Source organism: Cellulomonas sp. Marseille-Q8402 (assembly GCF_965119525.1).
In genome coordinates, this window is the sequence record NZ_CBCPLX010000001.1 from 505,282 (window position 1) to 619,559 (window position 114,278).

The following is a 114,278-nucleotide window of genomic DNA, read 5'->3' on the forward strand; positions in this document are numbered from 1 at the left end:
CACGAGCACGTCCGCGTCGGGCACGTGCCGGCGCAGGGCGGCCAGGGCGCGCGGGAGGCTCTCGCGCTCGTCGTAGGTGGGGACGACGACGAGCACGTGCCCGGCAGCGCCCGGGTGGTGGCCGGCCTCCGTCATGCCGCGCCCTCCGGCCGGTCGGCGCGGCGCACCCGGCGGGCGCCCGCGGCACCCGCCACGGTCATGACCAGCGCCAGCGCACCGACGACGCCGCTCGGCCAGGCCCCGAGCTGCGCGGCCGGCGTGAGCGACTGCCGCAGCGGCAGACGTGCCACGAGCTGCTCGGCGGTGAACAGGTCCGTGTCCTGCGCGACCGTGCCGTTCGGGGAGATCACCGCGCTGACGCCGACGGTGCTCACCTGGACGGTGGCGCGGCCGAGCTCGACCGCCCGGAACCGCGACATCGCCAGCTGCTGGGTCGACTCCGGGGAGAACCCGAACGAGGCGTTGTTGGTCTGCACGACGAGCACCTCGGCACCCTCGCGGACCGCCTCGCGCACGATCCCGTCGTAGGCGACCTCGAAGCAGATGACGTCGCCGATCTGCACCGTCCGGCCGAGCCGCGCGGACTCCAGCGGGACCACTCCGGGCTCCGTGCCCGCGATCATGTCGTGCTGCACCAGGTCGACGGCCGACGAGAACGGCCGGACCAGCTCGCGCAGCGGGATGTACTCGGCGAACGGCGCCGGGCGCTGCTTGGAGTAGCGCGCCACGGGGCCGACCCCCGGCTCCCAGAGCAGCGACGTGTTGTAGCGCCCGCCGCTCTCCGGGTACTCGATCGTGCCGATCAGCAGCGGTGCGCCGACGGCCTGCGCGGCGGCGTCGATGTCCGCGGCGGCGGACGCGTCGACCTGCGGGTCGATGTCGGTGCCGTTCTCGGGCCAGAGGACCACGTCGAGGTCGCCGGGCTGCACCTGGTCGAGCAGCGCGTACGTCCCGGCCAGGTGGTTGTCGAGCACCTCGCGGCGCTGGTCGAACGCGTGCAGCCCCGGCTCGGACACGTTGCCCTGGACCGCGCCGACCGTGAGCGTGCCGTCCTCCGCGCGCGTGCCCATCGGGACCAGCAGGCCGACGACGACCAGCCCGACGGTGAGCCCCACCCGGCCGAGCAGCGGCAGCAGCGCGAACCGCCGCGCGGCGAGCCAGGCCAGCGCGAGCGCGACGCCCGCCGCGACGACCACCCCGGAGACCAGCGGCGCGCCGCCGAGCCGCGCGATCGCGAGCACCGGGGAGTCGGCCTGCGAGAACGCCAGCCGCCCCCACGGGAAGCCGCCGAACGGCCACCGCGACCGCAGCTCCTCGACGGCGACCCACAGCACGACGAACACCACCAGCTGCAACGACGCCCGGCGCCACACGGCCTCGCCACGGCGGGCCCACGACCACGCGGCGCCGAACAGCGCGACGAATCCCGCCTCGGCGACCGACAGCGCGAGCCACGGCACGACTCCGACGGCGTCGTCCGCCCACGTCAGGAGCGGCACGAAGAACGCGAGACCCCACAGCAGGCCGAGGAGCGCGTTCCAGCGCGCGCTGTCGCGCCGCATCGCGAGGAACAGCAGCGCCATCCCGGGGGCGGCGGCGTACCACCAGCCGAGGTCGGGGAAGGCGGACCAGGTCAGGAGCCCGCCGAGCACCGCCAGGAGCGCGCTCCACCAGCGGGAGGGGTCACGGGGCGGCACCGCGCCAGGGTACGGCACCGACCTGTCCGGTCCGTGCCGGCACGGCGTCCCCGGCCCTGCCCGACCGGGTCGGAGCCGACCGACCGGCCCGCGTGTCCTTCGTACCGCACGACACCGCCGAGGCGGTGCCCGTTCTCTACTGAACACGCGGGCCAGGTCGGAGCCCGAGGTGGTCCTCGGCGGTCCGCCCCGAGGGGCTCCGCCGCCCGGCGTCGCCGCCGCACCACCTCGCAGAACCTATCGAAACGTCCGGGGGTGTCAAGGGCGCCGGGACGCCTGCCGCGAGCGTCGGCGCAGGTCGCGCAGCGCGGCGGCGCCTGCCCGAAAAGTCCGGATGGCGACATGGGCTCGGCGTGTCGTCCGGCGTGTCGATCAGGGCTCCGAGGCGGCGGCGCAGCCACCGCCCGGGTGAACGCCCGCACCGGACGGACCAGGCGATTCACCCGTCCGCGCGACGACTCGGCACCTCGGCGCCGGAAAGCGCTTCCGGTCAGCCGAGGGCGTCGTGGAGCACGACCCCGGACCGGACCGGTCCGCAGGCACTCCGGCGCCGGGTCGTCCTCGCGCAGGGCCGGCAGCCCTCCGGGTCCCGGCTCGGCCACCCGCCACACCGCCAGGTGCGCGGGGGCACCGACCGCGAGCGACCCCGCCGTGCCGTCCCCCGCCGCCGCCCACCCACCCCGGGTGTGCGCGTCGACCGCCGCCGCGACCGGCAGCCGCTGGTCCCGGGTCCGGTGCCGCCCGGCCGCACGGCCCGCGCCCCAGGGGTCGAACGGCGTGCCGGGGCTGTCCGAGCCGAACGCGAGCGGCACCCCCGCCGCGCGCAGATCCGCCAGCGGGTGCAGCGACGCCGCCCGCCCGCGCCCCAGCCGGGCCGCGTACATGCCCGCGTCCCCGCCCCACGCCGCGTCGAACGCCGGCTGCACGGAGGCGGTGATCCCGAGCAGCACCAGCGAGGCCAGCGCGGGCGCGTCGAGCATCGAGGCGTGCTCGATCCGGTGCCGGGAGCTCCGGACGGCGTCGACGCCCTCGACCTCCGCGGCCACGCGGAAGCCCAGGAGCGCCTCGTCCAGCGCGCGGTCGCCGATGACGTGGAAGGCGGCCTGCAGCCCGGCGCGGGTCACCGCGGCGACGTGGTTGCTCACCTGCTCGGCGGTCAGCGCCAGGTGCCCCGCGAGCCCGGTGGACCCGGTCGGCAGGTCCACGTAGGGCGCCCGCAGCGCGGCGGTGCGGCTCCCGAGCGACCCGTCGACGGCGAGGTCGCCGCCGACGCCCGCCAGGCCCGGCAGCGCCGCCGCGACCTCCCGGGCGTCGTCCGCGGTCTCGCACAGCTCCGCCCGGTACCCCACCACGAGCGGCAGCGCGGAGGCCGGGTCCGCGGTGCGCGCGAGCAGCCCGGCGAGCCCGGCGCGGGTGTCGTTCTGCGGGGCGCTCTGCTCGTGCAGCGCCACGACGCCCGCGCGTGCGGCCGCCGTGAGCGCGGACCGGTCCAGCTCGCCACGGCGCGCGTCGCCGACGTCGCGCACCGCGGCACGGGCCGCCGCGTGCGCCTCCCCCGTCACCCGGCCGTCGGCGCGCCAGCCCGGCAGCCCGACCAGCCCGACGACCTCCGCGAACGACGTCGACACGACCGCGGAGTGCAGGTCGACCCGGCCGAGGTACACCGGCGCCCCGCCCGCGGCGGCGTCGAGGTCGGCGCGCGTCGGCGCCGGGTCGCCGCGCCACGCGTGCTCGTCCCAGCCCCAGCCGGCGAGCGGCCCGCCCTCCACCGCCAGCCGGCGCCCCGCCGGCCCGTCCACGGCCGCGCGCACCGCGGTGAGCGCGTCCTCGAGGCTCGGGCAGGACGACAGGTCGAGGCCGTCCAGCCGGAGCGCGGTGTCCAGGACGTGCGCGTGGGCGTCGACGAAGCCCGGGGTGACGAGCGCACCGTCCAGCCGCACGACGTCGTCCGCCCCGTCCGCGAGGCCGTCGGCCTCGTCCTCGCCGCCGAGCCAGGCGATCACCCCGTCGACGACCAGCAGGGCGGTGGGTCCGGGCTCCGGCACGCCGGAGGTGGCGGTCGCGAGGACGGCAGGCGTCACCAGCGCGCCGCCCCGGTACAGGGTGGTGCTCACGTCACGCACCCTAACCAGGGGCGATGCAGTCGGCCCGTCGTCGGATCGGGCCGGGTGACGTCAGGTGCCCGCGTAGGCCACCACGCCGCGGCGGACCGCGCCGACCGCCTTGCGCGCCGTCTCCCGCACCTTCGCCTCGGGAGCGGCCTTGGCGACCTGGTCGAGCACGTCGACGACCTGCTTGCACCAGCGCACGAAGTCGCCGGCCGCGATGTCCGCGTCCCGCAGCACGGCGTCCAGGCTGCGACCCGCGGCCCACTTGTGCACGGGGCTCACCAGGCCGAGGTCGAGCGGCTGCGTCGACTCCAGCCGGTGCGCGACCTCGAGGTCGTCCAGCTCCGACCAGATCCGGGTGGTCGCCTCGAGCGCGACGCCGAGCCGGCCCGCCGGCCCGCCCGGCACCGCCGGGTTCCGGTCCCGGTCGTCCCGCCGCGCCGAGTACACGACCGCCGACACCGCGGCGGCCAGGCCGGGCACGTCCAGGTCGTCCCACGCGCCGCGCCGCAGGCACTCGGCCAGCAGCAGGTCGTTCTCGGCGTAGATCCGGCGCAACCAGCGGCCGTCGTCGGTGACGCGGGTCCCGCCGTCGTCGTCCGGACCGAGGTACCCGAGCCGGACCAGCACGTCGCAGATCCGGTCGAACACGAGGGCGATCGACCCGGTCCGCCCCTCGATGCGCCGCACCAGCGACCGGTGCTCGCCCTCCAGCCGCTGCCAGCGCTCGGCCCAGCGGGCGTGCTCCTCGCGGTCCGGGCACTGGTGGCACGGGTGCGCGCGCAGCTCGCGGCGCAGCCGGGCGATGGCCTCGTCCTCGTCGGCCGCGACGACGGCGCGCCCGCGCCGGCCGGGGGGCGCGGCCCCGTCGATGCGTCCCGACGACAGCTCGGTGCGCAGCGCGGCCGCCAGGTCCCGCCGCGACGACGCGGCGCGCGCCGAGAAGCCGTTCGGCACCCGCAGGTGGCCGAGGGTCCGCACGCCGTCGCCGACCTCCTGCACCGACAGCCGCCGGACCTCGCGCTCGGTCGTCAGCACCAGCGGGCGCGCGCCCTCGAACCCGCCGGCCGTCCCGGCGTCCACCACGACGGCGTGCGTCGCACGCCGCCCGCTCGGCACCGCGATCACGTCGCCGACCTGCAGGCCCTGCAGGCTGCGGGCCGCCGCCTCGCGCCGGGCCGCGGTGCTCGCGCGGTGCACGCCGCGCTCCCGGTCGCCCAGCTCCTTGCGCAGCGACCAGTACTCGCGGAAGTCCCCGAGGTGGCACGTCATCGCCTCGGCGTAGCCCTCCAGCGCCTCGGCGTGGCCCTGGGCCTGCCGGGCCAGCCCGACGACGCCCCGGTCCGCCTGGAACTGGGCGAACGACGTCTCCAGCACCTCGCGGGCGCGCACCCGGCCGACCTGGGCCACCAGGTTGACCGCCATGTTGTAGGTCGGCCGGAACGCCGACCGCAGCGGGTAGAGCCGCTTCGACGCCAGGCCCGCCAGCGCCATCGGGTCCAGGTCGCCGCGGCCCAGCACCACGGCGTGCCCCTCGGTGTCGATGCCGCGGCGGCCCGCGCGGCCGGTCAGCTGCGTGTACTCCCCCGGCGTCATGTCGACGTGGTGCGAGCCGTCCCACTTGACCAGCTTCTCCAGCACCACGGACCGCGCGGGCATGTTGATGCCGAGCGCGAGCGTCTCGGTGGCGAAGACCACCTTGACCAGACCGCGGGCGAACGCCTCCTCGACCGTCTCCTTGAAGGCCGGCAGCATGCCCGCGTGGTGCGCGGCGACCCCGCGCACCAGCGCGTCGACGAACCCCCAGTAGCCGACGACGTCGAGGTCCTCGGACGGGATCGACGCGCAGCGCGTCTCCGCGATCTGCCGGATCTCGGCGGCCTCGGCCGGGGTCGTCAGACGCAGCCCGCCCGCGAGGCACTGCGACACCGCGGCGTCGCACCCGGCCCGGCTGAAGATGAACACGATCGCCGGCAGCAGCCCGGCCTCGTCCAGGACGTCGATCATCACCGGCCGCGGCACGGGTCGCGGGCCACCGCCCGGCCCGCGGACCCCGCGGTCGCCGGACCCGCGCCGCCCGCGGTGCGGGCCGTCGCCCGACCGGTCGGCGCGGCGCAGCAGGTGCGCGAGCTCGGGGTTGATCGGCGGGTTCGCGCCCGGCGCCGTCGGGTCGACGTGGCCGGCGTACAGGTCCAGCAGGTCGTCCCGGACCAGCACGTGCTGGCCCAGCGGCACGGGGCGGTGCTCGCTCACCACGACCGCCGTGTCCCCGCGGACCGTGCGCAGCCAGTCGCCGAACTCCTCGGCGTTCGACACGGTGGCGGACAGCGACACCAGCTGCACGTCGTCCGGCAGGTGGATGATCACCTCCTCCCACACCGGGCCGCGGAAGCGGTCGGCCAGGTAGTGCACCTCGTCCATCACGACGTACCCGAGGCCGTCGAGCGTGCTCGAGCCCGCGTACAGCATGTTGCGCAGCACCTCGGTGGTCATCACGACCACGGGCGCCTCGCCGTTCTGGGTGGTGTCGCCCGTCAGCAGGCCGACCTGGCCCGCCCCGTACCGCCGCACCAGATCGGTGTACTTCTGGTTCGAGAGCGCCTTGATCGGCGTCGTGTAGAACGCCTTGCGGCCCGTGGCGAGCGCGAGGTGCACCGCGAACTCGCCCACCACCGTCTTCCCGGCGCCGGTCGGGGCGGCGACGAGCACACCGCTGCCGTGCTCCACCGCCTCGCAGGCCTCGACCTGGAAGTCGTCGAGCGGGAAGTCCATCAGCTTCCGGAACTGCGCGAGCTCGGTGCGCTCGGCCTGGGCCCGCCGCCGGGCGGCGGCGTACCGCTCGGCCGGGGAGAGCTCGGTGTCGTCGCCGGGACGGGGAGTGCTGCGTCGTGCCACGCGTCCACCCTAGGTCGGCAGCGGCGCCAGCACCCGGACAGCGCGCGGGTGCACCTCCGCGACGAGCGGCAGCGGGCCGATCCGCTCACCGTCGGCGTGCGCCTCCGGCGGGGTCCCGCCCAGGTGCGGCGCCGGCTCGACCAGCACCTTCCGGCTGCGGATGACCTGGACCTGCGGGTGGCGCAGGTGCCGGCCGCGGTACATGCCGGGGAAGATCCGGACCACGCCCGCCCGGGTGAACGGACCCGCCACCACCACGTCCAGCAGCCCGTCGTCCAGCCGCGCGTCGGGCGCGACGTGGATCCCGCCGCCGATCCACGGCCCGTTCGCGACCACCACCACCGTCCCCGCCGACTCCCAGACCCCGTCGTCCGTGGTCAGCCGGTACCCGTAGGGCCGGAACGCCCGGAGCTCCGGCACCAGCGCCCGGACGTACCGGGCGGAGCCGCGCGGCCAGGACAGGGCGTTGGCCCGGGCGTTCACCGCCGCGTCGATGCCGCAGGACAGCGCGCCGAGGTACCACTCGCGGGCCGAGTGCGCCGGCGACCCGACCTGCACCGCGTCGATCGCCCGCGGGCCGACCAGCAGCGCGCGCTCCAGCGCGTCCACCGAGGCGGCGACGTCCCCGCGGGGCAGACCGAGCGCCCGGGCCACGTCGTTGCCCGTGCCGCCCGCGACGATGCCGAGCGGCAGGTCCGTGTCCGCGACGACGTTCGCGCCGAGGTGGACCAGCCCGTCGCCGCCGACCACGACGAGCGCGTCCAGCCCCGTGACGGCGGCGCGGCGCGCGTGCGCCGTCGCCTGCAGCAGGTCGTGGGCCGTGAGGTCCTCGACCCCGTGCCCGCGCCGGCGCAGCGCGTCCAGCACCGCCGCGCCCACGCCCGATCCGCGTCCCTTGCCGGCCACGGGGTTCACGACGACCCCGAGGCGGCTCACCGGGCGAGCGTCCCGTCGGCGGTGCCCGGGCTGGTGCCGCTGCTCGTGCCGCCGCCGGTGCCGGGCTGCTCCGTGCCGGGCTGCTCCGTGCCGGGCTGCTCCGTGCCGCCCGCCGCCGCGAGCCGCTTGTCGACCCGCCGGTCGTGCAGCACGCAGACCCCCAGCGCCGCGAAGTAGAGCGCGCAGATCGGCAGGGCCATCACGATCATCGTGATCGCGTCCGGCGTCGGCGTCATCACCGCCGCGAACACGAACGCCAGGAGCACCGCCCAGCGCCAGCCCTTCGCCCACGTGCTCGCGCGGACCAGGCCCACCAGGTTGATGCAGACCATGATCACCGGGAGCACGAACGCCAGGCCGAACGCGAGCACGAACCGCATGACGAAGCTCAGGTACGACTGCGCGTCGATGAAGTTCGACGCCCCCTCGGGCGTGAAGTCGGTCAGGACCTTCACCGCCGTCGGCAGCGTCCACGCGGCCAGCGCCGAGCCCGCCAGGAACAGCGGCACCGCCGCGCCCAGGAACCCGACCGCCGAGCGCTTCTCCCGACGGGTCAGACCTGGCGTGATGAACGCCCAGAGCTGGTAGAGCCACCACGGGCTCGTGACGAACACGGCGAGGAACAGCGAGACCTTGATCTGCATGTCGAAGGCGCTCGCCAGGCCGGCGAAGTTCACCGACACGCGGCCGTCGCGCCCTGCCGCCGAGTCCAGCAGCGGCTGCTGCAGCAGCTCGAACACGGGCTCGTAGAGGAACCAGCCGGCCACGGCGCCGACCACCAGCCCCACGGCCGCGAGGAACAACCGCTTGCGGAGCTCGAGCAGGTGCTCCCGCAGCGGCATCCGACCGTCCGGGTCGGTCCGCCTGGTGCGTGCCACGGATCAGGCGGTGGGGGTGGAGCTGCCGCTCGCCGGGGGCTGGTGGCTCGTGCCGGGCGTCTCCAGCGGCGGTGCGGGAGAGGCCGACGGCGTGGGGTCCACCACCGGGCCGGTCGCGAGCGGGGGCGCCGGCTGCGCCGTCGGCGGCGGGGTCGGCGTCGTGCGGGGCTCGTCGTCGGCGAGGTCCTTGACCTCGCGCTTGAAGATGCGCAGGGACTCGCCGACGCTGCGGGCGAGGTCGGGGAGGCGACGCGCCCCGAACAGCAGCAGGATCACGACAAGCAGGACGACGATGTGCCAAGGCTTGAGGGCGTTCATGACGATCCTGTCGAACGGAGAAGGATGAACTTCTCGATCCTATCCGGACGGGGGCGTCACCTGGCCGCACCCGGCCGCACCTCGTGGCGCGTCTGCGCGTCCGGCCGGGTCCGGACCGCTCAGCGGCTGTAGGCGCGCCAGCCCTCGCGGGTCCGGCGGTCGCGCTCGTGCCGGGCCGCGCGGCGCACGCGGGCCTCGGCGCGCAGGGCCGCCCACCGGGAGCGGGCGTCGTCGGGCTCCGGGAGCAGCACCGCCTCCCGCGCGGCACGTGCCGCGCGCTCCGCCTCCTGCGCCTGCTCGGCCAGCGTCGAGGCGTGCTCCGCGAGCCGCCCCAGCACCTCGGACGCCTCGTGCAGCTCCGCGACCAGCGCCCGGAACTTCCGCCAGAGCGCGCGCCCGAGCAGGAACGCGCCGACGAGGGTGCCGACCACCAGCACCGACCACACGACCACCCAGACCATCGCGCCAACCTATCCCGTCGCGCCGGGGCGGTGGTCGTCGGGGCCGGCCGGGCCCGCAGCAGGGTCGGCAGCGCGACCGGGCTCCTCGGCACGCGCCGGCGACGCGAGCGCCCCGTACGCGGCGAGGGCGGCGCGCGCCCGCTCGGCGACGTCGTGCGCCACGTCCGGGGGCCGCACGTCGATGACCTCGTCGGCCGCCTGCAGCAGCAGGCTGCGCAGGAAGGCGCGCTGCGCGACGCGGACGTCGACCTCGAAGGAGCCGTCGGGCAGGTTGCGGACACCCTCGACGGGGACGGTCTCCGCGACCCAGCGGCCGGTGCTGCGCAGGTGCAGCGTCACGACGGCGCCCGTGGGGTCCGGCCGGAACTCGGCCGTCGCGCCCCGGCCCGCGCCGGGGTGCTGCTCCGCCGGCACGTCGAGCACCTCGGCCGTCAGCACCCGGTCGAGCCGGAACAGCCGCTCGTCCCCCGCCCGCAGGCACCAGGCCTGGAGGTAGGAGCGCTCGTCGCTCGTGGTCAGCCGCAGCGGGTCGACGTCCCGCTCGCTCGTCACGTCGGACGCGTTCACGTAGCGGATCCGCAGCCGTCGCCCGTCGGCCAGCGCGGTGCGGACCGCGGCCACCACGTCCGGTCGGCCGTCGACCGCGAGCCGGACGTCGACCGCGTTGGCCGCCTCCCCCGTCGCCGCGGTGAGCTTGCCCAGCGTCGAGCGCAGCACCTCCGCGTGCTCCGGGTCCAGGGTCGGTCCCAGGTCGCCGACCATCGCCGTCAGCGCGGCCAGCAGCGTCACGGCCTCGCGGGTGCCCAGGCGCAGGGGGCGGGTCATGCCGCGCGCCTCGGTCAGGCGGATCTCGCCGCGGTCGTAGGAGTCGGCGTCGAAGTCGATGAGGTCGTGCGGGTAGTAGCCCGGGGTGCCGCTCATCCAGAGCGTGTCGACGTCCGCCATCACCTGGGACGGCGTCACGCCGAAGTGCTCGGCCAGCTGCTCGACGGACACGCCGTCGTTCCGGTCGAGGTAGCCGATCATCCCCAGCAGGCGCAGCAGCCGCTCGCTCGCGCGCTCAGCCATCGTGCTCCCCCTGCCCGTCGAGGTCCGCCGCCACGCGCAGCAGCCCGAGCACCGCGTCCCGCAGCTCCGGCGGGTCCGCCACCAGCACCGCCTCGCCGTAGCCGGCGACCTCCTCGGCCAGCTCCCACGTCGCCCGGTACGGCACGCGCACCAGGTCCCGGTCCGCGACCGCGGCACGCAGCACGGGGCTCGCGCCGTCGGGCAGCGCGGCCGCCTCGCCCCGGGCGCGCAGGGCCTCGGCGCGCTCGGCGCGCAGGGCCAGCACCGCCGTCCGCTCCTGCCCGGCGTCCCAGGACCGCAGCGCCGCCGCGGTCTGCTCGGGCGTCGGCGCGTCGAACGCGCCGTCCGGCCCGACCGCCTTCACGCGGCCCTCGATCCGGCTCAGCCGGAACGACCGCGTACCGCCGCGGTCCGTGTCGTAGCCCACCAGGAACCAGCCGCCGCGCCGGGCGACGAGCCGCCACGGCTCCACCTGCCGCTCGCGCACCTCACCGGTGCTCGCCGCGCGGTAGGTGAACCGCACCCGGCGTCGCGCCTGCACGGCGTCCAGCAGCGGCGGGAACGCGTCGCCGCCCGCCCGGACCCGGGGCGCGAGGCCCGCCGCGAGGTCGCTCGACCCGGCACCGGCACCGACGGCGCGCAGCTTGGTCAGGGCGCGCGAGGTGTCGGCCCGCACCGAGCGGTCCTGCCAGAACTCGGCCGCCAGCGACAGCGCGCCGAGCTCCGCCGACGTGAGCTCCAGCGGCGGCAGTGCGTAGGCGTCCTGGTCGATCCGGTAGCCGATGTCGTCGCCGTGGCCGGCCGCGGTCACCGTCGCCACGGGGATGCCCAGGTCGCGCAGGGTGTCCTTGTCGCGCTCGAACATGCGCTCGAACGACTCGTCCGACGGGGCGTCGCCGTAGCCCGCGACGGTGCGGCGGATCTGCTCCTTCGTCATGCGGCCGGGCGTGTGCACCAGGGCGATGACGAGGTTGAGCAGCCGCTCGGCGGGGTGGATCTGTTCGGGCATCGGGCTAACCGTAGTGGCCGGTAGCGTGGTCCGGTGATCACGTGGCGCTCGGGTGTGGTGGAAGTCGTCGGTCGCGAGTGGCCGGGGGCGCTGGAGCTGACGGTGACCGTCGCCGACGGCGTGCAGGGTCCCGACCCGGTCACCGTCAAGGCCCTCGCCTACCCGGAGCTGGTCGGGCGCCCCCGGGTCGGCGACCCCGTGCTGCTCAACGTCTCCGCCCTGGCCCGCGGGCTCGGCACGGGGGGCTACGCCCTCGTCGTGGCTCCCGGCTCCGCCGACCGGCTCCCCGCCGACCCGGCGCCCGGCCCCGGCCACCTCGTCAAGGCCCGGTACACGCCCCTGCAGGCGATGGTGCTGGGCGTCGACGACCAGGAGTCCCCGCACCACGACGTCCTCCGCGACGCCGACGACCTCGACGGCCTGCCCGTGGTCGTCGCCGACCTGCACTCCGCGCTGCCCGCGGTCGTCGCGGGGATCCGGTGGGCCGACGCCCGGCTGTCCACGCCCGGGTCGGGGAGCCGGCCGCTGCGGGTCGCCTACGTGATGACCGACGGCGGCGCCCTGCCCGCGTGGTTCTCCCGGGCGGTGGCGGGGCTGCGGGAGGCCGGCTGGCTCGCGTCCTGCCTCACGGCCGGGCAGGCCTTCGGCGGCGACCTGGAGGCGGTGACGGTGCACACCGCCCTGCTCGCCGCGAAGCACGTCGTCGGCGCGGACGTCGTCGTCGTCGCCCAGGGCCCGGGCAACCTCGGCACCGGCACGCGGTGGGGGTTCTCCGGCGTGGCCGCGGGCGAGGCCCTCAACGCGGCGGCCGTGCTCGGCGGGCGCGCGGTCGCGTCGCTGCGCGTGTCCGGCGCCGACGCGCGCGAGCGGCACCTCGGCATCTCGCACCACTCGCTCACCGCGTACGGGCGCGTCGCGCTCGCACCGGTCGACGTCGTCGTGCCCGTCTTCGACCCCGCACCCCAGCCGGACGGCTCGGGGTCGACGGCCGTGCCGGACCCCGAGGAGCACCTCGGCGCGCACCTCGCGGCCGTCGGGCGCCGGGTGGGCCAGCAGGTGCAGGCGCTCGGCGCGCCCGCGGGCCGGCACCGCCTCGTCGACGTGCCCGTCGGCGCGGACCTGCTGACCGCCCTCGGCGGCTCGCCGGTGCGGCTGTCGACCATGGGCCGCGGGCTGGCGCAGGACCCGGCGGCGTTCCTCGCCGCCGCGGCCGCCGGCGTGCACGCGGCGCGGCTCGCACGCGGGGTGTGAGGACCGGCGGCGAGGGACCTCGCCGCGACGTGCTGACCAGGCGCCGCGGCACCGCCGTGCTCACGCCGCGCGACGACCACGCCCGTGGCTAGAGTGTCCGCACCGACAGGAGGGGACCGACGCGTGTCGACCGCATGGGTGGATCAGGTGCAGGCCGAGGCGCAGGCCCGGCTCGAGGCCGCGGCGCGGCTGCGGGACGAGCTGGCCGCCGTGCGCGGGCGGGCGACCAGCCGCGACCGGGTGGCGACCGTGACGGTCGGACCCAGTGGTGCGCTGGTCGACGTCGAGTTCGCCGACCAGGCCGAGCGGGTGTCCCCCGACGTGCTCCGCGCCGCCGTGCTGGAGGCCTTCGGCAGCGCGCAGGCCGACGTGCAGGCGGCCGTCGCGCGGCTCACCGCCGCGATCCCCGGGGCGGGCGACTGGGCCGACCTCGTCGCGGGCCGCGTGCCCGCGACGACGTCCGAGCGGCTCGACGCCGAGCTCGAGGCCCGCCGGCGGGGCGACCTGTGACCGGCTTCCGCGTCGACGTCGACACGCTGGTCGCGGCACGGCAGGGGCACCACGACCTCGCCCGCCAGGTCGCGGACGTCGAGACCGCCCGGCAGGCCGCCGACCTGCCCGCGGGCGCCCTGGGCAAGCTCGGGGAGTCCGACGAGATCCACGCCGCCTTCACGGCGCGGTACCAGGGCCTGGGGGCCGCGCTGGCCGCGCTCAGGGAGATCTACGAGAACATCGGCGACGGCCTGCAGGCCACCGCCGACGGCTACGCGACCAGCGACGACGAGGTCGCCCGCCTGCTGGCGTCCTACCAGGGCCTCCTGCCGTGAGCGTCACGGGGGCCGTGTCCGTCTGGGACAAGATCAACGGCTGGATGGCGCCGCTCGACGGCATGGTCGACGCGCTGCTGCGCCCGCTCGTGCAGCCGCTGGCCGACATGTTCGACTCCATCACCGGCGACTCCGCCGAGGTGCGGTCCACGGCGCAGCGGTGGCGCGACCTGGGCACCACCATCGACCGGCTCGCCCAGCACCACCGGGACGTGATCGCCCCGATCGCCGGCGGCTGGGAGGGCGACGCGCACGACGCCTTCCAGGCCTCGATGCGGGAGCTGCTCGTCGCCGTCGACCAGCTGGCCGACGGCACGCGCGAGACCGCCGAGTTCCTCGAGGACGCCGCGATGGAGGTCGAGCTCGCCGAGGAGATGGTCGCCACCATCATCCGCGAGCTCATCGAGTGGGCCCTGCTGACGCTCGCCGTCAGCGCGGCGCTGTCCCTGGTGACGCTCGGTGCCTCGGCCGTCGCCGGCGGGGCCGCCGCCGCCGCGCAGGCCGCCGTCGCCGGGTCGAGGATCGCGTCGGTGCTCGCCCGGATCGCGAGCCTGCTGCAGCGCCTGGCGACCATGCTCCGCAGCGTGCAGGCGATGAGCATGTTCAGCCGCGAGGGCTTCCTCATCAAGACGCTGCTGGTGAAGGGCGTGATCCTCAAGCCGGTGGTCAGCACGGTGACCGGGCTGTCGGCCTCCCCCGTGGGCGAGGCGGCGTCCACCGGGGTGCAGGGCCTGCGGGACATCGCCGCGGACGAGGTCGACGACCAGCTCCGCGGCGACACCGCGGTGCAGACGCCGGCCCGCCAGTGGCTCGGGGACCGGCTCGGGCCCGCGGTGGACGCCGTCCGCCCGGGCGTGGACGCCGCGCGGCCCGCGCTCGACCTGCTGGACCGGGTCGACGACGCGCTGCCCGCGCCGCCGTTCGACTGACGGCCGCGTCGGCGCAGGGAGCCGGCGCCGCCGTCGCAGCCGGGTCAGCGCCGCCGGGTGAGGCGGCGCAGGCCCGCGACCGCGCCCGTGGCGAGCAGCACGACCCAGACGATCCCGAGCAGCACCAGCCCGATCACGGCGCCCACCACGAACCCGATGGGCCCGCCGACCGCCGCGCCGAGCAGCCCCAGACCGCCGACCACCACGACGACCGCGACGACGCCCACCAGGGCCTCGACCGCGCTGTCGCGCAGGTCGCGGGCGGCGGCGCGGCCGAACGACGCGGGCTCGGGAGGCGCGGGAGGACGGTCGTCCGGCAGCGGGGTGCTCATGGTCACCGGACGGTACAGCACGACGTCCGGGCCGCGGGCCGGCGGTCAGGTCGTCGCGGCGTACCGCTGCAGGAACAGCGCCACCGCGGTCGCGAGGTGCTCGATCTCCGCCGGGTCCACGGACTCGTTCGGGGCGTGGATCAGCGCGCGCGGCTCCTCGACCCCCAGCAGGAGGATCTCGGCCTCCGGGTAGGTGTCGGCGAAGACGTTGCACAGCGGGATGGACCCCCCCTGGCCGAGCAGCACCATCTCCCGGCCGAACGAGTCGCGCATGGCGCCGCGCATCGCCGCGTACGCGGGCCCGTCGGTCGCGGCCCGGAACGGCGTGCCCACGGCCTCGGTCTCGACGCGGACCCCGACCCCCCACGGCGCGGCGTCCGTCAGGTGCGCGGTGAGCGCGGCCAGGGCCTGCTGGGGGTCCGTGCCGGGCGGGATGCGCAGGTTCAGCCGCGCGCTCGCCCGCGGCACGATCGCGGCCGCCGACCCCACCACCGGAGGGCAGTCGATGCCGAGGACGGTCAGGGCCGGCCGCGCCCAGAGCATGTCGGACACGGTGCCGGAGCCGAGCAGGGACTCCCCCGCGGCCAGCTGGGCGTCCGCCCGGAACGCGTCCGGGTCGTACGGCGCGCCGGACCACGTCTGCGCGGCGTCCAGGCCTCGCACCGTCGTGTCGCCCTGCGCGTCACGGAGGGAGGCGAGCACCAGGACCAGCGCGGCGAGCGCGTCCGGCGTCGGCCCGCCGAACATGCCGGAGTGCAGCTCGGTGCGCAACGCGTCCACGTGCACCACCACGTTGACCATCCCCCGCAGGCTGACGGTCACGGCGGGCACGCCGACCGCGGCGTTGCCGGTGTCGCAGACGAGCACCGCGTCCGCCCGGAGCAGGTCGGCGTGCGCGGGCACGAAGTCCTCCAGCCCGCCGGTCCCCTGCTCCTCGGAGCCCTCGACGACGAGCCGGAGGTTGACCGGGACGTCGTCCCCGAGCGCCCGCAGCGCGGCGAGGTGCGTGACGATGTTGCCCTTGCAGTCCGCGGCGCCGCGGCCGAACCACCGGCCGTCCACCTCCGTCAGCTCGAACGGCGGCGTCCGCCAGGCGACCGCGTCCAGCGGCGGCTGGACGTCGTAGTGCGCGTAGAGCAGCACGGTCGGCGCGCTCGGGTCCGGCCCCGGACGTGCGCCGACGACCGCCTGGCTGCCGTCGGCGGTGGTGTGCAGGCCGATGTCGGCGAAGCCCACGTCGCGGAAGGCGGCGGCCACCCACTCCGCGGCCCGCGCGCACCCCTCGGCGGGGAACTGCCGCGGGTCGGCGACGGACGGGATCGCGACCAGCTCCCCCAGGTCCTGCCGGACGCGCGGCATCTGCGCGGCGACCCGCTCGCTCAGTCCCACGCCGTCAGCCCCCCACCACGTCGTCGGTCCTCAGCTCGTCCAGGTAGGCGCGGGCGTCCGCCACCTGGTCCGGGCAGTACACGTCCATCACCGCCAGCTGACCGCGCAGCAGGCGGTCGTCGGTGATGACCGGACGCATGCCGGGCCCGGTCGCCCCGTTCGAGAGCATCGAGAAGAACGTCGCCTGCCGCAACGCGGCACCCGGGTCCTGGCACACCGAGCCGCCGTCGTCACCCAGCACCCGCGCGACCTGCTCCCGGGAGGGCAGCGGGTCCACGCCCGCGTCGGCGAGGACCGCGATGAGCTCGTCGGCCTTCTCGACGGCGGCCTGCGTCTCCCGGGCACCCCGGTACGAGGCCAGCCCGATCACGGCGAGGACGACGAGCAGGCCGGCCGCGACCCAGTAGATGATCCGGTTCCTGGTGGCGCCCACTGCGGTGTCGCTCATGACGCCGCCACCTCCTCGGCGTCCCCGGCGCGCTCGGGCTGCCGCCACGACGGCTTCCGGAACCGGTAGAACAGGAACGGCACGAGGAGCCCGAGCCCCAGCGCCCCGCCACCGACGATCAGCAGGTAGGTCAGCGTGCTGCCGCCGCCGAACTGCGAGGGCGGGACGAAGCCCACCAGCAGGGCCGCGAGCGACGCCGCGAACCCGACGCCGCACAGGCCCACGAGCATCGGGGCCCGGTACCCCCGCGGGTGATCGGGGTCCTGGCGCCGCAGCCGGACCGCCGCCACGAACATCAGCAGGTACATGATCAGGTACACCTGCGTGGTGATCACCGAGAAGATCCAGTACGCGCTGGAGACGTCCGGGATGAGCGCGTAGCCCAGGGCGATGACCGTGGTGACGACGCCTTGCGTGACGAGGATGTTCTGCTGCACGCCGTGCTTGTTGAGCCGCTGCAGGAACGGCGGCAGGTAGCCCTCCTGCCGCGAGATCAGCAGCAGGCCCTTGGACGGCCCGGCCAGCCAGGTGAGCATGCCGCCGAGCGAGGCCGCCACCAGCATGATCCCGAAGACCGGCGTGAGCGCCTGCACGCCGAACTCGGCGAACACCGCGTCGAACGCCTGCATCACGCCGGCCGTGAGGGACAGCTGCTCCGCGGGGACGATCCAGCTGATCACGAGCGCCGGGAGGATGAAGATCAGCAGCACCATGGCCATCGCGAGGAACATCGCCCTCGGGAACTCCCTCGCGGGGTTCTTCAGCGACCCGACGTGCACGGCGTTCATCTCCATGCCGGAGTAGGACAGGAAGTTGTTCACGATCAGCACCAGGCTGGACAGCCCGGCCCAGGCCGGCAGGAGGTGGCTGGAGTCCATGGGTGCGGCCGGCGGGTTGCCCTGCCCGAGGAACACGACGCCGAGCGTCACCAGCACGACCCCGGGGATCAGCGTGCCGATGATGAGCCCGCCGCTGGCCAGCCCGGCCACGCCGGACGTCCCGCGCGACGACACCCAGACGCCGGACCAGTAGACGACCACGATCACGCAGGCCGTCCAGACGCCGCTCGTGGCCAGCGCCGGGTTGATGACGTAGGCGAGCGTGCTGGCGACGAACCCGAGCAGGCTGGGGTAGTAGAAGATCGTCATGGCGAACTGGCACCAGACCGCCAGGAACCCCATCGGCTTCGAGATGCCGCGGGACACCCAGTTGTAGATGCCGCCCTTGTAGCCGGACGCGAGCTCGGCCGAGACCAGCGACGTCGGCAGCAGGAACACGATCGCCGGGACGAGGTACAGGAACACGCACGCCAGGCCGTACACGGCCATCGTCGGCGCGGCCCGCAGGCTGGCGACCGAGCTGGTCGTCATCATCGCCAGGGCGATCCACGAGATCCAGTGCGTGGCGGGGGCGGCCGCCCGCGCCCTCGCCGCGGCCACCGGCTTCCCGGCCGGAAGATCCATCGCGCTCATCGCCGCCTCCTCGGACCGGACCTGCTGACCCCACCGTGGCGACGAGGCGACCCGCGACGCCTCACCTCGGGCGGGTGAATCAGGAGACGACCCGCAGGTCGCGTGCCGTCGTGTTGAGCCGTCGGCCGCCGTCGGCGGTGACGGTCACGATGTCCTCGATGCGGACGCCGAACCGCCCCGGCAGGTAGACGCCCGGCTCGACGGAGAAGCACATCCCGGGCACCAGCGGCAGCTCCTCCCCCTCGACCACGTACGGCGGCTCGTGGGTGGTGACCCCGATGCCGTGGCCCGTGCGGTGGATGAACTGCGGGCCGTAGCCCGCGTCCGTGATGACCGCGCGCGCGGCACGGTCGACCTCCTGGCAGGCGACGCCGGGCCGCACCGCGTCCACCCCCGCCTGCTGCGCCAGCCGGACCACCTCGTGCACGGCGCCGATCTCGGCGCTCGGCTCCCCGACGCACACGGTGCGGCTGGTGTCGGAGCCGTAGCCGGCCAGCAGCCCGCCGAAGTCCAGGACCACGCAGTCGCCGGCCTCGATGACGCGGTCACCCGCCTCGTGGTGCGGGTTCGCGCCGTTCGGCCCGGACCCGACCACGGTGAAGTCGACCTGCTCGTGCCCGTGCTGCCGGAGCAGGTCGGCCAGGTCGCCCGCGACGTCGGTCTCGCGCCGGCCGGCGAACGGCACCTGGACGATCTGCTCGTACGTCGCGTCCGCCGCCGCGCCCGCGGCCGCGAGCCGGGCGAGCTCCGCGTCGTCCTTGACCGCCCGCAGCATGGGCAGCACCCGGGTGAACGCGTCGTAGGACGATCCGGGCAGTGCGTGCTGCAGGGCGAGCAGGTGCAACGCCCACGCGCCGTCGGAGACGCCGTACCGGCCGTCGGCCCGCAGCAGCGCGCTCGCCGCGACGTACGGGTCGGTGCCGTCCAGCCAGTCGACGAGCGTGGCGGCCGCGGCACCCGCGGCGCCCTCCGCGTCCGGGCGCTCCAGGGTGGGCACGAGCAGCGTCGGCTCCCGGTCGGGGGTCAGGAGCAGCAAGGTCAGCCGCTCCGTGATCGCGGTCGGCCGGTACCCGGTCAGCCACACCAGGTCGGGTCCCGGGGTGACGAGGACCCCGTCGAGGCCCGCCGCCCGGCCGTCGGCCGCCACCCGCGCCATCCGCGCGGCGTAGTCACCGGTGGTGAAGGGGGCGGTCGGGGGCGTCATCACGGATCTCCTGCGGTCGTCGCCGGACGGCTCGGCGCCGGCGTCGCCGAGGTGGGCAGCGTGATCAGGTGGGCCGCGGCGGCGGCGGCGGAGTCCTGCAGCGTGCCGGTCGCGACGCGGTGCCGGCGGATCGCCACGACGGCGAGCACGATGCCGAGGGCGCTGATCACGGCCATCACCCAGGACGCCGCTGCGAGGCCGGCGGCGAGCGCGTCCGCGTCCGAGGCGCCGTCCGCCCGCTGGTTGGCGTCGACCGAGCCGTAGACCGTCGCAGCCAGCGCCGTGGCGACCGCTGCGCCGACGTAGCGGGCCATGTTGGAGACCCCGGACGCCTCCCCCACCTGCTCCTCCGGCACGGAGGCGGTCGCCGCCGAGGAGGACGGCCCGTTCGACAGGCCCATCCCGACCGCGATCGCCACGAGCGGCAGCAGGAACGCCCCGTACGCCCAGGACGCCTGGGTCAGGCCGATCACGACGAACCCCGCCGTCGTGACGACGAACCCGGCGCCGATCACCTGCCGGCCGCCGAGCCGCTTGGCGAGCTGCGGCACGAGGGGTGCGACCACCACGAGGCCGACCGTGGCCGGCAGGGTGGCGAGCCCGGCCTGCAGCGGGCTGAAGCCGAGCGCGACCGGGTTCTGGAAGTACAGGCTGAGCAGGTACATCAGGCCGTTGATCGTCCCGGCCCCGATGAGGATGGCCAGGGTCGAGCCGACCAGGATCCGGTTCCGCAGCAGCGCCAGGTGGAGCAGCGGGACCGGGGTGCGGCCCTCGACGACCACGAAGAGCCAGCCCGCCACGACGCTGAGCGCGAGGCAGCCGAGCGTGGCCGCGGACAGCCAGCCCCAGTCCCCGCTCTTGCTGACGCCGAGGATGAGCGGCACCAGGGTCAGCGCCACCAGGACGGTCCCCAGGTAGTCGATGGACCGCGGCCGGTCCGGGTCGCGCGACTCCGCGACCGTCAGGTACGTGATGCCCATGCAGACCACGCCGACGCCGGCGTCGATCCAGAACAGCCCCTGCCAGCCGGTGACGTCCACCAGCACGCCGCCGAGCAGCGGCCCCGCGGCCGCGCCCACCGCCGCGGCCGCCCCCCACAGTGAGACCCAGCGCAGCTGCTCCTCCCCGTCGGCGGCCACCGACAGCAGGCTCAGCCCGCACGCGAGGATGGTCGCCCCGGCCGCGCCCTGGACGAGGCGTCCCACGATGACGCCGGTCCCGCTGTCCGAGAGGGCGATGAGCACGCACGACGCGACGAACAGGAGCAGGCCCAGCTGGAAGACCCGCTTGCGGCCGAACACGTCGCCGAGCGAGCCGGACGTGATGATGACGGCCGCGCCGACCAGGGAGTAGCCGGTCACCGCCCACTGCAGCGTGTCCACGGACGTGCCGGTGTCGGCGCTGATCGCCGGGAGCAGGATGCTCACCGCGGAGGTGTTGGCGTTGACCACCAGCGTCGACAGGCAGGTCGCGGCCAGGACGCCTCGTCCCCTCGGCTTGCCCGCTGCGTCCGGCATGCGCGGCCTCCCGGTGTCGGTGACCCCGACGCTAGGACGCCGCGCCACCGCGTCGATCACCCGGCGGGGATGATCGCCCCGCGGCGTCCCGGCGGTCACGCGGTGCGGACCCCCACCAGCCACTCCGTCGTCTCCCAGACCCGCCCGGCATCGTCGGCGCTGCGCAGCGGGCGGTACAGCCGCTGCTCCGCGGGTGCACCCGCGAGGTGCCCGATCCCGCCCGGGCCGTACAGGCGCCCGTTGCGGGCGTCGGGCGACGTGGCGGCGTACAGCGCGGGCAGGCCCGCGGTCCGCGGCGTGCCGGTGATGCCGCGCGCCGACAGCCAGCGGATCAGCCGGACCTCGCGCGTGTCCTGCGCCCGGCCGATCTCGGGGCGCGCCGCGAGCAGGCTCGTCGGGGCGACGCCCGGGTGCGACAACGTGCTGGTGACGCCCCAGCCGCCCGCCGCGCTGCGCCGCGCGAGCTCGAGGCCGAACAGCCCGTACGCGATCTTCGACGACCGGTACGCCCGCATGCCGTCGTACGAGCGCTCCCAGCCCAGGTCGTCCCAGTGCACGCCGCCGCGGGCCGCGGCCACGCTGATCTGCGACGTGACGCGGGCCCGGCCGGCGCGCAGCAGCGGCAGCAGGTGCAGGACCAGCGCGGCGTGACCCAGGTGGTTGGTGCCGAGCTGCAGCTCGAACCCGTCGGCCGTCGTCTGCCGCTCGGGCGGCGTCATGATGCCGGCGTTGCCGATCAGCAGGTGCACGGGCCGGTCCTCGTCGAGCAGGGTGCGGGCCAGCGCGGCGACCGAGTCGAGCGACGACAGCTCCAGGCTGCGCAGGGACACGCGGGCACCGGGGACGGCGGCGCGGATCGTGGCCAGCGCCGCCTCGCCCTTGCGCGGGTTGCGGACCGGCAGCACGACCTCGGCGCCGGCCGCCGCCAGCCGGGTCGCGATGCCCAGGCCGATGCCGTCGCTGCCGCCGGTGACGACGGCGCGGCGCCCGGACTGGTCGGGGACGGTGATGTCGACGTCTGCTCGTGGCACGGTTGCTCCTCGGGATCGGTGGTGGTGGCTCCACCGTCGCCGCACCGGCCGGGCGCATCCAGGGCGCGCTCATCAGCGGATCGTCAGGCCGTGGCTCCGCGGCCGCGCGGGCGGTAGGAACGACGGCGGGACCGGCGCAGGCCGGCGGCCGGACCGGGGAAGGCGGCGCATGGAGATCGACAGGGCGGGGCTGGCCGAGTTCCTCCGACGACGGCGGGAGTCGCTGCAGCCGGAGGACGTCGGCCTGCCGCGCGGCCCGCGCCGGCGCACGGACGGCCTGCGCCGCGAGGAGGTCGCGGTGCTGTGCCACATGTCGACCGACTACTACGCGCGGCTCGAGCGCGAGCGGGGGCCGCAGCCGTCCGAGCAGATGATCGCGTCGATCGCCCAGGGCCTGCACCTGTCCCTCGGCGAGCGCGACCACCTGTTCCGGCTCGCCGGCCACCACCCGCCCGCCCGCGGCGCCAGCGGCGAGCACGTCGGCCCGGGGCTGCTGCGGATCCTCGACCGGCTGCAGGACACCCCGGCCGAGGTCGTCACCGAGACCGGCGAGACCCTGCGCCAGACCCCGGCCGGGGTCGCGCTGACCGGCGACGGCACCCGGTTCTCCGGCCCGTCGCGCAGCCTCGGCTACCGGTGGTTCGCCGACCCCGGCGCCCGTGCGCTGTACGAGCCCGAGGACCACGCGTTCCTGTCCCGGCTCTATGCGTCCGGGCTGCGCGAGGTCCTCACCCGGCGCGGGCCGGGATCCCGTGCGGCCCGGTACGCCGAGCTGCTGCTGGAGCGCAGCGCCGAGTTCCGGGAGCTGTGGGAGCGGCACGAGGTGGGCCTCCGCCCTCGCGAGACGAAGCGGTTCGTGCACCCCGAGGTCGGGCCGCTGGAGCTGAGCTGCCAGACCCTGGTCGACCCGGCGCAGTCGCACCTGCTGCTCGTCTACACCGCGGTCCCGGGAAGCGAGAGCGCGGAGCGGCTGCGGCTGCTCGCGGTCGTCGGGCGGCAGCAGCTGGGCGCACGGCGGCCGTGACCACCGAGCTGACCTGAGGCCCGAAGTCCCACCTCGTCCAGCCTGACCTAGGTTACGGTGGACGAATGACGGTGGAGATCTACGCACTGAGCGTCCTGCGGCACGGACCGGCGCACGGCTACGAGCTCAAGGCTCGGATACGCCGCCCGTCGATCGCCCCGGTCAACAACAACTCGCTGTACCCGGCCCTGAAGCGGCTGGAGCGCGACGGCGCCGTGACCCGGTCCGTCGAGCAGCAGGAGGGGCGACCGGCGCGGAACGTCTACACGATCACCGACGCCGGCCGCGGCCTGCTGCTGGACCTGGTGGCGTCGCTGCCCCGGGAGCTCGCGGCGGACGACGAGGAGTTCCTGCTCCGCGTGAGCTTCTTCGACGAGCTCGCGGTGCCCGCACGGCGCGAGGTCCTCGGCACCCGGCGCGCGGTCGTCGAGGCGGCGCTCGCGCAGGTCCAGGGCCTGCTCGCGGCACCCGCCCCCGGGCCGGAGCGTCCGTGGCGGCGTCGTGCGCAGGAGCAGCTGGTCGACCGGCTCCAGCAGGAGCTCCGCTGGCTCGACGAGCTGCGCGTCCACGCAGAACGCCCGTGACCGCCGACCCCGACGGCACGCGCACCGGCACCGGCACCGGCACCGGCACCGGCACCGCGGCGATCGGCACGGTCGCCCGCTACGGGCTGCTCGTCGGTCCCGCGCTGAGCATGCTCGACTCGAGCATCGTCAACGTCGCGGTACCGGACGTCGCGGCCGGGCTCGCGGCCGGGCTCGACACGGTCCAGTGGGTCGTCTCCGGCTACCTGCTGTCCCTCGCGGTGGCGCTCGCCCTCACGGCGTACGCGTCCCGGCGGTTCGGCGTGCTGCGCGTCTACCTGGTCAGCATGGCGCTGTTCGTCGTCGCGTCGGCGGTGTGCGCGCTCGCCCCCACGATCGAGCTGCTCGTCGCCGGCCGCGTGGTGCAGGGCTTCGTCGGCGCTCCCCTGGTCCCCCTCGCGCTCAGCGTCCTGCTCGGCAAGGACGGCCTGGGCAGCGGGAAGATCCCCGTGTCGGCCGCCGTGGTGCTGTTCCTGGCCCCCGCCCTGGGGCCGTCGCTCGGGGGCCTGCTGATCGGCGCGGGCGGGTGGCGGTGGGTGTTCCTGGTCAACGTCCCGGTGGGGGCCGTCGGGCTGGCTCTCGCGCTGCGGCTGCGGGGGTTCGGCGAGCCGGGGCGGGCCGGCACGCCGTTCGACCCGGTCGGGTTCGTCCTGCTGGCGGGCGGCCTGGTGGCCACGCTCCTCGGGGCGACCCGCGGCTCCTCCGACGGGTGGAGCCGGGTCGCTCCCCTGACGCTGCTCGTCTCCGGCGCCCTCCTGCTGGTCGCGTACGTGGGCTGGGCGCGCCGGCGCACATCCCCCGCGGTCCGGCTCGACGTCGTCCGCGGAGGTCGGTCGGTCGTCGCCCTCGTGCTCCAGGTGCTCGCGTCGGTCATCGCGTTCGGCACGGTGTTCCTGATGCCGGTGTTCACCCAGCAGGTGCAGGGCCACAGCGCACTGGCCACCGGGTTCGCCCTGCTGCCCCAGGGCGTCGTGATGGGGCTGGGTACCGCGCTGGGTCAGCGCATGTCGGCGCGGATGCCGCTGCGGACCCTCGTCGTGCTCGGCTTCGCCGTGCTGGCCGCCTCGAGCGTCGTGATGCTGCTGCTCACGCCCGGCACGCCGCTGTGGACGACCGCGATCATGCTCTGCGGTCGCGCCCTCGCCGCGGGGTTCGTCACGACGCCTCTGCTCTCGGCGTTCCTGGCGCCGCTCGAGGAGCGCGATCTCGCCGACGGCAACACGCTCTACACCATCACGCAGCGGCTCGGCGGAGCGGTCGGCGTCAGCGTCCTCGGCTCGATCGTCGCCGCAGGAGCCGACGGTGCGGCGGCCCTGTCGGCGTTCCACCAGGTGGGGGTGGTCCTCGTCTCCCTGGCCCTCGTCGGTGCCGCGCTCGCCCGGTCCCTGTCGCGGGAGTGAACGCCTCCCTCGCGCGGCCGGGGACCGTCGACGAGGTCGCCGTGCCCGTCGGCGCGAGGTCGAGAGCTGGTCACGCCCGCGGTGCTCGGGCAGGCCGGCCCGGGCGGTTCATCCCGGCGGGATGACGACCAGCGCTGGACGACCGCCTTAGCGTCACGGGTGGGCCCCTCGATCCGGCATCGTCCGGCCGGTCGAGCACTGCTCCCGATGACGACGGGGGATCGCGATGACTCAGCAGCCGGCACCAGCTCCCACCACCGGTCGCCCTGAACGCAGGTTCGAGGTCGACGCCATCCAGCCGGCGGCCGCCTTCCAGGACTCCCGCTGCTCGACGAGAGCCTGACCCCGCTCGACGCGCCGCCGTCCCCGATGACCGGGTGGCTGGTCGGCGGCAGCACCGAGCTCGCCCGCTCGACGGGTGCGTCGATCCCCGACCTGCCCGACGTCACGGACCTGAACGGGGCACAGGCGCTCGCCTCGTGCGCGAGGACGTCGGCCACCTCTGCTCCGACCTCCGTCAGACCAGCGAGATCCGACCCGAAGGAGAGACCATGTCCGACCAGACTGACTTCGCCGCTGCAGCCGTCACCGACGGCGCCTACACGCTGCTCGTCGCCGACTTCGCCGACACCGACGTCGCGTGGACGGCGTACGAGACGCTCAAGGAGGCGGAGGACGGCGCCACGCTCGCCGTCGAGGGCGTGCTCGTCGTGGAGCGCAGCGCCGAGGGTGAGCTGCAGATCCTCAAGGCGATCGACCACAGCACCCGCCGCGGCCTGGGCTGGGGGGTCGTCGGCGGTGTCGTGCTCGGCCTGATCTTCCCGCCCTCCGTCCTCGGCAGCGCAGCCGCCCTCGGCGCCGTCGGGGCTGCGACCGGCAAGGGCATCGAGCTGCACCGCCGCAAGGAGCTGGCGGAGGAGCTCACCGACTCCATCGCACCCGGGCACTCCGGGATCGTCGCTCTCGTGTCCGACCCGAGCGCCGTCGCGCTCCGCAAGGCGCTCGAGAAGGCCGACGCGATCGCTCAGAAGGCGATCGACACCGCGGACGCAGCCGAGATCAAGGCAGCGGCCGACGAGGCGGCCGCCGAGGCGAGGTAGGGCTCCGCTCAGGATCGAGAGGCCTGTCCGGAGGAGGACGGTCACGGCGCGGACGATCCGGCGCCGGCTCACCCGCGAGCCCCTCCGTACACGGCGAGAGGCCGTTCCCGGATCCCCGGGAACGGCCTCTGACCTGCGACACCACGTGTCGGGCTGACAGGATTTGAACCTGCGACCCCTTGACCCCCAGCTAACGTGGTCGTCGATCGAGAGCGTCCGCGGGCGTCCATTGCCGTGTGACCATCGGCCAGCGCTGAACCACCGGACAAGTATGGACCCGCTTGGACGAGCGGCGCGGGGGTCAGGGTCTGGGGTCAGTCGCAGTTCGCGCTTCGCGGAAGCCAACCAGCACCAGCGTCCGCCACAACAAGCGCGAATGGCCCTGGGCGAGCCGGTCGTGCCTGCGGTCCTGCTAGTCGTCGCACATCGCTTCCGACCCCGGTAGCATTGTGTCAATGCAGGGCCTCTCGCCTCGAGACGTGGCCGTCCTCCTCGGCGTGTCAGACCGTCGCGTCCGCCAACTAGTCGCCACGGGTCAGCTCGATGCCGAGCGAATAGGCAGCCAGTGGGTCATCGATCCCGCCTCCGTGCCGGTGAGGAGCTCACGGCCCGGTCGCCCATTCGCACCCCGCACCGCGTGGGCCCTGTTGCTTCACAGTGATCCCGGCGCAGCCCCGTGGCTCCGAGCGGACGAGGCCTCGCGCCTGCGCGCCCAGCTCAGGCGGTTACCTGAACGCACTGACGCGCTCGAGCGGGTCCGGTCGTGGCTGTCGGCGCGCGCACACGTCATCCGTCTGGCTGCTCCGGACCCCGCAGATGTGTTGTCCGACCCGCGCGTCGTGCCAGGCGGAGTCAGCGACCAACGAAGCCGCCTGTCTGCCGGGTCGCAGGTGGAGTTCTACGTCCACTCCCCCGATCAGCAGTCCGTCATCACCGACCACCTGCTCGTGCCCATCAGCCGCAGCAGCTCCAACGTGGTGATGCACATCAGCCCGCTCCCGGTTCCCGAGCCCTTGCCTCTGCTTGCGGTCGCGATCGACCTGGCCGACAACGGCGGACCCCGCGAGTACAGGCGCGCCGAGGAACTATTCGCTGACTGGCTCGAACAGACGCGCCAGCGCCCCGCCTGATGCGCCCGAGGCGCAGGCGACCGATCCCGCCTGTCACTTATTCGTGCAGCGGACCCCAGTCATCACCGACCACTTGCTCGTGCCCGTCAGCCGCAGCAGCTCGAACGTGGTGATGCACGTCAGCCCGCTCCTCGTTCCTGAGCCCATGCCTCTCCTCGCGGTCGCTATCGACCTGGCCGACAACGGCGGACCCCGCGAGTTCGAGCGCGGCGCAGGATTATTCGCTGACTGGCTCGCACAGACGCGCCGGCGCCTCGCATGATGCATCCGCGGGCAGCCGACCGAACTAAACCGTCACCTGTCCGTACAGCGGAACCGGGTGGTGGCCATCTGGGCCCGCATCGAACGCGAACACCAACCTCGCTCCACGGGCTGGCCCCTCGAGGCGCAGTCCCACTCACGGGGACTGCGTGCAGTGATCGCGGATCGTCGATCCCGTTCCGAAGGAGGAAGCGGGCCTCCACGACCCAGTGCGCCAACGTGCCGGACCTCAGAGCGACGAACGTGCCCGAGCAAGAGAGTCCGCTCTCCGCTGTGGACCTCGCCTCAGCTTCCTGCTCGGGGAGATTCGACCACGATCCCGGCACATAGTCCGCCGGCACAGGACTTGTGCGACCTCCAGTGCGACGCTATCGCAAGGCTCTTGGAAGACGAGGTCGAGAGTGTTCCTGTCAGATCATTCATTTTTCGATTGGCCGTCCGAGAGCCGCTGCTTAACGCGCTCAGAGTCGAGGTCCGGTATTCCGATCCGACCCCTGTAATGACTGTGCTGAACAAGCAGACCCTCGGAAAAGGGGCTGACGAGTGAAGCCACCGGGCTCATAGTATCTAGAACCTCTGCGGTGACGGCCTGCACGTTTTCCAGATCGAGAACAAGGTCCGGGATGTCACGAAATGCCGGCAAGTAGTAGAAGCGGCCTTGAGTAGCTGTCAGAACGTGCTTCTCGAGCTCATTCCAGGCGCCCTTTGACGGCGAACCGAACCACTTCTGGAATCTGGGGTTCGATCCCAGGTCTCCCGCTTTCGCCAGAAGCGCGAACTCGAACTTGCTTTGAGCGAAGTCACACGCCGGCGTCAAGATCACCCACCACGTGGCATCCGGCGCTCGTAGAAGGTCCCCTGGTGCGCGACGGCTCGACGCAGGCGGGTAGATGTATCGATGGCTCGGGTCTGCGGTCAACGACCGCTCGCTATCTTCTTCGAGCACTCGGGAGAGACGGCTAAGCAGAACCTGTGCGATCCCCGGAGAGTCTGCGGCCTCGGTGTACTCGGCCCAATTTGGGGCTAGTTCAGTCCACATGTGTTTGCGCAACACACTGGCTACATGCTGTTCAATGCCACTGATTGTGATGACCGCGCGACTAGCAACAGCTGCCTGGATTGCAGCCGGCAGCTTGTCGGTGTCGTCTTTCGTTACTACGGTGACCAAGGGCGCCATCTGCTCATGGATGACTGTTTCAGGGAGAGCCGTCCAAAAAACCACTGGGGCGAAGCGAGCATCTTTGATACTGAGATATACAGTGTGCCCCGCTGCCTCATCCTCAGGTGACTGATCAGGTGTGTCCCGCCGCACATCGAGAACCACGACGTCACTTTCACCACGACTGAACCTGGCGAATCCCTGATCGAAGTCCGTCTCCACCGAGACCTCGACCTCAATTTCCTCGCTTTCCGAAAAGGCGTCTTCGATCTCGCGCCGTGCATCTGCCGCGAGGGCGTCCTTGTCCTCGATAATAAGGACTCTGACCTTCTCTCTCACTGCACCCGCCTCCTGAAGGTGGCCTCGAAAGTCGCCCCGTCAAGCGGACCTTCATCAACGAGAACGAGTTGGCCCTCGTAGATGTCTTCCACGAGGTTACCTACGATACTCAGACCGAGTCCTACACCCTCCGGTTTACTGGAAAAGTAGGGGTCGAAGATATGCGCACGCACGCTCTCCGCAACCCCTGGTCCAGAGTCGCTCACAACGAGACTCAGTGAAGAGTCGTCGTTGAGCCGGGCGATACAGATCACCTTTCGCTCGGATCCCTTCGACTGGGTTGATGTCCAGTAGATGGCGTTCTGTATGAGGTTAATCAGGACTGTCAGTAGTTCAGCTTCGTCAATCTTCACCACGACTGGATCGCCCTCGCGGATCAATTCGACGCTGCAGTCCTCGGCTTCCTGCTGCAAGATCGCGATTGCTTTGTCAATGACGTAATCGGTGCTGATCTCCTTGGGTCGACCGCGCTTACGGCCACCAAAGGGTTCGATCTGCCTAAAGAGAGACGAGAGAAGATCGGCTTGGGCCGTCGTATCCGACATGGCTCTCGCAGCTATCGTGATCTTCTCGCCATCAGTTAGGTTCTTCTTATCGAGGTCGCGTGCACCGAACCGCGCAAGGTTCTTGATTCGTGTCACGACGGTTCGGCCGTCGTGAAGGACACGATCGATGAGTGCCCCGAGGGTGGCGAGTCGGGAGTACCGCGACAAGACATTCTGAACCTCTGCGACGCCTTCCTGGATATCGCGGTTCTTCTCGTCAATGAGTCCGATCAGGCGCTTGTCGCCGGGATAGCTCTGGGCCAGAGCGGCGCGGACCTCACCGAGGTCGAAGCGCTCGAACAGGCCGCCCTTGCTCTCCGCCGGTTCGGTCGTGGGGTGGCGCGCTGTATACCGCCGCGTCTCGAGCTCGTTGAGCGCGGCTCTGACGAGAGTCTGGAGATCTGAATAGGCAGCGCTGGCGAGGATGCCCTCCCGATTCGTCTGGTCCTTGAGGCCTTCGTTCGTGTCGGCACCAACGAACACATGTCCAACGACTTGGTTGTTTGATACGCGACGGGTTGGTGTCTGGACTCGGCGCAGGTCGAGTCCCAGCCAGTCGTCGCCACTCTCACCGAATGGCAGAACTCGGAAGCCATCTCGGTAGATGCTGACACCGGCAACCTCGCTGAGCGTGTCACGGAAGCCCTTCAGGTCCTTCGCGCTGGGCGCCGCGCTCTCTGCGTCGGTCTCCTGGAGAGTCCGACGGATGGCTGTCTTATCTCGGTCCCAGACGTTGAGTTCGAAGTCGAAGGGTCCTGCCTGGGGGGAGCGCTTCGCATCAGTCCACAACTGCTTGGTTCCGAGATCCTCCTCGAGCGGAGGGTCCTGCTGCGTATAGCGAAGCGTCGCTGCCCCGTGGGTGTCCACGGTTCCGGTGAGGCTGTAATGAGGGGTCTGGAGCTCAGACGATGGCTCGACGGGACCAGCGAGGTCTTGGAGGCCTTCGTCGACGTCGACCAGTTCCAAAATCACCTGGAAATCAGGCTCAGCATCTCCCGTTCTTGCGATGCTCGAACCTACGCCGGGACGGGGCCGAATCAGCCGTGTGAGCGCTGTTCGTAGTTCGAGAAGGTCGTCACGGTCCCAAGCGCGAGAAAGATGGTCAATCTGGACGAGAGTGCCCCGGCCGTGATGCCAGGTCTCCTTCTCTGCTGCGGAGAAGGTATCGACGGATGAGCCGGCGTCCGAGAATATTTCGGGTGCCCCAACCTCCCAGGCGACCTCGATCTGATCGAGGTATGCGTCCTCGCGATCAAAGTCCGTCCAGTCGATCAGAAGTTTGACCTCGTCGGCATCGGTCATGCGCGTAACGAGCATCATCTCCTGACCGAGCCGGGCCGCGGCGAGTCGACCGATGCCCTTCTCACCGAGCACTCGTCGACCTCCCTCGCTGCGAGGGCGTCGTCTCTTGGTGTCGGTCGCGATGTCGAGCCATGAGCGCTGGAGTGTGGCGACGTCCATGCCGTGGCCGTCATCCCACACCTCGATGTGGCCTTTCGCTTCCTCCAGCGGACCGTGGAAGCGAATCAGAACGACGCTGGCGTCGGCGTCGTACGAGTTCTTGACCAGTTCAATAAGAGCGACCTTGTCGCTGCTGATGAGGTCGCTGCCAAGAGTCCGGAGCAGGCGCGCCTTCGGGCGGAGCGCGCCGCTGCCGGAGGGCTCCTCGTTCACCGCCTGCTGGACATCGGCGCTCATGAGACTCGCTCTCCCCTGGACTCGGCTGGGTGTGCAGTGGCGGGATCGAGGACCCGGGCCCGTGCCTCGGAAACAGCGATCGCACGAATCGCGCACATCCGCAGTGCTGCTTCGTCACCGCTTGAGACCAACTGGGCGAGGGCGACCTTGATGTCAGTGCGGAGGCCGGTATGCCCTTCCGGCAGATCCATCAGGAGGGTCACGACCTTGCTGACGTGGTCGTTAACGAGGAGCTCGTTTCCGCCGCGTAGTAGCGAGAACATGCGGCGCTGCGCGTCGCCGAGCATGGCCGCAACGCGCGGTGTCCAGTCAACTGCCCGGCTCTCTCGCAGGATGCCTCTAAGTTGCCTCAAGACGTCCTTGCGAGTTTTGCTGAGCGTGTGCACGTCGATGTGCTGGAGCGACTCGAAGGAGAGTTCCGGAGCGCCTCTGAGTGGTTCCATAAGTAAAGCCGCGGTCGCGACGGGAAGTCTGTGCATCTCAAGTAGTGCAGCGACCGCGGCAGCAGCAGCCGTCATGTCCGGCCCAGGGAAGAGCCACCATGCCGTCTTTCTCTGCTCGTCGGCCCACAGCGACAGGCGTCGGCGAAGAAGGGGGAGTCTAGGCTGCTCCTTACGTTGCTCCGCGAGGGGCACGATCGCCTCAGCAACTGTCCGTCCCAGTGCTGGTGGGACTGCATTGCCGATCTGCCGGAAGGCGTCGCTGCGAGTCCCTGCGAAGCGGAAGCTGTCGGGGAAGGTCTGGATGCGTGCCGCCTCACGGACGGTAAGTGTGCGGTGCTCCGCCGGGTGGATGTACCAGTAGCCGTCTTTGGCGATGTGGGCGGTGATCGTCCTGCTGAGGTCGTCCCAGTCGAGACGCTTGTACTTGTCGTTGAAGGTGTCGGAGCGGTATCGGCGCAGGTGCTCAGGGAGGTCCGAGTACAAGGTCGAGGAGGTCATGAGCTCAAACGCCTCACGGTCATCGTCCCGAACCGGACGCGTCATGTGGTCGTAGATAACGTCCGCGGCGTCGTCACGGAGCGTCTTGGCCAGTGCACTGGACGGTTGACCCGTGTAGGGAAGTTCGCGCCCGCCGGTGGTGTCGTCGAGTGAGGGAAGGTCTTCGATGGCATCACGGACGGTGGGGCGGTACTCCGTTGGTGCGGGCCAAACCGGCAGAGCCCCGTCGTTGCGTGCTTGGAGGATGAATCGCTTACGGTGCTGTGGGACTCCGTGACGCCACGCGTCAAGAAGTCGGTAGTCAACGAAGTATCCGGCGCCTTCGAGGACGTTCGAGATCGCTCTAATAACCGCGAGATCGTCGCCAATCGCCATATCGGGCACGTTCTCCATGAGAACGGCGCGAGGTCTCAGTGCCAGGACGACATCGATGAAAGACCGCCACAGTTCTTTGCGCGCATCGACCTCATCGCGCATGCCCTCGTTGATGAGGCTGCGGATCTTCGCCCGTCCGGCGCGGCTGAAGGGCTGGCATGGCGGGCCTCCGGCTACGAGGTCGATCCCGAGCGGTCGGAGTCGATCGATGAGTGCGGTCACCTGGGCAGGGTCAGCCATGTCGACGTCGAGCGCTTGGCCCCGGAAGTTGGCACGATGCGTCTCTAGGGCCGCCGTGTCGTGATCGACTGCGGCGACAACGGTCCAGCCTGCTGCTTCAACGCCAGCGCCGAGACCGCCAGCTCCCGAGAACAGATCGACGGCGAGGGGACGGCCGGACGACCTCTCTAGCCGACACCACTCGCCAAAGCCGTCGTCGTCCGGAGCGTCTGCGTGCCTGGGTAGGACGAGCGGTGCTGAACGCTCCAGCTTCACTGCGTATGCTGCCAAGCTCCAGCGCTCCTTCCATAATGTCTTCGTGGCACGCGGCTGGCCGAGCCGACACCATGCCCACTCGCACGGTACCGGTAGTCCAGGACCCGCATGGCGCACCGCGCCGTAGCGGATCGCTGACGCGCTTTTGTCTTGCCGATCTGGCCCTGCCCGCCCGGGTCACTAGGCGGTCTCCGGTCCCTACCCATCGTCTACCGCGTCGACGATACGAGAGGCCACCGACAGCGGCTTCTCGTGCTCCCGCACCCCGTTCCCGAGCGGATGCCTCCGCTCGCAGTCGTAGTCGTGATTGACCTAGCCGGAAACGGTGGACCCGCGGGCTGTCTACACATGCTCAAGCCGCACTAGGGCGACCTGTACGCACTGCCTCGTTCGTCGTGGCGCGGAGTGCCGCACATCTACTGGCCATGACGATCCAAGAGACCAGCCATCCGAGGGCTCGTTCGACGAGCGAGACCGAGCCACGAAACGTCGTGGGAGCGACGTCATGACGAGGCGGAGGTCCAGCAACGGGACGGGAAGCGAGAGGCAACGTGCGGACGGACGTTGGGAGATCCGGTTCTACACCGAGGACCCCCGCACCGGCGCACGCAAGCGACTGTCGGTCTACGGAGACACGCTCCGCGCGGCCCGCGGCGCTCGAGAAGAAGTCGAACGCCGCGCGCGTGCCGGCCTCTCGCTGACTCCCAGCAAGGTCACGCTCGGCGAGTGGCTGGAGACCTGGATCACCATCTCTCTCCCCGCGTCGAACAACTCCCCCAACTACCGAACCCAGATGCAGATCCTCGCCCGTAAGCACCTCATGACTGCGCCCATGGCGCAGCTCGCGCTGGTGCGGCTTCGACCCATCGCCATCGAGGACTTCGTCAACTCCCTTCGCGATCCCGCGCCCGGCCAGAAGGTGCTCTCCGGCTCTACGATCCGCTCCATCTGCCTGACCCTGCGACGCGCCCTCGACGTTGCCGTCCGCGAAGGGATCATCGAGACCAATCCGACCAAGGACATCGCACTTCCCCGCGCCGACAAGCGCACCGCGCGCGCCCTGTCCACCGAGGACGCCCAACTTCTGCTCGCCGAACTACGGACCTCCCGCTACTACCCCGCCTTCGCCCTCATCGCCACGACGGGGATGCGTCGTGGCGAGGCACTGGGTCTGAAGTGGTCGGACATCGACATGAGGACCGGCACCCTCACGGTGCGACGCACCCTCTCTCAGGCAACCGGCGGCCCGGCGACCGGGACCCCGAAGACGTCCTCGTCGCACCGACGCATAGCCCTTCCGGACGGCACCAGACGGATCCTGCTGGAGTGGGCCGTCGAGCAGCAGGAGGACCGTGCTCGCGCGGGCAGCCGCTGGCACGACGACAACTGGGTGTTTACCAACCCGACAGGAGAGGTCTCGCACCCCCGCAACGTCCTGCGAACGCTGCAGGACGCCGTGAACCGTCTCGGGCTGCCGAAGGGCACTGGCGTCCACACCCTGCGTCACATTGCTGCTACCCACATGCTCGAGGCCGGCATCCACGCCCGCGCCGTTGCCGACATCCTGGGCCATGCCAGCGCAACCACGACGCTCGAGATCTACGGACACACCACCGCCAAGGTCGTCCGAGAGGCCGGCGACCATCTCGCAGACGCGCTCCTCCCGGCAAACGACGGCACGAGCACAGAGTGACACGGCCCACACATCGGACCTGCTGCGCAGAAGCGCCGGGGTTCGCCGCCATCGCCCGATGGGGATCAATGGGGGTACGGGCCCTTCTAGCCGCGGAAAGAGGCCGTCTCCGATGATCCGGAAACGGCCTCTGACCTGCGACTTTACGTCGGGCTGACAGGATTTGAACCTGCGACCCCTTGACCCCCAGTCAAGTGCGCTACCAAGCTGCGCCACAGCCCGATGGTCCCCGGAGGGACCTCGGCGGCCCCCGCAGGAGCCTCGGAAACTCTACCGCATGCGCGGGGCCTCGCCGTCCCCCGTCGGCAGGTGGGCGCGCCACGCGGACGCCACGGCGGCCAGGCACACCGCGGCGACCGCCGTCCCGCCCAGGAACATCGCCGGGTACGGCCAGCGCACCGACAGCCACGCGAGGACGGCGGGGACGAAGAACCCGAGGTACGCCGCCGAGTAGTAGACCGCCGTGAGCCCGGCCAGGTCCTCCGGCGTCGCGATGCGCTGCACCTCGGACAGCCCGGCGACCAGCGCCAGCCCGTAGCCGGCACCGAGCACCGCCGCCGCGAGCACGACCACCGGCAGCGCCAGCGTCGCGGCCGCCCAGGCGGCGAGAGCCGTCCCGACGACGAGGATGGCGAGCGCGACCACCGAGGCGCGGGCGCTGTGCCGGGTGTCGACGAGCCGCGCCACCGACTGCACCGCGAACCCGACGGCCAGCGTGATCACGGTGAGCAGCGCCGAGAACGCGATCGGCACGCCGCCGGTGCGTTCGCGCATCAGGCCCGGCAGGACCGCGTAGGCGCTGCCGACGGCGCCGAACACCCACGGCGCGAGCGGCAGCACGACACGCAGGAACCGGCGGTGCCCCGCCGCGGGCACGCGCAGGTCGGCCCGGAGCGTCGTGCGCCGGCCGGCCGGGCCGGCGGGGTGGGTCTCCGGGACGGCCAGCACGACGAGCCCGGCGGCGACGGTCACGGCCGCGTGCACCAGGTAGGGCGTGCCGGTGCGCCAGGGGCCCCACTGCGCGAGCACCCCGGCGATCCCCGCCCCGAGCAGGAAGCCCAGCGTCAGCGACAGGGACGCCCGGCGCGCGCCCGCCTGCGGCGCGCCGGCGGCGGCGCACAGCTCGACCACCCACGTCGTGCCGACCGCCATCACGAGCCCGAGCGCCAGGCCGGACAGCACCCGGCCCGCCGCCAGCGCCGGCACCGAGGCGGGTCCGAGCGCCAGGACGAGCGACCCGACGATGCCCAGGGGTGCCGCCGGCAGCAGGAGCGGACGCCGCCCGAACCGGTCCGAGAGCGGGCCCCCGATCAGCAGCGCGGGGACGATGCCGAGCACGTACGCGGCGAGCAGGGCGTTCACCGTGAGCGCCGAGAGGTGGCTCACCTCCCGGTACATCACGAGCAGCGGGGTGAACTCGTTGCCGCCCCAGGCGACGGCGAACATCAGGGCGCCGACCCGCAGCCAGGCGCGCGGCCCCGGGGCCGGAGGGGCGGCGGCGGGTGCCGCGAGGGCGTGGGTCGTCGTCACCGCGGCACCCCGCCGGGGTTCGCCCCGTGAAGGTGCGCCCCGTGCAGGTGGGTCGCCAGCGCGGCACGGAAGGCCGCTGCGTCGCCGGCCTCGATCGCCGCGACCAGCGCCTCGTGGTCCTCGACGAATCGCGGGGCGCGCTCGCCGGAGGCGCCGACGGACAGCGCCACCATCCGCAGCTGCCGCTCCCCCAGCGTCACCGTGAAGCCGGTCAGGAGCGCGTTGCCCCCGGCGGCCACGACGGCGAGGTGGAACGCCGCGTCGTGCTCGGTGTACGCGGCGAGGTCCGCCGCGGCGACCGCGTCCCGCTGCCGGGCGATCAGCGCGCGCAGGTCGCCGACGAGCCGGTCGCGCGCCCGGTCCGAGCCGACGACCGACTCCACCGCGTGCGACTCGAGCAGCAGCCGCGCCTCCACCACGGCCTCGACCTCCCCCGGTGCCGCCGGCACCACGAGGGCGCCGCGCCGGGGGAACAGCCGCAGCCAGCCCTCGGTCGACAGGCGCAGGAACGCCTCGCGCACCGGCGTCCGGCTGATCCCGAGCCTGGCGGCGACGTCGCCCTCGGAGACCATCTCGCCGGCGGGGAGGCGGCCGGCGAGCAACGCGTCCTTGACGTACCGGTAGGCGGTGTCGGCGGCGGGTGGGGACGCGACGGGGTCGAGTGCGGGCGACTGCATGGTCACTACATGTATCTCAACCGCATCTCAGTTGTCCAGCCGCCCGTCGGCGGCAGCGCTACGGGATGCGGTGGCGCCGCGGTGCTCCGTCAGCGGTCGGCGGCGGCCCGGGCCGGGTCGGCGGCGACGTCGCCGTCCGCGCCCGCACGCCCGCGCAGCACGTCGAGCTCGGCGGCCACCACGGCGAGCAGGAGCAGGTCGACGACCAGACCGGTGACCGCGCTCCACTGGTCGACCCGGAACAGGAAGATCTGGGTCAGCAGCAGGTTGACCAGCAGCGCGCGCCGGAACCACTCGTAGCCGCGCGCCCGGTCCCGCCCGACCAGCCGCAGGCCGATCGCGGAGCAGACCAGCGACACGACGCCGCTGCCCACCATGCCGATCACGGCCCACCAGGGCAGCTCCGCCCCGGACGCCACCAGCGCGACCCCGCGGCCGACCGTGTAGAGCGTCGCCGCCGCCAGCACCAGCACGGTGATCCGGGGCAGCCAGCGCATCCGGACCATCCGCCGGGAGGCCGCGACGACGGCCCGTGACACCGCGCTGATCGGGTCGGGCAGCTCCCGCGCGTCGTCCTCGACGACGTCCAGCAGCGCGCGCACCTCGGCCGCACCGCGGACGTCCCCGGCGGCGTCGGCGAGCTCGCGGGCCTGGCGGCGGGCGCGGTGCGAGAACCCGCCCGCCAGCCCTGCGACCGCCAGGTCGGCGGCGGCGGCGAGCGTCTCGTGCGGGTCCCGCGCCCGGCGGCCGTGGATGACCTCCCCCACCAGCACCAGCACGACGACGACCACGTAGATCAGCGAGGCGGTCGGCTCGTAGAAGTAGTCGTTGTCCGACGTGACGAACTTGCCGATCTCGTCGATGAAGAGCCCGAAGCCGACGCCGCCGACCAGCGCGGCGAGCGGCCGCACCACCGGCCCGGCCCAGGACAGCACGGCGACGACGGCGACCGCCATCAGCAGCCCGCCCCAGAGGACGTGCGCGATGTGCAGGCCGTCGCCGCCGAGCTGCGGGAAGCCGGTGAGCGCGAGCAGGCCGCGCGTCACCAGCACCGTGAGCACGGTGACCGCGAGGAACCCCGCGACGTGCCGCGGGCCGGCGGGGTCGCGCGGCAGACCGAGGACGAGCACCGGCGACCGGAGCAGCCGTCCGTCCCGCGCCCGACCGTCCCGCGCGACCTCGCGGGTCACCGCTTGCGCTTCTCCCGGACCCGCACCGAGATCGAGATCGGCGAGCCCTCGAAGCCGAAGGTCTCCCGCAGGCGGCGCTCGATGAACCGGCGGTAGCCGGCCTCGAGGAACCCGGACGCGAAGATGACGAACCGCGGCGGGCGGGTGGACGCCTGGGTCGCGAACAGGATGCGCGGCTGCTTGCCGCCCCGGAGCGGGTGCGGGTGCGCGGCGACCAGCTCGCCGAGGAACGCGTTGAGCTTGCCGGTGGGCACGCGGGTGTCCCAGGACTCGAGCGACCGGGTCAGCGCCGGCACCAGCCGGTCGGTGTGCCAGCCGGTGCGCGCCGAGATGTTCACGCGCGGGGCCCACTGGATCTGGACGAGCTCCTTCTCGATCTCGCGCTCCAGGTACGGGCGACGGTCCTCGTCCATGAGGTCCCACTTGTTGTACGCGATGACCAGGGCACGGCCGGCGTCGATGACCTGCTGGATCACCCGGGTGTCCTGCTCGGTGAGCGGCTGGGAGGCGTCCAGCAGCACGACGGCCACCTCGGCCTTCTCGATCGCGGCCTGCGTGCGCAGCGACGCGTAGAAGTCCGCGCCGGAGGTCTGGTGCACGCGGCGGCGGATGCCGGCGGTGTCGACGAACCACCACGGGATGCCCTTGAGCTCCACCAGCTCGTCGACCGGGTCCCGGGTGGTCCCGGCGACGTCGTCGACGACCACGCGGTTGGTCCCGAGCACCTTGTTCAGCAGCGAGGACTTGCCGACGTTCGGCCGGCCGATCAGCGCCACGCGGCGGGGACCGCCCGGACGCGCCTCGCCGTGCGCGGACTTCAGGGGAAGCGCGGCCATCGCGGCGTCCAGCAGGTCGCCGGTGCCGCGGCCGTGCAGGGCCGAGACGGGGTGCGGCTCGCCCAGACCGAGGCTCCACAGCTCGGCGGCGTCGGCCTCGACGCGCGGCCCGTCGACCTTGTTCGCGCACAGGACGACCGGCTTGCCCGACTTGCGGAGCAGGCGGACGACGCGCTCGTCGGTCGCGGTCGGACCGACGGTGGCGTCGACGACGAACAGCACGGCGTCCGCCAGGGAGATCGCGACCTCGGCCTGCTCGGCGACGCGCGCCTCGATGCCGGCGACGTCGACCTCCCAGCCACCCGTGTCCACCAGCGTGAACCGGCGGCCGGACCACTCGGCGGGGTAGGAGACGCGGTCACGGGTGACGCCGGGCTTGTCCTCGACGACGGCCTCGCGGCGGCCGAGGATGCGGTTCACCAGCGTGGACTTGCCGACGTTCGGCCGGCCGACGACGGCGAGCACCGGCAGCACCACGTGCTGGCCGTCCTCGTCCACGTCGTCCAGGTCGCCCGAGAGCAGCCGGACGTCCTCGTCCTCGAGCTCGTACTCCTCGAGGCCGACGCGCAGCGCACGCTCGCGCGCCTCGTCGTCGGGGGCGTCCGCGGTGACGTCGGGGCCGTCGGCGACGTCGGACGGCTCGGCGGTCCGGTCCGCCGCGGGGTCGCCGGCGACCGCCTCGTCGAGGTCGACGACCTCGTCCTCGAGGGGTCCGCTGGTGGTCGGCTGGGCCGGCTCGCTGTCATGCATGGGCACCATTGTCCCTGACGCCGGACCCCGCGGGCGACCGAGCCCCCGCGAACCGACCCGCAACCCCCTCGACGCCCGCCCCCGCGTCCCGCCCCCGCCCGCGTCCCGCCCCGACCGCGTCCCGCCCCCGCCCTCACCCACCTCGCCGAAATAGTGCGCTCTCGCCGAGGTAGTACGGCACGTCGCACTACCTCGCGCACATCGCACTACCTCGGCGTCGAGGGGACGCAGGCGGGACGCGCGCGGAGCGGCGCGCCGGGCGGGGTCAGTCCTGCGGGAGCGTGACGCCGGTGCGGGACGACGCCCGGGCGACCAGCGCCGCCAGCGCCACCCGGATCTCCTCCGTCGCCGACACGATCGCCTCGCGCCGGGACTGCCCGGCGACCGGCTCCAGGTGCAGCGGCTCCCCCAGCTCGACGTGCAGGCGCCGCCGGAGACCGGGGACGTGCCCGACCGACTCCCCCGTGCGCCGGGTGCCGAGGATCGCCACGGGGACGACGGGCGCGTGGCCGTTGACCGCCAGCCAGGCGATGCCGGCGCGGGCGGACGACGCGTCACCGCGTCCGCGGTTCCCCTCGGGGAACACCCCGACGGTCCCCCCGCGCTGGAGCACCCCGAGCGCGGTGGTCAGCGCGGCCCGGCCGCCGGAGCGGTCGACGGGGATCTGGCGCGAGGCGCGCAGCACCGCACCGACAGGACCGGTGAACATCTCCTCCTTGACCAGGATGTGCACCCGGCGCGGCGTGACCCCCTCGAGCAGCGGGCCGTCGACGACGCTGGTGTGGTTGGCGGCGAACAGCACCGGCCCCTCGGCCGGCACCCGCTCGGCGCCGACCACGCGCGCGTCCCAGACGCCGTGCGCGAGGAACCGGCCGATCCCCCGCGCCCAGGCCGGGACCTCGGGCAGCGGCCCGGCCGCGCTCACGCGTGCAGGTCCGCGGTGCGCGCGACCACGTCGAGCACCGCCTGCACCGTCTGCTCCAGGTCCAGCTCCGAGCTGTCGACCGTCACGACGCCGTCGGCCGCCACGAGGAACTGCGAGACCGTCGAGTCGTCCGCGTCCCGGCGGACCACCTGGTCCCGGGTCGCCTCGACGGCGGCCGCGTCGGCGGAGCCGTGCACCTCGCGGGCGCGCCGGGCCAGCCGGGCCTCCTCGCTCGCCGTGAGCAGCAGCCGCACGTCGGCGTCGGGCGCGATCACCGTGGTGATGTCCCGGCCCTCGGCGACGATGCCGCGCCCGCCGGAGAACGACGAGGACGCCGCCTGCGCGGCGATCTCGTCGCGCTGCCGCCGGCCGAGCTCGGCCCGCACCTCGAGGTTCGTCGCCACGGCGCTCACGGCGGCCGAGATCGCGGTCTCGCGGATCGCCTCGCCGATGTCCTGCCCGTCGACGTGCACGCCCGGGTCGGCCGGGTCGACCCCCATGACCAGCGGCATCTCGCGGATCAGCGCGGCGACCGCGTCGACGTCGGTCAGCGGGACGCCGCGGTGCAGCGCCCACCAGGTCGCCGCCCGGTACATGGCCCCGGTGTCCAGGTAGGCCAGGCCCAGGCGCTCGGCGACCCGCCGGGACACGCTGGACTTGCCCGAGCCGGACGGCCCGTCGATCGCCACCACCACCGGGCGCCGGGCACCCGTCGTCGTCGTGGAACGGGCGGCGTCGTCGCGCGCGCTCACCTCACCAGCCTCCATCCGCGGGCCGTCAGCTCCGCCTCCAGGTGCGCCGAGCGCGCGGGGTCGACCGACACCGCGGCCATGCCGACGGGCCGGCCCGCCGCGTGCTCGAGCTGCAGGTCCTCCAGGTTCACGCCCGCCGCGCCGACGTCCGTCAGCAGGCGGGCCAGCTCACCGGGCTGGTCCGGGACCAGCGCGGTGACCACCGCGTACCGGCGCGGTGCGCCGCCGTGCTTGCCGGGCACCAGGGCGACCCCGGCGTTGCCGTCGGCGATCAGCCGCGCCACCCGTGCCAGGGCGCCGAGCTCGACGTCCTCCGGCCCGGTCGCCCGTGCGGCGCTGTCCAGCGCGGCCAGCACCTCGTCGAGGTCCGCCCGCAGCCCGACGAGCACGTCGCGGACGGCTCCGGCGTTCGCGGCGAGGATCGACGTCCACAGCGCCGGGTCGGACGACGCGATGCGCGTGACGTCCCGCAGCCCCTGCCCCGCCAGGCCGAGCGCGTCCGGCTCGACTCCGCGCAGGGCGGCCGCGACCAGGCTGGCCGCGACCTGCGGCACGTGCGACACCGCCGCGACCGCGGCGTCGTGCGCCTGCGCGTCCATCGTCACCGGCACCCCGCCCAGGTCGGTCGCCAGCGCCCGTACCGCGAGCAGCGCGTCCGGCCGCGACTCGCCGGACCCGACGACCACCCACGGACGCCCGACGAACAGGTCGGGCACCGCAGCCGCCGGGCCGGACCGCTCCCGGCCCGCCATCGGGTGCGACCCGACGTAGCGGGTCAGGTCGGCGCCGGCAGCACGCAGCTCGCTCAGGACGTAGCCCTTGACGCTCGCCACGTCCGTCACGACCGCGCCCGGGTGCGCCGCGAGCTCGGCGCGCACGACGTCCGCCGTCACGTCCGGCGGTGCCGCGACCACGACGAGCGCGGGCTCCGGGTCGCCGTCCGCGGCGGGCCGGCCCGCGCCGACGTCCCGGGCCAGCGCGAGCGCGGTCCGGGACGGGTCGTGCAGGGTCACCGGGACGCCGCGGGTCGTCAGCGCCAGGCCGACCGACGCACCGAGCAGGCCGGTGCCGACGACGCGGACGGGGCCGCGGGTCGCGACCCCGCCGTCCGTCGTCAGCGGCAGGTTCACATGCCCACCGAGGTCATGAGGGAGCCGACCTCGGCCTTGCCGAGCACGCGCGTGCGGCCGACCTTCAGGTCGCCGAGCTTGATCGGGCCGATCTGCGTCCGCAGGAGGCGGGTCACGGGGTGCCCGACCTCCTCCATGACGCGGCGCACGACGCGGTTGCGGCCCTCGTGCAGCACGATCTCGACCAAGCTCGCCTGCGGGGTGGAGTCGATCAGCCGGAAGCCGTCGATCTCCACCACGCCGTCCTCGAGCTCCACGCCGCGCTTGAGCCGCGCCGCGAGCCCGCCGGACACCCGGCCCTCGACCGTCGCGAGGTAGGTCTTGGGCACGCCGTGCGACGGGTGCGACAGCCGGTTGGCCATCTCGCCGTCGTTGGTCAGCAGGATCAGGCCCTCGGAGTCCGCGTCGAGGCGGCCGATGTGGAACAGCCGCTCCTCGCGCCCCTGCACGAACTCGGCGAGCGACGGGCGGCCCTCCGGGTCGTGCATGGTGGACACGACGCCGAGCGGCTTGTTCAGCGCGATCGTGATCACCGACTGGTCCAGCTGCAGCCGCAGCCCGTCCACGTGGATGACCGACGTCTGCGGGTCCACCCGCACGCCGAGCTCGAGCACGACCTGGTCGTCGACGGACACGCGGCCCGCGGTGATCAGCTCCTCGCACGCACGGCGGGAGCCGAGCCCCGCCTGGGCGAGCACCTTCTGCAGCCGGACGCCCTCGGGGTCGTGCACGTCGACCGTCGGCTCCGAGCGGCGCCGGGGCGCGGGACGCGAGGGGCCGGAGGGCCACGTCGAACCCGGGCGGCCGATGCCGCCCGCGGGACCGCGGCGCTCGCCGCCGGGACGGCCACCGCCCTGCCCGCCACCGCTGCCCTGCCCACGACCCTGGCCACCGCCCGAGCCGCCGCCCTGCCAGCCGCCGCCGCGCTGCCCGGGGCCACCCGAGCCGCCGGAGCCGCCCGACGCGCCCGGACGGCCGGAGCCGCCCGGTCGCCCAGCGCCGCCGGGTCGCCCGGCACCGCCGCCCGGTCGCCCGGCACCGCCGGGCCGACCCGCACCGCCACCGGCACCGCCGCGGCCCGGTCCGCCGGACCGGCCCGCCGCACCGCCACCGGCTCCGCGCGCACCGCTGCCGCCGCCCGCTCCGCCGCGGCCCCGGCCGCCCTGTCCTGCTGCACTCATCACACGTCTCCTGTCGTACCGTCTGCGCCGTCCAGCCCGTCGAACGCGTCGATGTCGGGCAGGTACGGCGCCAGCGGGGGCAGCTCATCGAGGCTCGTGAGGCCCATCCGCTCGAGGAAGTATCCCGTGGTCCGGTACAGGACCGCACCTGTGCTCGGGTCGACGCCCGCCTCGGCGACCAACCCGCGGGCCGTCAGGGTGCGGACGACGCCGTCCACGTTGACGCCGCGCACCCCCGAGACCTGCCCCCGGGTGACCGGTTGGCGGTAGGCGATCACGGCCAGCGTCTCCAGCGCGGCCTGGGTGAGCCGCGCCGTCTGGCCGTCGAGCACGAACCGCCCGACGACCTGGTGGTACACCGGAGCGGAGTAGATCCGCCACCCCTCGCCGGCCTGCCGCAGCTCGAACCCGCGGGGACGCCCGCCGTGCTCGCCGCGGTACTCCTCGGCGAGCGTGCGGAGCAGGTCGACGACGTCCGGCACCGGGAGGTCCAGCACCGTGGCGAGGCGCACAGCCGGGATCGGCTCGTCGGCGACCATCAGCACCGCCTCGAGCGCGGCCAGGGCCCCGCCGGGGAGCTCGGCGACGTCCGGGGCGGCCTCGTCGGGCACCGGCAGGTCGATCGACGGCAGGTCGAGCGCCGCGCCCCCGGCCGGGTCCTCGCTCGTCGTGGTCACGCGCCCACCTCCTGGTCCGCCTCGTCGAAGTCCGTCGTCACGGCGATGTCGCCGTCGCCCTCGCTGGTCCACCGCACGGTCAGCTCACCGAGCGGCGTCACCTGGTCGAACCCGACCAGCCCCTCCCGGAACAGCTCGAGCAGGGCGAGGAACCGGGCGACCACGACCAGCGTCGAGCCGGCGTCCGCGGTCAGCGCCCGGAAGGTGGCCGCCCCGCCGTGCCGCAGCCGGTCGGCGAGCACGGCGGCCTGCTCGCGGACGCTCACGGCCGGGGCGTGCAGGTGGCTGATGTCGACGCCGGGCGGCGGCGGGGGCGGTGCGAGCGCCTTCGCCGCCAGCGCCGCGAGCTCGTCGGGGCCGAGGTTCCACACCAGCTCCGGCAGCATCGCGGCGAGGTGCGGCTCGAGCGCCACGGTGCGCGGGTACCGCTTGCCCTGCTCGGTCAGGCGGGTGCCGATGTCCGCGGCCACCACCTTGTAGGCGCGGTACTGCAGCAGCCGCGCGAACAGCAGGTCCCGCGCCTCGAGCAGCTCCAGGTCCTCGGCGTCCTCGACGTCGCCGGCGGGCAGCAGCCGGGCGGCCTTGAGGTCGAGCAGCGTGGCGGCCACGAGCAGGAACTCGCTGGCCTGCCCCAGGTCCCAGGTGCGCCCGCCGTCGGCCGCCGACCGCTCGGCGGCGCGGATGTGCGCGATGAACTCGTCCGTGACCGCCGCCAGGGCGACCTCGGTGATGTCGAGCTTGTGCTTGGAGATCAGCCCCAGCAGCAGGTCGAACGGCCCGGAGAAGTTCTCCAGGTGCACCTCGAAGGCGCTGGACCCGACCGGCGCGTCGGCCGTGCTCGCCGCGGGGGCGACGTCAGGCGGCGTCGCCACGGGCGACGAGCTCCCGGGCCAGCTGCCGGTAGGCGAGGGCCCCGGCGTGCGTCGGCGCGTAGGTGGTGATCGGCTCCGCCGCGACGGACGCGTCGGGGAACTTCACGGTGCGGCCGATCATCGTGTGCAGCAGCGTGTCGCCGAACGCCTCGTACACGCGGGCGACGACCTCGCGGGCGTGCAGCGTGCGCGAGTCGAACATCGTGCCGAAGATGCCGTCCACCTCGAGCCGCGGGTTGAGCCGGTCGCGGACCTTCTCGATCGTCTCCACGAGCAGGGCGACGCCGCGCAGCGCGAAGAACTCGCACTCGAGCGGGATCAGCACGCCGTGCGCGGCGGTCAGCGCGTTCACGGTGAGCAGGCCGAGCGACGGCTGGCAGTCGACCAGGACGACGTCGTAGTCGTCGAGCACGGGCCGCAGCACGCGGGACAGGATCGACTCGCGGGCGACCTCGCTGACCAGCTGCACCTCGGCGGCCGACAGGTCGATGTTCGCCGGCAGGAGGTCCAGGTTCTCGATCTCGGTCGGCAGGATCATCTCGGTGATCGACGCGTGCCGGTCGACCAGCAGGTCGTACACGGTGCGGTCCAGCTCGTGCGGGTTCGCGCCGAGGCCCACCGAGGCCGCGCCCTGCGGGTCGAAGTCGACGATCAGGACCCGGCGGCCGTACTCGGCGAGCGCGGCGGCCAGGTTGATCGTGGAGGTCGTCTTGCCGACGCCGCCCTTCTGGTTGCACATCGCGATGACGCGGGCCGGACCGTGGGCGGCGAGCGGCGCGGGGACGGGGAAGTCCGGCAGGGGCCTGCCCACCGGGTCGAGAACGGTCTCGGTCGTCTCCTCGCGTGCCACCCGGACAACTTACCGGAGGGACGGGCCGGTCAGCGGTCTCCCGCGCCGGTGCGCGCGGCGCCCGCCGCGGCCCGCGCCGCGCTGTCCCGCCTGGCGCGCGGGTGGCTGGTCGCGTAGACCTCCCGGAGCGTGTCCGGCGTCACCTTCGTGTAGATCTGCGTGGTCGTCACCGAGGCGTGCCCGAGCAGCTCCTGGACGACGCGCACGTCGGCACCGCCGGCCAGCAGGTGCGTGGCGAACGAGTGCCGGAGCGTGTGCGGGGACACGTGGTCCGCCCCCGGCAGCCCGGCGCGCTCGGCGGCCGTACGCAGCACCGCCCACGCGCTCTGCCGGGACATCCGGGCGCCGCGGGTGTTGAGGAACACGGCGGACCCGCCCCGGCCGGCCGCCGCCAGCGCCGGGCGCGCGCGCACCAGGTACGCCTCGACCGCCTCCACCGCGTAGGCGCCGACCGGCACGACACGCTCCTTGCTGCCCTTGCCGAACAGCCGGACCGCGGCACGCCCGGGGGTCAGGTCGAGGTCGTCGACGTCCAGTCCGACCGCCTCGGAGATGCGCGCACCGGTGGAGTAGACGAGCTCCAGCAGCGCCCGGTCGCGCAAGGGCACCGGTCCGTCGCCCAGCGACGCCGCGTCCAGCAGCCGCTCCACGTCGTGCGTCGAGATCGCCTTGGGCAGCACCTGCGACTGCTGGGGCGGGCGCACGGCGCGGGCGGGGTCGGCGGCACTCAGACCCTCCAGGACGCAGAACCGGTGCCAGCCGCGCACGGCGACGACGGCGCGCTTCGCGGACGACGCCGACAGCACCGCCCGCCCGTCCGAGCCGGTGCGCACGGCGACCAGGAAGCCCTCGACGTCGGCCTCGGTCACGTCGGCGACCCCGGTTCGACCTGCCGAGGTCAGGTGCTCGACGTAGCGCGTGAGGTCGCGGCGGTAGGCGGCGAGCGTGTTCGGCGACAGGCCGCGCTCGACGGTCAGGTGCGCGAGGTAGCCCTCCAGGGCCGACCGCAGCGCAGGGGCGACCGGGGCGTCGTCCATGCGCCGTCCTCCCGGGCTGCTCGTGTCAGAGCGGGAGGAAGACGTCCACCGCCACCGCGACCGACAGCAGCGACAGGTACGTGATCGACCCGTGGAACACCGACATCGCGCGCAGCTTGCCGCGCGAGGGGTCCTGGGCGCGACGGTACAGGCCGATGCAGGACCACAGGAACCACACGCCGAGGGCGGTCGCCACCACGGCGTAGACCCAGGTCATCCCGGCGACGGGCACCAGCAGGAGCGAGCACGCGATCATCGCCACCGTGTAGGCGATCATCTCCTTGGCGACCTTCGACTCGGCCGCGACCACGGGCAGCATCGGCACGCCGGCGGCGGCGTAGTCCTTGCGGAACTTCATCGACAGCGGCCAGTAGTGCGGCGGGGTCCAGAAGAAGATCACGCCGAACAGCAGCACCGCGGCCCAGGAGATCCCGCCGGTCACCGAGGACCAGCCGATCAGCACCGGCATGCAGCCGGCCGCCCCGCCCCACACGATGTTCTGCGGGGTGCGGCGCTTGAGGATCATCGTGTAGCCGACGACGTAGATGAGGATCGCGACGCCGGTCAGCAGCGACGACGCCACGTTGACCACGAGCGCGAGCCAGAGCAGCGACGCGACCCCGAGCACGAGCCCGAAGACCAGCGCGGCGCGCGGGGTGATCTCCCCCGTCACCAGCGGCCGGCGCTTGGTGCGGTTCATCACCTGGTCGATGTCGCGGTCGAGGTAGCAGTTCAGGACGTTCGCCGAGCCGGCCGCCGCCGCGCCGCCCACGAGCGTGGCGAGGACGAGCCCGATGGACGGCAGGCCGCCCTGCGCCAGGATCATCGTCGGCACGGTGGTGACGAGGAGCAGCTCGATGACGCGCGGCTTGGTCAGCGCGACGTACGCGCCGAGCCGGCGGCGCCAGCCCGTGCGCCCCTGGGCCGCCACGCCCTGCGGCGGGCGGGAGGACGCACCTGCGGGAGCGGCTGGACTCATCGTGCGCACGCTCCGGTCCTCCGCCCCTGTCCTCGGTCCGCGCAGGCCGGGGCCTCGCGAATGATCCGTGCCATCGTACGGCCCCTCCGGCAGCAGATGCGGCCACGGAGCGCCCGGGACCTCGGTCCCAGGGGTGTGACGTCCGTCGCCCCGGCGCGTCGCGCCTGTGGACCGACCGGCGACGCCCCCTCTCCGGGTCTAGGCTCGAACAGCACGCTCGACCATGCCAGACGCGGTCGGGCGTGAGCGGCGCCCGGCCATCTGCGACCGGGTCGACCGTCCGTCGACGTCCCGGTGGTCGTGCCGGGACGAGAAGTGAGGTGGCACGACGATGAGTGAGGGCACCACGGCGCTCGACCAGGTGGCCGACGCAGGAGTCGCGGTATGGCTGGACGACCTGTCCCGGGAGCGCCTGCGCACCGGGAACCTCAAGGACCTCGTGGCCCAGCGCCGCGTGGTGGGCGTCACGACGAACCCGACGATCTTCGCGAGCGCGCTGGCCAAGGGTGACGCGTACGACGAGCAGCTGAAGCAGCTCGCGGCGCAGGGCACGGACGTGGACGGCGCGGTCTTCTCGATCACGACCGACGACGTGCGGGACGCCGCGGACGTGCTGCGCCCCGTGTACGACGCCACCGACGGCGTGGACGGCCGCGTGTCGATCGAGGTCGACCCCCGTCTCGCCCGCGACGCGCAGGCCACCGTCGACTCCGCCCGCGCGCTGTGGTCGACCGTCGACCGGCCGAACCTGTTCATCAAGATCCCGGCGACGCTCGACGGCCTGACCGCGATCAGCGACGTCCTCGCCGACGGCATCAGCGTCAACGTCACGCTGATCTTCTCGCTCGAGCGCTACCGCGCCGTCCTCGACGCGTTCGTCACCGGGCTGGAACGCGCACGCGACAACGGCCACGACCTCGCGCCCATCGCCTCCGTCGCGTCGTTCTTCGTCTCGCGCGTCGACGCCGCGATCGACCCGAAGCTGGACGAGATCGGCTCCCCCGAGGCCGCCGAGCTGCGCGGCAAGGCGGCCATCGCCAACGCGCGGCTCGCGTACGGCGTCTACGAGGAGGTCATCGCCTCCGACCGCTGGCAGGCCCTCGCCGCCGCCGGCGCCAAGCCGCAGCGCCCGCTCTGGGCCTCGACCGGCGTCAAGGACAAGGCCTACCCCGACACGCGGTACGTCGACGAGCTCGTCGTCGCCGGCGTCGTCAACACCATGCCCGAGGGCACGCTGCAGGCCGTCGCCGACCACGGCGACTTCCGGGGCGACACGGTCACCGGCACGCAGGAGGAGGCGCAGCGGGTCATCGACGCGCTCGCCACGCTCGGCATCGAGATCGACGAGGTCACCGAGGCGCTCGAGCGCGAGGGCGTCGACAAGTTCGAGAAGTCCTGGGCCGAGCTGCTCGACACCGTCCGCGGCGGCCTGGACCAGGTGACCGAGTGAGGCCCGCGAAGGTCACGCCGGAGCACAACCCGCTCCGCGACCCGCGCGACCGCCGGCTCCCCCGCATCGCGGGGCCCTCGGGCCTGGTGATCTTCGGGGTCACGGGCGACCTGGCGCGCAAGAAGCTCATGCCCGCGGTGTACGACCTCACCAACCGCGGTCTGCTCCCCCCGGGCTTCGCGCTCACCGGGTTCGCCCGGCGCGACTGGGAGGACCAGGACTTCGCGCAGATCGTGCACGACTCCGTGAAGGAGCACGCGCGCACGCCCTTCCGCGAGTCGACGTGGCGCCAGCTGTCCGAGGGCATCCGGTTCGTCCAGGGCACCTTCGACGACGACGACGCCTTCGACCGGCTGCGGCAGACCGTGGAGGAGCTGGACGTCACCCGTGGCACCGGGGGCAACCACGCGTTCTACCTGTCGGTGCCGCCGAGCGCGTTCCCCGTGGTGTGCAAGCAGCTCGCCCGCTCGGGCCTCTCGGAGTCCGTCGAGGACGCCTGGCGGCGCGTGGTGATCGAGAAGCCGTTCGGCCACGACCTGCAGTCGGCGCGCGAGCTGAACGACGTCGTCTCCTCGGTGTTCCACCCGGACGACGTGTTCCGCATCGACCACTACCTCGGCAAGGAGACGGTGCAGAACCTGCTCGCGCTGCGCTTCGCCAACCAGCTGTTCGAGCCGATCTGGAACGCCAACTACGTCGACCACGTGCAGATCACGATGGCCGAGGACATCGGCGTCGGCGGCCGCGCCGGGTACTACGACGGCATCGGCGCGGCGCGCGACGTCATCCAGAACCACCTGCTGCAGCTCCTCGCCCTCACGGCGATGGAGGAGCCGGTCACGTTCGACGCGCACGACCTGACGGCCGAGAAGATCAAGGTCCTCTCCGCCGTGCGCGTGCCGAAGGACATCGGCAAGCACACCGCCCGCGGCCAGTACGCCGCCGGCTGGCAGGGCGGCGAGAAGGTCGTCGGCTACCTGGACGAGGGCGGGTTCGACCCCAACTCGACCACCGAGACCTTCGCCGCCATCCGCGTCGACGTGGACACCCGCCGCTGGGCCGGCGTCCCGTTCTACCTGCGCACCGGCAAGCGCCTCGGCCGACGCGTCACCGAGATCGCCGTCGTGTTCAAGAAGGCGCCGCACCTGCCCTTCGAGTCGACCGCGACCGAGGAGCTCGGCAAGAACGCGCTCGTCATCCGCGTGCAGCCCGACGAGGGCGTGACCCTGCGGTTCGGCGCCAAGGTGCCGGGCACCGCGATGGAGGTCCGCGACGTCACGATGGACTTCGGCTACGGCCACGCGTTCACCGAGTCCTCCCCGGAGGCGTACGAGCGCCTGATCCTCGACGTCCTGCTGGGCGACCCGCCGCTGTTCCCGCGGCACGAGGAGGTCGAGCTCTCCTGGAAGATCCTCGACCCCATCACGTCCTACTGGGCGTCCAAGGGGAAGCCCGAGCCCTACCGCGCGGGTACCTGGGGGCCGGAGTCGGCCGACCGCATGATGGAGCGCGACGGACGGACCTGGAGGCGACCGTGATCATCGACCTGCCCAAGACGACCACCCGCGACATCAACAAGCGGCTGGTGCAGGAGCGGGACGAGGGCGGCGCCGTCGCCCTCGGCCGCGTGCTGACGCTCATCATCGACGTCGGCGCCAACGACCCCGAGGCCGCCATCGAGGCCGCCAACGACGCGAGCCGCGAGCACCCGTGCCGCGTCATCGTGCTCACCGAGGTCGGCCCCGGCCAGGGCTCCGAGCTCGACGCGCAGATCCGCCTCGGCGGGGACGCCGGCGCCAGCGAGGTCGTCCTGCTGCACCCCTCCGAGGCACAGGCGCGGCACCTCGACACGCTCGTGCTGCCGCTGCTGCTGCCCGACGCGCCGATCGTCGCCTGGTGGCCGTACGCCGCGCCGGAGGACCCGTCGCAGCACCCGATCGGCCAGCTCGCGCGCCGCCGGATCACCGACAGCACCGAGACGGCCGGCCCGACCGACACGCTGCACAAGCTCGCCGACCACTACGCGGAGGGCGACACCGACCTCGCGTGGACCCGCACCACGCTGTGGCGGGGGCTCATCGCGGCGACCCTGGACCAGCCGCCGTTCGAGCCGGTGCAGCGCGCCGTCGTGTCCGGCGAGAGCACCCACCCGTCGGTCGACCTCATGGCCGCGTGGCTCGGGCTCGCGCTGAACTGCCCCGTCGACATCGAGCGCCAGGCCGACGCCCCCGCCATCACGCAGGTGCGGCTGGAGCGGAAGTCCGGGCCGATCGTGCTGGACCGTCCCGACGGCAAGACGGCCGCCCTGCGCCAGCCCGAGCAGCCGGAGCACCGGATCGCCCTGCCGATCCGCCAGCTGCGCGAGTGCCTGGCCGAGGAGCTCCGCCGGCTCGACGCCGACGAGGTCTACGGCGAGGTGCTGCGCAAGGGCCTCACCAAGGTCGGCGCATGACCGGGGCGCCGCGCACCGTCCTCGTGCACCCCGACGCGACCGTGCTGGCCGAGGCCACGGCCGCCCGGTTGATCACCCGCCTCGTCGACCTGCAGTCGGCGGCGGCACCGGTGCACGTCGTCCTCACCGGCGGCACCGTGGGGATCAAGACCCTCGCCGCGGTCGCCGCCTCGCCCGCCCGCGACGCCGTCGACTGGACCGGCGTGCACCTGTGGTGGGGCGACGAGCGGTTCCTCGCCGACGGCGACGCCGAGCGGAACGAGACCCAGGCCCGCGAGGCGCTGATCGGTCCCCTCGGCGACGCCCTGCCGGCGGCGAACGTGCACCCGATGCGCGCCCTCGACGCCACCGCCGGGATCGCGACCCCGGAGGACTCGGCCGCGGCCTACGCCGCCGAGCTCGCCGCGTTCGCACCCGAGGGCGCCGACGTCCCGACGTTCGACGTCCTCATGCTGGGCATGGGACCCGACGGCCACGTCGCGTCCCTGTTCCCCGGGCACGAGGCCGTCGGCACCACCGGCGTCCCGACCGTCGGGGTGCACGGCTCCCCGAAGCCGCCGCCGGAGCGCGTGTCGCTGACGTTCGAGGCCATCCGCGCCGCGAACGAGGTGTGGGTCGTCGCCGCCGGCGCCGAGAAGGCCGACGCGGTCGCGTCCGCCCTGTCGGACGCCCCGGTCGACGTCACCCCCGCCGCCGGCGCCCGCGGCACCGCCGCGACGCTGTGGCTGGTCGACGCAGCCGCCGTCGCGCAGATCGGCGCGACGCCCGGCGCCGCCTGACCCGCGGCACCTTCGCACCAACCGGAGGGCCCCGCAGCCGAGCGCTGCGGGGCCCTCCGCGCACGCACGAGCCGGCGGTACGGCTCCCCTGCCTCCCCGCCCGACGTCTGCACGCCCCCCGACCCGCGTGCCGGACGCCGCGGGCGGCGCCAGGACCTCGGCTCAAGTCCGTCCGCCCCGGGTACCGGCATCGGTAGCATCCGCGCATGCGAACGAGACGGTGGGCAGTGCTGTCCGCGACGGTGCTGGTCACGGCGGTCCTGAGTGCCTGCGGTGCCGATGACGTCCCCGCGGGCGGGACCGAGGCACCCGCGACGGGTGCGGGGATCCAGCGACCCGCGCCGACGACCCCGGCGGACGACGACGCCACCATCTGCACCGACTTCGGCGATGTGCTGACGATCGTCGAGAACGCCGATCGGGGCTTCGCCGACGGCCGGATGGCCGAGCAAGAGCGTGACGGCTGGCACCGGTTGGCAGACCGCGTGCTCGGCCGTCTGCCCTCCGGCGGGGACAGCGCCGTGCAGACCGCGATCGGCGCGCTGCAGGCGGCCGCGCCGGCCGGAGCGCCCGGGGCGTTCGCCGAGTCGACCGGTGTGCGCTCCCCCGAGTGGTCCCGGGCCGAGGCCGACCTCGCCACCGCGTGCGAGGAGGTCGGCGCTCCCCTGGCGATCGACGTGTTCACCGGCGGATGACGCGCAGGCGGGTGCGGCACCCGCGCCGGCCCGCCTCACGTGGAGATGTCGGCCCGACACGCACCGGCGAGTCGGGCAGAGCTGTCCACGTGGCACGGCCGAGGGCGCACGCGGCGTGCGCGAGACGGGCCGGGGTGCGCGAGAGGCCCCGCTGCCGTGGCTGCGGGGCCTCTGTCGCGGTCGTGCGTCAGCGCACGCCGCGGCCGCCTCGGCGGGCACGGAGCGCTGCCAGCGCCTCGTCCAGGATCGCCTCGCCGTCCTCGACGGACCGGCGCTCCTTCACGTAGGCCAGGTGCGTCTTGTAGGGCTCGTTCCGCACGGGCGACGGCGGGTTCGCCTCGTCCTGACCGGCCGGGAAGCCGCAGCGGGGGCAGTCCCAGAGCTCGGGGGCCTCGGCGGCGGCCTCCTCCGCGAAGCTCGGCCGGGTCTCGTGCCCGTTCGCGCACCAGTAGGAGATCCAGATGCGGGGGGCCGCGTCGCCGCGCTCGGCCTCGCCCATGGGGCCGGCGCCGACACGCGAGCCCCGGATCGCACTTCCGCTCGCCATGAGGTCTTCTCCCTCAGCTCACGCGCTCGATGAGACCGAGCAGGATGATGATGACCGCCCACACCAGGGCGACGCCCACGGTGATGCGGTTGAGGTTGCGCTCGGCGACGCCGGAGCTGCCGGCGCTGCTGGTGATGCCGCCGCCGAACATGTCGGACAGGCCGCCGCCCTTGCCCTTGTGGAGCAGGACCAGCGGGATGAGCAGCAGGCTCGTGACCACCAGGAGGACCTGGAGGGCGATGGTGAGGGCTGTCACGACGTCTCTGACTCTCTCGCTTCGTGGGCCCGGCCCGGTGGGGGTCGGGGTCGTACTCGGGTGGAACGCGGGTTCAGGGTAGGCGACGCCGGGCCGAGGAATCCAGCACGATGCCTCCGGCGCGTCCCGAGGTCCCCCGTCCGGCGCCGGTGCGGGCGGTCACGAGGACCGCCCGCACCGGCGCCGGCCGGGTGCGGCGTGGGTCAGGCCGCGGCGTTCGCCCGGAAGAGCGCGATCTTCGCGAACTCCTCGGGGTCGAGCGACGCACCGCCGACGAGCGCGCCGTCGACGTCGGGCTTGCCGATGATCTGCGCGGCGTTGCCGGACTTCACCGAGCCGCCGTACAGCACGCGGACGGCGTCGGCGACCTCGGCCGAGTACAGCTCGGCCAGCTTGCCGCGGACGGCCTCGCAGACCTCCTGCGCGTCCTCGGGCGTGGCGACCTCGCCCGTGCCGATGGCCCAGACGGGCTCGTAGGCGACGACGACGGACTTCGCCTGCTCGGCGGTGATGCCGGCGAGCGAGCCCTCGAGCTGCGTCAGGGTGTACGCGACGTGCTCGCCGGCCTTGCGGACCTCGAGGCCCTCGCCGACGCACACGATCGGGACGATGCCCGCGCCGAACGCGGCGACGGCCTTGGCGGCGACGACCGCGTCGGACTCGCCGTGGTACTCACGACGCTCCGAGTGGCCGACGGCGACGTAGGTGACGCCCAGCTTCGCGAGCTGCGCGGCGGACACCTCGCCGGTGTAGGCGCCGGACTTGTGCTGCGACACGTCCTGCGCGCCGTAGCCGATCTCCAGCTTGTCGGCGTCCACCAGCGTCTGCACGGAGCGCAGGTTGGTGAACGACGGCAGGACGGCGACCTCGACGTCCGAGAAGTCGTGCTTGGCGTCCTTGAGGGACCAGGCGAGCTTCTGGAGCAGGTGCACGGCCTCGTGGTGGTCGAGGTTGAGCTTCCAGTTGCCCGCGATGAGAGGGGTGCGTGCCATGTTCGTCAGGCCTCCAGGACCGCGATGCCGGGGAGGGTCTTGCCCTCGAGGAGCTCCAGCGACGCGCCGCCGCCGGTCGAGATGTGGCCGAAGCCGGCCTCGTCGAAGCCGAGCCGGCGCACGGCCGCGGCCGAGTCGCCGCCGCCGACGATGGAGAAGCCGTCGGTGTCGACGAGCGCCTGCGCGACGGCCTTGGTGCCGGCCGCGAACGCGTCGAACTCGAAGACGCCCATCGGGCCGTTCCAGGCGATGGTCTTCGCGCCGAGGATGGCGTCGCGGAACAGCTCGCCCGACTTCGGGCCGATGTCCAGCCCCATCTTGCCGGCGGGGATGGCGTTCGCGGCGACGGTCTCGTGCGGGGCGTCGGCCGCGAAGCCGTCGGCCGCGACGATGTCGACGGGCAGCACGATCTCGACGCCGGACTCCTGCGCCTGCGCGAGGTAGCCCTTGACCGTCTCGACCTGGTCCTCCTCGAGCAGCGAGGAGCCGACCTCGTGGCCCTGGGCCTTGAGGAAGGTGAAGACCATGCCGCCGCCGATGAGCAGCTTGTCGGCCTTCGTCAGCAGGTTGGCGATGACGCCGAGCTTGTCGGAGACCTTCGAGCCGCCGAGCACGACCACGTAGGGGCGCTCCGGGTCCTCGACGGCCTTGCGCAGCGCCTCGACCTCGGCGAGCACCAGGGTGCCGGCCGCGTGCGGCAGCCGCAGCGCGACGTCGTAGACCGACGCCTGCTTCCGGTGCACCACGCCGAAGCCGTCGGACACGAACGCGTCCGCGAGCTGCGCGAGCTCGTCGGCCAGCTCGCCGCGCACGGCGTCGTCCTTCGAGGTCTCGCGGGCGTCGAACCGGATGTTCTCGAGCAGGGCGATCTGGCCGTCCTGCAGCGCCGCGACGGTGGCCTTGGCGGAGTCGCCGACCACGTCCTCGGCGAGGGTGACGTCCTGGCCGAGCAGCTCGCCGAGGCGGGCGGCGACCGGGGCGAGGGAGTACGTCGCGTCGGGCTCGCCCTTCGGGCGGCCGAGGTGCGCGGTGACGACGACGCGGGCGCCGGCGTCCAGCAGGCGCCGCAGCGTCGGCAGGGCGGCGCGGATGCGGCCGTCGTCGGTGATGGTCGTGCCGTCGAGCGGCACGTTGAAGTCGGAACGGACGAGCACGCGCTTGCCGCGCAGGTCGCCGAGGTCCTCGATGGTCTTCATGATCTCCTACCTTGCTCCGTCGGCGCCGTCGGCGTGCCGGCGGCGTCCTGGTCCCTACATGGCAGCGTCCGCGCCACGCCGGAGTCGGTGGGACCGACCCCGGCGGTGCGCGGACGCATGACCGTCGCTACGGACGGGCGAGTGTCAGAGACGCTCGCCGACGTAGCTGGTGAGCGCGACGAGGGAGTTCGAGTAGCCCCACTCGTTGTCGTACCAGGAGACGACCTTCACGAGGTCGCCCGACACCTTGGTCAGCTTCGAGTCGAAGATGCTCTGGTGCGGGTCGGTGACGATGTCGCTGGAGACGATCTCGTCCTCGACGTAGGACAGGATGCCCTTGAGCGGGCCCTCCGAGGCGGCCTTGATCGCGGCGTTGACCTCGTCGACCGTGACCTCGCGCGAGGCGGTGAAGGTCAGGTCGGTGGCAGAGCCGGTGATGGTCGGGACGCGCAGCGCGTAGCCGTCCAGCTTGCCCTTGAGCTCCGGCAGCACGAGCGCCACGGCCTTGGCCGCACCGGTCGACGTCGGGACGATGTTCTGCGCGGCGGCGCGGGCACGACGGAGGTCCTTGTGCGGGCCGTCCTGCAGGTTCTGGTCACCCGTGTAGGCGTGGATCGTGGTCATGAGGCCACGCTCGATGCCGATCGAGTCGTTGAGCGCCTTGGCCAGCGGGGCGAGGCAGTTCGTGGTGCACGACGCGTTCGAGATGATGTGCTGCGTGGCCGGGTCGTACGACTCGTGGTTCACGCCGACGACGAAGGTGCCGTCCTCGTTCTTCGCCGGGGCGGAGATGATGACCTTCTTGGCACCGGCGGCGATGTGCGCCTTGGCCTTCTCGGCGTCCGTGAAGAAGCCGGTCGACTCGATGACGATGTCCGCACCGAGCTCGGCCCAGGGGAGGTTGGCCGGGTCGCGCTCCGCGAGGGCGCGGATGTTCTTGCCGTCGACGATGATGTTGTCGTCGTCGAACGCGACGCTCAGCGGGAAGCGGCCCAGCACGGTGTCGTACTTGAGCAGGTGCGCGAGCGTCTTGTTGTCCGTCAGGTCGTTGACGCCGACGATCTCGATGTCGGCGCCCGACGCCACGATGGCCCGGTAGAAGTTGCGCCCGATGCGGCCGAAGCCGTTGATGCCGACCTTGATGGTCACTTGCCCTCCTCGGCACGCGCCGGCAGGGGCCGGCACACACTGTTGCGGTGATGGACTGCGCACGCCGCTGTGCGCTTCCGGAAACGCCGTGGTCACACGATCTTGACCCGCAGGTGATCTCCGGATGGCACAGAGCCTATACCCGCGCGACCGGTGCCGCAGGGACCTAGGTCTGCCTGCGGACACCCTCCCGGGTGGCGCGAGCAGGTGATCCGCGTGCGGCTCAGAGGTCGAGCAGGTCCGGGCTGAGACCCGACTCGGTGTCGGGGATGCCCAGGTCGGCGGCACGCTTGTCGGCGGTCGCCAGCAGGCGGCGGATCCGCCCCGCCACGGCGTCCTTGGTCAGCACCGGGTCGGCGAGCTTGCCGAGCTCCTCCAGCGACGCCTCCTTGTGCGCCAGCCGCAGCTCCCCCGCCTCGCGCAGGTGCTCCGGCAGGTCGGCGCCGAGGATCTCGAACGCGCGCTCGACACGGGCACCGGCGGCGACGGCGGCGCGCGCGGACCGGCGCAGGTTCGCGTCGTCGAAGTTGGCCAGGCGGTTGGCGGTGCCGCGGACCTCGCGGCGGACCCGGCGCTCCTCCCAGACCAGCAGCGTGTCGTGCGCGCCGAGCCGGGCGAGCATGGCCGCGATGGCGTCGCCGTCGCGGATCACGACGCGGTCGATGCCGCGCACCTCGCGGGCCTTGGCGGAGATCTGGAGCCGGCGCGCCGCGCCGACCAGGGCCAGCGCGGCCTCGGGCCCGGGGCAGGTCACCTCGAGCGCGGACGACCGGCCGGGCTCGGTCAGCGAGCCGTGCGCGAGGAACGCGCCGCGCCAGGCGGCCTCCGCCTCCTGCGGGCCCGCGCCGACGATCTGCGGCGGCAGCCCGCGCACCGGCCGGCCGCGGTTGTCGAGGAGACCGGTCTGCCGGGCCAGCGACTCGCCGTCCTTCACGACCCGCACGACGTACCGGTTGCCGCGGCGCAGCCCGCCGCCGGAGACGACGATGACCTCGGACTGGTGGCCGTAGACCTCCGCGATCGCCGTCCGCAGCCGCCGGGCGGCCGCGCCGGTGTCGAGCTCGGCCTCGATGACGATCCGCCCCGAGATGATGTGCAGCCCGCCGGCGAACCGCAGCGTCGCCGACACCTCCGCCTTGCGGCACGACGTCTTGTCGACCTGGAGCCGCGCAAGCTCGTCCTTCACCTGTGCCGTCAGAGCCATGCGGTCATCCTGCCATCCCGCGGGCGGGCCCGACGTCGCCCAGGTAGCCCTCGACGACGTCGCTGATCGCGGCCGCCAGCCGGAGCGGGTCGTGGCGCGGCGTGCCGTCCCCGCGGCGCACCTGGCGCAGCAGCAGCCGGCCGCCGAACGCCGCCGTGCGGTCCACCAGCTCGTCGACGTCGTCCACCGACCCGGGGTCGGCGATGACGGCGTCCAGGCGCAGCTCCGGCGCGTGCTGCCGCAGCGCGTCGAGGTGCTCGCAGGGGCCCATGCCGGCGGTCTCGGCGTCGGGGCTGAGGTTGAGGACGACGATCCGCCGCGCGGACGTCCGGTGCAGCGCCGCGGCGAGCTCGGGGACCAGGAGGTGCGGGATCACGGAGGTGTACCAGGACCCCGGCCCGAGCACGACCCAGTCGGCCTCCTCCACGGCGGCGACGGCCTCGGGCCGGGCCGGGGGCCGCTCGGGCACGAGGCGCACGCCGGCGATGCGGTCCCGCGCCACGGCCACGTGGCTCTGGCCCCGCACGACGTGCGCGGAGCCGTCGTCGCGCACGACGTCCGCCTCGATGGCCAGCGGCACGGCCGCCATCGGGAGCACCCGGCCGCGGGCGCCGAGCAGCCGCCCGACCCAGTCCAGCCCGTCGACGGTGTCCCCGAGCAGCTCCCACAGCGCGACGATGAGCAGGTTGCCGACCGCGTGCTGGTCGAGGTCGCCGCGGGAGGTGAACCGGTGCTGGAGCACGTCGCGCCAGGTCCGGCCCCAGTCCGAGTCGTCGCACAGCGCCGAGAGGGCCATCCGCAGGTCGCCCGGCGGCAGGACGTCGAGCTCGTCGCGCAGCCGGCCGGAGGACCCGCCGTCGTCCGCCACGGTGACGACCGCGGTGAGCCGGTCGGTCACCCGACGGAGCGCCTCGAGGGTGCCCGAGAGACCGTGGCCGCCGCCGAGGGCGACGAACGCCGGCTGGGCACCCCGGGTGGGCGTCGTCACTCCTTGCCGAGGTCGCGCGCGGCGACGGTGACGCGCTGCCCCCGGCCGCGCAGCCGCTCGGCGATCGCCTCGCTGATGGCGACCGAGCGGTGCTTGCCGCCGGTGCAGCCGACCGCGATGGTGACGTAGCGCTTCTCCTCGGCCAGGTAGCCGGCGAGGACCGGCTCGAGCGCGTCGACGTACCGGTCGACGAAGTCGAGCGCCCCGGGCAGGCCGAGGACGTAGTCGCGCACGGGTGCGTCGCGGCCGGACATGTGCCGGAGCTCGGTGATCCAGTACGGGTTCGCGAGGAACCGCACGTCGACGACGTGGTCCGCGTCCAGCGGGATGCCGTACTTGAACCCGAACGACAGGACGTTGACCCGCAGGGCGTCCTCCTGCTCGGAGGACGACACGGCTGCGCGCACGATCCGGCCGAGCTCGTGCACGTTCGTCTCCGAGGAGTCGATCAGCACGTCGGCCCGCTCCCGGATGTCCGACAGCAGGTTCCGCTCCGCGGAGATGCCGTCGAGGATCCGGCCCTCGCCCTGCAGCGGGTGGGGCCGGCGGACCTGCTCGTACCGGCGGACCAGCACCTCGTCCGAGGCGTCGAGGAACAGGATCCGGTAGTCGACGCCCGACTGCCGCAGCTGGGCCAGGACGGCCAGCAGGTCGGCGAAGAACTCGCGTCCCCGGACGTCGACCACCGCGGCGAGCCGCAGGTCGGCGCTGGGCGGACCGCCGTGGGTGAGCATGCCCACCAGGTGGGTCAGCATCTGCGCGGGCAGGTTGTCGACGACGTACCAGCCCATGTCCTCGAGGACCGCACCGGCACGCGTGCGCCCGGCGCCGGACATGCCCGTGATGATCAGGACGTGCGGCTGCTGCAGGTGGGGCGCCTCGGTGGCCGCCTCGATCGCCGGGATGCCGGTGGGGACCGTGATCGGCGAGATCTCGTCGCTCATGAGCCCAGCATGCCAGCCGCGTCGGCCGGGGCCTCGGCGGGCTCGACCAGCGGCGCGTCCCCGGCCAGCGCCGCGACCACCGCGGCCGCCGTGCGCGCGCCCATGCCGGGCACCGTGGCGATCTCCTCGGCCGACGCGGCCTTCAGCCGCCGGAGCGACCCGAAGTGCTTGAGCAGCGCCGCCGTCCGGGCCGGACCCAGGCCCGGCACGGAGTCGAGGGCCGACACCGTCATGCCCTTGCTCCGCTTCTTGCGGTGCGCGGTGATCGCGAACCGGTGCGCCTCGTCCCGGACGCGCTGCAGCAGGTACAGGCCCTCGGACGAGCGCTGCAGGATCACGGGGTAGTCCTCCCCCGGCAGCCATACCTCCTCGAGCCGCTTGGCCAGGCCGCACAGCGCGACGTCGTCGATGCCGAGCTCGGCCAGCGCGGCTGCCGCGGCCGCCACCTGGGGCGGGCCGCCGTCGACCACGACCAGGTTGGGCGGGTAGGCGAAGCGCTGCGGCCGTCCGGTGGTCTCGTCGATCGGCCCGGACCGCACGGGCCCCGCGTCGGCGTCGGCCAGCGCCTCGGCGACCTGGTCCTCCCCCAGTCCCAGCTCGAGGTCCCCGGCCTGCTCGCGCTCCGCGAGGTACCGGCGGAACCGGCGGGTGATGACCTCGTGCATGGCGGCGGTGTCGTCGCGCGCGCCGGTGCCCTCGGGGCCGCGGATCCCGAACGTGCGGTACTCGCTCTTGCGCGCCAGGCCGTCCTCGAACACGACCATCGAGGCCACCTGGTACGTGCCCTGGTTGTGCGACACGTCGTAGCACTCGATGCGCAGCGGGGCCGACTCGAGCCCGAGCGCCTCCTGGATCTCCTGCAGCGCCTGGCTCCGCGTGGTGAGGTCGCCGGCGCGCCGGGTGCGGTGCAGCGCGAGCGCGTGCTCGGCGTTCTTGCGCACGGTCTCGGCGAGCTCGTGCTTGTCGCCGCGCTGGGCGACGCGGACCTGCACCCGGCTGCCCCGCAGGCCGGACAGCCAGGTCTGCACCTGGTCGAGGTCCGGCGGCAGCACCGGGACGAGGACCTCGCGCGGGACGGCGCCGGCCGTGGCACCGCCCCCGGCCGCGTCGCCGCCGGGGGTGTCCCCGTAGACCTGCTGCAGCAGGTGCTCGACCAGCTCGGCGTCGCTGAGGGCCTCGACCTTCTCCACCACCCAGCCGCGCTGACCGCGGATCCGGCCGCCGCGGACGTGGAACACCTGGACCGCGGCCTCGAGCTCGTCGCCGGCCAGCGCGAAGATGTCCGCGTCCGTGCCGTCGGCGAGCACGACGGCGTTCTTCTCCGTGGCGCGCTGCAGCGCCGCGATGTCGTCGCGGAGACGGGCCGCGCGCTCGAAGTCGAGCTCGGCCGACGCCTCCTGCATCCGGGCCGTCAGGCGCTTGGTGAACCGGGCCGTGTCGCCGGCCATGAAGTCGGCGAACTCCTCGGCGAGGACGTGGTGGTCCTCCTGGGAGATCTTGCCGACGCAGGGGGCGGAGCACTTGTCGATGTACCCGAGCAGGCAGGGGCGGCCCTGCTGCTTCGCGCGCTTGAACACGCCCGCGGAGCAGGTGCGCACCGGGAACACCCGCAGCAGCAGGTCGACGGTCTCGCGGATCGCCCAGGCGTGGGCGTACGGGCCGAAGTACCGGGTGCCGGGGCGCTTGGCGCCGCGCATCACCTGCACGCGCGGGAACTGGTCCGCCAGCGTCACGGCGAGGTACGGGTAGGACTTGTCGTCCCGGTACTTCACGTTGAACCGGGGGTCGAACTCCTTGATCCAGGAGTACTCGAGCGACAGCGCCTCGACCTCGGTGCCGACGACGGTCCACTGCACCGACGCCGCGGTCGTGACCATGGTCTGGGTGCGCGGGTGCAGCCCGGCGACGTCCTGGAAGTAGCTGTTCAGCCGCGACCGCAGGCTCTTGGCCTTGCCGACGTAGATGACCCGGCCGTCCTTGTCGCGGAACCGGTACACGCCCGGCTGGTCCGGGATCTCGCCCGGTGCCGGGCGGTAGGTCGCGGGGTCAGCCATGCGCACCACCGTAGTTCGGGGCACCGACGCCCGGCCGCCGGTACCGTGACGAGATGGGACTGCTCCACGAGTACGCCGCCGACGTCGTGTGGACGGGCGCGGGCGCCACGGGCACGACGGGGTACGCCGCGTACTCCCGCGACCACGAGATCCACGTGGCGGGCAAGCCGCCGCTGCTCGGGTCGGCCGACCCCGCGTTCCGGGGCGACCCGACGCGGCACAACCCCGAGGAGCTGCTCGTCGCCGCGCTGGCCGAGTGCCACATGCTCTGGTTCCTCCACTTCGCCGCCACGTCGGGCGTGGCGGTCGTCGGGTACACCGATCGCGCCACCGGCACGATGCGGGTCGAGGCGGCGGGGCACGGCCAGTTCACCCAGGTGATCCTCCGTCCCCACGTGACGGTCCGCACGGGCGGCGCCGTCACGTGGGACCGCACGGGTCTGGACGGCCAGCTCGCCGACCTCCACCGCCGGGCGCACGAGCACTGCTTCATCGCCCGGTCGGTGACGTTCCCGGTGCTGACCGAGCCGGCGCCCGCGGTCCTGGAGGCCGCGGACGCCGATCCCGTCACGCGCTGACGCGCTCCTGCGCCGGGTCGGACAGCACCTCGGCGAGGAACCGGCCGGTGTGGCTGGCCTCGACGCGGGCGACCGCCTCGGGCGTGCCCTCCGCGACGACGGTGCCGCCGCCGGAGCCGCCCTCGGGCCCCATGTCGATCACCCAGTCGGCGTTCTTGATGACGTCGAGGTTGTGCTCGATGACGAGGACGGTGTTGCCCTTGTCGACCAGGCCCTGCAGGACGCCGAGCAGCTTGCGGATGTCCTCGAAGTGCAGGCCGGTGGTCGGCTCGTCGAGCACGTACGCCGTGCGGCCGGTCGACCGCCGCTGCAGCTCGGTGGCCAGCTTGACGCGCTGCGCCTCGCCGCCGGAGAGCGTCGGCGCGGGCTGGCCGAGCCGGACGTACCCGAGGCCGACGTCCACGAGCGTCGACAGGTGCCGGCTGATCGCGGGCACCGCGGCGAAGAACTCCGCGGCCTCCTCGATCGGCATGTCGAGCACGTCGGCGACCGTCTTGCCCTTGAAGTGCACCTCGAGCGTCTCGCGGTTGTAGCGCGCGCCGTGGCAGACCTCGCACGGGACGTAGACGTCCGGCAGGAAGTTCATCTCGATCTTCAGCGTGCCGTCGCCGGAGCAGGCCTCGCAGCGGCCGCCCTTGACGTTGAACGAGAACCGGCCCGCGGTGTAGCCACGCACCTTGGCCTCGGTCGTCTCGGCGAACAGCTTGCGGATCCGGTCCCAGACGCCGGTGTAGGTGGCGGGGTTGGACCGCGGGGTGCGGCCGATCGGGCCCTGGTCGACGTGCACGACCTTGTCGAGCTGGTCGAGGCCGCTGACCCGCTTGTGCCGGCCGGCGACGCGACGGGCGCCGTTCAGCTCGTTGGCCATCACGGTGTAGAGGATCGAGTTGACCAGCGTCGACTTGCCGGAGCCCGAGACGCCGGTCACCGCGGTGAAGGTGCCGAGGGGGAACGACACGTCGACGTTCTGCAGGTTGTGCTCGCGGGCGCCGTGCACGGTGACCTGGCGCTTCCTGTCGACCTTGCGGCGCTTGGCGGGCATCGGGATCTGCCGGCGGCCCGACAGGTAGGCGCCGGTGACCGACTCGCGGGAGTCGAGCAGGCCCTGCAGGTCGCCGGAGTGCACGACGCGGCCGCCGTGCTCGCCCGCGCCGGGGCCCACGTCGACGATCCAGTCCGCGGTGCGGATGGTGTCCTCGTCGTGCTCGACGACGATCAGCGTGTTGCCGAGGTCGCGCAGGCGGGTCAGCGTGTCGATCAGGCGGCGGTTGTCGCGCTGGTGCAGGCCGATGCTCGGCTCGTCCAGCACGTACAGCACCCCGACCAGTCCCGAGCCGATCTGCGTGGCGAGCCGGATGCGCTGCGCCTCGCCGCCGGACAGGGTGCCCGCGGCGCGCATGAGCGACAGGTAGTCCAGGCCGACGTCGAGCAGGAAGCCGAGGCGGGCCTGGATCTCCTTGAGCACCTGCTCGGCGATCTGACGCTCCCGCACGCCGAGCTCGAGGCCGTCGAGGAAGTCACGCGCCTCGCGGATGGGCAGGGCGCAGACCTCGGCGATCGACTTGCCGCCGACCAGCACCGCCAGCACCTCGGGCTTGAGCCGCGTGCCCTCGCAGACGGGGCACGGCACCTCCCGCATGTACGCCTCGTACTTCTCCTTGCTCCACTCGGACTCGGTCTCCTGGTGGCGGCGCTCCAGGAACGTCACCACGCCCTCGAAGCCCGTGGAGTACTGGCGCTCACGGCCCCAGCGGTTCTTGTACTTGACGTGCACCTGGTGGTTCTCGCCGTACAGCACCGCCCTGCGGGCGCGCTCCGGGAGCGCCCGCCAGGGCTGGTCCATCGAGAAGCCGAGGTCGTCGGACAGCGCGGTCAGCACGCGCTCGAAGTACTCGGAGGAGATCTGCGCCCACGGGGCCACGGCACCGTCGCGCAGCGAGAGGTCGTCGTCGGGGACGACCAGGTCGGGGTCGACCTCCAGGCGCGAGCCGAGACCGGTGCACTCCGGGCAGGCGCCGTAGGGCGCGTTGAACGAGAACGTCCGGGGCTCGATCTCCTCCAGCGTGAGCTGGTGGTCGTTCGGGCAGGCGCGGTTCTCGGAGAACCGGCGCTCGCGCTCCGGGTCGTCCACGTCGGCGTCCACCATCTCGACGACCAGCAGGCCGCCGGCCAGGCCGAGCGCGGTCTCGACGGAGTCGGTGAGACGACGCTGCACGCCCTCGCGCGAGACCAGGCGGTCGACGACCACCTCGATGTCGTGCTTGAGCTTCTTCTCCAGCGTCGGCGGCTCGGTCAGCTGCACGACCTCCCCGTCGACCCGCGCGCGGGCGAAGCCCTTGGCCTGGAGCTCCTTGAACAGGTCGGCGTACTCGCCCTTGCGGCCGCGCACCACGGGCGCCAGCACCTGGTACCGCGTGCCCTCGGGCAGCTCGAGCAGGCGGTCGACGATCTGCTGCGGGGTCTGCGCGGTGACGCGCTCGCCGCAGACCGGGCAGTGCTGCGTGCCGGCGCGGGCGAACAGCAGGCGGAGGTAGTCGTAGACCTCCGTGATGGTGCCGACCGTCGACCGGGGGTTGCGGTTGGTCGACTTCTGGTCGATGGACACCGCGGGCGACAGGCCCTCGATGAAGTCGACGTCGGGCTTGTCCATCTGGCCGAGGAACTGGCGCGCGTACGCGGACAGCGACTCGACGTAGCGGCGCTGCCCCTCCGCGAAGATGGTGTCGAACGCCAGCGACGACTTGCCGGACCCGGACAGCCCCGTGAAGACGATGAGCCTGTCACGCGGGAGGTCCAGGTCGACGTTGCGCAGGTTGTGCTCGCGGGCCCCCTGGACCACCAGTCGATCATTCACGCGCGCCATGCTACGGCGGACCACCGACAGGCGCACATGTGTTCGAACGGTGTGCGCCGGTGCTCCGTCGCGTGACGCCGCAGGTCGCCGCATGATGGGGCCATGCAGGCACCCTCGGACGGCGAACCCGTGACGCACCCCACGCCGATCGGCGAGTACGCCGTCCTCGGGGACGGCCGGACGGCGGCGCTCGTGTCGCGGGCAGGCTCGGTCGACTGGCTGTGCGCACCCCGGTTCGACTCCCCCGCGTGCTTCGCGGCGCTCCTCGGCGGGCCGGAGCACGGCCGCTGGCTCGTGACCGTCCCCGACGCCACGCGGATCACGCGGCGCTACCTGGGCGACTCGTTCGTCCTGGAGACGACCTTCGAGTCCCCGACCGGCACCGCGGTCCTGCTGGACGCGATGCCCCTCCGCGACGGCCGCTGCGACCTGGTCCGCCGGATCACGACCACCCGCGGCACCGTCCGGGTGCACCACGAGTGGGTCGTCCGGTTCGGGTACGGCCGCGACGTGCCGTGGGTGCACCGCGTCACGGACGCCGGCGGGTCGGAGGTCATCCAGGCCGTCGCGGGACCGGACAGCCTGGTGCTGCGCGGGGACCGCCTCCCCCGGCCGGGACGCGCGGGCGGCCACCGCGCGCACACCGACGACTTCGAGCTCGCCGCGGGCCGCTCCGTCGAGGTCGCCCAGACGTGGGCGCACTCCTGGCTCCCGGTGCCCCGCGCGCCCAGCCTGGAGCACCGGATCGAGGCGACGGAGCACCGCTGGGGCGAGTGGGCCCGCGCGTGCCGCTACGAGGGCGGCTACCGCGAGGCCGTCGTCCGGTCGCTGCTGGTGCTCCGGCTGCTGAGCGACTCCCAGACCGGCGGGATCGTCGCGGCCGTGACCACGTCGCTGCCCGAGGACTTCGGGGGCGAGCGGAACTGGGACTACCGGTACTGCTGGCTGCGGGACGCCGCGATGACGCTGGAGGCGCTGCTGGAGCACGGGTACCGCGACGAGGCGCAGGCGTGGCGGCAGTGGCTGCTCCGGGCCGTCGCCGGCGACCCGGCCGACGTGCAGATCATGTACGGCGTCGACGGGGGCCGGGACATCCCCGAGCGCACGCTCGACCACCTGCCGGGCTACGCGGGGTCGCGGCCGGTGCGCGTCGGCAACGCCGCCGTGGGCCAGGTGCAGAACGACGTGCTCGGCGAGGTGATGTCCGCGCTCGACCTCGCGCGCACGGCCGGCATCGCGGAGAGCACCGACTCGTGGTCGCTGCAGGTCCGCCTGGTCGACCACCTCTGCCGGACGTGGCGCGACCCGGACAGCGGCATCTGGGAGGTGCGCGGGGAGCCGCGGCACTTCACCCACTCCAAGGTGATGGCGTGGGCGGCGCTGGACCGCGGCGTCCGGGCCGTCGAGCAGCACGGCCTGCCCGGGCCGGTCGACCGGTGGCGGCGCGAGCGCGAGGCCGTGCACGCCGACGTCCTCGCCCACGGCTGGGACACGGAGCGCGGGACGTTCGTGCAGCACTACGGCGCGCAGCACACCGACGCCTCGCTGCTGCAGCTCGTGCAGGTCGGGTTCCTGCCGGCGGACGACCCCCGCCTGCTGGGCACCGTCGCCGCGGTGCGGGCCGAGCTCGAGGTCGCTCCCGGACTGCTGCTGCGGTACCGCACCGAGCGGACCGACGACGGCCTGCACGGCGGGGAGCACCCGTTCCTGGCGTGCTCGGGCTGGCTCGCCGACGCGCTCGCGCGGCAGGACGACGTCGCGGGCGCCACCGCCGTGCTCGACGTGCTCACCGGGCTGCGGAACGACGTGGGGCTGCTGGCCGAGGAGTACGACCCGGTCCGGGGCCGGATGGCCGGGAACACCCCGCAGGCGCTGTCGCACCTCACCCTGGTGCGGGCGGTGCACAGCCACGAGGAGGCGGTCGCGCGCAGCCGCGCGGTCCCCGGCGCCGCCGCCGTGACCGGTCCGGCGGTGCCGCGGTGAGCGAGGCGTACACCGGCGAGGTCGCACCCGGCGGTCCGGCAGCGGTGCGGGTGCTGGACGAGGTGGTCCTGCGCAAGCTCTCCGTCGGCTCGATGGACAACAACGCGTACACCGTGACCTGCCGCCGGACCGGGGCGCGACTGCTCGTCGACGCCGCCGCCGAGGCCGACCGGCTGCTCGAGCTCGTCACCGAGGACGGCGCCGAGGGGCCGCTCCTGGTCGTCACCACCCACCGCCACCGGGACCACCTCGGTGCCCTCGCCGCGGTCCTCACCGCGACCGGTGCGTCGCACGCCGCCGGGGCGGGCGACGCCGCGGACGTCGCGCTCCTCGCCGGCAGCACCGCGCCCCGGCCCCTGGTGCACGGCGAGGTGCTCACCGTCGGTGCTGTCGCGCTCGAGGTCGTGGCGCTGCGCGGGCACACCCCCGGCTCGGTCGCACTGGCGTACCGGGAGCCCGCCGGGGCCACCGCGCCCGGGCGCGTGCACCTGCTCACGGGCGACTCGCTGTTCCCCGGCGGGCCGGGCCGGACGGCCGACCCGCGGGCGTTCGACGCGCTGATGTCGGACCTGGAGGCGCGGGTGTTCGACCGGTTCGACGACGGCACCTGGGTGTACCCGGGCCACGGGCGGGACACGACCCTCGGCGCGGAGCGGCCGCACCTCGGGGAGTGGCGCGCCCGGGGCTGGTGAACCGGGACGCGGGCGACGCGGCGCGCGACCACGCGGGTGACACGCGATCTCCTCCCTGGACGGCTTTGCCCTGGTCCGGGAGGGTTCTGCCATAGTGGCGCACAGCCACAGCACAGCAGACGAGGGGACATCCATGTCGAACGACGGCAGCGCGACGCCGGAGCCCGGCCAGCAGCCGGACACCAGCAGCCGGCCCGCGCCGAGCACGGGCGGCGAGCAGCCCGCCGCCCCGGCGCCCTCGGGCTACGAGGCCCCCTCGTCGTCCGACTGGCCGACCGCGCCCTACGGCACCCGCAGCACCGGTGACCAGCCCACCGCCGCGTACGGCACGCCCGGAGCCCCCGGCGCGGAGCCGCCGACGTCGCCGTACGGCGTCCCGTCGGCCGACCAGCCCACCGCCGCCTACGGCACCCCCGCCACCGGGCAGACCGGCGAGCAGCCGGCCGCCGCCGGCTACCCGGCCCCGGCCGGCACCCCGGCGGGCGGCTACGGGCAGCCCGGGTACGCGCAGCCGGGCTACCCCCAGCCGGGCCAGCCGCAGGGCGGCTACCCGGGCGGCGGCTACCCGCCCGCCGGTGGTACCCCGTACCCGTACTCCCCCGGCCAGTACCCGGGACCGCAGGCCCCCGGCACCGACGGCGTGTCGATCGCCGCGCTGATCACCGGCATCATCGGCATGAGCGTCGTGGCCATCGTGCTCGGCGTCCTCGGCCTCAAGCGGACCAAGAAGAACGGCACCCAGGGCCGCGGCCTCGCGATCGCCGGCCTGGTCCTCGGCGGGCTGTGGCTGCTGGTCTCGATCGGCGTCGGCGTGGCGATCGCCGCCGCGGTGGTCTCGCACGACAACGCGCTCGACGACCTGCGCGCGGACTGCACGTCCGGCGTCATGCAGGCCTGCGACGACCTCTACTACGAGTCCGAGGTCGGCTCGGACGACGAGGAGTTCGGCCGCACCTGCGGCGGCCGCACCGAGGGCTACGACTCGTGCGTCGGGCTCGACGAGTCCGGCCAGCCGACCGACGAGGACGCCGCCGAGGGCGCGTCCACCGGGGGCTCCTACGGCGACGACCCCGAGCTCGACGCCCTCTGGGACTCGTGCGAGGCCGGCAGCGGCACCGCCTGCGACGACCTCTACACGTACTCGCCGGCGGACTCCGAGTACGAGGACTTCGCGATGACCTGCGGCAACCGGGTCGACTTCGCGATCTACTGCTCCGACGAGATCGGCGGCTGACCACCGGTCGCGCACGCACGACGACGGCCCCGGGGCGAGCGCCCCGGGGCCGTCGTCGTGTTCAGCGGTCCAACGGGCCGAGCCAGGCGTTCGCGACCGTGCCGTGCGCCGACTCGTCGTCGGAGGGGTGGAACATCCCGGCGAGGACGTCCCGGTACAGCCGGCCGAGCTCGTTGCCGCTGAAGTAGGTCCCGCCGCCCGACACCCGCACCGCCCGGTCCACCACCTCGCGCGCGGTCTCGGTCGCACGGACCTTCAGGCCGACCACCTTCGCGAACCACAGACCCCCGTGGTCGACCTGCTCGTCCACGTCCCGCGCCAGCGCCCACACCTGCGGCTCGATGCCGTCCTGCGCGATGGCCGCGTCGGCGACGCGCCAGCGGATGTCGGGGTCCTGCGCGTAGCTGCGCCCCTCGTTCTTCATCGACGTCCGCCGGTGCGCCGCGGTGACCGCCAGCTCCAGCGCACGTCGGCCGATCCCGGTGTAGACCGCGGCCAGCAGGATCTCGAACGCGGCGAACAGCGCGAACACGTACGGGTCGGCACTGGGGCCGGGCGGCAGGGCGCGGAACACCCGCGCGGCCGGGGCCGGAGCGCCGTCCAGGACCGTCGTGCAGCTCTGCGTGGCGCGCATGCCGAGCGTGTCCCAGTCGTCCTTCGACGTGACACCGCCGTCCTCCCGGGCGAGCACGGCGTGCACCAGCCGCGGGCCGTCGGGGTGCTGCTCGTCCAGGCCGAAGGTGGTCAGGCGGGTCCACACCGGCGACAGGGACGTGAAGATCTTCGTGCCGTGGAACCGGTACCCGCCGTCCGGCTGCCGCTCCGCCCGCGTCCGCGACCCGAACATCACCAGGTCGTTGCCCGCCTCGGAGCTCCCGAACGCGAACACCTCGCCCGCCGCCGCGTCGGCCAGGACGAACTCCAGCGAGTCGTCGCCGCGCGCGGCGAGCAGGGCCGCCATCCCGGTGACGACCAGGTGCATGTTCACCGCCAGCGCCGTGGCCGGCGCCGCCGCCGCGAGCCGCACCTGCTCCCGCGCGACCTCCTCCAGCGTCAGGCCCGGCCCGCCGAGGCGCCCGGGGACGAACGCCCGGAGGTAGCCCACCTCCCGCAGCTCGGCGAGGTCCTCGTGCGGGAAGGTGTTCTCGCGGTCGTGCACCGGCGCGCGCTCCGCGACGCGGGCGAGCAGGTCCTCCGTGAGCAGGGTGCGCGCAGTCATGCCGCTACTCTCGCACCCCGGCGGCTCCCCGCCGGCCGGTGCGGCAGGATGGCGGGCATGCCGACCTACGCCGTCCAGTACACCTACGACCAGCGCCACGAGCTCCGCGACGAGGTCCGTCCCGAGCACCGGGACTACCTGAGGGGCCTGGCCGACCGCGGCCTGCTGCTCGGCTCCGGCCCCTACGCCGACGGCGACCCGGGCGCCCTGCTGGTGTTCACGGCCGTCGACACCGCCGCCCTGGAGGTGCTGCTGGCGGACGACCCGTTCGCCCGCCACGGCCTGGTCGCCGACGTGCGGATCCGGGAGTGGACGCTGGTGCTCGGGCCGTGGGCGGAGGGCCTCGCCGGCTGACCGCCAGGTGCGGGGGCCCGCTCAGTGCGAGCGGCCGCCCTCGGCGTCCACGTCCACTCCGGCGTCGGACGCCGCCTCGCCCGCGGCCGCCGCCCGGCGCTCGTCGCGCCGGGACGCCGCGACGCTGGTCGCCGCCGTCACCGCGAGCGTCACGACGATCACCGCGAGCGAGACCCACGAGGGCAGCTCGGGCGCCCACGCGACGGGCTCACCGCCGTTGAGGAACGGCAGCGTGTTCTCGTGCAGGGCCTGGAGGACCAGCTTCACGCCGATGAAGCCGAGCAGGACGCCCAGGCCGACGTTGAGGTAGCGCAGCCGGGTCAGCAGCCCGCCCAGCAGGAAGTAGAGCTGGCGCAGACCCATCAGCGCGAACACGTTGGCCATCAGGACCAGGTACGGCTCCTGCGTCAGCCCGAACACCGCGGGGATCGAGTCGAACGCGAACAGGAGGTCCGTGGCGCCGATCGCGACCAGCACGAGCAGCATCGGGGTGACGTGCCGCCGGCCGTCGACCTCGGCCGTGAGCGCCACGCCGCGGTAGCCGTCGGTCGTCGGCACGATCCGCTGCACCAGGCGCACGAGCGCCGGCGGGCGGTAGTCCTCGGCTGCCTCGTCCGCGTCCTCGCCGACCCCCTCGCGGGCGACCTTCACCGCCGTCCAGACCAGGAAGGCCCCGAACAGGTAGAACACCCAGGAGAACGACGCGATCGCGGCGGCGCCGATGCCGATGAACACCCCGCGGAACACCAGCGCCAGGATGATGCCGATGAGCAGGGCGGTCTGCTGGTACTGCCGGGGGACGGCGAACCTCGACATGATCAGCAGGAAGACGAACAGGTTGTCGACCGAGAGCGAGTACTCGGTCAGCCAGCCGGCGACGAACTCCCCGGCCGGGTCGCCGCCCCACACGAGGGCGACGACCACGGCGAAGGCCAGCGCGAGGCCGATGTAGACCCCGAGGTACCGGAGGCACTCCGCCGTCGTGGGGATGTGCGGCCGCCGGCCCACCACCGCGACGTCCACGACGAGGACGAGGGCGGCGAGGCCGAGCGACACGCACCAGACGAGCGGAGATACGTCCATGCGGGGGTCAGTGCTCCTTGTGCGACACGGGCTCCTCCGCGGCGGTCACGGCGGCCGGCGCGGCGTCGCGGTCCCGCCGGGTCTTGGCGAGGCTCGCGACAGTGGCGACGGTGAGCGTACCCAGGATCACGAGCAGCGAGAGCCACGTCGGGATCTCCGGGGCCCACTCGATGTGCTCGCCGCCGTTGATGAAGGGCAGCTCGTTCTCGTGCATCGCGTGCAGCACCAGCTTCACGCCGATGAACGCGAGGATGAACGCCAGGCCCTTGTTCAGGTAGACCAGGCGCTCCAGCAGGCCGCCGATGAGGAAGTACAGCTGGCGCAGGCCGAGCAGCGCGAACGCGTTGGCCGTGAACACGATGTACGGCTCCTGCGTGAGGCCGTAGATCGCCGGGATCGAGTCGAGCGCGAACAGGATGTCGGTGGCGCCGATCGCGACCATCACGACGAGCATCGGGGTGATGAACCGCTTGCCGTCGATCTTCGTGGTCAGGCGGTCGCCGTGGTACTCCTCGGTGGACGGGACGACCCGCTTCAGGAGGCGGACGGCGAGTCCGTCCTGCTTCTCGTCGGCGTGGCTGAGCTCGTCCGCCTCGTGCTTCTCCTTGGCCAGCTTGATGCCGGTGTACACCAGGAACGCGCCGAAGATGTAGAAGACCCAGGACCAGCGCTCGATGGCGGCGGCGCCCGCGAGGATGAACACCGTGCGCAGCACCAGCGCGATCACGACACCGACCAGCAGCACCTTCTGCTGGAACTCCCGCGGCACCGCGAACTTCGTCATGATGATGAGGAAGACGAAGAGGTTGTCGACCGACAGGCTCTTCTCGGTCACGTACCCCGCGAAGTACTCGGTGCCGTGGTCCCAGCCCCAGACCATGCCGAGCCCGAGGCCGAAGACGATGGCGAGCCCGATGTAGATGGCCGACCAGGTCGCGGCCTCCTTGAACGCGGGCGCGTGCGGCGTGCGCACGTGCGCGAAGAAGTCGAACAGGACCATCCCGATGATCGCGACGCCGGTCGCGACCCAGACCCACAGGTCGACGGACATAGGTGTTTCCTCCGGTACAGACGGTTGAAGATACGACTGAGTACCGGAGGTCTCTCCCACCCGGACGACCGGGCCGACGTCCCCGGGTCGGCGTCATCGGCGACCGTGTTGACGGGGGGCGTCGTGTCGGGATACTCCCCTCCACTGCGTGCGCCAGCATAGGTCATCGGTCCCAGATGCACCGAGCAGCGTCCGCACGGCGCGTCCGGACCCCTGACCGTCAGTCCGTCAGGCCGTCGCGGCGTGCATCTGCCGCAGCTCCTTCTTCAGGCCGGAGATCTCGTCGCGCAGACGCGCCGCGAGCTCGAACTGCAGCTCGGCCGCCGCCGTGTGCATCTGGTCGCTGAGCTCCTGGATGAGCCCGGCCAGCTCGCCTGCGGCCGCGCCCGCCAGCTTGGTGCGCTCCGATGGCGGACCGGCCTTGGAGCTCAGCCCCGGCACCGGCGCCTTGCCGCGGCTCGACTGCCGCCCGGCGCCGCCGAGCAGCTCGGCCGTGTCGGCGTCCTCCCGGGCCAGCAGGTCGGTGATGTCGCCGATCTTCTTGCGGAGCGGCTGCGGGTCGATGCCGTGCTCGAGGTTGTACGCGACCTGCTTCTCCCGGCGGCGCGTCGTCTCGTCGATCGCCATCGCCATGCCGGGCGTGATCTTGTCGGCGTACATGTGCACCTGGCCCGAGACGTTGCGGGCCGCGCGCCCGATCGTCTGGATCAGCGACTTGCCCGACCGCAGGAAGCCCTCCTTGTCCGCGTCCAGGATCGCGACCAGCGACACCTCGGGCAGGTCGAGGCCCTCCCGGAGCAGGTTGATGCCGACCAGCACGTCGTACTCGCCCAGGCGCAGCTCGCGCAGCAGCTCGACGCGGCGCAGCGTGTCGACCTCCGAGTGCAGGTACCGGACCCGCACGCCCTTCTCCAGGAAGTAGTCGGTGAGGTCCTCGGCCATCTTCTTGGTGAGCGTCGTGACCAGGACGCGCTCGTCCTTCTCGACGCGGGTGCGGATCTCGTCCAGCAGGTCGTCGATCTGGCCCTTCGTCGGCTTCACGACGATCTCGGGGTCGACCAGGCCCGTCGGGCGGATGATCTGCTCCACCACGCCGTCGGACATCGAGAGCTCGTAGTCGCCGGGCGTCGCCGACAGGTAGACCGTCTGCCCGATCCGGTCGACGAACTCCTCCCAGCGCAGCGGACGGTTGTCCATCGCGCTCGGCAGCCGGAACCCGAAGTCGACCAGGTTCCGCTTGCGCGACATGTCGCCCTCGAACATCGCGCCGATCTGAGGCACCGTGACGTGCGACTCGTCGATGACGAGCAGGAAGTCCTCGGGGAAGTAGTCGAGCAGCGTGTTGGGGGCCGTCCCGGGCTCACGCCCGTCGATGTGGCGCGAGTAGTTCTCGATGCCGGAGCACGAGCCGATCTGCCGCATCATCTCGATGTCGTAGGTCGTGCGCATGCGCAGCCGCTGGGCCTCGAGCAGCTTGTTCGCGCGCTCGAGGTCCTTGAGGCGCTCCTCCAGCTCGTGCTCGATGCCGGCGATCGCCCGCTCCATCCGCTCCGGGCCCGCGACGTAGTGCGTCGCCGGGAACACGTGCACCTGCGTCTCGTTGCGGACCACCTCGCCCGTCAGCGGGTGCAGCGTCTGGATCGCCTCGATCTCGTCGCCGAAGAACTCGATGCGGATCGCGAGCTCCTCGTACACGGGGATGATCTCCACCGTGTCGCCGCGCACCCGGAACGTGCCGCGCGTGAACGCCATGTCGTTGCGGCTGTACTGCATCGACACGAACTGCCGCAGCAGCAGGTCGCGGTCCACCTGGTCGCCGACGTCCAGCGTCACCATCCGGTCGACGTACTCCTGCGGCGTGCCGAGGCCGTAGATGCAGGACACCGACGCCACCACGACCACGTCGCGGCGGGTCAGCAACGACGACGTCGCCGAGTGCCGGAGCCGCTCGACCTCGTCGTTGATCGACGAGTCCTTCTCGATGTAGGTGTCCGTCTGCGCGATGTACGCCTCGGGCTGGTAGTAGTCGTAGTACGACACGAAGTACTCGACCGCGTTGTTCGGCAGCAGCTCGCGGAACTCGTTGGCGAGCTGCGCCGCCAGCGTCTTGTTCGGCGCCATCACCAGCGTCGGGCGCTGCAGCTGCTCGATCAGCCACGCCGTCGTCGCGGACTTGCCGGTACCCGTCGCGCCGAGCAGCGTGACGTCCTTCTCCCCCGCCTGGATGCGCTTCTTCAGCTCGGCGATCGCGGCCGGCTGGTCGCCGGACGGGGTGAACTCGGAGACCACCTCGAACGGGGCGACGGTGCGCTGCAGATCGGTGACGGGACGCATGCGTCCACGGTACGACGAGGGTCCGACACACGCGCCGGCCAGGGGCGCGGGTTCGCCCAGGGCGTGGGCGCCCGGCGCAACCGGCGCCCGCCTGCGCCCCGCGCCCCGGGCGCGTCGCCCCCTTCGTGAGCTGCGGTCTCCGGTCCGCCAACGCCAGCCGGTTCTCGCGTCGCCGGCCGACACCTCGGCTGGCGACGCGAGGATCAGCTGGTGATGCGGCTGGCCCGGGGGCGTCAGCAGCGGGGGCGTTCGCGGCTCAGGCGAGGGTGCCCGCCTGGATCTCGAGGTCGTGCGTCGTGCGCAGCGACGCCCGCAGCACGGCGGCGAGGCCGCGCGCGGCGTCCTCCACGGGCAGGGACGCTGCGCCGTCGGTCACCTGCTCGGGCAGCCGGGGCACGTGCACGAACCCGCCCCGCGCGCCGGGCGCACGGCCGGCGGCGAGCGCGTCGGCCAGGGCGTACGCGACGGTGTTGCAGACGTAGGTGCCCGCGGTGTTGGACACCTCACCCGGGACGCCGGCGTCCTGGAGCGCGAGGAGGCACGCCTTCACGGGCAGCGAGGAGAAGTGCGCGACGTCGCCCCCGGGCACGACGGGGACGTCGACGGGCTGGGCCCCGTCCTCGTCGGGGATGCGCGCGTCCTGGACGTTCACGGCGACGCGCTCGACCCCGACGGCGGACCGACCGCCGGCCTCGCCGACGCAGACGACGAGGTCGGGCCGGACGTCGGCGAGGAGCTCCGCGAGCCGGCGCGGAGCCCGGGAGAAGGAGACGGGCAGCAGCTCGCTGACCAGGCGGGCGCCCTCGGCGGTCTCGTCCCAGCCGGCGGCCACGGACCGCACGGCGGCCCAGGAGGCGTTGACCTCCTGCTGCTCGAACGGCTCGAAGCCGGTGACCAGGATCGTCGTGGGAGCCGTCACCGCGCGTCCACGTCGCTCTCGTCGGCGCGCTCGGCGGCGAGCCGGTCCCAGAGGGCGTCGACCTCGGCCCGCAGGTCGTCGGGCGCGCCCGAGCCGTCGAGCACGACGTCGGCGACGGCGAGCCGCTCGTCGTCGGAGGCCTGCGCGGCGATGCGCCGCTCGGCCTCGCCGCGGTCCATGGCACGGGTCCGCACCAGCCGCTCGACACGCAGGACGGCGGGGGCCTGGACGACCACGACGAGGTGGAAGGCGTCGGCGCGGCCGGTCTCGACGAGCAGCGGCACGTCGTGGACGACGACGGCGGCCGGGTCGGCGGCGGCCGCGGCCGCCTCCCGCTCGGCGGCGAGCCGGCGCACGACCGGGTGCACGATGGCGTTCAGCCGCTCGCGCGCGGCGGGGTCGGCGAACACGACGGCGGCGAGACCCGGCCGGTCGAGGGCGCCGTCGGCGGTGAGGACGCCCGCTCCGAACGCCTCGACCACGTCCGCGAGGCCGGCGGAGCCGGGCGCGACGGCATCCCGCGACAGCTGGTCGTAGTCGACGAGGACGGCGCCCCGCTCGGCGAGCCGCTGCGCGGCCACCGACTTGCCCGCCGCGATCCCCCCGGTCAGTCCGATGCGCTGCATCCGCCCATCGTGCCGTGCCGGGGCGCAGCGGCGCACCTCGGTGGGTCTGCCACGTCCGCCCGCGAGCAGGACCGCCCCGCGGCGGCGCTACCGGACGACGTGCCCGGTCGCCCGCAGGTGGTCCTTCACCTGCCCCACGGTGAGCTGCCCGAAGTGGAACACGCTCGCCGCTAGCACGGCGTCGGCACCGGCGTCGGCGGCCGCCGCGAAGTGCTCGACGGTCCCGGCGCCGCCGCTGGCGATCAGCGGGATCCGCACCTCGCGGCGGACGTCGCGGAGCATGTCGAGGTCGAACCCGGCCTCGGTGCCGTCGGCGTCCATGGAGTTGAGCAGGATCTCGCCGGCGCCGAGCTCGGCGGCGCGCACGGCCCACGCCACGGCGTCGATGCCGGTCCCCCGGCGCCCGCCGTGGGTGGTGACCTCGTAGCCGGAGTCGGTGCGGGTGTCGCCGGTGACGCGCCGTGCGTCGACGGAGAGCGTCAGCACCTGGCTGCCGAACCGCTGCGCGATGTCGGCGATGAGCTCGGGCCGGGCGATGGCCGCGGTGTTGACGCCCACCTTGTCGGCGCCGGCGCGCAGGAGCCGGTCGACGTCGTCGGCGGACCGGACGCCGCCGCCGACGGTCAGGGGCACGAACACCTGCTCGGCGGTGCGGCGCACCACCTCGTAGGTGGTCTCGCGGTCGCCGGAGGAGGCGGAGACGTCGAGGAAGGTGACCTCGTCGGCGCCCTCGCGGTCGTACCGCCGGGCGAGCTCGACGGGGTCACCGGCGTCCCGGAGGTTCTCGAAGTTGACGCCCTTGACGACGCGACCGGCGTCGACGTCGAGGCACGGGACCACGCGCAGCGCGACGGACACGGTCACTCCCCCTCGGGTGCGGCGGTGGCCGCGGGATCGGGCGCCGCCGCGGGCGAACGGGTGGCGAGCAGGTCGATGACGAACACGATGGTCTGCCCGGCGAGCTCCTCGCTCTGGGTGGCGCCGAGCGGGTACGACGGCGGCACGACGACCATGACCTGGCTGCCGACGGACTGCTCGATGAGCGCCTCGGACCACGCGGGGACGTCGTCGAGCGCGAAGGTGGTGGGGCTGCCGCCGGTCCAGGTGGAGTCGAACGGCTCACCGGTGGACCAGACGAACCCGGTGTACTGCACGGTGATGATGTCGTCCTCGGCGACCTGGTCGCCGGTCCCGCGGACCAGCGGCTGCACGACGAGGTCGGTGGGCGGCTCGGTCCCGGTCGCGGCGATGGACGGCGCGCCGGTGTCGTCGAGGGTGACGGCGGGCAGGCCCTCGCGCGGCGCGACGGGCTCGCCGTCGGCGCGGATGGGCAGCACGTCGAGCACGGTCACGGTCGGGTAGGACGAGGCGCTCGCCTCGGACGCGGGGCTGAGCTGCAGCAGCCGTGCGCCGACCTGCTGGCCCGACAGGGTGGCGTACAGGTCCTTGCCGAGGTCCTCCTCGGTGAGCATCCGCGGCGTGGGGCTGGAGCTGTAGGACTCCTTGACGAGCGACGCGTCGGACGCGTTCTCGAGCCAGAAGTCGAGCAGCACGGGCCTGCCCTCGACGAGGTCCGGCCCGGTGCCCTCCCAGACGACCTCGCTGGTCGGCTCGGCGGGACGCAGCGGGGTCCGGTAGGTGACGGTCGGCGCCTCGCCGGGCTCGCCCGACACGACGACCTCCGGGGGCTCGGGGTCCTGCGGGGAGCACCCCACGAGCAGGGCCAGCGCCACGGCGGCGCACGCGGCCACGAGACGTCGCACATCGATCCTTCCGAGCGTCCTGCACTGTGCCGCGCCCACTGTACGGGCCGCGGCGGCGCGTCCCGGACGTCGGGGCCGGTCAGGACGGTCGGGTCTGGTGAAGACCCGTCACATGGACTCGATCAGGCGCTCCACCCGGTCGTCGACGTTCCGGAACGGGTCCTTGCACAGGACGGTGCGCTGCGCCTGGTCGTTGAGCTTCAGGTGCACCCAGTCGACCGTGTAGTCGCGGCGGGCCTCCTGCGCGGCCTGGACGAACTCCCCGCGGAGCTTGGCCCGCGTCGTCTGCGGCGGCACGGACGTGGCCTCGAAGACCTCGACGTCGGTCGTCACGCGCTCGACCAGGCCGCGCTGGGCGAGCAGGTTGTAGAGGCCCTCCGTGCGGGAGATGTCGTGGTAGGCGAGGTCCATCCGTGCGACGCGGACGTCGGAGAGCTCGAGGCCGTGCTTGGCGCGGTACCTCTCGATCAGGCGGTGCTTGATGACCCAGTCCAGCTCGCGCTCGACGAGCGACAGGTCGCCGGTCCGCAGGGCGCGCAGGCCGCGCTCCCAGAGCTCGAGGACCTGCTTGAGCTCGGGCCCGGCGTCGGTCTCGCCGACGACGAAGTCCTGGACCCGGCCCAGGTACTCCTCCTGGAGGTCGATCGCCGTGACGGTGCGCCCGCTGGCGAGCGTGACCGGGTGGGTGCCGGTGATGTCGTGGCTGATCTCCCGGATCGCCCGGATCGGGTTCTCCAGGGTCAGGTCCCGCATCGGCAGCCCGGCCTCGATCAGCCGGAGGACGAGGTCGGTGGTCCCGACCTTGAGCATGGTGGTGGTCTCGGACATCGAGGAGTCCCCGACGATGACGTGCAGCCGCCGGTAGTGCTCGGCGTCGGCGTGCGGCTCGTCGCGGGTGTTGATGATCGGCCGGGACCGCGTGGTGGCCGACGACACCGACTCCCAGATGTGGTCGGCGCGCTGGGACAGGCAGAACACGGCGCCGCGCGGGGTGGCGAGCACCTTGCCGGCACCGGTGAGGACCTGCCGGGTGATGAGGAACGGCACGAGCACGTCGGACAGCCGCGAGAAGTCGCCCTGCCGGCGCACGAGGTAGTTCTCGTGGCAGCCGTAGGAGTTGCCGGCGGAGTCGGTGTTGTTCTTGAACAGGTGGATGCGGCCCGAGAGCCCCTCGTGCTCGAGGCGCTGCTGGGCGTCCGCGACGAGGCCCTCGAGGATCCGCTCCCCCGCGCGGTCGTGCGTGACGAGCTGGCGCCAGTCGTCGCACTCGGCCGTGGCGTACTCGGGGTGCGACCCCACGTCCAGGTAGAGCCGCGAGCCGTTGCGCAGGAACACGTTGGACGACCGGCCCCACGCGACGACCTTGCGGAACAGGTACCGCGCGACCTCGTCGGCGGACAGGCCGCGGCCGTCGTCCGCTGCGCAGGTGACGCCGTACTCGGTCTCGAGGCCGAAGATCCGTCGGTCCATGGTGCGTCTCCTCAGGCTTCGGAGGCCGAGCCCAGCAGGTCCTCCAGGACGACGCCGGACAGGCGCCGGAACGCCCGGCGGGGGCGCGTGCGGTCCAGGACCGCGACCTCGAGCTGCGCGGCGGGGATGACCCGCCGGTCGTCCTCGTCCGTGCCGTCGGCCGGGGTGCCGAGCGCCCGGACGGCGAGCGCGAGCGCGTCGCCGAGCGGCATGCCGGGCACCCACCCGGCGGCGACCTCCTCGCGCAGCCGCTCGGCCTGCCCGCCCATGACGACGAAGCCACGCTCGTCCGCGACGGACCCGTCGTACTGCAGCCGGTAGAGCTGGTCGGTGGCCGCGTCGACGCCGACCTCGGCGACGACGATCTCGACCTCCAGCGGCTTGGACTCGGTGGTGAACACGGTCCCGAGCGTCTGCGCGTAGGCGTTGGCCAGGCCGCGGGCGTTCACGTCGCGCCGGTCGTAGGAGTACCCGCGCAGGTCGGCGTACCGGACGCCGGCGACGCGCAGGTTCTCGAACTCGTTGTACTTCCCGACGGCCGCGAACGCGATGCGGTCGTAGATCTCGGACACCTTGTGCAGAGCGCGCGAGGGGTTCTCGGTGGCGAACGCGATGCCGTCCTCGTAGGTCAGCACGACGACGGACCGGCCGCGGGCGATGCCCTTGCGCGCGTAGTCCGCCCGGTCCTTCATCAGCTGCTCGGGCGAGACGTAGAACGGCATGCTCATGCGAGGTCCCCCTCGGAACGGGCGCGGGCGTGCTGCTCGGCGCGGTCGGCGACCACCCGGGCGACGACCTCGCCGAGCGCCTCCTGCCCGACCCGCAGGTAACCGGCGGCGGTCACGGTGGCGACCACGGGCCAGATCCGGCGCGACTGGTCGGGGCCGCCGGTCGCGGAGTCGTCGTCGGCGGCGTCGACCAGGGCCTCGACGGCCACCCGCACGGCGGCATCGACGTCGAGGCCGGGCTGCCAGAGCTTCTTCAGCGAGCCGCGCGCGAACACCGAGCCCGAGCCGACGCTGTGGTGCTGGTGCTCCTCGTACCGGCCGCCGGTGACGTCGTAGGAGAAGATCCGGCCCTGCCCGCGGTCCAGGTCGAACCCGGCGAACAGCGGCACGACGGCCAGGCCCTGCATGGCGAGGCCCAGGTTGCCGCGGATGATCGTGGCCAGCCGGTTCGCCTTGCCGTCGAGCGAGAGCAGCGCGCCCTCGATCTTCTCGTAGTGCTCGAGCTCCAGCTGGAACAGCCGGACGAGCTCGACGGCCAGGCCCGCGGTGCCGGCGATGCCGATCGCGGAGTAGTCGTCGGCCGGGAACACCTTCTCGATGTCGCGCGACGCGATCTGCGAGCCCATCGTGGCGCGCCGGTCGCCGGCCATGACGACGCCGCCGTCGAACACCAGGGCGACGATCGTGGTGGCGTGCGGGACGGCGGGCACGTCACCGGCAGGGAGCGCGGTGCGCCGTCCCGGCAGCAGGTCGGGGGCGTGCTGGGCGAGGAAGTCGACGAAGGACGACGACCCGGGCGTGGTGAACGCCTCGGGCAGCCGCCCCGCCGAGGTCAGCGGGTCCGTCGGCACGCGTCACTGCCCGCCCTTCTGCACGAACCCGCGCACGAACTGCTCGGCGTTGGTCTCCAGGACGTCGTCGATCTCCTCGAGGAGCGCGTCGACCTCCGCGTCGCGCTGCTGCGCGGCGGCGGTCGCCTGCTCGACCTCGGGCCCGTCGACCGGCTCGTCGTCCTCGCGACGGTCCCGCGCGCGTTCCTGACCAGCCATGTGCACCTCCGGCGCCGAGTCGGGCACGGGCCGCCGCAGCTCGCGGCGGCCCGCAGTGGCACCACCCTAGGCCCTGGTCGGCGCGGGTTCTCGTGACGCGACGGGGAACCTCAGGTGCCGAGCGCGGCGAGCAGGGTGCGAACGTCCGGCGACGACTCCAGCAGCGCCGCCACGTGCGCCTTCGTGCCCCGCAGCGGGTCGCGCATCGGCACGCGCTGGAGCGTCGGCGCGCCGGGCACGTCGAACACGACGGAGTCCCAGCTGGCGGCCGACACGTGCGCACCGAACCGGGCGATCGTCTGGCCGCGGAAGTACGCGCGGGTGTCCTCGGGCGGGTCGGTCACGGCCGCGCGCACGGCCTCCTCGGCGACGAGCCGCTCGACCGCGTCGGCCCCGACGAGCCGGTGGTAGAGCCCGCGCTCCGGGCGCACGTCGGACCACTGCAGGTCGACGGCGGCGAGCCGGGGGTGGTCCCAGTCGAGGTGGTCGCGCCGGCGCAGGCCCTCGAGCAGGCGCATCTTGGCGAGCCACTCGACCTCGCGGGCGCAGGACGCCGGGTCACCCCCGAGCCGGTCCAGCAGCGACCCCCACCGGGCGAGCACGTCGGCGGTCTGGGCGTCGACACCGCCCGCCTCCGGGCCGACCCCGCGACCGAGGGCGGTGCGGATCGCCGTGAGGTACTCGCGCTGCACCTCGATCGCGGTGAGCCGGCGGCCGTCCGCGAGCTTCAGCCGCGCGGTCAGCGCGAGGTCGTGGCTGACGGTGTGCACGGCCGCGACCGGGTCGGCCAGCGCGAGCCGGTCCAGGGTCGCCCCGAGGTCCTTGGCGCGGCCGTCGGCGACCCGCTCGATCAGCCACAGCACCAGCGAGGTGGTGCCGAGCTTGAGGTAGGTCGCGACCTCGAGCAGGTTCGCGTCGCCGATGATCACGTGCAGCCGCCGCCAGCGGTCGGGGTCGGCGTGCGGCTCGTCGCGGGTGTTGACGATGGGGCGGCGCAGGGTGGTCTCGAGGCCGACCTCGGCCTCCATGTAGTCGGCCCGCTGGGACAGCTGGAACCCGGCCTCCTCCCCGCGCTGCCCGAGCCCGACGCGGCCGGCGCCGGTGAACACCTGCCGGGTCACGAGGAACGGCGTGAGCCGCGACGCGAGGTCGGTGAACGGCACGGCGCGGTCGACCAGGAAGTTCTCGTGGGTGCCGTAGGTGGCGCCCTTGCCGTCGACGTTGTTCTTGTACAGCGCGACGTCGGGCAGCGCCGGCGTCGAGGCGAGGGCCCGGACCGACGCGAGCATCACCAGCTCCCCCGCCCGGTCCCACCGCACCGCGTCGAGCGGGTTGGTGACCTCCGGAGACGAGTACTCCGGGTGCGCGTGGTCCACGTACAGCCGGGCGCCGTTGGTGAGGATGACGTTGGCCGCGCCGGGGTCCTCGTACTCCTCGACCAGCGACCGGGCCACCTCCTGCGGGCCGTCGCGGCCGGGCCCGTCCTGCCCGTCCTGCCCGTCCTGCCCGTCCTGCCCGTCCGGCGCGGCGTCGCCGGACGGCGCCGGACTGGCCGGGTCGTCGGTCAGCAGCGACGGGTGCGCCGACGCGCGCTGCAGGTGGAACCCACGCGCGTCCTGCAGCGGGTCCTCGTCGTCGTAGTCCCAGCGGGCCTTGACGCGGCCACCCTGCCGGGCCGCTGCGTGCACGGCGACGACGTGGCTGGACAGCAGCATCGGGTTCGCGGTGGGGCGTCCCGGCTGCAGCACGCCGTACTCGGTCTCGATCCCCATCACGCGGCGCACGGTCACCCCGTCACCCTACGGCGCGGCACGTCGACATCTCGGCTACGCCGGCTCCGGCGGCGCGATGTGCCAACCACACAAATGTCACAATTGCTATCAATTTCGCGCGAGCAGGCCCGCAGTTCGCGGATTCAGTTCCGATGCAGCCGCAATTGAGGACTAATGTCCCGCACGCGGAGGACCGTTCGTGCATAGCGTCCTTCAGACGAGCGGGTGACACGCATGAGCGCCCCCGCCGGAGTGAGGAGATGCGCAATGGGTAACCCGCAGATGGCCGCGCTCGAGCTCGACGGCTCGGCGGTCGAGCTGGCCGACCAGGACGACCTCTGGTTCTTCATCACCAACGGCAAGGGCGGCTGGATCGCCGGTTCCTGACCGACCGAGCCGACACCTGGGGCGTCGCCACGGCGGCGCCCCAGATCACCCGAGAACCCGGAGAGGTGACGCGTGCCGTCCGTCTCGATCACGATCGGCGCGAACTGCAACGCTCGGTGCGCGCACTGCTGTTTCAGCTGCGGTCCGAAGTCGCACGAGTCGCTCGGCGACGCGCGCATCACCGAGCTGGTCGCGGAGGCCCTCGTCAACGACGACGTGACGGAGATCGGCCTCAGCGGCGGCGAAGCGCTCCTGCGACGGGAGTTCGTCCTCTCCCTGATCCGCACGATCCACAGCGCCGGCAAACGAGCGACCCTCGTGACCAACGGCTTCTGGGGGCAGACCGAGAACAAGGCCCGCGACGAGTTGCGCACGCTGCGCGACGCCGGGCTCAGTTCGATGACCATCAGCTACGACGACTTTCACGCCGCGTTCATCCCACCGCGGAGAATCGCCAACATCTTGAACGCGAACAAGCGCGTGAACCTTCCGTGCATCGTGAACATCGCCGTGACACGGGCGCGCGACGGGAACGCTCTGATCGCGGAGCTGGGAAACTCCACTCTCCGGACACGCATGACGAAGTTCCCCGTGCTCCCCGTCGGTGCCGGCGCGGGACTACCACCGGGCGACATCATCCGTGACTTCACCGCCTCCGATGCGCTGCGGTGCCCGGGGTTCGAACCGGTGTTCCACTTCGACGGCAAGGTGTATCCGTGCTGCTCGCCGGCAGTGTTCGACTCGGCTCTCTCCCTGGGCGACGCGTCCGCCCTCACGATCGCCGACGCGCAGCGCAAGATCCGCTCGAACGCCCTTCTGGGAGTCATCCGGCGCGTCGGTTTCGAGCGGCTTCTCGCTGCCGGACGCGAGACGGGAGTCATCGACCTCGACCCGAGGACCCCGCTTGTCGACGCGTGCGATCTGTGTCGCAGCCTGTTCGCCGACGCCGCGTCGATCACCCGTCTGACGCCCCTGATCATCGCGCTGTACGCCGATCTGACCTCGAAAGAGGAGCCCGTGAAGACCGCGCACCCGTCCCCCGCTCCCGCGCCATGAACCGGTACAGCCGCTACGAGGACTCCGACGTCGAGATCCTGCAGGGCGGTGGGCGCGCCGTCGTCAAGCGAAAGGGAGCGCGCTCGTACCACGAGGTCAGCTCAGCCACGCTGCCGCAGGATCTTCGGTGGGAGCCTGCGCTCCCGGGAGTGTCGCGCCGGTTCGCGACCGCCTACTTCGTCATCCTGGGCGTGCTCCTGCCCTCCCACATCGCGTTCGCCCTCGCTCTCACGCCGGATTACTCCACCGACGTGACAGGCGCCAGCTGGTGGCTGCTCGGCGGCTACACGCTTGCCCAGCTGCTGATCCACGAGGCTGGCCACATCGTGGCGTTCCGTGCGCTCGGCCGGCGCCCGGACAAGGTCGGCGTGAAGCTCAACTACGCCGTCTTTCCCGCCGTCTACGTACGCATGAACGACACGCACATGCTGCTGCGCGACGAGAAGCTCGTCGTCCACACCGCCGGCCTGGTCGCGAACAGCATCCTCGGGTGGCTCGTCCTCGCGGGCAACAAGGTGATTCTCCGCTCGGACACGATGGACCTCGCCGTCAGCATCTTCGGCGTGGGTCTGCTGATGAACGCACTGCCCGTGCTCAAGTCCGACGGCCACAAAGCGTTGATGGCGCTGCTGCAGATCAACGTGCGCAAGCAGTTCTCGCGCAACGGGCGTCTCGTCAGGCTGCTCCACATCGCCAGCTGGTGCCTGGCGATCGTGATGACTGCGCGCACCGCGTCGCTCCTGCTTCCCGGCTGACGCACCGCCTTCCTTCGACGATGGAGAACCTGATGTCATCCCTGCGCGTGGAACACCTCTCAGTCACCCTGGGGCGTCGTCAGGTGCTCGACGACGTGTCCTTCGCTACCGCCGCCAGGGGGCAGGTCGTCGGCCTGTTCGGCGCCAACGGCGCGGGCAAGTCCACTCTGATGCGCTGCCTCGTCGGCCTGATCGGTCGGTGCTCCGGCACCATCACGCTTCCGGCAGGTCCTGTCTCCTACATGCCGGACCGGCCGTACCTGTACGGCTTCCTGCGCGTCAGCGAGTGCCTCGACCTGTTCGCGTCGCGCTACCGCGACTTCTCGGTCGCGCGGGCCGACGACATCGTCGACCGGCTCGGAATCGACCGCACTCGCCGCGTCAACGAGCTCTCGAAGGGCATGTCCGAGCAGCTGCATCTCGCGCTGACCTTTTCGCGGGCCGCTTCGCTGTACGTCCTCGACGAACCCCTGGCGGCGGTCGACCCGTACACGCGGGACGTGCTGCTCGGCATCATCCAGGAGGTGCGGGGCGACGGTTCGGTGACCGTCATCAGCACGCACATCATCGACGAGGTCGAGCAGCTGTTCGACGAGGTCGTCATGATCTCCGACGGCCGCCTCCTGCTGCACGACCGGGTGGCGGACGTCCGCGCGCGTTCGGGCCTCTCCCTGCAGGACACCTTCAAGAAGGAGATGACGTCACGATGAGCGCCGACGTCCGAGTGCAGCTCCGGAGGTACCGAGGTGCTTTCGCCGGCGCGGCCGCCCTTCTGGTGGCCGGCGGATCCGCGAGCCTCGTCTGGCACGACGTCGAGCTCGTCGCGATCGTGTGGTCGCTCGTCCAGATGCTCGTGTGGTGCTTCGTGGTGGCCTACGTCGCCCACGAGATCTTCCGCCATCTCCACGACGGCGACGACTACCTCCTCCAGTCCGCTCCACTAGGACCGCGGCGGTCGGTCATGCTCCGGGCGGTGGTGTTCTTCGTCTACCTGACCGGGCTGTTCCTGATCGGCCTCGTCGTGTGGCGATCGAGCCTCGCCCTGGAGAGCATCGGGGTGTCGGTCGGGGGGCTGGGCTACTACATCGTCACCCGAGTGGTCTCGATCGCCGCCTTCCTCGCGCTGATATGCGCACTCGTCGTCGCTGCCAAGTCCGTTCGTCGCCGCTTCCCCGCGCTGGTCGCAGTCTTCGTCATCTTCTTCGCCGTGGTGATCGCGCTGGCGACCGTCGTCGTCACCACGGTCCAGGCCCACGATCCGGGCGCGGCGTGGGGCCTCGGCGTCGACACGACCTTCCATGGGATCAACCAGTACGTCACGATCCTGCCGCTCATCGTGCGCCCGTCCGGGCCCTTCCCTATCGAGAGCACCTTCTACCCGCTGACCCTCTGGCTGAACGTGGGTGTCGGTACGCTCTCCCTCGGGCTCTGGTACGTGCTCGGTCGACGTCGGCACAACTTCATCTGAGCACCTCGGGTCCCGTCGCGGTGCACGCACCGGGACCCGAGGGCCGCCGTTGTCGGACTCAGGTCGTCAGCCGCGGTGCGGCCAAGGTCAGCCGTCCGAGCCCGGGCGCGTGCCCGGAGCCCGGCCGCCGCCCCCGCCGCCGCCCATGCCCCCGCCCGTGCCGCCGGTGTGCTCGCCCGCGGTGACGGTCGTGACCTCGGTGCCGCCGGTCGCGTCACCGCCGGTGGTGTACCCGGCGTACGCGTCGCCGGAGGCCGTCGCGCCGGAGACGACCGTGTACTCGGCGCCCGACGTGAGGCCGGCCGCCGAGATCTCGAGCGAGGTGATGTCCTTGGCCGGCGTGAACGTCGCGACGACCGCACCGTCCGCGTCCACCAGGGCCAGCGTCGTGCCCGCCGCCTGGGTCGCGCCGAACGTCACCGACACCCAGCCCTGGCCGTCGGTGCCGGGCGCCGTCGCCATGCCGGACGAGCCGGCGGCGACCAGCGTGCCGCCGGTGACGGACGGGGTGCTGTCGGCGTCGATCGCGCCGTTGCCGGCGTCCTCGGGGCCGTTCACGACGACGGTGCCGCCGCTCATGGTCAGCGTGCCGTTGGCGTCGAGCCCGTCCCCGCCGGCGTCGACGCTCACCGTGCCGCCGGTGATCGTCAGGCTCGCGGTGCCGGTCGTCTCCCCGCCGGGTCCGCCCCAGTCGCCCTGCGCGTCCTCGGTGGACCCGGTGGCGCTGCTGGCGGCGTTGAGTCCGTCGTCCGCGGCCACCACGGCGACGTCGCCGCCGGCCAGGGTGATCGCCTCGGCCTCGAGGCCCTCGTAGGAGGTCAGCACGTCGACGGTGCCGCCCGTGATGTCGAGGGTCGCGTCGGCGTGCACGCCGTCGTCCCCGGAGGACAGCGTCAGCTCGCCGTCGGTCACGGACACGATGCCGTTCGCGTGCACGGCGTCGTCGGAGGAGTCGACGGTCACGGTGCCGCCGCCGACCACCACCGACGCGGAGCCCTTGAGCCCCTTCGTCGAGACCTCGTCGGAGGGCGCCGACCCGCTGCCGTCGCCCGCGGCGACGTCGAGCGTGCCGCCCGTGACGACGACGTCGGTCGCCGCGTCCACGCCGTCGCCGGCCGCGGTCACGGTGACGTCGCCGCCCTCGACGACCACGAACCCCGCCGTGGTGTCCTCGGTGTCGTCGGCCTTGAGGCCGTCGCCGCCCGCGGTGACCGCGAGGGTGCCGCCGGTCACGACCAGGTAGTCCTTGCCGCGGATCCCGTCGTCGACGGCGTCGACGGTGATCGTCCCGCTCTCGATCACCAGGCCGTCCTTGGACGTGATCCCGTCGTTCGCGTTGCCGGTGACGGTGAGGGCTCCGTCGCCGGTGATCGTGAGGTCGGCGGCGCTGAACAGGGCGGCGTTCGGCTCGTCCTCGCCGTCGGGGTAGGTGTACGTGGTGGCGTCGGTGAGGGTGTTCACGGAGCCGTCGGCCAGCTCGACGACCGCAGACGCGGCGCTGCTGATCACCAGCGGGGCGCTGGTCGAGGACGTGACGTCCACGCCGTCCAGCACCAGGTGCACGACCGCGTCACCGGCGTCCACGACGACCTGGCCGTCGTCGAGCGTGCCCGTGATCGTGTAGGTGCCGCCGGCGGAGATGGTGACCACGGAGCCGTCGACGGTCACGCCGTCGGCGTCCGTGGTCGCGGTGTCGCCGTCGAGCGTGATGGTGCCGGTGGCGGTGCCGGCGTCCGCGACCTGGTGCACCTCGGCGTTCGCGGCGAGCACCTCCTCGGCGGTGGCGCCGGCGGCGACGTCGGACACGACGGTGGACTCCGTCGTGCTCGCGTCGGTGCCGGGGTCGGCGACGGCGTCGGCGGTGCAGCCGGCGAGCAGCAGGCTGAGCAGGACGGCAGGGACCGCGATGACGCGGCGGGGTCGGCGCACGGGAGCTCCAGGTGGTTCGGTCGGACGGGGTCGGGGGCCGCCGGTCAGGCGGCGAGGGTCCGGCGCAGGGTGCGGCGCCAGGGCCGCCCGCCGAGCGTCGGGTCGAGCACCACCAGGCCGGTGGCGTACTTCGAGATCCGGCTGGGCCGGTGGCCGAGCGCCCACAGCGCGCGGTCGGCGCTGGACGCCCCGGCGACGCTCTTGGTCTCGACGACGGCGTGTGCGGGGACTCCTGCGGCGGCGGCGTGCTCGCCGGGGCCACGCCACTCGAGGCCGGTGTCGATCGTGGTGCGGGCACCGTCGGGGAGGTAGAGGGTCCGGCGGTCGTACTGCGTCGTGAGCGTCGGGCCGAGGGGCAGCACGTCGTCCGTCCCGGGCAGCTCGACGCCCTGCTGCCCGAGGACGTCGACGACGAACCCGAGCGCGTCGCCGACGTCGGTCCGGGCGTCGGGGTCGTGCTCGCGGCGCACCTTCACCGTGGTGCCGCGCGGGCCGCGGGTCTTGACCTCGAGCCAGCAGCCGCCGGTGTCCCGGTAGGTGCGGGTGCGGACCTTGTAGCGGCGCCGCCGCCGGCCGGCGGCCAGGTGGAAGGCGTCCAGGTCGGGGGTGTCGAAGTACACGGACTCGTAGCCGAACGTGTCCCGGTCGTCGATCACCAGGCGACGGGTGCCGTCGGGCAGCGCGGCGAGCAGGCCGGGCAGGGCGCCGAGCGGGAGCACGTACTTGCGGTCGACCCGTGTCTGCAGGGCCGCGGTCTCCTGCAGCTCGGCGAGACCGATGGCGGGCAGGTGCGTCAGGTCGGCCGTCACCGCGTCGCCCCGGACAGCTCGACCGCGCGGTCGCCGCGCACGACCAGCAGCTCCTCCGCCGCACGTCCGCGGGGCAGCTCGGCGTACCGGACGTCGACGACCGTCGTGTCGTCCACCAGGTCCAGCCGCTGCACCGTCGCGCCGTGCACACGCGCACCGAGCAGCTGCTCCAGGTGCGCGACCAGCGCGGCGTGGTCGCCGAACGCGCGGTCCACCACGACGACCTGCTGCCGGTAGCCCCGCAGCAGCCGCGGGTGGTCGCCGACGTACAGCGCGACGAGGACCAGCGCCATCAGCGCCGGAGCGAGCACGCCCAGGCTGCTGCCGAGCCCGCCGATCAGGCCGAGCGCCAGCGCCGCGAAGTAGTACGCCACCTCGCGCTGGTCGATCTCGGAGGACCGGAGCCGGATGATCGACAGCACGCCGAACAGGCCCAGCCCGAGGCCGGCGCCGACCGTGCTGCTGGACAGCGCCCCGGCGACGGCGAGGACGCCGACGTTCACGCCGAGGAACGCGACCACGAGGTCGCGCCGGCGGTGCCGGGGGAAGTAGAGGACGAAGGTCAGCACGCCGATGGCGACGAGGTCGGCGGCGAACAGGACGGCGGCAGGCATGGGCACCTCGCGGGTCGGGGGATGAACGCCCGGTGAACCGGGTGCCTCCATCAAGCCGCGAGGTGCTGTGCCGTCCCTGTGCGGGGACTCGGTGGCGTGTGTGGGTCTACAGGTACTGCCCCGTGCTCTGCACGTTCTCGATCCGGCGCGAGGCCTCCTCGCCCTTCTTGTCCTGGACGATCGTGCGGATGAACACGATGCGCTCCCCCTTCTTGCCGGAGATGCGCGCCCAGTCGTCGGGGTTGGTGGTGTTCGGCAGGTCCTCGTTCTCCTTGAACTCGTCCACGCACGCGGTCAGCAGGTGCTCGACCCGCAGGCCGCGCTGCCCGGTCGCGAGGAGGTCCTTGATCGCGGACTTCTTCGCGCGGTCGACGACGTTCTGGATCATCGCGCCGGAGTTGAAGTCCTTGAAGTAGAGGACCTCCTTGTCGCCGCTGGCGTAGGTGACCTCGAGGAACCGGTTCTCGTCGTCCTCGGAGTACATCCGCTCGACGGAGCGGGAGATCATCGCGTCCACCGCGGCGGCCTTGGACCCGTGGTGCTCGGCGAGGTCGTCGGCGTGGATCGGCAGGTCGGCGGTCAGGTACTTGGCGAAGATCTCGCGCGCGCCCTCGGCGTCCGGCCGCTCGATCTTGATCTTCACGTCGAGGCGGCCGGGCCGCAGGATCGCGGGGTCGATCATGTCCTCGCGGTTGGAGGCACCGATCACGATGACGTTCTCGAGCCGCTCGACGCCGTCGATCTCGGCCAGCAGCTGCGGCACGATCGTCGTCTCGACGTCGCTGGACACGCCGGTGCCGCGGGTGCGGAACAGCGACTCCATCTCGTCGAAGAACACGACCACGGGGTGCCCCTGCGACGCCTTCTCCCGCGCCCGGGCGAAGATCAGCCGGATGTGCCGCTCGGTCTCCCCCACGTACTTGTTGAGCAGCTCCGGGCCCTTGACGTTGAGGAAGTACGACTTCGCCTCCGCGACCTCCTCGCCCCGCGCGCGCGCCGACGTCGCGGCCAGCGAGTGCGCGACGGCCTTGGCGATCAGCGTCTTGCCGCACCCGGGCGGGCCGTACAGCAGGACGCCCTTGGGCGGCTTGAGGCCGTGCTCGCGGAACAGGTCCGGGTGCAGGAACGGCAGCTCGACGGCGTCGCGGATCGCCTCGATCTGCGGGCCGAGGCCGCCGATGTCGGTGTAGTCGATGTCCGGCACCTCCTCGAGCACGAGGTCCTCGACCTCCGCCCGCGGCACCCGCTCGAACACGAAGCCGCTGCGCGCCTCGACCGTCAGCGCGTCGCCGACCCGGACGGAGCCGTCGAGCACCTGGCCCGCGAGCCGGACGACCCGCTCCTCGTCGCCGCGGCCGACGACGAGCGCACGGTCCCGGCCGATCAGCTCCTTGACGGTGACCAGCTCGCCCACCTGCTCGTAGCCGCCGACCTCGACGACCGTGAGCGCCTCGTTGAGCATGACCTCCTGGCCGGGCCGCAGCCGGTGCGGGTCGACCGCCGGGCTCACGCCGACGTGCATCTTCCGGCCCGCGGCGATCACGTCCACGGTGCCGTCCCCGCGCGCGGCGAGGAACGTGGCGAACGTGCCCGGGGGCTTGGCGAGGTCGTCGATCTGGCGCTTCAGCTCGATGATCTGGTCACGGGCGGCCACGAGCGCGTCGGACATGCGCTCGTTCTTCGCGGCCAGGAGCGCGAGCTCGCGCTGCAGGTCGCGTGCTGTCGGTTCCGTCATCGCGGTACCTCCGATCGCGGGTCGACCTCACGGCGCTGTGGGGCTGTCGTGGTGCGACCCTAACCACACGTGTCAATCGCACGCGCGCGGCCACGCCGGTGCGTGGCGGCGCGCGTGGCGGCGTGCGTGCCGGCTCAGTCCTGCTCGGGGGCCTGCCCGACGTCGCGGCGGACCCGGCGGACCTTCTTGTCGGACACCGCGCGCTCGCCCAGGGCCTCCGGCGTCCACTCGGCGTCGGGCACCTCCTGGAAGGACCTGCTGGTCACGACGTCGCCGACCTCGTCCACCAGCGCGGCGTCCCCGGCCTCGCCCGGCTGGGAGCCCTTCGCCGGCCGGCGCTTGCGCAGGGGCGGCAGCACGCCGTCGGCCAGGCGGCGCGTGGTGAGCAGGAAGCCGGTGTGGCCGATCATCCGGTGCTGCGGGCGCACGGCCAGGCCCTCGAGGTGCCAGCCGCGCACCATCGACTCCCACGCCTGCGGCTCGGTGTACCGGCCGTCCGCCCGGAGGTCCTCGGCGAGCCGGGACAGCTGCGTGGCGGTCGCGACATAGGCGATGAGGACGCCGCCGGGCGCCAGGGCGGTGGCGACGGCGTCGAGGTTCTCCCACGGCGCGAGCATGTCGAGCACCACCCGGTCCACCTGGCCCGGCTCCTCGGCGACCGGCAGCACGTCGGACAGGTCGCCGATCGACAGCCGCCACGCGGGGTGCGGCCCGCCGAAGAACGTCTCGACGTTGCCGCGGGCGATCGCGGCGAAGTCGTCGCGGCGCTCGATGGAGTGCAGCCGGCCGCCGTCGCCGACGGCGCGCAGCAGCGACATGGTCAGCGCGCCGGAGCCCACGCCGGCCTCGACGACGCGGGCGCCGGGGTAGATGTCGGCCATCGCGACGATCTGGCCGGCGTCCTTCGGGTAGACCACGGCCGCGCCGCGGGGCATCGACAGCGTGTAGTCGCTCAGCAGCGGGCGCAGCGCGAGGTACTGCACGCCGCCGTTGCTGGTCACCGTGGTGCCCTCGGGGGCGTCGATGAGCTCCTCGTGGCGGAAGTAGCCCTTGTGCGTGTGGAACGTGGCCCCGGGCGCCAGCGTGATCGTGTGCAGGCGGCCGCGCGGGTCGGTGAGCTGGACGCGCTCCCCCACCCGGAACGGTCCGCGGCGCTGGGCGGCGCCGGTCGGGACGCGCTCGGCGTCGGTGGCGGGTGCGGGCGTCTCGTCGGTCACGGGGGTCGAGTCTAGGAGCGCAGCGCCGCGGCGACGTCCGCGGACCGCACCAGGGCGACCACCCGGCCGTCCGCGACGGCCACGACGACGGGCGCCGTGGGGGCCGCGGCGGCGATGGCCCGCACCAGGTCGGCGCCGCGCAGGCGGGCGTCGACCACGGCGCCCGCGGGCAGCCCGACCGCGACCGCGGTGAGCGGGACGTGCGCGCGGTCGTGCACCGGCACGGCCGCCGCGGCCTGCGGGTCGACGTAGGCCGCGGGCCGCCCGTCCGGGCTCAGCAGCACGACCGCGTCGGCGCCGGCCCGGCCGCGCGCGGCGTCGGCCTCGGCCAGCACCGCCGTCGCCGGCACCCCCACCGCACGGATGCCGACGGAGCCCACGTGCAGGGCGTCGACGGCCCGGGAGGCCTGCGCCGCCCTGATCGCCTGGCCCGCGCCGGACCAGAGGAACGCGCCGACGACCGCCGCCCAGCCGACCGCGAACAGGCTCGGGCGCTGGCCGTTCAGCAGCGGCCACAGCAGCACCCACGCGACGAACCCCACGGCGACGACCCGGCCGACCCAGCCCGCGACCAGCGTGCCCCGGCGGCGGTCCCCCGTCGCGGCCCAGATGATCGACTCCAGCACCTGACCGCCGTCCATGGGCAGCCCCGGCACCAGGTTGAACAGGCCGACGAACGCGTTGGAGTACGCGCCGGCGTACAGGACCAGCGCGGCGACGCCGGTCGGGTCGACGGCTTGCCCGGCGAGCCACATCGCGCCGGCGAGCACCAGGTTCGCGATCGGGCCGACGACCGCGACCAGCCCCTCCGTGAGCGGGGTGATCCGCCCGCCGAACGCCGTGTGGCCGCCGATCAGCGTCAGGGCGAACTCGTGGACGCGCAGCCCGCGAGCCCGCGCGGTGAGGCCGTGCGCGAGCTCGTGCACCAGCACGGAGAGCAGCAGCACGGCCGCCAGCACCAGGGCGACGGCGATCGTGGAGCCCGCGCCGAGCCACGGGGCGCGGATCCGCACGGACGGCGTGAACACCAGGGCGAACAGCCCCACCGTCAGCAGGCTGCTGGGCGCCAGGACGACCGGCGCACCCACCACTCGACCGACGACCCAGCCCCGCGTTCGCTCTGCCACGCGGTCAGGCTACGGGTCCGGCCTGTCGGTGGTGGCACCTAGGCTCGTCGTGTGACGACCACCGACCCGCAGCTCCTCGCCCCCGTGTCCGTCGACGGCGCCGACGCCGGCGACGTCGAGGCGCCGGTCGAGCCCCGCGTGCCCGGGCTGTCGCCGTCGCGGGCCAACGACTTCCAGCAGTGCCCGCTGCTGTTCCGCCTGCGGGTGATCGACAAGCGGCCCGAGCCGCCGAGCCTGGCCGCCGCCCGCGGCACGATGGTGCACACCGTCCTGGAGCGGCTGTACGACCTGCCGCTCGGGCAGCGCACCCCGGCCGCCGCGCACGCGCTGCTGCCCGAGGCCTGGGACCGGCTGCTGGAGCGCTCACCCGAGGTCGTCACGCTGTTCGCCACCGACGACGAGCGCGAGGCGTGGATCGGCAGCGCCCGGCTGCTGCTCGACACCTACTTCACCCTCGAGGACCCCAACCGGCTGCAGCCGGGCGACCGCGAGCTCGCCGTCCGGACGCTGATGGAGGACGGGCCGCAGCTGCGCGGCATCGTCGACCGGCTCGACGTGGCGCCCGACGGCGCGCTGCGGGTCGTCGACTACAAGACCGGCAAGTCGCCCAACCCCGGGTTCGAGGGGTCGGCGCTGTTCCAGATGCGGTTCTACGCCTACGTCCTGTGGCGCGAGCGCGGGGTGCTCCCCAAGCTGCTGCAGCTGGTCTACCTGGGCGACGGGCAGATCCTCCGGCACGCGCCCTCCGAGGCGGAGATGCACACGCTCGAGCTGCGGCTGCGGTCGCTGTGGGGGCAGATCGAGGAGGCCGCCCGCACCGGCGAGTGGCGGCCGCGGCGGTCCCGGCTGTGCGACTGGTGCGCGCACCAGGCCGTGTGCCCGGCCTTCGGCGGCACCCCGCCGGAGCTGCCCGAGGGCGCGGTGGAGCGGGCGATCGGCGTGACGCCGGTGGCGCAGGCCTCCTGACCCGCGGCGGTCGGCCGAGCCGGCCGGGCGGTCAGCCGAGCAGGTCGAGCACCGCACCGCCGTGGATCCGACCGAGGTCCTCGATCGTCACGTCGGCGAGCGACCGGGTGGCGCTCAGCTCGGCGATGTCGGGCAGCTCGCGGAACACCTCGACGGCGAGCACCCGGGCGCCCGACGCGACGCCGGCGGTGATCCCCGCGGGCGAGTCCTCCACGACGACGCAGTCGGCGATGTCCACGCCGAGGCGCTCGGCCGCCAGGAGGTAGGGCTGCGGGTCCGGCTTCGGGCGGTCGACCTCGTCTCCCGCGACGACGGTGGCGAACACGCCCGCCACGGCGGCGAACGGGTCGGCGAGCTCACGGTAGGACGAGGTCACGAGCGCCTGCGGCACGCCGGCCTCGGCCAGCGCCAGCAGCAGCTCGCGGCCACCGGGCTGCCAGGGCGTGCGCTCGGCCACGGCGACCGCGACCCGCTGGTTGAGGAAGTCGACGATCTCGTCGACCGACAGGCCGACCCCGCGCCCCTGCAGGATCGCGCCGGAGACCTTCATCGGGTTCCCGACGAGCGTGAGCCCGTCCTCGTGCGTCCAGGTGCCGCCCCAGGACTCGACCAGCTCGGTCTCGGCGGCCATCCACAGCGGCTCGGTGTTGACGAGCGTGCCGTCCATGTCCCAGAGGACGGCGGCGGGCAGGGCGGTCTCGGGCTGGGGCGTGCTGGCGTCGGTCACGGCGTGCGGCTCCTGGGTGTGCGGGAAGGGGTCCGCGCACGACGCTACCCGGCCGGGGTGAACGCGGGGTGTCCGCCCACGTCCCGGGCGCCCGCCGTCGCTCCGTGCGCCCGGGACGCCGCGGGTCAGCTCGGGTCGCCGGCCGCGGGGACGTCGCCGACCGCGGGAGCCGGCGCGGCGACGCCCTGCGCCTCGAGCCACGCGAGGACCTGCTCGGCGACCGCCGCCCAGCCGGAGTCGACGGTCAGCGAGTGCCCGCGGTCCGCCAGCTGCAGGAGGTCGGTGGTGGCCCCGGAGTCGCGGTACAGCCGGTAGGTCGCGCGGGTGACGACGTCGGGCACGGTGTGGTCCTGCTGCCCGGAGATCAGCAGGAGCGGGCCGCGGGTCGGGTTCCGGGTGTCGACGGCGGCCGGCGACGTGCGGGAGAGGTTGGCGGCCGCGGCCTCGAACAGCGGACGTGCCGGCGACGGGATCGTGTGCGCCTCGAACAGCGCGTCGGACTCCGCCGCGCTCAGCGCGTTCCCGAAGCCGTACCGGAACTGCTTCGCGGTGAGGGCGACCGACCGGCGCCGGTTGGCGGGGTTGCCGAGCGCGGGGAACCCCGAGCGCAGCTGCGCGAGCGGCAGCGGCCGCACCCCCTTGATCTGGGCGGGGTCGATGGCGACGGCGGCCCGGGCGAGGCCCGACCCGAGCAGCCGCTGGGCGATCAGGCCGCCGAACGAGTGCCCGATCACGACGGGCGGCGCGTCGAGCCCGCGGATGATCGCCGCGTAGTGCTCCACCACGGCGTCGATGCCGATGTCGGCGACCGCGGCCGGGTCCTGCCGCGCGGCGGCGACGGTGGGCGGCTCGGAGGGCCAGCCCGGCGCGACGGCGTCGTAGCCGCGCTCCTCGAGCAGCGTGACCCAGGGGGCCCACGAGGTGGCGTGCAGCCACAGGCCGTGGACGAGGACGACCGGCGTTCGGGCAGGACTCACGATGTCTCCCTGTGGTGCCGCTAGAGGGTGGTGACGAGGCCTCCGTCGATGGTGAAGTCGGCCCCCGTGACGTTCCCGGCCCGGGCGCTCGCGAGCAGGACGATCAGGTCCGCGACCTCCTGGGGCTCGGTGAAGCGGCCCGTGACGGCGTCGCGCGCCGCCTGCTGCTGCACCGCGTCCGCGTCGCCGGCGCCGGACGCGGCCAGCGTCTGCGCGACGCCGCCCTCACCCAGCCACAGCGCCGTGGACACGGGGCCCGGGCTGACGGTGTTGACCCGGATCCCGGACGGGCCGAGCTCCTTGGACAGCGCCTTGGAGAAGCTGGCCAGCGCGGCCTTCGCGGCGCTGTAGTCGATGACCAGCGGGTCCGGCAGCACCGCGTTGACGGAGCAGGTCGTCACGATCGTCCCGCCGCCGCGGGCGAGCAGGTGCGGCACCGCGGCGCGGGTGGTCCGGACGGCGGCGAGGAAGTTGACCGCGAAGGTGGCCGCCCAGTCGTCGTCGGTGACCGAGAGGAAGCCGTCGGGCCGCGGCCGGACGGCACCCACGTTGTTCACCAGCACGTCGATCCCGCCGTGCAGCGCCACGGCCTCCGCCACCAGCAGGTCGGGACCCGCGGGGTCCGCCAGGTCGACGGGCACCGCGTGCAGCGGCCGCCCCTCGGCCAGCTCCCCGAGCGCGCCGTCGACGGTCCGCGCGCCCGCCACGACGGCGGCGCCGTCGGCGAGCAGCGCAGCGGTGACGGCCAGGCCGATGCCCTTGCTGGCGCCGGTCACGACCGCCACCTTGCCGCGGAGCTCGAGGTCCATGTGCGCAGGGCTCCATCCGGGCGGCGAGCGGGAGACGAACTCTTCTGCGTGCTAGCCGGAACGTAGACCCGCCGCCGGGCGCCCGGCAAGGACCAGGGCGGACGCCGGCCTCCGCCGGTCCGGGGCGCGGGAGCCGCGACGGGCCGGGCGGACGGCGACGTGACCGCGCGGGTCCCGTGCCGTCCGCCCGGCCGGGGCTCACGGTGCGACGGGCGCCCGCCCGCTCAGCGGCGCCGCGTGCTCCAGCGCCCAGTCCAGCGCGCGGTCGGCCACGTCCTCCCAGCCGGGCGCGGCGCAGGTCCAGTGGTCCCGGCCGGCCAGCTCGACGTACTCGGTGAGCGCCGGCGACTTCTCCCAGTGCTTGGCGTTCGACTTGTTCACGGACGGCGGCATGATGTGGTCCTGCTCCCCCGACAGGAACAGCAGGGGTGCGCGGTCCGCGGCGTAGTCGACCCAGGTCTCCTGGTGCCCGGGCTTGAAGTTGGCGATCAGCCCGTAGGCCCAGATCCAGTCGCCGGGCGCCCCGATGGCGTACCGCTCCCAGGCGGCGCGCGAGTCCTCCGCGCTCAGGGTGTTGGCGAACGCGTAGTGGAACTCGTCGGCGGTGAACTCGACGGCACGCCGACGGTTCGCCGGGCTCTTCAGCGCCGGGAACAGGGACCGCACCTGCGACAGCGGCGTGACGTGCACGCCCTCCGTGGGCGCGGAGTCGATGACGACCCCGGCCGCGCCGAGGCCGCGGGCGAGCAGCAGCTGCGTGATCGTGCCGCCGAACGAGTGCCCGATGATGACGGGCGGGCTGTCGAGGCCCTCGATGATGCCGGCCAGGTGGTCGACGACCTGGGGCACGGTCAGCTCCGCGATCACCTCGGGGTGCTCGCGGAGTGCCTCGACCTCGATCTCGAAGCCCGGGTAGGCGGGCGTGACGACCGTGAGGCCGCGCTGCTCGAAGCGGGTGACCCAGTGCTCCCAGCTGCGCGGGGTCATCCAGAGGCCGTGCACGAGCACGACGGTGTCGGGGCGGGTGGCGGGGATGACGGGCTCGGACATGGTGGGCTCCCGGTCTCAGGCGTCGATGAAGGCGAGCAGGTCCGCGTGCAGGCGCGCGCGGTCGGTGTCGGGCAGGGCGTGCGGGCTGCCCTCGTAGACGAGGAGCTTCGCGCCCGCGACCAGGTCGGCGGACCGCTGCCCCCCGATGGCGAACGGCACGATCTGGTCGTCGTCGCCGTGGATGACCAGCGTCGGCACGTCGAGGGCGGCCAGGTCCGGCCGGAAGTCGGTGGCGGAGAAGGCGGCGATGCACTCGTAGGCGGCGCGGTGCCCGCAGGCCATGGACTGCAGCCAGAAGGCGTCCCGGAAGCCCTGGTCGACGTCGCCACGACGGTTGTGCCCGAAGAACGGCCCGTCCGCGAGGTCGCGGTAGAGCTGCGCCCGGTCGGCCTTCTCCCCCGCCCGCAGCCCGTCGAAGATCTCGAGGGGGGCGCCGTCGGGGTTGTCGTCGGTCCGGAGCATCATCGGCGGCACGGCGGACACGAGCACGACCCGGGCCACGCGGGCGGTGCCGTGCCGGCCGACGTAGTGCACGATCTCCCCGCCGCCCGTGGAGTGCCCGACCAGGGTGAGGTCGTGCAGGTCGAGGGTGTCGACCAGCGCGGCGAGGTCGTCGGCGTAGGTGTCCATCTCGTTGCCGTGCCAGGTCTGGCTGGACCGGCCGTGGCCGCGGCGGTCGTGGGCGATGACGCGGTGGCCGTGCTCGGCCAGGAACAGCGCGGCGGCGTCCCAGGCGTCGGCGTTCAGCGGCCACCCGTGGCTCAGGACGACGGGCGTGCCGCCGCCGTCCAGGTCCTTGTAGAAGATCTGCGACCCGTCCTCGACGGTGATGTAGGGCATCGGTGCCTCCCGGTGGGGTGCGGTGTGCACCGACTGTCCCGCGGGCCCGGCTCGACCCGGACCACGCGCCGTACGTAGTCCGTGGCAGCGCTCTCAGACGTGCACGTGGTCGCGCAGCTGCCGGCGGGACGTGACACCGAGCTTCGCGAACACCTTGCGCAGGTGGTAGTCCACGGTGTTGACCGAGATGAAGAGCGTCGCGCCGATCTCGGCATTGGTGTCCCCGCGCGCGGCCATCCGGGCGACCGTCCGCTCCCGCGGGGTCAGCAGGCCGGGCGACGTCGGCGTCGCGGGCTCGTCGGCGTCCAGGCCGGTCGCACGCAGCTCGGCGCGGGCCCGGTCGGCGAAGACGCTCGCACCCGTCTCGACCAGCCCGGTCAGCGCGGCACGGAGCTCCACCTGCGCCTCCGTGCGGTGGCGGGCCCGCCGCAGCCACTCGCCGAGCAGCAGCCGGGAGCGGGCGGCGTCGACCGGGACGCCGGCCGCGTCCAGCTCCGCCACCGAGGCGCGGAAGAGCTGCTCCGCCTCCGGCCCCGGCGCGACCAGCGCGCGGCACCGCAGCGCCACCCCGCGGGCCCACGCCGACCCGCTGGCCTCCGCCCGGGCCGCCAGCTCCCCGGTCCGCAGGACCGCCTCGTCGCGGTGACCGGAGCGCACGGCCGCCTCCACCAGATCGGGCACGCGCGTCGGCGTGACCTGGAGGAACGGGTCCGCCATCTCCTGCACGAGCGCGTCGAACGCGTCGGCGTACCGGCCCGCGGCGAGGTCCTGGACCGCGAGGGCCGCCACGGCGCTGGACTGGACGCCCCCGAAGCCCTGCGCGGCCGCGCCCTGCGCGATGACCTCGACCTGGGCGCGGGGCGCACCCGCCCACGCGAGGTAGGCCACGTTCGTCACGTGCTCGGCGTCGTAGCCGATCGCGCGCCGCAGCTCCCGCACCTCGTCGACGAACTGGGCGGCGCGGCGCGGGGTCCCGCCCGTGAGCTCGGCGAGCGACGCCATCCACAGGGCGGTGTCGAGCAGCTGCAGCGACCCGGTGTCGCGCGCCAGCGCCGCGGACCGCTCGAGACCCGACCGCCGGGCGTCGACGTCCCACAGCGCCGAGGCGAGCGCGACCTCGGCGATCAGGTACGGCAGCGCGGCCGCGCCGTCGAGCCCCTGGATGGCCGCCAGCCCCCGGCGCATCGCGGGCACGGCCTCGGCGTAGGGGTCGAGCACGTGCGCGGCCAGCGCGGCCAGGACCACGGACGCGTGCCCCTCGCCGATCGCCGCGCCCGCCCGCAGCCGCTCCCCGAGCTCGGCCAGGGTGACCGCGGTGCGCAACCGCTCGGCGGGGAGCGCCCAGTCGAACGCCCGCAGCAGGGCGTGCTGCTCCAGCTCGGGGTCGACCCCGTGGAACAGGGCGGCCGCCTCGAGCAGGTCGGCCGTCGCACGCACCAGCACGGAGGGGTCGCCCGTGAACACGCCGAGGGTCACCCGCACCGTCAGCACGCGCCCGCGCTCCACCGGCCCGAGGTCGCCCTCGTCGACCTGGTCGAGCAGGGCGGCCCCGAGCTGGGCGGCCCCGGCGGCCACGGCGGCCTCGGCCGCGGCGACCAGCCGGCGCGCGCGGTCGGGCCCGGCCGGCGTCAGCTCCGCGGCCCGGCCGAGGACCCGCGCGCGGGACACGACGCCGCCGCGCGCGCCCGCGAGGTCCGCGACGCGCTCCAGCCGGGCGGCGACGGACGCGTCGGTGCCGAGCACGGCCTTCGCGGCGTGCCACGCCTCGAGCTCGTCGAGCCCTGCGGCCCGTGCCGCACCGGACAGCGCCGCGTGCGCCGCCCGGCGCTGCTGGCCCGTCGCGGAGGCGTAGGAGGCGGCGCGCACCAGCGGGTGCCGGAACCGCGTGGTCGGCGCGAGGACCACGAGGCCGGACTCCTCGGCGCCGGCCGCCGCGTCGGTCGCCACGCCGAGCGCGCGGCACGCCGCCTCGATGAGCGTGATGTTGCCGGTGGAGTCGGCGGCAGCGACCAGGAGCCAGGCCCGGGTGGCCGGAGCCGTCGCCCCGACGAGCCGCGCGTAGTGCGCCTCGAGGTGCCGTCCGACGGGCACCGGCTCCTCACCGAGCCCCGAGTCCGTGAGCTCCTGCACCGTCAGGTCGGCGCCGAGGTCGATCAGCGCGAGCGGGTTGCCCCCGGTGGCCGCCGACACCCGCGTGACGATGAGCGGGTCAACCTCCACCGGCGCGGAGGCACGCAGGAGGGCGGCCGCCGACTCCGGGTCGAGGCCCCCGAGCCGCAGGGCCGGGATCCCCGCCGTGGCCGCGTCGACCGCGTCGTCGTCCCGGGCGGCGATCAGCAGCGCCACCGGCTCCGCGTACACGCGGCGGGCCACGAACGCCAGGATCGTCAGCGACTCGGGATCCAGCAGGTGCGCGTCGTCGACCGCGCAGACGACGGGTCGCTCGTGGCCCGCCGCGGCCAGCAGCTCCAACACGGCGAGCCCGACCAGGAACCGGTCCGGGGCCGGCCCGTCCTCCGTGCCGGAGACCCGGCGCAACGCCGTGGCGTGGTGGGGCGGGATCCGGTCCAGCAGGTCGCGGAACGGTCGCAGGAGCCGGTCGAGCGCGGCGTGCGCGATCGCCTGCTCCGCCTCGTACCCGGCCACGTGCACCACCCGGCAGCCCACCGCCTGCTCCGTCGAGGCGTGCAGCAGGGTCGTCTTGCCGATCCCCGGCTCGCCGCGGACGACCAGCGCCCCGCTCGTCCCGTTGCGCGCCCCGAGCACGACGGCGGCGACCTGGGCCAGCTCGGCCGCCCGCCCGAGCAGCGGTCGCGCGGGACTCGTCATGGTCGCCCACGATGGCGGACGCCGGGAGCCGCTGTCCAGAGCGCGCGTGGACCGGTCCCGGGACCGGCGCGCCACCGCTGACCTGCGGTGGAGTGAGCGACTCCCCGGGACACCTCGATCGATCCTGAGGTCGTCAGCCGAGATCGAGCGCTTCGCGCGCGTTGTCACGCGGGACCCCGTCGGCGACCTCGAGGTACGGGCCCCGGAGCCCGACTCGCAGGTCCGGCCCTCCGGGGTCGGTCGAACCGATGGTGAGGTCGTCACGCCGGCCCGAGATGCCGCCCGGTGTCGTGTCCTCGACGTCCGTCCAGCCTGCGTCCTCGAGCGCGGCGACGATCGTGTCCGCGTCCGCGTCGCTCCCCGTGACGACGACGGTCACCTCGTAGCGGCGGCGGTCGACGATGCCGTCACCGCCGCTGCGGTACTCACCCCACGCGTCGTCGATCTCGCCGCCCAACGCGTCCACGATCCGTGGGACGTCCTGACGTGCGGCGTCGAGCACGGCATCGCGGCTCGCCGCCAGGTCGTCGGCTGACGCGCCTCCGCCACCGCACCCGGAGAGGCCCAGTGCGACCACGAGGCACACCGCCACCGCGGAGCCGCTTCGGCGGCTCACCACTCCGGGCTCCGGTCGCTGACCGGCTTGGGCGTCCGTGACGCCTCCGGGTCCTGCACGCCGTCGTACCAGGGGTCGTAGGAGTGCTCGGCACGGAGCACCTCGTCGTAGTCCCCGACCACGATCTGCCCGATGTTGAACAAGGACTCGGTCTCCGTGTCGAAGTACTTGGTGTGGTCGCCGGTGTTGCGGAAGACGTCGGCGCGCGTGGTCGACTCCGCCTGGAACCGGTTGGCCCCGAAGTCGTCCTCGACGATGTCGTTGCCCAGTCCGGCGCCACCCAGCATCCAGCCGCCAGCCCAGCCGTCGTCCGCCAGGGCGGCGACGAGGTCGCGGCTGTTGTTGCCGGCCCAGACGTGGTCGGCGCCGACGCCGAGCTCGGAGGCGTGCTCGACCCCGCCGCCCGCACCAGGGCTGCCGACCAGGATGATGTCGTCGGCGGCGAGACCGTGGTCCGTGGCCCCGTGCGCGGTGGTGGTCGAGCCGTAGCTGTGGCCGATCACGGTCAGGTGTGCGGGTGCGCCCTCTCGCGACGCCCGCAGGCCGTCGATGTAGCGGGAGAGCAGCTCGCCGCCTGCTTCGGCGCGGCCTTCACCGGCCACGGTGGCCGAGTCCCAGTCGCTCGGGGCGTCGTAGCCGATCCACATGATCGACGAGACGCTGGAGCCGGGATCCGAGAAGCGCGCGGACTCGTAGATGTTGAACGCCGCCTCCGCGTTGCCGCTGGCCTCGGTGCCGCGGCTGGTGAGCCCCGGGACCATCACCGACACGTGGTCCGCCGTGTCGGGGTCGCCGAACGCGATGGCCACCTTGCCGTCCCCGCCGAACGCCGTGGAGTCGTACAGGTGCAGCAGCGGCACGAGCGGCTCCCCGGTGACCGGGTCCCGCCGCCCGGCCCCCTCGGCCAGCGCCGTCTCGGCGGCGCGGGCGTTCTCCAGCGCCTGCCGGTCGCCGTACAGCTGCTCGCCGCGGGACTCGCGCAGCTCCAGCGCCTCCAGGTCGGTCTCCAGCAGCAGCCGGTTGGCGCGGTCGCGGGCCTGCGCGGGGATGCCGTCCGCGCCGCCGATCAGCTCGGGGCGTGCGGCCAGGACCGCCAGCTGCTCGTCCTCGGAGAGCGACGCCCACCAGGCGGCGACCTGCTCGGGGGTCCCGCCGGATGCCGGGGAGCCGGGGCGGCCCAGCGCGTCGTCAGCCAGGTCGATCTGGCCGGAGACCGCCGCGCGCGCCTGCGCCACGGTCGAGTACGCGGCGAACGCGTCGAGCATCGCGCGCTCGGCGGTGCCGAGGTCGCGGACCAGGGCGTCGACGTCCCCGCGCAGCCCGTCGAGCCGGGTGCCGAGCGTGGACGCACGGTCCTCGAGCTCGGCGATCGCGGCGGCGTCGACCTCCCCCGCACCGCGGATGTCCGCCAGCAGGTCCTCGCGGCTCGAGTGGTACGACGACCGCGCCTCCACCAGGTCGGACCGGCGGCGCTTGAGATCGGTGAGGGCGTCGGCGTGGTCGTCGGCGGCACGCGCGACCTGGCGCAGCGCGACGCCGAGCGCCTGCGCGTCAGCGCCCGCAGCGCGCACGTGCGCGCCGTACGCGTCCGCGGCGGTGCCGGTCCAGCCGTCGAGGGTCGCGGAGTCGTGGGCGAAGGTGTCGAAGTCGTCCAGGTTGACGGCGCTGGCCAGCAGGTCCTCGGCGAAGGTGGCGACGGCAGCGGGGTCGCCGTCCACCTGGGGCACGGCCTCGAGGGCGGGCGGCACGGTGATCGTCGTGGTGTTCACGGCGTGCCCCCCAGCCAGTCCTGGAACCTGTCCTGCGCCTCGATGTCCACCGTCGTGTACGCCTGCGCGGCCGCGGTCAGCCGGTCCCCGACCGCCTCGGCACGGTCTGCGACGTCGCCGACGATCGTGCCCCAGGCCGACGTCCACCCTGCGGCGGCGCCCGCCACCGCCGGGGTGAACCCGGCCGTGCTCGCGTCGGCCACCCGGTTGCGGGCGGTGCGCACGCGCGAGCCCTGGTCGGTCCAGTCGTCGGCGGAGAGCCCCAGCGTCAGGGCGTCGACGACGTACTCCTCGCTCATCGCGCCTCCTCCCGGCCCGAGACCAGCGCGCGGGCCGTGGGGGCGTCGACCGCCAGGTCCCGCCCTCGCACGGTGACCAGGACGGCGTCGTCGAGCCACGCGACCCGGACGGACCGGTCGTCCCGGGCCGCCTGCAGCAGGACGGTCGCGCCGGTGCGGCGCAGCCCGCCGGCCCACCCCTCCGCGCGCAGCCGCGCGCCGACGGCACGGCCCAGCGTGATCCCCTCGGCAGCGTCGCCGAACGGCAGCCGGGCCTCGGCCACCGGCACGACGTACCCGCGCTCGGCGGCCGACCGCCAGGTCGTCGTCGGCTCGGTCGTGGCCCCGACGGCGCCCAGCAGGCCGTCGAGGACGCCGTCGACGACCGCACGCTCGGCGTCCAGGACCGCGGGGTCGACGGGCACGGGCGGCAGCCGGTCCGCCTCCGACCGCGGCTCCGCAGGGAGCACGACGATGTCGACGTCGGGGTGTCTCTCGTGCAAGGGGCGCAGCAGCGGCGCCTCTGCCAGGGCGTCCTCGGACTCGGTCACGCCGCCACCCTAGGCGAGCGAGCACGCCCGTCGCGCGTCATCCACAGGCCGCGTGGTCCACGGATCTCACGAGGCGTCCCCCGCCTGACCTGCAGGATGGGTCCATGACGACTCGTCGCCGTCCCGTCCTGCTCCTGGTCCACGCCGGCACGGTGGTGGTGCTCTCCGTCGTGCTCCTGGTGCTCGCGCTCCAGGTGACGGACGACGCCAACATCGGGGCCGGCCTCGCGCTGATCGCACTCGTCCCGTTCGGCCTGCCGTGGTCGCTGCCCGCGCTGCTCGGGCCGGACACGTGGCCGAGCGGGGTGGCGGTCGGCATCGCGATCGGCGCGGCCGCGCTGAACGTGGTGCTGCACGGCGTGCTCCGGGAGCTGCGGCACCGCCGGAAGTGCGCCCGCGCCGCCGCCGGGTGACGCTGGGACGGATGCCCCGCCCCACTGCCCTGCCCCGGCGCGTGCCGCGCGTCCACCTCGCGCCCGTGTCCGCCGCCGGGCGGCGGGTCGCCCGGTTCCTCGCCCGCGCGCCGGGTGTCGCACGGGCCCTGCGCGCCACCGCGGCGGCGGTCCTCGCCTGGCTGCTCGTCGGCCTGGTCCCCGGCCCGTGGAGCGACTACCCGTACTACGCCCCGCTCGGCGCGGTCATCGCGACGGCGGTCACCGTCCGCGGGTCGACGCTCCGGTCGGCGCAGACGGTGCTGGGCATCGCGCTCGGCGCGGTCATCGCCCGCGTCACCGACGCGCTGCCCGTCCCGGCGATCGCGGGGCTGGCCGTCGTCGTGCTCGTCGGGGTCCTGGTCAGCGAGTGGCGCGTCCTGGGCGACATGGGGTCGTGGGTGCCGACCGCGGCGCTGTTCGTGCTGATCATCGGCGACTCTGACCCCGTCGGCTACGTCTCCGCTTACGTCGGGCTGACCCTGGCCGGGGCGCTCGTCGGCGTCGGCGTGAACCTGGTCCTGCCGCCGCTGCCGCTGACGCCCGCCGACCACGCGCTGCTGCGGCTCCGCGACGCGACCGCGGACCACCTGGAGGCGTCGGCGGCCGCCGTCCGGGAGAACCAGGCGGAGCTGCCGTCGACCACGACCCTGCTCGCGGCCCGCACGGCGGCGTCGGGTGCGGTCGCGTCCGCCCGTGAGGCAGCCCGGGGCAACTGGACCGCGCAGCGCTACCGGACGTGGCGGGAGCGCCAGGACCGGTACGCCGGTGCGCTCGACGGCGCCGCCGCGGCCGCGTTGGACGTGCGGCGCGCGGTCCAGACCTCCCGCACGGTCGCCGCGGGCACCGCGTCCGACGGCGCCGAGCTGCCGGCCGCCGTGACGGCGCTCGTCGCGGACGCGGACGGCGACGGCACGGTGCGCGAGGCCACGGCCGCGGCGATCGAGGCCGCCGCCGCGCTCGTCCGCAGCCGGCCGGAGGACGGGACCGACGAGGACGCCGCCGCCGCGCTCTCCGACGCGCTCGCCGCGGTGCAGACGGCGGTCGCGGCGGACCGCGATCAGGTCAGCGGCGCGAGCCGTCCCGCGGACGCCGTGCTGGTGGCGCTGGCACCGCTCCTGACCCGCTGAGCGTCCAGGTCCCTGCGGACGGTCAGGGCCGGGGGTTCGTCCGGCGCCACGGCTTCTCGTCGCGCCGTCGCCCCATCCCGGCGGCGCAGCGCGGGCAGACGCGGCCGACCTCGTCGGCGTGCTTGCCGCTCTCCGGCTGCACGTCGGCCCAGCGCACGTGCGGGAAGCGGGTCAGCGACGACCGGTGCAGCGACAGGCCGCACAGGGTCTCGTTGTGCCCCTGCTCCCACGCGTGCACCTCACCCGCGGGCATCCGGACCCCGTCCGGGTCGGTCCACTGGCTCGACGCCGCGACGGCGGCGGACTTCGGCGCAGGCATGCCGACGACGCTAGCGCCGGCTCACGCCGAGGGCGCGCGCACCGGGACCTCTGGCGCACACGGCCGTGACATGCCGCGGCACGATGGGGCGATGACCGGCACCGTCGCCCTCCAGGACCGCCTCCCCACGCCCGACGAGCACCGTCGCCTCGCCGAGGCCGTCGGGTGGGAGCACGCCTTCGACTGGCCCTCGCTGCCCGCCTCGCTCGCGGGCTCGACGCTCGGCGTGGTGGCCGTGCGGGACGGCGCGGTGGTCGGCATGGCACGCGTGGTCGGGGACGGCGTGAAGTACTTCGCGGTGCAGGACGTCGCGGTGCTCCCGAGCCACCAGGGCCAGGGGGTGGGCCGGGCGCTGCTGGACCGGGTCCTCGACCGGATCGCCGAGCGCGCGCCGGCGCCGGCGTTCGTGTCGTTGTTCGCGACCGCCGAGGGCGGCGCCCTCTACCGGGCCGCGGGGTTCGCCACCGGCGACATGGTCGGGATGACCCGCCTCGTGGACCCACGGGCCTGACGCGCGCCGCGGCGCGCTCGGGTGGAAGATCGCGACCGACACGCCGTCGGCGTGTCGGTCCGGATCGTCCACCCGGGACGGGAGGAGGTCGCAACCCGGGGAACCCAGAGGTCAGGCGCGCGCGTCCTCGACGGCACCGTCGAGCACGAACCGGACCGTGCGCGAGGCGACCGTCGCCTCGGCGAGCCGGACCCGCACGTCGGTGCCGACCGGCAGCGCGACCCCCTCGACCCGGCCGCGCACCGGCGGCTCGCGCAGCTGCACGACCCCGCTGGTGCCGTCCTCGCGCGCGTCGACGACCACGCCGTCGAAGTCCTCGCCGACCCGGTCGGCGAGCAGGGCCGCCTCCACGAGGTCGACCGACCCGCGCTCGTACGCGGAGGCGCGCCGGTCGCCCCCGGCCATCAGCGCGGGCAGCCCGGGCAGGGCGGCTCGCACGTCGTCGGGGACCGGCACGCCCGTGCTCAGCGCGACGCAGGTCTCCCCGACGAACCGGTCGACCAGCCGGCGCAGCGGCGCGGTGGCGTGGGCGTAGGGGGCGGCGATGGCGGCGTGCCCGGTCTGCTCGGGCAGGTCGCCGTCGAACGCGACGTAGGCCGCGCCGCGCAGCAGGGTCGTGGCCTCGGCGAGCAGCGCGGCCTCGGCCGGGACCGCGGCATCGAGGGCCCGCACGACGGTCGCGTGGTCGGCGCCGTCCGGCCACGGCACGCCCAGCGCGTGCGCGGACCGCCGCAGCCGCTCGACGTCGCGGGGGTCGGCGGGCGGCAGGGTGCGCAGGACGCCGACCCGGCCGTCGAGCATCATCCGGGCGGCGCACATGCCGGTGAGCAGCGAGATCTGGGCGTTCCAGTCCTCCACGGGCAGGGTCGCGCGGCTGGTGAGCGTCCACCGGCCGCGGGCGTCGACCTCGACCTCCTGCTCGGGCGTCGGGAGGGTGAGCCCGCCGCGGGCGACCTCGGCGGCCTGCCGCAGCCGGCCGACCTCGCGGAGCAGCAGCAGCACCTCGTCGGCGGTGCCGTCGTCGAGGGCGCGCTGGGCGCCGTCGTAGGTCAGCTGGGCGCGGCTGCGGACCAGCGCGCGCGTCACCCGGGCGTCGGTGGGTGCGCCGTCGGCGTCGAGCGTCACGTCCCACAGCAGCGCGGGCGCGTCCTGGCCGGGCAGCAGGCTCGCGGCGCCCTCGGAGAGCGTCGGCGGGTGCAGCGGGGTGCGGCCGTCCGGCCCGTAGAGGGTGACGACGCGGCGACGGGTCTCGGCGTCGAGCGCGCCGCCGGGCCGCACCCAGGCGGCGACGTCGGCGATGGCGTACCGGAGCCGGAAGCCGCTGCCGGCGCGCTCGAGGTGCACGGCCTGGTCGAGGTCGCGGGAGCCCTCGGGGTCGATGGTCACGAACGGGACGTCGGTGGCGTCCGCGCGGTCGCCGACGGGTCCGGCGGCCAGCACCCGGTCGACCTCCGCGAGGACGTCGGGCGGGAAGGCGGCGGGCACCTCGAGCTCCGTCCGCAGCGCGACGAGCCCCGCGCGCACGGCGGCGTCGACGGTGCGGGGGTCGGGAGCGGGCTCGACCGGCACGGCCGGCAGCGTCACCTGGCGTCGGGGCACGTCGCGAGCCTAGGCGCGGCTCGGCGCCGTCGCACGACCCGAAGGCCGGGACGGTCCGGCCGGAACAGCCGCCGAGCCCCGGGCCTCCTCGCCGGTGAGGGCGCAGAAACCTGCGGACATCCGTCGCAAGTCGCCCGGGTTCGTGCACCCTCGGCGTGAGGTGCGGGCGGGTGCGGGCGGGGCGGTGAGCCGCTTCACCCCGTGGTCAGCGCGGTCAGGCCCTGGAGCTCGAGGACCGTGGAGCGGATCGCCGCCGCCGGGACCGTGCCGCCCGCGGCGAGGGCGGCGGCGACGGTCGCCGGCACGTCGGGGTCCGAGCACAGCACGACCGGCGCGTCCGCGGCCGACGTCGGCAGCCGGCCGTGGCTGCCGCGGACGTACCCGGGGTCGAGGGGCGTGGTCCGCATCGCGTACCGCAGGCCGAGCCGCTTGCGCACCAGGTTGAGCCCGGCGCGCGCCCTCGCCAGCCGGTCCGCCGGGTCGAAGAACAGCTCGGCCGGGTCGTACCCGGGCTTGCGGTGGATGTCGACGCCTCGCGCGTAGTCGGGCGCGACCTCGTCGTCGAGCCAGAAGTAGTACGTGAACCACGCGCCGGGCTCGGCGACCACGACGAGCTCGCCGGACCGCTCGTGGTCCAGGCCGTACCGGGCCTGGGCGGCGCGGTCGAGTACCTCGTCGACGCCCGGGACGGCACGCAGCAGGTCCGCGACGCGCGGCACGTCGGCCGCGTCGGCCACGTAGACGTGCGCGACCTGGTGGTCCGCGACGGCGAACGCGCGCGAGGTCCACGGGTCCAGCTGCTCCCCGTTGGCCTGCCGGTACACGTGCAGCAGCCCCTCCTCCCGCAGCAGGCGGTTGAGGTGCACGGGCCGGTCGGCGGGCTCGATGCCGTACTCGGACACGGCGAGCACCGTGGTGCCGCTCGCCTCGGCGTCGTCGAGCAGCGGGGTCAGCGCGACGTCCAGCCGGGCGGCCGCGGCGTCGGCGCGCGGGTCGAGCGGACCGTACCGCTGCAGGTCGTAGTCCAGGTGCGGGACGTACGCCATCGTCAGGTCGGGCCGCTGCTCGGCCATCAGGTGCCGGGTCGCGCCCACGATCCACTCGCTGGAGGCGATCGACGCGGTCGGGCCCCAGTACTGGAACAGCGGGAACTCGCCCAGCCGGGCCACGAGGTCGTCGTGCAGGGCCGGCGGGCGGACGTACGCGTCCGGGGACTTGCGCCCGTCGGCGTGGTAGACGGGGCGCGGGGTGACGGTGACGTCGGTGGACATGCCCATCGCGTACCACCAGCACACGTTCACGGCGGTGTAGCCGGGCTGGGCGCGGCGGGCGGTCTCCCAGACCTTCTCCCCCGCGACCAGGCGGTTGTGCTGGCGCCACAGGTGCACCTCGCCGAGGTCGCGGAAGTACCAGCCGTTGCCGACCACGCCGTGCTGCGCCGGGGCCAGGCCCGTGAGCATCGTCGACTGCACGGAGCAGGTGACGGCGGGCAGCACGGTCCGCAGCCCGGCCTGCCAGCCGTTGGCGGCCAGCCGGGACAGGCGCGGCATGTGCGCCAGGGCACGCGGGGTGAGCCCGACGACGTCGAGCAGCAGCAGCGGGGTGGTCATGCGGTCCTCCGGGAGACGTCCAGGGCGCCGGGCAGGTCCTCGTCCCACCACGAGCGCAGGTCCAGGTGGTCGACGGCCCAGCGCAGCTCGGCGGCGATGCCGGCGACCAGGTCGTCGGCGGCGCGGGCCGCGAGGTCGCCGGGCAGGACGGACCAGGTGTAGGTCTCGACGTCGAGGTGCGCCTCGTCGCCGTGCGGGCCGCGCAGCACGGCGGTGACGGCGTCCCGCAGCACGTCGGTGGTGGCGGCCAGGGGCGCGGCGGGCCGGTGGTGCAGCGGGACGTGGACGTGCACCCGCCACGGGCCCGCGGACGGCAGGTCGGTCAACGCCTCGGGCAGGTCGTCGGCGGGGTGCACGGTGCCGCCGCTGTGCTCGCGCACCTGGTGCAGGTACCGCTGCTCGGCGAACCGGGCGACGGCGGCCCGCGCTCCCGGGTCGGCGGGGTCGGCGACGTGCAGGGCGGCGGAGGCCTGCACCTTGACCACGCGCAGCCCCGCCTGCCGGATGCGCCGCACGGCGGCGACCGGGTCGGCGAAGGACACCGCGAGGTGGCACGTGTCGAGGCAGACGCCGACGTGCTCGGGGTCGATGCGCCCGGAGCCGGTGCCGAGGCGGTCGCCGAGCCAGCCGGCGACGTCGTCGACCGTGTCGAGCACGCAGCCGGGCTCGGGCTCGACGGCCAGCCGCACGGTGCGGCCGGTGCGGGCGGCGAGGTCCCGCAGCCCGGCGGACACGTCCGCGAGCGCCACGGTGGCCGCCGCGTCGTCCGCGGGGGTCCAGGGCTCGCGCCAGGCGAGCGGGAGGGTCGAGATCGACCCGTCGACGCCGTCCGGCAGCAGGTCGGCGAGCACCTCGGCGCAGGCGAGGGTGTAGGCGGCGCGGGCGGGCTCGGCCCACGTGGGCCGGTAGACGGCGTGCTTGACGACGTCGGCGTGGAACCCCCCGTAGGGGAAGGCGTTGAGGGTGTGCACGGTGAGCCGCTGCGCCGCCAGGGCGTCCCGGAGCCGGGCGCGGTCGGCGGGGCTCGCGGCGAGGCGGTGCGCGAGGCCGGCAGGCAGCCAGAGCCCGACGCCGAGGGTGTCCAGCCCGGCGGCAACACGGACGGGACCGGCGTACCGGGCGAGCTGCTCCAGCACCCCGTCCAGGTCCTCGGCGGGGTGGACGTTGGTGCAGTAGGACAGCGGCATCCCCGTCATGCGCGGACCCCGCGCAGCACGGAGGAGCCCTCGAAGGTCGCGGGCGCGGGGACCTCGCCCGGGACGAACCCGGGCACCGGGTCGAGCAGGAGGTTGCCGGACTGGCCGTAGAACGCGACGGGGTTGCGCCACAGCACCTGGTCGACGTCGTCCTCGGAGAAGCCGGCCTCGAGCATCGTCATCCCGGTGCGCCAGGTCTTGAGGGGGTCGGAGCGGCCCCAGTCGGCGGCGGAGTTCACGATCATCCGGTCGGTGCCGTACTGCCGCAGCAGGGCGACCATGCGGGCCTCGTCCATCTTGGTGTCGGGGTAGATGGAGAACCCCGCCCAGGCTCCCGCGTCCCGCACGGCGGCGACCGTGGTCTCGTTGAGGTGGTCGACCAGCACGCGCTCGGGTGCGAGCCCGGACTCGCGCACGACGTCCAGCGTCCGGGCGGTCCCGGCCTGCTTGTCCCGGTGGGGCGTGTGCACGAGCACCGGCAGGTCGGCGTCGTCGGCCATCGCGAGCTGCTGGGCGAAGACGTCGTCCTCCTCGGGGGTCATGGCGTCGTAGCCGAGCTCGCCGACGGCGACCACGCCGTCCTTGGTGAGGTAGCGCGGCAGCAGGTCGAGGACCTCGCGGCAGCGCGGGTCGTTGGCCTCCTTCGGGTTGAGGCCGA

Annotated in this window: 105 protein-coding genes, 1 tRNA gene and 1 pseudogene (2 of these 107 only partly in view); 29 read left to right on the forward strand and 78 right to left on the reverse strand. The window is 73.8% G+C overall.

Annotated features, from left to right (window positions below):
* The 10 genes from ACWPWW_RS02460 to ACWPWW_RS02505 all read right to left on the reverse strand — a co-directional run.
* A protein-coding gene (locus ACWPWW_RS02460) for a polyprenol monophosphomannose synthase (RefSeq protein WP_454048759.1) crosses the window boundary here: on the reverse strand, positions 1–135 show its 5' end (the start). It extends 660 nt beyond the left edge of the window; only the first 135 of its 795 coding nucleotides appear in the window; its start codon is at positions 133–135; its stop codon lies off the left edge, out of view.
* Positions 132–1,697 (reverse strand): apolipoprotein N-acyltransferase, encoded by a 1,566-nt coding sequence (lnt, locus tag ACWPWW_RS02465; RefSeq protein WP_454048760.1) that lies wholly within the window; start codon positions 1,695–1,697, stop codon positions 132–134. Before lnt ends, ACWPWW_RS02460 begins: the two co-directional genes overlap by 4 nt.
* On the reverse strand, positions 1,634–3,811 hold the full coding sequence (locus ACWPWW_RS02470) for an amidohydrolase (RefSeq protein ID WP_454048761.1): 2,178 nt from the start codon (positions 3,809–3,811) through the stop codon (positions 1,634–1,636). The genes lnt and ACWPWW_RS02470 overlap by 64 nt, the downstream gene beginning before the upstream one ends.
* Before the next feature lie 60 nt (positions 3,812–3,871).
* Positions 3,872–6,700, reverse strand: coding sequence for a DEAD/DEAH box helicase (locus tag ACWPWW_RS02475; RefSeq protein WP_454048762.1), 2,829 nt, complete (start codon positions 6,698–6,700; stop codon positions 3,872–3,874).
* Between the two features lie 9 nt (positions 6,701–6,709).
* Positions 6,710–7,636, reverse strand: coding sequence for a diacylglycerol/lipid kinase family protein (locus tag ACWPWW_RS02480; protein WP_454048763.1), 927 nt, complete (start codon positions 7,634–7,636; stop codon positions 6,710–6,712).
* A complete protein-coding gene (tatC, locus tag ACWPWW_RS02485) occupies positions 7,633–8,478 on the reverse strand; it encodes a twin-arginine translocase subunit TatC (RefSeq protein ID WP_454050381.1) in 846 nt (281 codons plus the stop codon). Before tatC ends, ACWPWW_RS02480 begins: the two co-directional genes overlap by 4 nt.
* 39 nt (positions 8,479–8,517) lie before the next feature.
* Positions 8,518–8,832: a Sec-independent protein translocase subunit TatA gene (gene tatA, locus ACWPWW_RS02490; protein ID WP_454048764.1), complete on the reverse strand. Its 315-nt coding sequence runs from the start codon at positions 8,830–8,832 to the stop codon at positions 8,518–8,520.
* A gap of 119 nt (positions 8,833–8,951) precedes the next feature.
* Positions 8,952–9,293: a hypothetical protein gene (locus ACWPWW_RS02495; protein WP_454048765.1), complete on the reverse strand. Its 342-nt coding sequence runs from the start codon at positions 9,291–9,293 to the stop codon at positions 8,952–8,954.
* 9 nt (positions 9,294–9,302) lie between these two features.
* On the reverse strand, positions 9,303–10,361 hold the full coding sequence (locus ACWPWW_RS02500) for a helix-turn-helix transcriptional regulator (RefSeq protein WP_454048766.1): 1,059 nt from the start codon (positions 10,359–10,361) through the stop codon (positions 9,303–9,305).
* On the reverse strand, positions 10,354–11,370 hold the full coding sequence (locus tag ACWPWW_RS02505) for a helix-turn-helix transcriptional regulator (RefSeq protein WP_454048767.1): 1,017 nt from the start codon (positions 11,368–11,370) through the stop codon (positions 10,354–10,356). The genes ACWPWW_RS02500 and ACWPWW_RS02505 overlap by 8 nt, the downstream gene beginning before the upstream one ends.
* 33 nt (positions 11,371–11,403) lie before the next feature.
* Between ACWPWW_RS02505 and ACWPWW_RS02510 the strand changes: the two genes are divergently transcribed.
* The 4 genes from ACWPWW_RS02510 to ACWPWW_RS02525 all read left to right on the forward strand — a co-directional run bounded on the left by ACWPWW_RS02510 (position 11,404) and on the right by ACWPWW_RS02525 (position 14,377).
* On the forward strand, positions 11,404–12,621 hold the full coding sequence (locus ACWPWW_RS02510) for a DUF3866 family protein (RefSeq protein ID WP_454048768.1): 1,218 nt from the start codon (positions 11,404–11,406) through the stop codon (positions 12,619–12,621).
* 123 nt (positions 12,622–12,744) lie between these two features.
* A complete protein-coding gene (locus ACWPWW_RS02515) occupies positions 12,745–13,131 on the forward strand; it encodes a YbaB/EbfC family nucleoid-associated protein (protein ID WP_454048769.1) in 387 nt (128 codons plus the stop codon).
* Complete coding sequence (locus ACWPWW_RS02520; protein ID WP_454048770.1) at positions 13,128–13,448, forward strand: hypothetical protein; 321 nt, start codon at positions 13,128–13,130, stop codon at positions 13,446–13,448. The genes ACWPWW_RS02515 and ACWPWW_RS02520 overlap by 4 nt, the downstream gene beginning before the upstream one ends.
* A complete protein-coding gene (locus ACWPWW_RS02525) occupies positions 13,445–14,377 on the forward strand; it encodes a WXG100 family type VII secretion target (RefSeq protein WP_454048771.1) in 933 nt (310 codons plus the stop codon). Before ACWPWW_RS02520 ends, ACWPWW_RS02525 begins: the two co-directional genes overlap by 4 nt.
* 44 nt (positions 14,378–14,421) lie before the next feature.
* Here the strand turns inward: ACWPWW_RS02525 and ACWPWW_RS02530 are convergent, their stop codons facing one another.
* The 7 genes from ACWPWW_RS02530 to ACWPWW_RS02560 all read right to left on the reverse strand — a co-directional run bounded on the left by ACWPWW_RS02530 (position 14,422) and on the right by ACWPWW_RS02560 (position 21,770).
* On the reverse strand, positions 14,422–14,709 hold the full coding sequence (locus ACWPWW_RS02530; RefSeq protein WP_454048772.1) for a hypothetical protein: 288 nt from the start codon (positions 14,707–14,709) through the stop codon (positions 14,422–14,424).
* Between the two features lie 45 nt (positions 14,710–14,754).
* Complete coding sequence (locus tag ACWPWW_RS02535; RefSeq protein ID WP_454048773.1) at positions 14,755–16,098, reverse strand: M20/M25/M40 family metallo-hydrolase; 1,344 nt, start codon at positions 16,096–16,098, stop codon at positions 14,755–14,757.
* 4 nt (positions 16,099–16,102) lie between these two features.
* Entirely contained in the window at positions 16,103–16,546 is a 444-nt protein-coding gene (locus ACWPWW_RS02540; RefSeq protein WP_454048774.1) for a hypothetical protein, read from the reverse strand.
* Positions 16,543–18,018, reverse strand: a complete 1,476-nt coding sequence (locus ACWPWW_RS02545) for an APC family permease (RefSeq protein ID WP_454048775.1) — start codon at positions 18,016–18,018, stop codon at positions 16,543–16,545. The genes ACWPWW_RS02540 and ACWPWW_RS02545 overlap by 4 nt, the downstream gene beginning before the upstream one ends.
* 79 nt (positions 18,019–18,097) lie before the next feature.
* A complete protein-coding gene (locus ACWPWW_RS02550; RefSeq protein WP_454048776.1) occupies positions 18,098–19,222 on the reverse strand; it encodes a M24 family metallopeptidase in 1,125 nt (374 codons plus the stop codon).
* Positions 19,222–20,739: an MFS transporter gene (locus tag ACWPWW_RS02555; RefSeq protein ID WP_454048777.1), complete on the reverse strand. Its 1,518-nt coding sequence runs from the start codon at positions 20,737–20,739 to the stop codon at positions 19,222–19,224. The genes ACWPWW_RS02550 and ACWPWW_RS02555 overlap by 1 nt, the downstream gene beginning before the upstream one ends.
* A 95-nt stretch (positions 20,740–20,834) precedes the next feature.
* Positions 20,835–21,770 (reverse strand): SDR family oxidoreductase, encoded by a 936-nt coding sequence (locus tag ACWPWW_RS02560; protein ID WP_454048778.1) that lies wholly within the window; start codon positions 21,768–21,770, stop codon positions 20,835–20,837.
* 169 nt (positions 21,771–21,939) lie between these two features.
* Between ACWPWW_RS02560 and ACWPWW_RS02565 the strand changes: the two genes are divergently transcribed.
* The 6 genes and pseudogenes from ACWPWW_RS02565 (at position 21,940) to ACWPWW_RS02590 (ending at position 27,008) form a co-directional block, all read left to right on the forward strand.
* Positions 21,940–22,794: a helix-turn-helix transcriptional regulator gene (locus ACWPWW_RS02565; protein WP_454048779.1), complete on the forward strand. Its 855-nt coding sequence runs from the start codon at positions 21,940–21,942 to the stop codon at positions 22,792–22,794.
* A 65-nt stretch (positions 22,795–22,859) separates the two neighbouring features.
* Positions 22,860–23,378, forward strand: a complete 519-nt coding sequence (locus ACWPWW_RS02570) for a PadR family transcriptional regulator (RefSeq protein ID WP_454048780.1) — start codon at positions 22,860–22,862, stop codon at positions 23,376–23,378.
* Entirely contained in the window at positions 23,375–24,778 is a 1,404-nt protein-coding gene (locus ACWPWW_RS02575; protein ID WP_454048781.1) for a DHA2 family efflux MFS transporter permease subunit, read from the forward strand. Before ACWPWW_RS02570 ends, ACWPWW_RS02575 begins: the two co-directional genes overlap by 4 nt.
* 551 nt (positions 24,779–25,329) lie before the next feature.
* On the forward strand, positions 25,330–25,878 hold the full coding sequence (locus tag ACWPWW_RS02580) for a DUF1269 domain-containing protein (protein ID WP_454048782.1): 549 nt from the start codon (positions 25,330–25,332) through the stop codon (positions 25,876–25,878).
* A gap of 455 nt (positions 25,879–26,333) precedes the next feature.
* A pseudogene (locus tag ACWPWW_RS02585) lies at positions 26,334–26,453 on the forward strand (helix-turn-helix domain-containing protein); the annotation flags it as partial.
* Between the two features lie 315 nt (positions 26,454–26,768).
* Complete coding sequence (locus ACWPWW_RS02590) at positions 26,769–27,008, forward strand: hypothetical protein (RefSeq protein WP_454050444.1); 240 nt, start codon at positions 26,769–26,771, stop codon at positions 27,006–27,008.
* A 676-nt stretch (positions 27,009–27,684) separates the two neighbouring features.
* On the opposite strand, the gene ACWPWW_RS02595 is transcribed toward ACWPWW_RS02590, so the two are convergent.
* Genes ACWPWW_RS02595 through ACWPWW_RS02605 form a run of 3 tightly spaced genes read right to left on the reverse strand, consistent with a single transcriptional unit; the run spans position 27,685 to position 32,821 of the window.
* Complete coding sequence (locus ACWPWW_RS02595; RefSeq protein WP_454048783.1) at positions 27,685–28,767, reverse strand: hypothetical protein; 1,083 nt, start codon at positions 28,765–28,767, stop codon at positions 27,685–27,687.
* Positions 28,764–31,010, reverse strand: coding sequence for a sensor histidine kinase (locus ACWPWW_RS02600; RefSeq protein ID WP_454048784.1), 2,247 nt, complete (start codon positions 31,008–31,010; stop codon positions 28,764–28,766). Before ACWPWW_RS02600 ends, ACWPWW_RS02595 begins: the two co-directional genes overlap by 4 nt.
* Entirely contained in the window at positions 31,007–32,821 is a 1,815-nt protein-coding gene (locus ACWPWW_RS02605; RefSeq protein WP_454048785.1) for a DNA cytosine methyltransferase, read from the reverse strand. Before ACWPWW_RS02605 ends, ACWPWW_RS02600 begins: the two co-directional genes overlap by 4 nt.
* A 505-nt stretch (positions 32,822–33,326) precedes the next feature.
* Here ACWPWW_RS02605 and ACWPWW_RS02610 point away from each other — a divergent pair.
* Complete coding sequence (locus tag ACWPWW_RS02610; RefSeq protein WP_454048786.1) at positions 33,327–34,514, forward strand: tyrosine-type recombinase/integrase; 1,188 nt, start codon at positions 33,327–33,329, stop codon at positions 34,512–34,514.
* Between the two features lie 148 nt (positions 34,515–34,662).
* On the opposite strand, the gene ACWPWW_RS02615 is transcribed toward ACWPWW_RS02610, so the two are convergent.
* The 14 genes from ACWPWW_RS02615 to ACWPWW_RS02680 all read right to left on the reverse strand — a co-directional run bounded on the left by ACWPWW_RS02615 (position 34,663) and on the right by ACWPWW_RS02680 (position 47,900).
* A tRNA-Pro gene (locus tag ACWPWW_RS02615) sits at positions 34,663–34,736 on the reverse strand.
* A gap of 48 nt (positions 34,737–34,784) precedes the next feature.
* Positions 34,785–36,044, reverse strand: a complete 1,260-nt coding sequence (locus ACWPWW_RS02620) for an MFS transporter (RefSeq protein ID WP_454048787.1) — start codon at positions 36,042–36,044, stop codon at positions 34,785–34,787.
* Entirely contained in the window at positions 36,041–36,721 is a 681-nt protein-coding gene (locus ACWPWW_RS02625) for a GntR family transcriptional regulator (RefSeq protein WP_454048788.1), read from the reverse strand. Before ACWPWW_RS02625 ends, ACWPWW_RS02620 begins: the two co-directional genes overlap by 4 nt.
* Positions 36,722–36,810: 89 nt before the next feature.
* Positions 36,811–37,911, reverse strand: a complete 1,101-nt coding sequence (locus tag ACWPWW_RS02630) for a hypothetical protein (protein ID WP_454048789.1) — start codon at positions 37,909–37,911, stop codon at positions 36,811–36,813.
* Positions 37,908–39,497 carry a ribosome biogenesis GTPase Der gene (der, locus tag ACWPWW_RS02635; protein ID WP_454048790.1) on the reverse strand — a complete coding sequence of 530 codons (1,590 nt, stop codon included), beginning with the start codon at positions 39,495–39,497 and terminating at the stop codon, positions 37,908–37,910. The genes ACWPWW_RS02630 and der overlap by 4 nt, the downstream gene beginning before the upstream one ends.
* Before the next feature lie 265 nt (positions 39,498–39,762).
* On the reverse strand, positions 39,763–40,422 hold the full coding sequence (locus tag ACWPWW_RS02640; RefSeq protein ID WP_454048791.1) for a lysophospholipid acyltransferase family protein: 660 nt from the start codon (positions 40,420–40,422) through the stop codon (positions 39,763–39,765).
* Positions 40,419–41,174 (reverse strand): (d)CMP kinase, encoded by a 756-nt coding sequence (gene cmk / locus ACWPWW_RS02645; RefSeq protein WP_454048792.1) that lies wholly within the window; start codon positions 41,172–41,174, stop codon positions 40,419–40,421. Before cmk ends, ACWPWW_RS02640 begins: the two co-directional genes overlap by 4 nt.
* Positions 41,171–42,304 carry a prephenate dehydrogenase gene (locus ACWPWW_RS02650; protein WP_454048793.1) on the reverse strand — a complete coding sequence of 378 codons (1,134 nt, stop codon included), beginning with the start codon at positions 42,302–42,304 and terminating at the stop codon, positions 41,171–41,173. Before ACWPWW_RS02650 ends, cmk begins: the two co-directional genes overlap by 4 nt.
* Entirely contained in the window at positions 42,301–43,035 is a 735-nt protein-coding gene (locus ACWPWW_RS02655; RefSeq protein ID WP_454048794.1) for a pseudouridine synthase, read from the reverse strand. The genes ACWPWW_RS02650 and ACWPWW_RS02655 overlap by 4 nt, the downstream gene beginning before the upstream one ends.
* Positions 43,036–43,484: 449 nt before the next feature.
* Positions 43,485–44,102, reverse strand: a complete 618-nt coding sequence (gene scpB, locus ACWPWW_RS02660) for an SMC-Scp complex subunit ScpB (protein WP_454050382.1) — start codon at positions 44,100–44,102, stop codon at positions 43,485–43,487.
* A 56-nt stretch (positions 44,103–44,158) separates the two neighbouring features.
* Positions 44,159–45,034, reverse strand: a complete 876-nt coding sequence (locus tag ACWPWW_RS02665; RefSeq protein ID WP_454048795.1) for a segregation and condensation protein A — start codon at positions 45,032–45,034, stop codon at positions 44,159–44,161.
* On the reverse strand, positions 45,018–45,884 hold the full coding sequence (locus ACWPWW_RS02670; RefSeq protein ID WP_454048796.1) for a ParA family protein: 867 nt from the start codon (positions 45,882–45,884) through the stop codon (positions 45,018–45,020). Before ACWPWW_RS02670 ends, ACWPWW_RS02665 begins: the two co-directional genes overlap by 17 nt.
* Before the next feature lie 29 nt (positions 45,885–45,913).
* Positions 45,914–46,921 (reverse strand): site-specific tyrosine recombinase XerD, encoded by a 1,008-nt coding sequence (locus ACWPWW_RS02675; protein ID WP_454048797.1) that lies wholly within the window; start codon positions 46,919–46,921, stop codon positions 45,914–45,916.
* Between the two features lie 25 nt (positions 46,922–46,946).
* Positions 46,947–47,900, reverse strand: coding sequence for a heme o synthase (locus ACWPWW_RS02680; protein WP_454048798.1), 954 nt, complete (start codon positions 47,898–47,900; stop codon positions 46,947–46,949).
* Between the two features lie 331 nt (positions 47,901–48,231).
* Here ACWPWW_RS02680 and tal point away from each other — a divergent pair, with 331 nt between their 5' ends.
* The 5 genes from tal (at position 48,232) to ACWPWW_RS02705 (ending at position 53,276) form a co-directional block, all read left to right on the forward strand.
* A complete protein-coding gene (gene tal / locus ACWPWW_RS02685; RefSeq protein WP_454048799.1) occupies positions 48,232–49,350 on the forward strand; it encodes a transaldolase in 1,119 nt (372 codons plus the stop codon).
* A complete protein-coding gene (gene zwf / locus ACWPWW_RS02690; protein ID WP_454048800.1) occupies positions 49,347–50,888 on the forward strand; it encodes a glucose-6-phosphate dehydrogenase in 1,542 nt (513 codons plus the stop codon). Before tal ends, zwf begins: the two co-directional genes overlap by 4 nt.
* The gene (locus ACWPWW_RS02695; protein WP_454048801.1) at positions 50,885–51,802 is read left to right on the forward strand and encodes a glucose-6-phosphate dehydrogenase assembly protein OpcA; all 918 of its coding nucleotides are present in this window, start codon (positions 50,885–50,887) and stop codon (positions 51,800–51,802) included. Before zwf ends, ACWPWW_RS02695 begins: the two co-directional genes overlap by 4 nt.
* Complete coding sequence (gene pgl / locus ACWPWW_RS02700) at positions 51,799–52,581, forward strand: 6-phosphogluconolactonase (protein WP_454048802.1); 783 nt, start codon at positions 51,799–51,801, stop codon at positions 52,579–52,581. Before ACWPWW_RS02695 ends, pgl begins: the two co-directional genes overlap by 4 nt.
* Positions 52,582–52,787: 206 nt before the next feature.
* Complete coding sequence (locus ACWPWW_RS02705; RefSeq protein ID WP_454048803.1) at positions 52,788–53,276, forward strand: hypothetical protein; 489 nt, start codon at positions 52,788–52,790, stop codon at positions 53,274–53,276.
* 187 nt (positions 53,277–53,463) lie between these two features.
* Here ACWPWW_RS02705 and ACWPWW_RS02710 read toward each other — a convergent pair whose 3' ends face one another.
* The 9 genes from ACWPWW_RS02710 to uvrC form a co-directional block, all read right to left on the reverse strand.
* On the reverse strand, positions 53,464–53,823 hold the full coding sequence (locus ACWPWW_RS02710) for an RNA polymerase-binding protein RbpA (RefSeq protein ID WP_454048804.1): 360 nt from the start codon (positions 53,821–53,823) through the stop codon (positions 53,464–53,466).
* A 13-nt stretch (positions 53,824–53,836) separates the two neighbouring features.
* Positions 53,837–54,079: a preprotein translocase subunit SecG gene (secG, locus tag ACWPWW_RS02715; RefSeq protein ID WP_454048805.1), complete on the reverse strand. Its 243-nt coding sequence runs from the start codon at positions 54,077–54,079 to the stop codon at positions 53,837–53,839.
* Positions 54,080–54,282: 203 nt separating this feature from the next.
* Positions 54,283–55,071 carry a triose-phosphate isomerase gene (tpiA, locus tag ACWPWW_RS02720; protein ID WP_454048806.1) on the reverse strand — a complete coding sequence of 263 codons (789 nt, stop codon included), beginning with the start codon at positions 55,069–55,071 and terminating at the stop codon, positions 54,283–54,285.
* Positions 55,072–55,076: 5 nt separating this feature from the next.
* Positions 55,077–56,267 (reverse strand): phosphoglycerate kinase, encoded by a 1,191-nt coding sequence (locus ACWPWW_RS02725; protein WP_454048807.1) that lies wholly within the window; start codon positions 56,265–56,267, stop codon positions 55,077–55,079.
* Between the two features lie 144 nt (positions 56,268–56,411).
* Positions 56,412–57,416 (reverse strand): type I glyceraldehyde-3-phosphate dehydrogenase, encoded by a 1,005-nt coding sequence (gene gap, locus ACWPWW_RS02730; RefSeq protein WP_454048808.1) that lies wholly within the window; start codon positions 57,414–57,416, stop codon positions 56,412–56,414.
* A 223-nt stretch (positions 57,417–57,639) separates the two neighbouring features.
* Positions 57,640–58,620 (reverse strand): DNA-binding protein WhiA, encoded by a 981-nt coding sequence (gene whiA, locus ACWPWW_RS02735; protein WP_454048809.1) that lies wholly within the window; start codon positions 58,618–58,620, stop codon positions 57,640–57,642.
* A 4-nt stretch (positions 58,621–58,624) separates the two neighbouring features.
* On the reverse strand, positions 58,625–59,608 hold the full coding sequence (locus tag ACWPWW_RS02740; RefSeq protein WP_454048810.1) for a gluconeogenesis factor YvcK family protein: 984 nt from the start codon (positions 59,606–59,608) through the stop codon (positions 58,625–58,627).
* The gene (rapZ, locus tag ACWPWW_RS02745; protein WP_454048811.1) at positions 59,605–60,552 is read right to left on the reverse strand and encodes an RNase adapter RapZ; all 948 of its coding nucleotides are present in this window, start codon (positions 60,550–60,552) and stop codon (positions 59,605–59,607) included. Before rapZ ends, ACWPWW_RS02740 begins: the two co-directional genes overlap by 4 nt.
* A complete protein-coding gene (uvrC, locus tag ACWPWW_RS02750; protein WP_454048812.1) occupies positions 60,549–62,606 on the reverse strand; it encodes an excinuclease ABC subunit UvrC in 2,058 nt (685 codons plus the stop codon). The genes rapZ and uvrC overlap by 4 nt, the downstream gene beginning before the upstream one ends.
* Positions 62,607–62,659: 53 nt before the next feature.
* Here uvrC and ACWPWW_RS02755 point away from each other — a divergent pair, with 53 nt between their 5' ends.
* A complete protein-coding gene (locus ACWPWW_RS02755; protein WP_454048813.1) occupies positions 62,660–63,184 on the forward strand; it encodes an OsmC family protein in 525 nt (174 codons plus the stop codon).
* On the opposite strand, the gene uvrA is transcribed toward ACWPWW_RS02755, so the two are convergent.
* Positions 63,174–66,038, reverse strand: a complete 2,865-nt coding sequence (gene uvrA / locus ACWPWW_RS02760) for an excinuclease ABC subunit UvrA (protein ID WP_454048814.1) — start codon at positions 66,036–66,038, stop codon at positions 63,174–63,176. The genes ACWPWW_RS02755 and uvrA overlap by 11 nt on opposite strands.
* A 102-nt stretch (positions 66,039–66,140) precedes the next feature.
* Here uvrA and ACWPWW_RS02765 point away from each other — a divergent pair, with 102 nt between their 5' ends.
* From ACWPWW_RS02765 to ACWPWW_RS02775, 3 genes are all read left to right on the forward strand, one after another.
* Positions 66,141–68,021, forward strand: coding sequence for a glycoside hydrolase family 15 protein (locus ACWPWW_RS02765; RefSeq protein WP_454048815.1), 1,881 nt, complete (start codon positions 66,141–66,143; stop codon positions 68,019–68,021).
* On the forward strand, positions 68,018–68,713 hold the full coding sequence (locus ACWPWW_RS02770; RefSeq protein WP_454048816.1) for an MBL fold metallo-hydrolase: 696 nt from the start codon (positions 68,018–68,020) through the stop codon (positions 68,711–68,713). Before ACWPWW_RS02765 ends, ACWPWW_RS02770 begins: the two co-directional genes overlap by 4 nt.
* 133 nt (positions 68,714–68,846) lie before the next feature.
* Positions 68,847–69,947 (forward strand): DUF4190 domain-containing protein, encoded by a 1,101-nt coding sequence (locus tag ACWPWW_RS02775; protein WP_454048817.1) that lies wholly within the window; start codon positions 68,847–68,849, stop codon positions 69,945–69,947.
* Between the two features lie 61 nt (positions 69,948–70,008).
* On the opposite strand, the gene ACWPWW_RS02780 is transcribed toward ACWPWW_RS02775, so the two are convergent.
* Positions 70,009–71,166 carry an acyl-CoA dehydrogenase family protein gene (locus ACWPWW_RS02780; RefSeq protein WP_454048818.1) on the reverse strand — a complete coding sequence of 386 codons (1,158 nt, stop codon included), beginning with the start codon at positions 71,164–71,166 and terminating at the stop codon, positions 70,009–70,011.
* A 57-nt stretch (positions 71,167–71,223) separates the two neighbouring features.
* On the opposite strand from ACWPWW_RS02780, the gene ACWPWW_RS02785 reads away from it, so the two are divergent.
* Positions 71,224–71,520, forward strand: a complete 297-nt coding sequence (locus ACWPWW_RS02785) for a YciI family protein (RefSeq protein WP_454048819.1) — start codon at positions 71,224–71,226, stop codon at positions 71,518–71,520.
* A 21-nt stretch (positions 71,521–71,541) separates the two neighbouring features.
* Here the strand turns inward: ACWPWW_RS02785 and ACWPWW_RS02790 are convergent, their stop codons facing one another.
* The 12 genes from ACWPWW_RS02790 to dop form a co-directional block, all read right to left on the reverse strand.
* Complete coding sequence (locus ACWPWW_RS02790) at positions 71,542–72,603, reverse strand: TerC/Alx family metal homeostasis membrane protein (RefSeq protein ID WP_454048820.1); 1,062 nt, start codon at positions 72,601–72,603, stop codon at positions 71,542–71,544.
* A gap of 7 nt (positions 72,604–72,610) precedes the next feature.
* On the reverse strand, positions 72,611–73,654 hold the full coding sequence (locus tag ACWPWW_RS02795; RefSeq protein WP_454048821.1) for a TerC family protein: 1,044 nt from the start codon (positions 73,652–73,654) through the stop codon (positions 72,611–72,613).
* Positions 73,655–73,882: 228 nt separating this feature from the next.
* Positions 73,883–75,988 (reverse strand): excinuclease ABC subunit UvrB, encoded by a 2,106-nt coding sequence (gene uvrB, locus ACWPWW_RS02800; protein ID WP_454048822.1) that lies wholly within the window; start codon positions 75,986–75,988, stop codon positions 73,883–73,885.
* Positions 75,989–76,244: 256 nt separating this feature from the next.
* Positions 76,245–76,907 (reverse strand): pyroglutamyl-peptidase I, encoded by a 663-nt coding sequence (gene pcp, locus ACWPWW_RS02805; protein WP_454048823.1) that lies wholly within the window; start codon positions 76,905–76,907, stop codon positions 76,245–76,247.
* Complete coding sequence (gene coaE, locus ACWPWW_RS02810; protein ID WP_454048824.1) at positions 76,904–77,533, reverse strand: dephospho-CoA kinase; 630 nt, start codon at positions 77,531–77,533, stop codon at positions 76,904–76,906. The genes pcp and coaE overlap by 4 nt, the downstream gene beginning before the upstream one ends.
* Positions 77,534–77,620: 87 nt before the next feature.
* Positions 77,621–78,391: an imidazole glycerol phosphate synthase subunit HisF gene (hisF, locus tag ACWPWW_RS02815; protein ID WP_454048825.1), complete on the reverse strand. Its 771-nt coding sequence runs from the start codon at positions 78,389–78,391 to the stop codon at positions 77,621–77,623.
* 2 nt (positions 78,392–78,393) lie between these two features.
* Positions 78,394–79,296, reverse strand: coding sequence for an FKBP-type peptidyl-prolyl cis-trans isomerase (locus ACWPWW_RS02820; protein ID WP_454048826.1), 903 nt, complete (start codon positions 79,294–79,296; stop codon positions 78,394–78,396).
* A 108-nt stretch (positions 79,297–79,404) separates the two neighbouring features.
* The gene (gene pafA / locus ACWPWW_RS02825) at positions 79,405–80,766 is read right to left on the reverse strand and encodes a Pup--protein ligase (RefSeq protein WP_454048827.1); all 1,362 of its coding nucleotides are present in this window, start codon (positions 80,764–80,766) and stop codon (positions 79,405–79,407) included.
* Positions 80,767–80,777: 11 nt separating this feature from the next.
* Positions 80,778–81,494 (reverse strand): proteasome subunit alpha, encoded by a 717-nt coding sequence (prcA, locus tag ACWPWW_RS02830; protein ID WP_454048828.1) that lies wholly within the window; start codon positions 81,492–81,494, stop codon positions 80,778–80,780.
* Complete coding sequence (gene prcB, locus ACWPWW_RS02835) at positions 81,491–82,345, reverse strand: proteasome subunit beta (protein WP_454048829.1); 855 nt, start codon at positions 82,343–82,345, stop codon at positions 81,491–81,493. The genes prcA and prcB overlap by 4 nt, the downstream gene beginning before the upstream one ends.
* A gap of 3 nt (positions 82,346–82,348) precedes the next feature.
* Positions 82,349–82,543, reverse strand: coding sequence for a ubiquitin-like protein Pup (locus ACWPWW_RS02840; protein ID WP_454048830.1), 195 nt, complete (start codon positions 82,541–82,543; stop codon positions 82,349–82,351).
* A gap of 110 nt (positions 82,544–82,653) precedes the next feature.
* Positions 82,654–84,333: a depupylase/deamidase Dop gene (gene dop, locus ACWPWW_RS02845; RefSeq protein WP_454048831.1), complete on the reverse strand. Its 1,680-nt coding sequence runs from the start codon at positions 84,331–84,333 to the stop codon at positions 82,654–82,656.
* Positions 84,334–84,774: 441 nt separating this feature from the next.
* Here dop and ACWPWW_RS02850 point away from each other — a divergent pair, with 441 nt between their 5' ends.
* Genes ACWPWW_RS02850 through ACWPWW_RS02865 form a run of 4 tightly spaced genes read left to right on the forward strand, consistent with a single transcriptional unit; the run spans position 84,775 to position 87,981 of the window.
* On the forward strand, positions 84,775–85,758 hold the full coding sequence (locus ACWPWW_RS02850) for a radical SAM protein (RefSeq protein ID WP_454048832.1): 984 nt from the start codon (positions 84,775–84,777) through the stop codon (positions 85,756–85,758).
* Positions 85,755–86,513 carry a hypothetical protein gene (locus tag ACWPWW_RS02855; RefSeq protein WP_454048833.1) on the forward strand — a complete coding sequence of 253 codons (759 nt, stop codon included), beginning with the start codon at positions 85,755–85,757 and terminating at the stop codon, positions 86,511–86,513. Before ACWPWW_RS02850 ends, ACWPWW_RS02855 begins: the two co-directional genes overlap by 4 nt.
* A 20-nt stretch (positions 86,514–86,533) precedes the next feature.
* Positions 86,534–87,223, forward strand: a complete 690-nt coding sequence (locus ACWPWW_RS02860) for an ABC transporter ATP-binding protein (RefSeq protein ID WP_454048834.1) — start codon at positions 86,534–86,536, stop codon at positions 87,221–87,223.
* Entirely contained in the window at positions 87,220–87,981 is a 762-nt protein-coding gene (locus tag ACWPWW_RS02865; RefSeq protein ID WP_454048835.1) for a hypothetical protein, read from the forward strand. Before ACWPWW_RS02860 ends, ACWPWW_RS02865 begins: the two co-directional genes overlap by 4 nt.
* Before the next feature lie 87 nt (positions 87,982–88,068).
* Here ACWPWW_RS02865 and ACWPWW_RS02870 read toward each other — a convergent pair whose 3' ends face one another.
* From ACWPWW_RS02870 to ACWPWW_RS02895, 6 genes are all read right to left on the reverse strand, one after another.
* Positions 88,069–89,910, reverse strand: a complete 1,842-nt coding sequence (locus tag ACWPWW_RS02870; RefSeq protein WP_454048836.1) for a carbohydrate-binding domain-containing protein — start codon at positions 89,908–89,910, stop codon at positions 88,069–88,071.
* Positions 89,911–89,954: 44 nt separating this feature from the next.
* Positions 89,955–90,719: a VTC domain-containing protein gene (locus tag ACWPWW_RS02875; protein WP_454048837.1), complete on the reverse strand. Its 765-nt coding sequence runs from the start codon at positions 90,717–90,719 to the stop codon at positions 89,955–89,957.
* Positions 90,716–91,333 (reverse strand): DUF4956 domain-containing protein, encoded by a 618-nt coding sequence (locus ACWPWW_RS02880; RefSeq protein ID WP_454048838.1) that lies wholly within the window; start codon positions 91,331–91,333, stop codon positions 90,716–90,718. Before ACWPWW_RS02880 ends, ACWPWW_RS02875 begins: the two co-directional genes overlap by 4 nt.
* A 106-nt stretch (positions 91,334–91,439) precedes the next feature.
* The gene (arc, locus tag ACWPWW_RS02885; RefSeq protein WP_454048839.1) at positions 91,440–93,068 is read right to left on the reverse strand and encodes a proteasome ATPase; all 1,629 of its coding nucleotides are present in this window, start codon (positions 93,066–93,068) and stop codon (positions 91,440–91,442) included.
* A 134-nt stretch (positions 93,069–93,202) separates the two neighbouring features.
* A complete protein-coding gene (locus tag ACWPWW_RS02890; RefSeq protein WP_454048840.1) occupies positions 93,203–94,285 on the reverse strand; it encodes a tRNA (adenine-N1)-methyltransferase in 1,083 nt (360 codons plus the stop codon).
* A gap of 11 nt (positions 94,286–94,296) precedes the next feature.
* Positions 94,297–95,412: a site-2 protease family protein gene (locus ACWPWW_RS02895; protein WP_454048841.1), complete on the reverse strand. Its 1,116-nt coding sequence runs from the start codon at positions 95,410–95,412 to the stop codon at positions 94,297–94,299.
* Positions 95,413–95,463: 51 nt separating this feature from the next.
* Between ACWPWW_RS02895 and ACWPWW_RS02900 the strand changes: the two genes are divergently transcribed.
* On the forward strand, positions 95,464–96,378 hold the full coding sequence (locus tag ACWPWW_RS02900) for a RecB family exonuclease (RefSeq protein WP_454048842.1): 915 nt from the start codon (positions 95,464–95,466) through the stop codon (positions 96,376–96,378).
* A 31-nt stretch (positions 96,379–96,409) separates the two neighbouring features.
* Here ACWPWW_RS02900 and ACWPWW_RS02905 read toward each other — a convergent pair whose 3' ends face one another.
* From ACWPWW_RS02905 to ACWPWW_RS02950, 10 genes are all read right to left on the reverse strand, one after another.
* The gene (locus tag ACWPWW_RS02905) at positions 96,410–97,105 is read right to left on the reverse strand and encodes an HAD family hydrolase (RefSeq protein ID WP_454048843.1); all 696 of its coding nucleotides are present in this window, start codon (positions 97,103–97,105) and stop codon (positions 96,410–96,412) included.
* A gap of 125 nt (positions 97,106–97,230) precedes the next feature.
* Complete coding sequence (locus ACWPWW_RS02910; RefSeq protein WP_454048844.1) at positions 97,231–98,082, reverse strand: alpha/beta hydrolase; 852 nt, start codon at positions 98,080–98,082, stop codon at positions 97,231–97,233.
* Positions 98,083–98,102: 20 nt separating this feature from the next.
* Entirely contained in the window at positions 98,103–98,891 is a 789-nt protein-coding gene (locus tag ACWPWW_RS02915) for an SDR family NAD(P)-dependent oxidoreductase (protein ID WP_454048845.1), read from the reverse strand.
* A gap of 198 nt (positions 98,892–99,089) precedes the next feature.
* On the reverse strand, positions 99,090–99,941 hold the full coding sequence (locus ACWPWW_RS02920) for an alpha/beta hydrolase (RefSeq protein ID WP_454048846.1): 852 nt from the start codon (positions 99,939–99,941) through the stop codon (positions 99,090–99,092).
* A 15-nt stretch (positions 99,942–99,956) separates the two neighbouring features.
* Positions 99,957–100,781: an alpha/beta fold hydrolase gene (locus ACWPWW_RS02925; RefSeq protein ID WP_454048847.1), complete on the reverse strand. Its 825-nt coding sequence runs from the start codon at positions 100,779–100,781 to the stop codon at positions 99,957–99,959.
* A gap of 93 nt (positions 100,782–100,874) precedes the next feature.
* Positions 100,875–103,610, reverse strand: a complete 2,736-nt coding sequence (locus ACWPWW_RS02930; protein WP_454048848.1) for an AAA family ATPase — start codon at positions 103,608–103,610, stop codon at positions 100,875–100,877.
* A 133-nt stretch (positions 103,611–103,743) separates the two neighbouring features.
* Positions 103,744–104,076, reverse strand: coding sequence for a hypothetical protein (locus tag ACWPWW_RS02935; protein WP_454048849.1), 333 nt, complete (start codon positions 104,074–104,076; stop codon positions 103,744–103,746).
* A gap of 146 nt (positions 104,077–104,222) precedes the next feature.
* The gene (locus tag ACWPWW_RS02940; RefSeq protein WP_454048850.1) at positions 104,223–105,995 is read right to left on the reverse strand and encodes an alpha/beta hydrolase; all 1,773 of its coding nucleotides are present in this window, start codon (positions 105,993–105,995) and stop codon (positions 104,223–104,225) included.
* Positions 105,992–106,294 (reverse strand): hypothetical protein, encoded by a 303-nt coding sequence (locus ACWPWW_RS02945; RefSeq protein WP_454048851.1) that lies wholly within the window; start codon positions 106,292–106,294, stop codon positions 105,992–105,994. Before ACWPWW_RS02945 ends, ACWPWW_RS02940 begins: the two co-directional genes overlap by 4 nt.
* Complete coding sequence (locus ACWPWW_RS02950) at positions 106,291–106,824, reverse strand: hypothetical protein (RefSeq protein WP_454048852.1); 534 nt, start codon at positions 106,822–106,824, stop codon at positions 106,291–106,293. The genes ACWPWW_RS02945 and ACWPWW_RS02950 overlap by 4 nt, the downstream gene beginning before the upstream one ends.
* Before the next feature lie 104 nt (positions 106,825–106,928).
* Between ACWPWW_RS02950 and ACWPWW_RS02955 the strand changes: the two genes are divergently transcribed.
* Together ACWPWW_RS02955 and ACWPWW_RS02960 are read left to right on the forward strand one after the other, a co-directional pair.
* On the forward strand, positions 106,929–107,237 hold the full coding sequence (locus ACWPWW_RS02955) for a hypothetical protein (RefSeq protein WP_454048853.1): 309 nt from the start codon (positions 106,929–106,931) through the stop codon (positions 107,235–107,237).
* A gap of 11 nt (positions 107,238–107,248) precedes the next feature.
* Complete coding sequence (locus ACWPWW_RS02960) at positions 107,249–108,385, forward strand: hypothetical protein (protein ID WP_454048854.1); 1,137 nt, start codon at positions 107,249–107,251, stop codon at positions 108,383–108,385.
* A gap of 22 nt (positions 108,386–108,407) precedes the next feature.
* Here the strand turns inward: ACWPWW_RS02960 and ACWPWW_RS02965 are convergent, their stop codons facing one another.
* Positions 108,408–108,704 (reverse strand): hypothetical protein, encoded by a 297-nt coding sequence (locus ACWPWW_RS02965; RefSeq protein ID WP_454048855.1) that lies wholly within the window; start codon positions 108,702–108,704, stop codon positions 108,408–108,410.
* A gap of 91 nt (positions 108,705–108,795) precedes the next feature.
* On the opposite strand from ACWPWW_RS02965, the gene ACWPWW_RS02970 reads away from it, so the two are divergent.
* A complete protein-coding gene (locus tag ACWPWW_RS02970; RefSeq protein WP_454048856.1) occupies positions 108,796–109,215 on the forward strand; it encodes a GNAT family N-acetyltransferase in 420 nt (139 codons plus the stop codon).
* A 111-nt stretch (positions 109,216–109,326) separates the two neighbouring features.
* On the opposite strand, the gene ACWPWW_RS02975 is transcribed toward ACWPWW_RS02970, so the two are convergent.
* The 4 genes from ACWPWW_RS02975 to ACWPWW_RS02990 all read right to left on the reverse strand — a co-directional run.
* Positions 109,327–110,784 (reverse strand): RNB domain-containing ribonuclease, encoded by a 1,458-nt coding sequence (locus ACWPWW_RS02975; RefSeq protein ID WP_454050383.1) that lies wholly within the window; start codon positions 110,782–110,784, stop codon positions 109,327–109,329.
* A 224-nt stretch (positions 110,785–111,008) separates the two neighbouring features.
* Positions 111,009–112,424: an alkaline phosphatase family protein gene (locus tag ACWPWW_RS02980; protein WP_454048857.1), complete on the reverse strand. Its 1,416-nt coding sequence runs from the start codon at positions 112,422–112,424 to the stop codon at positions 111,009–111,011.
* Positions 112,421–113,620, reverse strand: a complete 1,200-nt coding sequence (eboE, locus tag ACWPWW_RS02985; RefSeq protein ID WP_454048858.1) for a metabolite traffic protein EboE — start codon at positions 113,618–113,620, stop codon at positions 112,421–112,423. Before eboE ends, ACWPWW_RS02980 begins: the two co-directional genes overlap by 4 nt.
* On the reverse strand, positions 113,617–114,278 hold the 3' portion of the coding sequence (locus tag ACWPWW_RS02990) for a TatD family hydrolase (RefSeq protein ID WP_454048859.1). The gene runs 214 nt beyond the window's last position; 662 of the gene's 876 nt are visible here — the last part of the coding sequence; its start codon lies off the right edge, out of view — the gene reads right to left on this strand; its stop codon occupies positions 113,617–113,619. Before ACWPWW_RS02990 ends, eboE begins: the two co-directional genes overlap by 4 nt.

Coding starts and splice junctions, on each gene's coding strand:
- ACWPWW_RS02625 (WP_454048788.1), bottom strand. CDS start 36,721: ATGCAGTCGCCCGCACTCGACCCCGTCGCGTCCCCACCCGCCGCCGAC.
- ACWPWW_RS02725 (WP_454048807.1), bottom strand. CDS start 56,267: ATGAAGACCATCGAGGACCTCGGCGACCTGCGCGGCAAGCGCGTGCTC.
- ACWPWW_RS02530 (WP_454048772.1), bottom strand. CDS start 14,709: ATGAGCACCCCGCTGCCGGACGACCGTCCTCCCGCGCCTCCCGAGCCC.
- coaE (WP_454048824.1), bottom strand. CDS start 77,533: ATGCAGCGCATCGGACTGACCGGGGGGATCGCGGCGGGCAAGTCGGTG.
- ACWPWW_RS02880 (WP_454048838.1), bottom strand. CDS start 91,333: ATGCCTGCCGCCGTCCTGTTCGCCGCCGACCTCGTCGCCATCGGCGTG.
- ACWPWW_RS02785 (WP_454048819.1), top strand. CDS start 71,224: ATGCCGACCTACGCCGTCCAGTACACCTACGACCAGCGCCACGAGCTC.
- ACWPWW_RS02675 (WP_454048797.1), bottom strand. CDS start 46,921: ATGGACGACGCCCCGGTCGCCCCTGCGCTGCGGTCGGCCCTGGAGGGC.
- ACWPWW_RS02570 (WP_454048780.1), top strand. CDS start 22,860: ATGACGGTGGAGATCTACGCACTGAGCGTCCTGCGGCACGGACCGGCG.
- ACWPWW_RS02495 (WP_454048765.1), bottom strand. CDS start 9,293: ATGGTCTGGGTGGTCGTGTGGTCGGTGCTGGTGGTCGGCACCCTCGTC.
- ACWPWW_RS02855 (WP_454048833.1), top strand. CDS start 85,755: ATGAACCGGTACAGCCGCTACGAGGACTCCGACGTCGAGATCCTGCAG.
- ACWPWW_RS02505 (WP_454048767.1), bottom strand. CDS start 11,370: ATGCCCGAACAGATCCACCCCGCCGAGCGGCTGCTCAACCTCGTCATC.
- ACWPWW_RS02775 (WP_454048817.1), top strand. CDS start 68,847: ATGTCGAACGACGGCAGCGCGACGCCGGAGCCCGGCCAGCAGCCGGAC.
- ACWPWW_RS02565 (WP_454048779.1), top strand. CDS start 21,940: ATGGAGATCGACAGGGCGGGGCTGGCCGAGTTCCTCCGACGACGGCGG.
- ACWPWW_RS02965 (WP_454048855.1), bottom strand. CDS start 108,704: ATGCCTGCGCCGAAGTCCGCCGCCGTCGCGGCGTCGAGCCAGTGGACC.
- ACWPWW_RS02945 (WP_454048851.1), bottom strand. CDS start 106,294: ATGAGCGAGGAGTACGTCGTCGACGCCCTGACGCTGGGGCTCTCCGCC.
- tatC (WP_454050381.1), bottom strand. CDS start 8,478: ATGCCGCTGCGGGAGCACCTGCTCGAGCTCCGCAAGCGGTTGTTCCTC.
- ACWPWW_RS02765 (WP_454048815.1), top strand. CDS start 66,141: ATGCAGGCACCCTCGGACGGCGAACCCGTGACGCACCCCACGCCGATC.
- ACWPWW_RS02555 (WP_454048777.1), bottom strand. CDS start 20,739: ATGCCGGACGCAGCGGGCAAGCCGAGGGGACGAGGCGTCCTGGCCGCG.
- ACWPWW_RS02840 (WP_454048830.1), bottom strand. CDS start 82,543: ATGGCTGGTCAGGAACGCGCGCGGGACCGTCGCGAGGACGACGAGCCG.
- ACWPWW_RS02755 (WP_454048813.1), top strand. CDS start 62,660: ATGGGACTGCTCCACGAGTACGCCGCCGACGTCGTGTGGACGGGCGCG.
- ACWPWW_RS02960 (WP_454048854.1), top strand. CDS start 107,249: ATGCCCCGCCCCACTGCCCTGCCCCGGCGCGTGCCGCGCGTCCACCTC.
- ACWPWW_RS02795 (WP_454048821.1), bottom strand. CDS start 73,654: ATGTCCGTCGACCTGTGGGTCTGGGTCGCGACCGGCGTCGCGATCATC.
- ACWPWW_RS02550 (WP_454048776.1), bottom strand. CDS start 19,222: ATGACGCCCCCGACCGCCCCCTTCACCACCGGTGACTACGCCGCGCGG.
- uvrC (WP_454048812.1), bottom strand. CDS start 62,606: ATGGCTGACCCCGCGACCTACCGCCCGGCACCGGGCGAGATCCCGGAC.
- ACWPWW_RS02600 (WP_454048784.1), bottom strand. CDS start 31,010: ATGAGCGCCGATGTCCAGCAGGCGGTGAACGAGGAGCCCTCCGGCAGC.
- ACWPWW_RS02500 (WP_454048766.1), bottom strand. CDS start 10,361: ATGGCTGAGCGCGCGAGCGAGCGGCTGCTGCGCCTGCTGGGGATGATC.
- arc (WP_454048839.1), bottom strand. CDS start 93,068: ATGACGGAACCGACAGCACGCGACCTGCAGCGCGAGCTCGCGCTCCTG.
- ACWPWW_RS02710 (WP_454048804.1), bottom strand. CDS start 53,823: ATGGCGAGCGGAAGTGCGATCCGGGGCTCGCGTGTCGGCGCCGGCCCC.
- tpiA (WP_454048806.1), bottom strand. CDS start 55,071: ATGGCACGCACCCCTCTCATCGCGGGCAACTGGAAGCTCAACCTCGAC.
- rapZ (WP_454048811.1), bottom strand. CDS start 60,552: ATGAGCGACGAGATCTCGCCGATCACGGTCCCCACCGGCATCCCGGCG.
- ACWPWW_RS02970 (WP_454048856.1), top strand. CDS start 108,796: ATGACCGGCACCGTCGCCCTCCAGGACCGCCTCCCCACGCCCGACGAG.
- uvrB (WP_454048822.1), bottom strand. CDS start 75,988: ATGCGTCCCGTCACCGATCTGCAGCGCACCGTCGCCCCGTTCGAGGTG.
- ACWPWW_RS02915 (WP_454048845.1), bottom strand. CDS start 98,891: ATGGACCTCGAGCTCCGCGGCAAGGTGGCGGTCGTGACCGGCGCCAGC.
- eboE (WP_454048858.1), bottom strand. CDS start 113,620: ATGACGGGGATGCCGCTGTCCTACTGCACCAACGTCCACCCCGCCGAG.
- ACWPWW_RS02980 (WP_454048857.1), bottom strand. CDS start 112,424: ATGACCACCCCGCTGCTGCTGCTCGACGTCGTCGGGCTCACCCCGCGT.
- pafA (WP_454048827.1), bottom strand. CDS start 80,766: ATGGACCGACGGATCTTCGGCCTCGAGACCGAGTACGGCGTCACCTGC.
- ACWPWW_RS02610 (WP_454048786.1), top strand. CDS start 33,327: ATGACGAGGCGGAGGTCCAGCAACGGGACGGGAAGCGAGAGGCAACGT.
- ACWPWW_RS02705 (WP_454048803.1), top strand. CDS start 52,788: ATGCGAACGAGACGGTGGGCAGTGCTGTCCGCGACGGTGCTGGTCACG.
- ACWPWW_RS02925 (WP_454048847.1), bottom strand. CDS start 100,781: ATGCCCTACATCACCGTCGAGGACGGGTCGCAGATCTTCTACAAGGAC.
- ACWPWW_RS02860 (WP_454048834.1), top strand. CDS start 86,534: ATGGAGAACCTGATGTCATCCCTGCGCGTGGAACACCTCTCAGTCACC.
- der (WP_454048790.1), bottom strand. CDS start 39,497: ATGCATGACAGCGAGCCGGCCCAGCCGACCACCAGCGGACCCCTCGAG.
- ACWPWW_RS02920 (WP_454048846.1), bottom strand. CDS start 99,941: ATGTCCGAGCCCGTCATCCCCGCCACCCGCCCCGACACCGTCGTGCTC.
- ACWPWW_RS02540 (WP_454048774.1), bottom strand. CDS start 16,546: ATGAGCGACACCGCAGTGGGCGCCACCAGGAACCGGATCATCTACTGG.
- prcA (WP_454048828.1), bottom strand. CDS start 81,494: ATGAGCATGCCGTTCTACGTCTCGCCCGAGCAGCTGATGAAGGACCGG.
- ACWPWW_RS02865 (WP_454048835.1), top strand. CDS start 87,220: ATGAGCGCCGACGTCCGAGTGCAGCTCCGGAGGTACCGAGGTGCTTTC.
- ACWPWW_RS02680 (WP_454048798.1), bottom strand. CDS start 47,900: ATGAGTCCAGCCGCTCCCGCAGGTGCGTCCTCCCGCCCGCCGCAGGGC.
- tal (WP_454048799.1), top strand. CDS start 48,232: ATGAGTGAGGGCACCACGGCGCTCGACCAGGTGGCCGACGCAGGAGTC.
- ACWPWW_RS02790 (WP_454048820.1), bottom strand. CDS start 72,603: ATGGACGTATCTCCGCTCGTCTGGTGCGTGTCGCTCGGCCTCGCCGCC.
- tatA (WP_454048764.1), bottom strand. CDS start 8,832: ATGAACGCCCTCAAGCCTTGGCACATCGTCGTCCTGCTTGTCGTGATC.
- ACWPWW_RS02580 (WP_454048782.1), top strand. CDS start 25,330: ATGTCCGACCAGACTGACTTCGCCGCTGCAGCCGTCACCGACGGCGCC.
- ACWPWW_RS02955 (WP_454048853.1), top strand. CDS start 106,929: ATGACGACTCGTCGCCGTCCCGTCCTGCTCCTGGTCCACGCCGGCACG.
- ACWPWW_RS02780 (WP_454048818.1), bottom strand. CDS start 71,166: ATGACTGCGCGCACCCTGCTCACGGAGGACCTGCTCGCCCGCGTCGCG.
- ACWPWW_RS02930 (WP_454048848.1), bottom strand. CDS start 103,610: ATGACGAGTCCCGCGCGACCGCTGCTCGGGCGGGCGGCCGAGCTGGCC.
- whiA (WP_454048809.1), bottom strand. CDS start 58,620: ATGGCTCTGACGGCACAGGTGAAGGACGAGCTTGCGCGGCTCCAGGTC.
- ACWPWW_RS02545 (WP_454048775.1), bottom strand. CDS start 18,018: ATGAGCGCGATGGATCTTCCGGCCGGGAAGCCGGTGGCCGCGGCGAGG.
- pgl (WP_454048802.1), top strand. CDS start 51,799: ATGACCGGGGCGCCGCGCACCGTCCTCGTGCACCCCGACGCGACCGTG.